Raw genomic sequence first — 113,912 nt, 5'->3', positions numbered from 1 at the left:
GCCAGCTCGGCCTCCGGCCGCTCGTGCTCCGACTCGAGCGCGCGCCACTGGGCCGGGGTCAACATCAACTGGATCGCCAGTCCGGGCGCGCCCCGGGAGAGCGGATGCCGCGTGCCCGGCCGCCGCACCACCGTCGCCTGCGCGTGCCGCGGCTCGACGCTGACCAGCGTCACGACATCGTGCTGGTCCAGCACCGACACGAACGCGGTCATCCGCAGTTCGTTCGCCACCAGGGTCAGCTCCGGCAGTGCCGCCGCCTGCAGGTCCCGCGACACGCTCCGCGCGAGCGCCGCCAGCCGCGGCCCGAGCTCGATTGCCCCGGCGCCGTCGCGCACAACAAGCCCGTGGTCCTCGAGCGTCCGCAGGATCCGGTACGCGATCGACCGGTGCACCCCGAGCGCCGCGGCGACGTCGGCAATCGTCATCGGGGAGGTCGACTCGGCGAGTATCTCCAGCATCCGGATGCCGCGCGACAGCGTCTGCGAGTGCGGTGCGGTCGTGCTCATCCCTGCCCTTGTGGTGCGCTAGACCAAACGAGATACTGTTCTGGAATAGAACGAGGTGTTCGATTATAGAACACGCGCCTGACCGGGACAAGGAAGCGAACGATGCAGTTCCACCACCACGGCTACGTATCCGGTGACCCCAGAGTGCTCCCGGCGGCCGGCACCGGCCTCAACCGCCCGGACGAACTCCCCGACGAGATGGACGTGCTGATCGTCGGCTCCGGCCCGGCCGGCATGGTCATCGCCGCCCAGCTGTCGCAATACCCCTCGATCACCACGCGGCTCATCGAGCGGCGAGCCGGACGACTCGAGATCGGCCAGGCGGACGGCATCCAGGCGCGCAGCAACGAGACGTTCCAGGCTTTCGGCTTCGCCGAGCGGCTCATCTCGGAGGCGTTCCAGCTGACCGCGATGAACTTCTGGGCGCCGGACCCGGCGAACCCGACCAGCATCATCCGCACGCAGCGCACGGAAGACGACCCGCACGGCATCAGCGAGTTCCCGCACATGCTCGTCAACCAGGCTCGCGTGCTGGACTATTTTGCGGAGTTCGCGGCCAATGGCCCGGCCCGCATCAAGCCCGATTATGGCTGGGACTTCGTCACGCTGGAGATCACCGAGGGCGCCGAGTATCCGGTGGCCGTGACGGTGCGGGCCACCGCCGGCGAGCGCGTGGGTGAGCAGCGAGTCGTCCGCGCGAAGTACGTCGTCGGCTGCGACGGCGCGAAGAGCGCCGTGCGTGAGTCCATCGGCCGCAAGCACCTGGGCACTCCGTCATTCCACGCCTGGGGTGTGATGGACGTGCTCGCGGTCACCGACTTCCCCGACATTCGCACCAAGTGCGCGATCCAGTCGCGCGACAACGGGAGCATCCTGCTCATCCCGCGCGAGGGCGGCTTCCTCTTCCGGATGTACGTCGACCTCGGCGCCGTCGGCGCTGATGACCAGCACCAGGTGCGGCAGACCACGATCGAGCAGATCATCGCCAAGGCCAACGCCATCCTGAACCCGTACACGCTCGACGTTCGCAACGTCGCGTGGTCCAGCGTCTACGAGGTCGGTCACCGGGTCACCGACAAGTTCGATGACGTCCCGGTGGAGCTCACCGGGCAGCGCGCCCCGCGCGTATTCATCGCCGGGGACGCCTGCCACACGCACAGCGCGAAGGCCGGCCAGGGCATGAATGTATCCATCCAGGACGGCTTCAACCTGGGTTGGAAGCTCGGGCAGGTCCTCGATGGACGCGCCCCAGAGGCGCTCCTGGAGACCTACTCGGCTGAACGGCAGGTCGTCGCGCAGAACCTCATCGACTTCGACCGCGAGTGGGCGTCCATGATGGCGAAGAAGCCGGAGGAATTCGAAAGCCCAGCCGAGCTCGCCGAGTTCTACGTGACCACGGCTGAGTTCCCGGCCGGGTTCATGACCCAGTACGAGCCGTCGATGATCACCGGCGAGGCCACGCACCAGCAGCTCGCATCCGGATTCCCGATCGGCAAGCGCTTCAAGTCGGCTCGGGCGTTGCGGGTCGCGGATGCGAACCCGGTGCACCTCGGGCACCATCACCGTGCGGATGGCCGCTGGCGGGTGTACGCGTTCGCGGATGCCCCCGCGGCGGGCGAACCGTCGGCGCTGACCGACTGGGCCGAGTGGCTGGCGACATCAGGGGACTCGCCAGTCGCACGGTTCACCCCCGAGGGCAGCGACGTGGACGGCGTGTTCGACTTCAAAGTCGTCTTCCAGCAGAGTTACGAGGACGTCGACCTGGGCCGGGTCCCGCCGATCTTCCTGCCGCGCGTCGGGCCGTTCGGGTTGATTGACTACGAGAAGGTCTACGCCGTGGATCCGGAGCGCGGCGACATCTTCAACAAGCGCGGCATCGACCGCACCGGATGCCTGGTGATCGTCCGACCGGACCAGTACGTCGCGCACGTGCTGCCGCTGACGGCGCGGGACGAGCTCACGGACTTCTTCGCCGGCTGCATGCGCGCATCCGGTGGTTGAGTATCGCGAAGCGATCGTCTACGCCGGTGGTTGAGGGATCGCGAAGCGATCGTCTCGAAACCACCCCCGGCACGCTGGTTTCGAGACGATTTCGCTGGCGCGAAATCCCTCAACCAGCGGTGACGTGCTTGAGTGCGATCCACAGGTCCGCGCGGGCCTGCGGGTCCTGCAGGGAACGCCCGAGCAAGTCCTCCGCCAAAGCCAGCCGGTTGCGCACGGTGTTGCGGTGCACGCCCAGCTCAGCGGCCGCCGGCCCGACCTGCCCGTTGTGTTTCAGGAAGGACCGCAGCGCGGCCACCAGTTCACCGGCATCCGGACGCGCCAGAACCGGCCCGAGCAGCATCGCCGTGTACGACGTGAGCGACTCCGACGACAGCAGCGCGTCGACGCCCTCGCCCGCGAGCTCCTCCCAGCGCACCACCGGTCGTCCCGGCGACGCGGCCGCGAGCGCATCCCGCGCGGCGCTGTCGCTGACCCCCAATGCAGCGAGCGGCTGCACCGGTCCGACCCCGACGAGCAGGCCTGGCAGTTCCGGTTCATCCGGCGAGATCACGATCAGCTCGTCGTCGGGCGTCACGGTGGCGATCGCACCCAGGTGCTCGAGGGTCGCCAGAATCTCCCCGACGGCGGCGCCGCGCGCGCGTACGACCCGCGCCGACGCCCACGGAAGCGCCCCGAGCACCGCCTCGGCCGCGACAGCATCCCCCTGCAGCAGCAGCGACACCGCGCCCGCCCGGATGCGCCGCTCGGCATCCCGTTCCACCCGCGCCCGGTCGCGCTCGAGCGTCAGCAACGCGAGCGCTGTCGACACCGCCGTGCGCTGAGCCGGGTTCAGAGCGTCCGGCGACTCGATCACCAGGTACGCGTCGGTGCGGCCGTGCAGCTCGACCGGTTGCACCAGCATCCGGCCCGCCGCACCAATCTCGGCGAACGCGCTGCGGCGGTCACCGCGCTGCATCCGCTCAATGAGCGGTCGCGCCCGGTCGCCAAGCCCTGCAAACCCGAACAGCGCGTCACCCTCCTGGCCGATGACGGCGGCCGACCCGCCGACGATCCGGCCGAGCGCATCCACCAGCTCAGCCGAGCCGACCACGGCAGCGCGCGTCAACTCCTGCTGGTGGGCGAGCGAGCGCCGGTCCTCGTCCCGTTCGGCGTCCGCGAGAGAGTCGGCCACCGCCTTGCTCACCGCGATGAATGGGGTCGGCTGCGGTACGACGAACAGGTTCAAACCGTCCCGTGCTGCGGCTGCGGCAAGCGCAACCGGAAGTTCCGGATGCCGCACGCCCACCCCGAATCCGACAGCGACGACCCCGGCCTCCAGCACCACGCGTACGAACTCGCCCCAGCCGGCAGCGTCGCGGTCGACCAGCCCGGTCGTCAGCAGCAGTTCGCCGCCCTCGAGGTACGGGCTCGGGTCGGGAAGCTCGCTTGTCGCGACCCAGCGCACCGCGGCATCCGGATGCGGCAGGGTCACCGCGGACAGCGCGAGCGCCCGCAGCGCCACGATTTCCGAGACAGTGGGCACGGTGTCAGTCTCGCACAACCGAGAGAATCCAGCTGTGCATCGATGCCACTGCATCCGTCCCGCCCGAGACGTAGCCTCGAACCAGACATCCAAGGAGGAACAATGACGATTCTGGGCGGCCCAGCCATCGACCAACAGCGCACATCCGGTGAGATCGCTCCCGGCCCGAACTCGCAGGAGTGGGCGGCGCGCAAGGCCAAGGCGGTCTCATCGGCCATCGGCACCACCATGCCGGTGTACACCGAATCCGCGGGCGGCGGTGTGCTGCGCGATGTCGACGGCAACACCTTCATCGACCTCGGTTCCGGCATCGCCGTCACTACCATCGGCAACGCCGCACCCGCGGTCGTCGAGGCGGTCAAGGCGCAGGTCGAGGCCTTCACCCACACCTGCTTCATGATCACCCCCTACGGCCCGTACGTCGAGGTCGCCGAGTTGCTCAACCGCATCACCCCCGGTGACTTCGAGAAGCGCTCCGCCCTGTTCAACAGCGGCGCCGAGGCGGTCGAGAACGCCATCAAGGTGGCCCGCGCCTACACCAAGAAGCAGGCCGTCGTCGTCTTCGACCACGCCTACCACGGTCGCACCAACCTCACCATGGCGCTGACCGCCAAGAGCATGCCGTACAAGAGCGGCTTCGGGCCGTTCGCACCCGAGGTGTACCGCGCGCCGCTGTCCTACCCGTACCACGATGGGCTCACCGGCGCCGAGGCGGCGGCGAAAGCCATCAGCGTGATCGAGAAGCAGGTCGGCGCCGAGAATCTCGCCGCGATCCTGATCGAGCCGATCCAGGGTGAGGGCGGCTTCATCGTCCCCGCCGAGGGCTTCCTGCCCGCGATCGTCGAGTGGGCCAACGCCAACAACGTGGTGTTCATCGCCGACGAGGTGCAGACCGGCTTCGCCCGCACCGGGGCGCTGTTCGCGAGTGAGCACGAGGGCATCGTCCCGGATGTGCTGGTAACCGCCAAGGGCATCGCCGGCGGTCTGCCGCTGGCCGCCATCACCGGCCGCGCCGAGATCCTCGACGCGCCGCAGGTCAGCGGCCTCGGCGGCACCTACGGCGGCAACCCGCTCGCGTGCGCCGCTGCACTGGCCAGCTACGACACCATCGTCAAGGAGAACCTGGTCGAGCGGGCGGTCGAGGTGGGAGACATCCTGATCTCCCGCCTCACCGAGCTGCAGGCCGGCGACGACCGCATCGGCGACGTGCGCGGCCGCGGCGCGATGATCGCGATCGAGCTGGTCAAGCCGGGTACCACCGAGCCGGATGCCGAGCTCACCAAGGCGCTCGCCGCGTACGCGCACCGTCACGGCGTGATCATGCTCACCGCCGGAACCTACGGCAACGTCATCCGGTTCCTGCCGCCGCTGTCGATCAGCGACGCCCTGCTGAACGAGGGCCTGGACGTGCTGGCCGAGGCGCTCGCAGCCACGAAGTGAACCCCCAGCGGGCCGACCTAGCGTGACTTACAAGGAGTAATGATGACTGACACTATGACCACCAGCACGCGCGAGAGCGAGCTGCTCGCATCCGTGCCGCACCAGCTGTACATCGGCGGGCAGTGGGTGGATGCGACCGGCGGCGCCACCTTCGACGTCAAGGACCCGGCCACCGGCAACGTGATCAAGACGATCGCGAGCGCCACCGCCGAGGACGCGCAGAAGGCGATGGATGCCGCCGCGAACGCGCAGGAGCAATGGGCGGCCACCGCGCCGCGCGTGCGCGGCGAACTGCTGCGCCGCGCGTTCGACTTGATGATGGAGCGCCGCGACGACTTTGCGCTCCTGATGACGATCGAGATGGGCAAGCCGCTCGCCGAGGCGCAGGGCGAGGTCACTTACGGTGGAGAGTTCCTGCGCTGGTTCAGCGAGGAGGCGGTGCGCATCCATGGCCGCTACGCGACCAGCCCGGAGGGCACCGGACGGATGATCGTGTCGCAGCGCCCGGTCGGCCCCAGCTACCTGATCACCCCGTGGAACTTCCCGCTCGCGATGGCGACCCGCAAGATCGGCCCTGCGCTCGCCGCCGGCTGCACGGTGATCGTCAAGCCCGCGCAGGTGACGCCGCTCACGACACTGTATTTCGTGAAGCTGCTCGAAGAGGTCGGCGTGCCCGCCGGTGTCGTGAACGTGGTGACATCGTCCAGCTCGAGCGCGGTGTCGAAGCCGATCCTCGAGGATGACCGGCTGCGCAAGCTCAGCTTCACCGGGTCGACCCCGGTCGGCGTCGCGCTGCTGAAGCAGGCGGCCGACAAGGTGCTGCGCACGTCGATGGAGCTCGGCGGCAACGCCCCGTTCATCGTCTTCGACGACGCCGACCTGGACAAGGCAGTCGACGGCGCCCTGGCCGCGAAGTTCCGCAACATCGGGCAGGCCTGCACCGCGGCGAACCGGTTCATCGTGCACGAGTCGGTCGCCGACGAGTTCTCCCGCCGGGTCGCCGAGCGGGTCAAGGCGATGCGCGTCGGGCGCGGCACCGAGGAGGGCGTGACCATCGGTCCGCTCATCGACGAGGACGCCATCAAGAAGGTGTCCGAGCTGGTCGCGGATGCCGTTGGCCGGGGTGCGCAGGTCGTCACCGGCGGGTCCGCGATCGACGGTCCTGGGACCTTCTTCGAACCCACCGTGGTCACGGGCGTGCAGCCCGGCAGCAGCATCCTGAGCGAGGAGATCTTCGGGCCGGTGCTGTCGATCGTGACGTTCAACGACGAGGCGGAGGCCGTGCGGATGGCCAACTCGACCGAGTACGGCCTGGTCGGCTACGTGTTCACCAAGGACCTCGCGCGCGGGCAGCGGATGATCGACGCCGTTGACACCGGAATGATGGGCCTGAACATCGGCGTGGTCTCGAACGCCGCGGCGCCGTTCGGCGGGGTGAAGCAGTCGGGGCTCGGCCGTGAGGGCGGGTTCGAGGGCATCCACGAGTACCTGTCGACCAAGTACACGCTGACGCCGGACCCGTTCGGGTAGTTCGGTATCGAGAAGTGGGGTCGCCCTCGGGGCGGCCCCACTTTTTTGTGCGCGAAAGCCGGAACACAACGCGAGCAGACATCTCGTCCAGGTAACGAATTCGGCGCTAAGTAATACTCCAAAGGCCTTGACTGGCGAGAATAAACCACCGAAAGTGCGTTAGTGGCGAAAGTGTGCCACAATCGTCCGAAATCTCGCGTTCGATGTTGAGGGAGTGCAGTGACGAACTGGATCGAAAGCGCCGACAGCCTGGTGCTGCCGGCGAAGCACCTGATCGATGGCGGCTGGGTCGATGCCTTCGGCGAGGAAATCTTCAGCGTGGTCGCCCCACGCGACGGTTCGGTTCTCGGCCAGATCGCCCTTGGCAACGAACGCGATGTCGACCGAGCGGTCGCGACCGCGCGGGCCGCGTTCGAGGACCGTCGGTGGAGCGGACTGCGTCCCGCCCAGCGCGGCGCCGTTCTGCGCCGGTGGGCAGAGCTCATCCAGGAGAACGCCGCCGACCTGGCGCTCACTATTTCCCTCGAGATGGGCAAGCCGGTGCGCGAGGCGCTGGGAGTCGAGCTGCGCGCGGTCGCCAACTGCATTCGCTGGTACGGCGAGATCGCCGACAAGCGACCCGACGAGAGCCCGGCCGCTGGTGATGACGTCGTCGCCCTCATCACGCGTGAGCCGGCGGGTGTGGTCGCCGCGGTTGTGCCGTGGAACTTCCCGCTCACCATGACCGCGTGGAAGCTTGGCCCCTCGCTTGTCGCTGGCAACAGTGTTGTACTCAAGCCCGCAGAGCAGACCCCGTACTCAGCGCTGAAGCTCGCCGAACTCGCCCTTCAGGCGGGCCTGCCGGACGGCGTGCTCAACGTCGTCCCGGGGCGCGGACACATCGTAGGCAAGGCCCTCGGCCTGCACCACGACGTCGACATCGTCACCTTCACCGGCTCCCCAGAAGTGGGTCGCGCGTTCCTGCGCTACTCCGGTGAATCCAACGGAAAGCGGGTCTGGCCTGAGCTCGGCGGCAAGTCGGCGAGCATCATCCTTCCGGATGCTGACCTCGAGAAGGCAGCCCGCATGACCGCATGGGGCTCCTTCTACAACCAGGGCGAGATGTGCAGCGCCTCCAGCCGCATGGTCGTGCACCGCGACGTCGTCGACGAGGTCCTCGAGCACGCTCGGGCCCAGGCGCGCGAGATGGCGCCAGCCGACCCGCTCGATCAGGATGCCCCGCTCGGCTCGCTGGTCAGCGAGGCACACCTCGAACGCGTGCTCGGCCACGTGCGGAACGCGGTCGCCGACGGTGCCGAGATCGTCGAGGGCTCGACCGAGCGGGCAGTCGTCGACGCGCACCCGGGCGGCTCCTACATCGCTCCCACGATCCTCACCGGCGTGACGCCGGGAATGCGCATCGAGCAGCAGGAAGTATTCGGCCCGGTCCTGTCCGTCATCACGGTGGACAGCGAGGAAGAGGCGATCCGCGTGGCCAACGGCACCGAGTACGGCCTCGCCGCATCCGTGTGGACCCGCGACCTGGGAGCGGCGCACCGGGTGTCCCGCGCCGTGAAGGCAGGAATCGTCTGGGTGAACTGCTTCGAGGAAGGCGACATGTCGGTGCCGTTCGGCGGCGTCAAGGGCAGTGGGTTCGGGCGTGACAAGAGCGCTCACGCGATCGACAAGTTCACTGACCTCAAGACGACCTGGATCGAGCTCTGACATGACCGATGGGGCCCCGCTGATCGGCATCACCATGTGGCGCCGTGAGCTGCCAACCTACGCGTCCGACAACACCGACCTGTACACGCTCGGCGTCGAATACGTGCAGTCGCTGACGGATGCCGGCGCGCAGGTCGTGCTCATTCCCGACACGGATGTGACCGGCGCGCAGCGCCTGATCGGCACGTTGGACGGAGTCGTCATCGCGGGCGGCGGCGACGTGCATCCGGAGAACTACGGCGGAACGCCGTCCGAGGCGGAGAGGTACGACCGCGGTCGAGACGAGACGGAGATCGCCCTCATCCGCGCGGCGCGCGACGCACGGCTCCCGACTCTCGGCATCTGCCGGGGACTGCAGATCGGCGTTGTCGCGCTGGGCGGCCGGCTGATCGAGGACATCCCGACCACCGCGCAGCACCCGCGCGGACTCACCGGGGCGGAGCTTCTGGCGTGGCGGCACGACGTGATCGTCGAGCCGGAGAGCACGCTCGCGGGCGTCGTCGGCACCCGCACGCCGGTGAACAGCATCCACCATCAGGCCGCTGACGTGGTGCCCGATGGCCTCCGCATTGCTGCCGTGTCAGAGGACGGCGTGATCGAGGCAGTCGAGTCATCAACGGACTGGGACTTCCTGGCGGTGCAGTGGCACCCGGAGAAGATGCACGAGCCGGCGCATCGGCGCTCCCTTTTTGACCACTTCGTGAGCGTCGTTCGCGCGCACGCGAAGACCGCGTCCCACCGCTCGGTGTGACACCCACCACCTAAGAAACGGAAACACGTAAGAACCATGAGTGATGTACGTCAGTTCTTCCTCGAGTACGAGAACGGCCCGCGCGCGATTGCCGACTTGCACTTCGACCTCGCACCGCAGACGTGCGAGACCCTGTGGAAGGCCTTCGAGAAGCCCGCGACCATGGACGCGATGCACGCCATCTACGCCGGCCCCGAGGTGATGGTCGGTCTGCCCGAGACGCACCACACGTTCGACCCCGAGGCGGTCCCTGCCGAGAACCAGCAGGTGATCCCTGGCGTCGGCGACCTGCAGTGGTACTACCAGCGCCCCTACCAGATGGGTGGGCTCCCCTTCGAGTACTGGGAGATCGGCGTCTTCTACGCGCCCGGTGCTCGCACCCTCGGTCCGCTCGGATGGACCCCCGTGAACATCTTCGCGACCATCTCGGAGGGTCTGAAGGAGTTCGCGAAGGAGTCGTACGACATCCGGATCAACGGCATCAAGAAGCTCACGATCGGTCGCGTCTAGACCGCTCACGAGGCACGCTCCGCCGCACCTGGCGGCGAAGCACCAAGAGAAAATCAGAGAGGATACACTCACGTGAAAATTGCGAAACCCTTCGCAGCGGCGGCCGCCATCGGCCTCGCGCTCGCGGTCAGCGCCTGCAGCACCACGTCCGCCCCTTCCGGCAACAGCGACGGGGGAGCCCCCGTCGAGCTCGTGGTCACGTCCTTCGGCGGTGACTGGGAGAAGGCCTACATCGAAGCGGTCGTCAAGCCGTTCGAAGAGGAGTACAACGCCAAGATCACGCTCGTCACGCTGTACAGCGCCGACGCGTTGGCACAGCTGACGGCGCAGGCATCCGCCCCGCAGCTCGACGTCGTGCACTTCTCGGGCGGACAGGAGGCCATTGCGGCCGCCCAGGGTCTCATCGACCCGGTCGACCCCGCCGACCTCACCACCTTCGACGACCTGTCGCCGATCGCGACCGAGGGACTCGAGCGCGGCGAGGGACCCGTCATGCAGGTGACCCCGATCGGTATCGTCTACCGCTCTGACGTCATCGAGAAGGCTCCGAACTCGTGGGAGGACGTCTTCGACCCCAAGTACGCGCAGCACGTCGCACTCACCGACCTGTCGAACTCCTACGGGCTGCTCTCGCTGCTCGCGGTGAACGAGACGCTCGGCGGCGACACGGACGACCTCGAGCCCGGGCTCGACGCGCTCGGTGACCTCGCCCAGTCGGGTGACGCCATCGTGATCAAGACGTCGGCGGACATGCAGCAGGCGTTCTCGGCGCGTGACATCTGGATCGCACCGTACTCGCAGGACTACGCGGAGACCCTCCGCAAGGCCGGCCTGGACGTTGAGTTCGCGGTCCCGGATGAGGGTGCCCCGGCATCCTTCATCACGGCGAACGTTGTTGCAGGGCGGACGAACTCCGACCTGGCGACGAAGCTTGTCGACTTCTCGCTGCGCCCCGAGGCGCAGGCGACGTTCGCTGAGGCAATGCTGTACTCCCCGGTGAACACCACCACGGAGCTCTCGAGCGACATCGCGGACACCGTGATCCACGGCGACGCGCTCAGCAAGCTGGTCCGTTACGACAGCACGGTTCTCAACGAGCGCCGCGCCGGATGGACCGACGAGTGGAACCTGCGCATCGCACAGTGAGACGCCTGAAACTGGAGCCTTGGCTCCTCATCCTGCCCGTGGTGGTGTTGCTTCTGGTCGGCTTCGTGCTGCCCGTGGCCAGCGTTCTGCTGTCCGGCTTCACCACCCCGGGTGGGGGGTGGACCATCGAGAACTTCACCAGGTTCTTCGAGTCCGCCTTCCACACCGGTGCAGCCATGCGATCGCTGCGCATGGCCCTCGTGCAGACGGCCGTTGTGCTCCTCATCTCGCTGCCGCTCGCGTACGCCATGTCGCGCGCGTCGGCGAAGGTGCAGGCGTTCATGATGATCGCGATCGTGCTACCGGTCATGACCAGCGTCGTCGTGCGCAGCTTCGGCTGGGTCATCCTGATCGGCCCTGCCGGTCCGCTCGCCGACATCCCCGGTTTCCTTGAGCTCAGCAAGTCGCGTCAGGGGCTGCTCGGCACCGAGCTCGGCGTGAACATCGCCATGGTGCAGGTGCTGGTGCCGTTCGCGGTGTTGTCCATCCTGGGGGTGCTCAACGGTGTGGATCGGCGGCTCGAGGAAGCATCTCGCACCATGGGCGCGTCGTTCGGGCGCACGGCCTGGAGCGTCGTCTTCCCGCTCGCAATCCCGGGCGCCATCGCCGGCGGCACCCTCGCCTTCGCGATGTCCATCAGCTCGTTCATCACGCCGAACCTCATCGGCGGAGCACAGATCCCCGTCCTTGCAGCCATCATCTACACCGATGCGACGACCAACCTCAACTGGCCGTTTGCTGCTGCCCAGTCACTGCTCATGCTCATCGTCGTCCTGGTCACCATCGGGCTGACGGCGAAGCTCTCGGCCAGGAGATAACCACATGGTTCGTTCTGTCCCATTGTGGGCACGCATCCTCACCGTCGCGCTCTTCGTGGCGGTGACCGTGTACATGTTCGCGCCGCTTATCGTCGTTGTCGGCGCGGCATTCAACGAATCGCGCTTCCTCGCGTTTCCGCCGACCGGCTTCACGCTGGACTGGTTCGCGATGGTGCTCAGCGATGACACCTACATGACACCGTTCCTGACCAGCGTGCAGATCGCCGCGGTGACGGCGCTCGTGGCTGCCGCAATCGGCACGTTGACGGCGCTGGCCGTGACCCGCCACCGGTTCCCTGGCGCAGCGTTCGTGCAGTCGATGGCGATGTCACCGCTTATCATCCCGAGCATCATCTTCGCCATCGGCATGCTCTCGTTCTCGTCGCAGTTCCTCGGCGGGCCATCCGCGATCATCCTCACCATCGCCCACATCGTCATCACCATTCCCTACGTGATGCGCACGGTCGTCGGCGTCATCTCCCGAAGCGACCGCTTCACGGAGGAGGCGGCGCGCGTGATGGGGGCGCCATGGTGGCGCCGCTACTGGCACATCCTGCTCCCGATGGCCCGCCCGGGCATCGTCGCGGGCGCATTCCTCGCATTCATCGTTTCGTTCGACGACGCGGTCATCGCGCTGTTCGTCAGGACACCGACCCTCGAAACACTCCCCATGGCGATCTACAGCAAGCTCGAATTCAGCGCCGACCCCACGGTTGCGGCGGTGTCGACCCTGTCGATGCTGCTGACGGCGATCGCCATCGTTGTCATCGAGAAGGTCGTCGGACTCGGAAAGGCATTCAGCTAATGGCCGAACTCATCATCTCCAGCGTGCGCAAGTCGTTCGGCGAGACCGAAGTGCTGAAGGGCATCGACATCAGCGTGCCGTCCGGCACCTTCGTCTCGCTCCTTGGGGCGAGCGGATGCGGCAAGAGCACCCTCTTGCGCTGCATCGCCGGACTGGAGACAACCTCCGGCGGCTCGATCACGGTTGGCGGGCAAGACGTCACCGACCTCGCGCCCGAGAAGCGCGGTCTCAGCATGATGTTCCAGAGCTACGCGCTGTTCCCGCACATGACCGTGCTCGACAACGTGCGCTTCCCGCTCCGGATGCAGGGCAAGCGCTACGGCAATCGTGCCAAGCAGAAGGAACTCGCCAAGCAGGCGCTCGACCAGGTGCGCATGGGCGACTTCGCGTCGCGGCTGCCCCGAGAGCTGTCGGGTGGTCAACAGCAGCGCGTCGCGCTTGCGCGCGCGATCGCCGGTGAGCCACGCGTGCTGCTTCTCGACGAGCCGCTGTCGAACCTCGACGCGCGCCTGCGCGAGGAGATGCAGGTCGAGCTGATCGAGCTGCAGCGGGTGCTTGGGCTGACCACGGTGTTCGTCACCCACGACCAGGACGAGGCGATGAGCCTCTCCGACCAGGTCGTGCTGATGCGGGACGGTGTGGTCGAGCAGGCCGGCACCCCGGAGGAGCTGTACCGCCGCCCGCGCACGCCCTTCGCGGCCGACTTCCTCGGTGCGGCCAACCTGCTGGACGTTTCGGTGGAGATCGACAACTCCCGCGCTACGGCCGTCCTCGCCGGTGGTGACACCGTGCCGGTTCGCACGTCGAACTCTGGGGCAGCAACCCTCGTGCTGCGGCAGGAGAAGGTGCGCATCGGTGATCCGCTCTCGACAGACGACTCGGTGGTCACCGCGACCGTGGTCTCACGCGTCTTCCGTGGCGGCGAGGTCCAGTACCTCGTCGAGTATCAGGGTGCCATGCTGCGCGTGGTTGCGAACGGTGAGTCGATGCTGTCAGCCGGTGACCAGGTCGAGCTGAGCTGGTCGTCGAGCGACGCGCTCGTGTTGTCATGAGCGCGGTGCGTGGGCGTGCTCGAATACCGTGTTGAGCGATGATCGCTGACGTGCGGCACAATGAGGCATCATGACCTCGGGCAACGGCAAGGACGTCGATCGCGCCATCGCGGCGGCACTGCAGGTCAATGGGCGCGCATCGTGGGGTGCCGTCGCACGTGCGCTGGACATCCCTGAACGCACAGCGGCTCGGCGGGGACAGAGGCTGCTCGATGACGGCACCGTGCGCGTCTCCACCTACCTGGATGTTGCCCGCGTTGCGCACGCGCGTGGCATCCTGCTGCGCGCCGAGATTGAGACACGCCGAGTGCACGAGGTCGCTGCCATCCTCGCCCACCGCGCCGACGCATCCTCGGTGTCGATTCTGGAAGGCTCCGGCAACATCGCCGGCTACTTCCTGCCGCCGGATCCCGACGCATTGAACCGCTTTCTGTTCCGAGACCTTCCTGACCTGACTGGGCTGATCAGTTTTGACGTCGGCACAGTGCTCAAGCTTCACCGCTCGGGCTACGACTGGAACGCCGGCGGTTTGCCCGATCATGTCGTGCAGCAGCTCACCGAGGGGTTGTGGACCGCGGACCGTACGGTCAACGCGAACGTGCACATCGATGACACAGACCGGCAACTGATCGACCTGCTCGCGATCGACGGTCGCGCGGCGATTTCCAGTCTGGCGACCGATGTCGGAGTGAGCGCGCAGACCGCACGGCGCAAGGTGGATGCCTTGTTCTCCTCCGGCGTGCTTCACGTGCGCACCGAGGTCACGCCGGCGATCTTTGGCTTGAGCGTTGAGGCGGTCATGTGGTTGCGAGCGCCGTCCGCGCTGAGCGATGAGCTCGGCCGTGCCCTGGGCGCTCACCGCAGCGTGCGGTTCTGCGCCTCGTCGACCGGGCACGCGAGTTTTCTGATCGATGTGCTCGTCGAGGATGAAGACGAGTTATACGCATTCCAGACGGATGTCATCGGCCGCTTCCCTGACGTCCAGATCGATGAGGCACGCATTGTGATGCAAGCGGTGCGCCGGGGGCCCCTCCTAGTGCTCGACTCCCCGGCCAGCTGACCCCGACGTTTCTCGTGCCGGTGCTCGCCGCCCTCTCGCTGAGGGGTCGCCAACCGTCCGGGCGGTACCCCGCGAAGGCAGGTTTGTCACCCCTCACGGAAGGTTCGTGACCCTCACGGATAGGCTGGGGCCATGCACGATGCTGTGATAGTCGACGTAATCCGCACGCCCTCCGGACGCGGCAAGCCCGGCGGGCAACTGTCCGAAATTCACCCGGTCGACCTGCTGGCCGAGACCCTCGAGGCTCTGGTCGCGCGCAACGGCGTCGATCCGGCAGCCGTCGACGACGTGATCGCCGGATGTGTGTCGCAAGCGGGTGAGCAGACGTTCAACGTTGCCCGCAACGCGGTGCTAGCCGCGGGCTTCCCCGACACCGTGCCGGGCACGACCATTGACCGCCAGTGCGGCTCCAGCCAGCAGGCGGCGATGTTCGCCGCGCAGGGCGTCATGACCGGCCAGTACGAAATCGTGATCGCGGCCGGGGTCGAGTCGATGAGCCGGATCCCGCTCGGCTCCTCCGCCGGAGGGATGAACCCGTACGGCACCCGCATCAAGGAGCGCTACCCGGAGGGGCTGGTCAACCAGGGCGTCTCCGCCGAGCTGATCGCCCAGCAGTGGGGCTTCAACCGCGAGCAGCTCGACGAGTTCTCGGCGCGCTCGCACCGCCTCGCGGTCGAGGCGCGGGACGCCTTCGCCGACGAGATCATCCCGATCGGCGGGATGCTGGTCGACGAGACCGTGCGCGAGTCGACGACCGCCGAGGGGCTGGCCGGCCTGAACCCCGCGTTCCGCACCGACGAGCTCGCCGCGCGCTTCCCGGACCTCGACTGGAAGATCACCCCGGGAAACTCCAGCCCGCTGACCGACGGGGCATCCGCCGCGCTCATCATGAGCGCCGAGAAAGCGAAGAGCCTCGGCCTCGCGCCCCGCGCGCGCTTCCACTCGTTCGCGGTCACCGGCAGCGACCCGCTGCTCATGCTCACCGGCATCATCCCGGCGACGCGCAAGGTGCTGGAGCGCGCCGACCTCAACATCGACGACATGGACGCCTACGAGGTCAACGAGGCATTCGCCTCCGTGCCCCTCGCCTGGCTGCAGGACCTCGACGCCGACCCGGACAAGCTCAACCCGCGCGGCGGGGCGATCGCGCTCGGGCACGCGCTCGGGTCATCCGGCACTCGTCTCCTCACCACGCTGGTGAACCAGCTCGAGTCCACCGGCGGCCGCTGGGGACTGCAGACCATGTGCGAAGGCGGCGGCATGGCCAACGCCACGATCATCGAAAGGCTCTAAGAATGCGGATTTCCGGATGCTCGGCGCTCGTCACCGGCGGCGCCTCCGGCCTCGGGCTGGCAACGGCACGCGAACTCGCCGCTGCCGGTGCGCACGTCATCGCGCTCGACCGCGCGGAGCCGCGCGAGCCGGTGGACGGCATCCAATTCGTGCAGGGCGACGTCACCGATGAGGCGCAGGTGCGCGCGGCGATCGGCGCCGCGCGCTCGCCGCTGCGGGTGGCCGTGAACTGCGCTGGGGTCGCGACAGCGGAGCGCACGCTCGGACGCGAGGGGCCGCAGCCGCTCGAGAACTTTGAGCGCGTCATCCGGGTCAACCTGATCGGCACCTTCAACGTGACCCGCCTCGTGGCCGAGGCGATCGCGGCGACCGAGCCGGATGAGGGGGAGCGCGGGGTGATCGTGAACACCGCATCCGTCGCCGCGTTCGACGGTCAGGTGGGGCAGGCCGCATATTCGGCGTCGAAGGGCGCGGTGGCCGCGATGACGCTGCCGCTCGCGCGGGAGTTCGCGCCGCGGCTAATCCGGGTGATGACGATCGCGCCGGGCATCTTCGACACGCCGATGATGGCCGGGCTGCCGGAGGCGGCGCGCGAGTCGCTGGGGCAGCAGGTGCCGCACCCGTCGCGGCTGGGCCGGCCCGAGGAGTACGCCCTGCTCGTGCGGCAGATCATCGAGAACCCGATGCTGAACGGGGAGACGATCCGCCTCGACGGCGCGATCCGGATGGCCCCGAAGTAGTCATCGAGTCGGGAGTTATGGCCGCTTTGGCGCGCTCAAAACGGCCAATACTCCCGACTCAATGTGGGTGGGTTCTCAGCCGGGCAGGAACGACAGTCGCACCGAGCGCACCGGGTTGTCCACATTCAGGTCGACGAGACAGATGCTCTGCCAGGTGCCGAGCGCGAGCGCGCCGCCGAGCACCGGAACGCTCGCGTACGGCGGGATGAGCGCGGGTGCGACGTGCGAGCGTCCGTGGCCGCGGCTGCCGTGCCGGTGCACCCACCGGTCGTCCGCGGGCAGCAGGTCGTCGAGCGCCCGCAGTAGATCGGTGTCGCTGCCGGCGCCGGTCTCGATGATCGCGATGCCGGCGGTGGCATGCGGCACGAACACGTGCAGAAGCCCGTCGCCTTCGCCGGCGACGAGATCGGCGCACTCGCGCGTGATGTCGAGCACCACCTCGCGGTCGCCGGTCGTGAACTGGATGGTCTCCGAGCGCATGCATCCATGCTGACAGAGTCCCCGGCGGTCAGCGCCCGAACGAATGTGCCCGCTTGTTATTGATGCGCCCTTTACAGCAGGCGCATCGATAACAAACCGGAGCATCGATGAGCAGGGAGCGTGAATGGGGTGCGGAAGACTGGTCGGATGCCGGTCATCGACATCACGGACCTCTCCGACCCGCGCCTGGCCGACTTTACGCGCGCGAACGATGTCGCACTGAAGAAGGCACGCGGCACGGGGCACGGGCTGTACATCGCCGAGTCGGCGCTCGTGCTGGAACGGGGACTGCGTGCCGGCCACCGTCCCCGATCGGTGCTCGCTCTCGGCGGCACTGTCCACGAGGCCGTCGCCCTGGTTGGTGACGACGTGCCGGTGTTCTCCGGGCCGGGCGAGCTGCTCGCCGAGTTGACCGGGTACGCCCTGCATCGCGGGCTGATCGCGTCCGTGCACCGTCCGCCGCTGCCAGCCCCGGAGCAGCTGCTTGCAGCCGCCAGCCGCGTGGTGATCCTCGAGAACGTCGTCGCGCCCACCAACGTCGGCGCGATCTTCCGCTCGGTCGCGGGAATCGGCGCGGACGCGGTGCTCATCACCCCGCGCTGCTCAGACCCGTTCTACCGTCGCGCTATCCGGGTCAGCATGGGCACCGTGCTGCAGGTGCCGTGGACGCGGGTCGGCGACTGGGCGTCCACGCGCGAGCTGCTCACCGCATCCGGATTCCACCTTGCAGCGCTCGCCCTGACCGACGATGCTGTCAGCCTGCGCGAGTTTGCACCGCCCGAGCGGCTGGCGCTCGTGCTCGGCACCGAGGGGGACGGGCTGACCCCGGATGCGATCGCCGCGGCGGACACTGTCGTGCAGATCCCGATGCGGCACGGCATCGACTCGCTGAATGTCGCCGCGGCGGCCGCCGTCGCCATGTGGGCGGTCGGCGAGTAGCCGCGCGCATTCGCTAGCCGTAGGTCGACCCTGAGAGGTCGAAAAGAGGCCTTCCGGGGCGCACGAAGGGCAGTTTTCGACCCCTCGCGAGGTTCGGGCGCTGACCTCGAGTTGCCTAGTTCCGCCCCGGTTTTGCGCCTGAAAGGGGGCGAAAGTGGGCAACTCGCCACACACCGCCCCCGAGGGGTCGAAAAGAGCCCTTCCTGGGCGCACGAAGGGCAGTTTGCGACCCCTCGGAACTGCTAGGCCACAAGCGGGCGACGGTGCAAGGGTCAGGCGAGCAGCTGGTGCTCCGCGAGCGCCCGGTACAGCGGTGTCGAGTCGACCAGCTCGTCGTGCGTGCCGACACCGACCACCCGCCCGGCCTCGACCACGACGATCTGGTCCGAGTCGACCACCGTCGACAACCGGTGCGCGATCACGATCAGCGTGCGGTTCTGCGCAACGGCGTCGATCGCGTCCCGCAGCAGTCTCTCGTTGAGCCCGTCGAGCGAGGACGTCGACTCGTCCAGCAGCAGCACCGGCGGCGCGGCCAGCAGGGTCCGCGCGATCGCGAGCCGCTGACGCTCACCGCCGGACAGCATCACACCGTCCTCGCCGACCGGCGCGTCCAGCCCGCGCTCGTCGCGCTCGAGCACACCGGTCAGGTTGACCGAGCGCAGCACCTCGACGCAATCGGCATCCGACGCATCCGGAGCGGCAAGCAGCAGGTTGTCGCGCAGCGAGCCGGCCAGCACCGGAGCATCCTGCTCGACATAGCCGATCTGCGACCGCAGCTCCGTGCGGTCGAGGCCGCGGATGTCCACCCCGCCGAACCGGATCACCCCGGAGGTCGGGTCGTAGAACCGCTCGATGAGCGCCAGGATGGTGGACTTCCCGGCACCGGATGGCCCCACCAGCGCGGTGCGCTTGCCGCGCGGGGCGGTGAAGGAGATGTTGTGGAGGACGGGGCGGGGGTCGCTGTCGGGGCTGGTTTCGAGACGATCGCTTCGCGATCCCTCAACCAGCGGAGTGGAGTTCGAAGCGCCGTCAACCGACGGGGATGTCGCGGCACCGTCAGCCGGAGGCGCGGCCGGGTACGCGAACGACACGTCCTCGAAGCGGATCACGTCGTCGGTCTCGATCGCCGCGGCCGGCACGATCCCGGCATCCGCCTCGGTCTCGCTCGGCAGGTCGATGATCTCCTGGATGCGGCCGAGCGCGCCGAGCGCCTGACTCACTGACGTGATCGCGCCGAACGCCTGCCCGAGCGGGCCGATCATCAGGAACAGGAACAGGATGAACGACACCAGCGTCGCCAGCGTGATGTCCCCGGTGGCGACCCGGTACCCGCCGACGCCGATGATGGTCAGGAACGTTACCTGCAGCGCGATGCCCGCCACCGGCACCACCAATGCCGACACCTTCGCGAGCTGGATGCCCATCCGGTAGGCGCCGCGCGCCTCCTCATCGATCGCATCCGCTTCCCGCTCGGTCGCGTTCGCCGCGCGCACCGTGCGGATCGCGCTCACCGCCCGCTCGACACTGGCCGCGAGGTCGCCGACCTTGCGCTGCTGCTTCTGGCTGACGACCCGGATGCGCGAGCTCAGCCCGATCACGAGCGCCAACGCGATCGCGATGACGAGCAGGGTGATGCCCAGCAGCACCGCGTCGAGGATGAGCATGGCGATCAGAGCGCCGACGAAGATCAGCGCGCCGCCGACCGCGTCGACGAGGCCCTGCGTCATCACCGCGTAGAGCATGGTGGTGTCGCTGCCGACCCGGGAGACCAGGTCGCCGGTGCGGCGGGTGTCGAATTGGCTGATCGGCAGGTGAAGCATCCGGCGCACGAGGGAGCGGCGCGCGTCCAGCACGATGCCGGTTCCGGTGCGCTGCAGCAGGTAGTGCTGGAATCCGCTGATCACCGCCGCGGCGACCACGAGCGCGGCCAGCCACCAGATCAGCGAGCCGAGATCCCGCTCCTGCTCGACCAGCGCGATCACCTGGGCCACGAGCAGCGGTTGCGCGAGGGATGCGGCTGCCCCGACGATGCTCAGCCCGATCACCCCGGCCACGACGCCCTTGTGGGCGAGGATGTACGGCAGCAGCTGCGAGAACTTGGCGCGGGGACCCTCCGGCACGTCCTTGTTCCTGCGTCGCCCCGGCCGGGCATTCGTGGTGCTCATCGTCTCTCTTCCATCGTTTCAGCTGCGTCCGTACTTCTTGTGCACCGCCTGCTTGCTGACCCCGAGCGCGCTCGCGATCATCTGCCAGCCGTACCCGCCGTTACGCGCCTTGCGCACCAGCGCCGCCTGCTCCCGGTCGAGGTTCGCGTGCAGCTCGGCGAGTTCCTCGCGCCGCCCGGCGAGCGCCCGGAGCTCCGTCAGCGGGTTGGGTTCCCGCTCGGCGCTCGCGGTGTGCAGCGGCTCGGACATGCCGTCAACCTTAGTTGACAATCGCACACTCGTCAACCGAGGTTGACAGCCGTCGATCGGACCCGCGAAACTGCACGAACCCGCGCTCTGAGCGCCCTAAGCGCAGGTTTCCGCAGTCTCGCCGGAGGCATGCAGGCGGATGCTGCGGCGAGAGCACGAGCTGCGCGTCACGCGGATGTCGGTGCCGCAGTCTATGCTTGGCTCCCGTGCCAGAAGCAGTCATCAGCGCGAAGAATCTCGTCAAGAAGTACAAGGATTTCCCGGCGGTCGATGGGATTTCCTTCGACATCGCGCCCGGTGAGTCCTTTGGCTTCCTCGGACCGAACGGTGCAGGCAAGTCCACCACCATGCGCATGGTCGGTGCGGTGTCCACGCGCACCGCGGGCGACCTGTCGATCATCGGGCTCGACCCCAACCAGAACGGTCCGGAAATCCGGTCTCAGCTTGGGGTCGTGCCGCAGGCGGACAACCTCGATGCCGATCTCAAGGTGCGCGACAACCTGATCATCTACGGCCGCTACTTCGGGTTCCCGCGCAACTACCTCGGCCCGAAGGCGGACGAGCTGCTCGAATTCGCCCAGCTCACCGACAAGGCGAAGTCCCGCGTCGATGACCTGTCCGGCGGGATGAAGCGCCGCCTCACCATCGCGCGCGCGCTGATCAACAACCCGCGCATCCTGCTGCTCGACGAGCCGACGACCGGTCTCGATCCGCAGGCGCGGCACGTGCTCTGGGACCGGTTGTTCCGGCTCAAGGAGCAGGGCACAACCCTCGTGCTCACCACCCACTACATGGACGAGGCTGAGCAGCTGTGCGACCGACTCGTCGTCATCGACAAGGGGTCGATCATGGCTGAGGGCACTCCGGCGTCGCTCATCCGCCAGTACTCGACCCGCGAGGTGCTCGAGCTGCGCTTCGGCTCCGACCGCAACGCCGCAGTGGCCGAGCAGATCGCCGGTATCGGTGATCGCATCGAGGTGCTGCCCGACCGCATCCTGATCTACAGCGACAACGGCGAGGCTGAGCTGCAGCGCGTGACCGAGGCAGGGTTGAACCCGATCACCTCGCTCGTCCGCCGGTCCAGCCTGGAGGACGTGTTCTTGCGGCTCACCGGAAGAAGCTTGATCGAATGAGCATCGACGTTTCCCTCGAGCGCGCCAAGGAACAGGCCGTCGCTGGCGGTGTGAAGCCGCGCCGATTCGGCGGCTGGTACGTCGCCGAGCACCGGCTGATGGTCATGCGCTCCTACCTGCAGACCATGATCGCGACCGGCATCGGATCGCCGCTGCTCTACCTGTACGCGCTTGGCGTCGGGCTCGCCACCATCGTCGACGCGAACGTCGGTTCCGAGCAGGCCGCGGTCACCTACCTGGTCTTCGTCGCCCCAGCGCTGCTGTGCAGCGCGGCACTGACCACCGCCACCGAGGAGTTCAGCTACCCGATCATGCTCGGGTTCAAGTGGAACCCGACCTTCTTCGGCATGAACTCCGCCCCGCTCACCGGCCAGCAGATCATCAACGGCGTCGTCTACGCGGTCATCATCCGGATGCTCGGCCAGAGCATCGTCTACTACGCGTTCATGCTGCTCTTCGGCGCGGTCCCCAGCCCGCTCGGCTGGCTCACCATTCCAGTCGCGACCCTCACCGGGATGGCTGTCGGCACGCTCATCATGGCCTACGCCACCCACCTCGACGAGGATCGCGGCCAGTTCAACTACGTGATGCGCTTCGGCGTCATCCCGATGACGCTGTTCTCCGGCACGTTCTTCCCGCTCGAGACGCTGCCGTCCTTCCTGCAGTGGATCGGGTGGATCTCACCGCTGTGGCATGGCGTCGAGCTGTCCCGCGTGTTTGCGTACGGCCTCGACGAGCCCGGATGGCTCACCGCCGTGCACGTCATCTACCTGATCGCACTGACTGTCATCGGCTGGGTGGTCGCCCAGCGACTCGCGGTGAGGAGGCTGAACAAGTGACAACCATCGAGGCGCCACCCGTCGCGCACGTCAACCGTCCGTTCCTGCTGCCGTCGCTGTACGCGGGCAACGCACGCTCGGTGATGGAGCGCGCTGTGAAGGCCACGGCGAGCTCGAACTGGCTGATTGTCGTATCCGGCTTCTTCGAGCCCGTCTTCTACCTGCTCGCGATGGGCATCGGGTTGGGCGCGTACATCGGCACGATCCAGACCGCTGGCGGGCAGGAGATCCCATACGCCGCGTACATCGCGCCGGCGCTGCTCGCGGTCGCCGCCATGAACGGCGCGATCTTCGACTCGACGTGGAACGTCTTCTTCAAGATGAACTTCGGCAAGCTGTATGACGGGATGCTCGCCACTTCGCTCGGCCCGTTCGACGTCGCGCTCGGCGAGATCATGATGGCGCTCGCGCGCGGTCTCGCCTACGCCTGCGGGTTCATGCTCGTGATGCAGGTGCTCGGGCTGAACCTGTCCTGGACCGCGATCCTGGCGCTACCGGCCGTGCTGCTGATCGCCTTCGGCTTCGCGAGCTTCGGGATGGGCATCACGAGCTACATGAAGACGTTCCAGCAGATGGACTGGATCAACTTCATCCTGCTGCCGATGTTCCTGTTCTCGGCGACCTTCTACCCGCTGAGCGTCTACCCGGAGTGGATCCAGTGGATCATTCAAGCGATGCCACTGTGGCACGGCGTCGAGCTGATGCGCGGACTCACCACCGGGATCATGACCGGCGGGATGATCTGGCACGTGCTCTACTACGTCGTGATGGTGGTTGTCGGGCTGACCCTGACGACGCGCAGGCTGAAGGCGCTCTTCCTGGAGTGACGCCTGGGGACAGCTAGACCAGCACCGCGATCGCGATGTTGGCGACGGTCAGCGCGCCGATCAGCCAGACGACCCACGACGCGACGTTCTGCCGGCGCCGGTAGATGAACACGAGCACCGTGATGACGATCAGCACCGCGAGCTTGATGCCGATCTTCATGTGGTTGACGTCGCCGTCGCCCATCTCGGCGATACCGACCATCAGCAGGCCCGTGACCAGCTGAGTGAGTACACCGTGGAACATCGCCGGGTTCACAACGGCTTTGCCAGCAGCAAGCGGCCGGAACTGCACCATCACTCCTCCGAGCAGCGAGGCGAGACCGACGAAGTGCAGGATGAGCAGGATGTTGTACGCGATTTCCATGCCTCAATCCTCCCAGACATGCGGAAGGCGCAAGGACCGTGGTGGTCCTTGCGCCTTCCGGTGCTGCTAGAGGATCGGGTTGTCCAGCGGGAACACGTTCAGCGCCCACAGTACGAACAGCGCGAGTGCCGCGAGAGTGCAGAGGGCGAGAAGGATGCGGGGGCCGTTGAACTTCATGGCTCCAACATTATCGGTCGATGTCGATGTCGCGGGTCTCCTTGCTGATCAGCAGCGAGACGAGCGTGAGGACGCCGGATGCCGCGAGGTAGACCCCGACCAGCACCGGGCTTCCGTCGGCGACGCCCCACAGCCAGACCGCGATGAACGGCGCGACTGCTGCCCCAAGGATGGAGCTCACGTTGTACGAGATGCCTGATCCGGTGTAGCGCACGTTGGTTGGGAACAGCTCGGGCAGCAGCGCACCCATCGGCCCGAAGGTCATGCCCATGAGCGTGAACCCGATGATCAGCCAGGCCATGACACCGGCGAAGCCGGCACCGAGCAGCGGCACCCACACCAGGCCGAACGCGATGATGCCGAGCGTCACCCAGATGAGCGTCTTGCGGCGGCCATACCGGTCGGCCAGCGGTCCGGAGACCAGGGTGAAGATACCGAAGAAGACCACGCCGACGATCATCATCAGCACGAAGGTCGTGTAGCTGTAGCCGAGCCCTGGAAGCTGGGTCGCGTCCGCAGGCTCGATCGGCGCACGCCCGTAGCTCAGCGAGAACGTGGTCATCAGATAGAACAGCACGTAGGTGGCGAGCATGAAGAACGTGCCGAGGACCAGTTCCCTCCAGTTCTTGCGGAACACCTCGGCCAGCGGCAGCTTGACAACCTTGCCGGACTCGACCGTCTTGGTGAACGCGGTCGACTCGACCAGCCGCAGCCGCACCCACAGGCCGACGATGACCATCACAGCGGAGAACAGGAAGGGGATGCGCCAACCCCACTCGAGGAACGCCGTCGACGGCATCGACGGGTCAGCTGACGGCAGCAGCGCGGCGATGATCAGGAACAGTCCGTTGGCGATGATGAAGCCGAGCGGGGCGCCGAGCTGCGGGAAGGTGCCGTACCAGGCGCGCTTCCCCTCAGGGGCGTTCTCGGTCGCGACGAGTGCGGCACCGCTCCACTCGCCGCCGAGGGCGAAGCCCTGCGCGAGGCGCAGCAGCACGAGCAGCAGCGGAGCGAACCATCCGGCGATCGCGTAGGTCGGCAGCAGGCCGATCAGGAACGTCGCGATGCCCATGGTGAGCAGTGCGGCGACCAGCGTGGTCTTGCGGCCCACCTTGTCGCCGAGGTGTCCGAAGAAGATCGCGCCGAGGGGCCGGGCGACCATCGCGGCGCCGAAGACGGCGAAGCTGGAGAGCAGCGCGGTGGTGGCGTCACCGGCCGGGAAGAAGAGGTGCGGGAAGACGAGAACTGCGGCAGTCGCGTAGACGTAGAAGTCGTAGAACTCGATCGTGGTGCCGATGAGGCTCGCGAGGATGACGCGCGATCGGGAGTTGGCTGGTGCGGATGCTTGTGTGACGGTCGTGGATGACAAAAGAGGGATCTCCGGGGAGCGAGGAAATGGCCCACCCAAGCCCGTCGCAGTTGCGCGAATAAGAGGACTCGGGCAACGGCGCTCGGGTTAAGGCCCGCTTGTGGCGGCCAACCGGGTTAGTGTACCCGCTCGAAATGGGAGCCCCGTCTCGGCCCCCACAGCGGGCATGAGTTCACCACCCGATGCCCGAGTTGCCCACTTTCGCCCCTGAACCAGGCGCCAGGAGGGGCCGAAGTGGGCAGCTCGCATCCTGAGGGGATGGCTAGGCGCGCACCTCGCGCAGGGCGACCGCCGTGGCGAGCGCCGCTGACGCAGCCTCGGCGCCCTTGTCCTCCTGTGAGCCGGGCAGGCCAGCACGGTCGATGCCCTGCTGCTCGTCATCGAGGGTGAGCACGCCGAACCCGACCGGCTTGCCGGTGTCGAGCGCGACGCGAGTGAGCCCATCCGTCGCCGCCGCGGACACGTACTCGAAGTGCGGTGTGCCGCCGCGGATGATCACGCCCAACGCGACCACCGCATCCGCGCCGCTCTCCAGCGCCGCCTTGCAGACGACCGGCAGCTCGAAGCTGCCAGGGACGCGGATTTCGGTGACCTCTGCCCCGGATGCATCGAGCACCCGGTGCGCACCGGCAAGCAGCCCGTTCGTGATCTCTTCGTGCCAATGCCCGGCGACGATGGTCACCTTCAGGCCGGTGCCGTCGACCTCAATGTCGGGGGTGCCTGCTCCACTCATGACGGGTGTCCTTCCAGTTCGATAAGGGCAGAGACGTCCTCGGGAAGGAGGTGTCCCATGCGATCCCGCTTGGTGCCCAAGTAGGCCTCGTTGTGCTCGCCGATGCCGACGACCAGCGGAACGCTCTCAGAGACGTTCATGCCCCGGTCGCGCAGTTGACGCGCCTTCTCCGGGTTGTTGGTGAGCAGGCGCACCGACTCGACGCCTATGTGGTCCAGCATCGCGACGGCAGCGCCGTAGTCGCGCGAGTCGGCAGGCAGGCCGAGGTGCAGGTTGGCGTCGAGAGTGTCGAGGCCCTGCTCTTGCAGCTTGTAGGCCTTGAGCTTGTTGACCAGCCCAATGCCGCGTCCCTCGTGGCCGCGGAGGTAGATGACAATGCCGCCCTCGCGCTGGATGTGCTCGAGCGCTGTGTCGAGTTGCGGCCCACACTCGCACTTCATGGAGCCGAATGCCTCACCGGTCAGGCACTCCGAGTGCACCCGGACGAACGGGTTCGCGCCCAGCTCGCCGGCGATGATGGCGACATGGTCGGCGCCGGTGACCCGGTCACGGTAGGCGCGCATCCGGAACATGCCGTGGATGGTGGGCACGTTGGTCTCCACCTCGAAGATGACGCGTCCGGACTCCGGGATACTGGTGGCTTCGTCGACGATGCCCTCGCCGTGGGCGTTGAGGTACTCGATCAGCTCGGCGATGGTGACGACCACGAGCCCCTCGCGCTCGCCGAACTGCAGCAGAGCGGGCAGGCGCATCATCTCGCCATCGTCCTGCACGATCTCGGCGATCGCGGCCACAGGGTGCAGCCCGGCGAGCTTCATCAGGTCGACGGATGCCTCGGTGTGGCCGTCGCGTTCGCGCACGCCGCCGTCAACCGCGCGCAACGGGATGACGTGGCCGGGGCGGCGCAGGTTGCCCGGTGTGGAGGCCGGGTCGGCGAGAACCCGGAGGGTGTGTGCACGATCGGAGGCGGCGATGCCGGTGGTGTTGCGGTCGGAGGCGTCCACCGTGATCGTGTAGTTGGTGCTGCGCGGGTCCTCGTTGGTGGGCACCATGATCGGGAGGTCGAGGCGGTCGGCGATCTCGTTTGTCATCGGCGCGCACACGAAGCCGGAGGTGTGGCGGACTATGAAGGCCATCCACTCCTGGCTGGCGAGCTCGGCCGAGATGATGAGGTCACCCTCGTTTTCGCGGCCCTCGTCATCGATCACGATGATCGGCTTTCCGGCGCGGAGCTCCCGGAGGGCGCTGGGGATGTCGGCGAGGCTCATGGCTGAGTCCTTTCGGTGAACTGGAGCATCCGCTGCACCTGACGCGCGACGATGTCCGTTTCCAGATTGACCTTCTCGCCGGGCTTCTTGGTGCCGAGCGAGGTGGCGGTGAGGGTTTCGGGGATCAGGGAGACTTCGAACCAGTCGTCGCCGACGTCGCTCACGGTGAGTGAGATGCCGTCGAGGGCGATGGAGCCCTTACGGGCGACCAGCGGTGCGAGTTCCGAATCGAGGCTGAAGCGCAGGACGCGCCAGGCGCTGCCGTCGGTGATGGTGAGCAGTTCGGCGGTGCCGTCGATGTGGCCCTGCACGATGTGCCCGCCGAGTCGGTCGCCGAGCGCGGCTGCGCGCTCGATGTTGACGCGGTCGCCTGGTTGGGGCTGCTTGAGGGTGCTCATCCGGATGGTCTCCGCCATGACGTCGGCGGTGAACCAGTCGGCGCCCTGGTCGATCACGGTCAGGCACACCCCGGAGACCGAGATCGAGTCGCCGTGACCGGCATCCGACACCGCCAGCGGTGCGCGCACCGTGATGCGGGCGGCGTCGCCCGAGGGCTCCCACGCGAGGATCTCGCCCTGCTCTTCGATAATTCCGGTGAACACTCAGTTGCCTTCCTTGTTGGCTTCGTCTTGCTGCTCGAGTCGTTCCTGGTGGTCGAGACCCCCTCGGTGGTCGAGCCTGTCGAGACCCGGCCGCGCCACCATCAGCATGTCCTCGCCCAGCTGCTCGATCTCCCTCAACTGCAGCCGCCGGGCCTCGCCGAGGGTGGAGGCGCCGATGTCGCCGATTGCGACCCGCGGGCCGCCGATCAGCACCGGCGCGATGAATACCGCGTACTCGTCGACCAGCCCGGCTGCCACGAATGCGCTGGCGAGTGTCGGCCCGCCCTCGACGTACGCCGAGCGGATGCCTGCGGTGAACAGTTCGCGCAGCATCACCTCGAGGTCATGGCCGGGGAAGTGCAGCACGTCGCGCGGGTGCTGCAGCACGCGCGCGTCTTCCGGGATCATTCGCTCGCCGACCACAACCGGGATCGGCTGCTCGGCCAGGAACTCGCCCGCATCGCCGCGTGCGGTGAGCGATGGGTTGTCGGCGAGCACGGTGCCGATGCCGACGACGATCGCGTCGTGGGCGGCGCGTTGCTCGTGCACGCGCTGGCGGGCGGCTGCGCCGGTGATCCACTGGCTGGTGCCGTCGGCGGCGGCGGTGCGTCCGTCCAGGCTCGCCGCCCACTTGAGTGTGACGAACGGCCGGCCGGTGCGCACCGCGGTGAGCCAGCGGTGCATGAACTCGCCGACCTCATCTACGAGCAGTCCGCCCTCGACCTCGACGCCGGCTGCGCGGAGCCGGTCGCTGCCGCCGCTCGCAACCGGGTTCGGGTCGGAAACCGAGTAGATGACGCGGGCGACGCCGGCGTTGGCGAGTGCCTCGGTGCACGGCCCGGTCAGGCCGGTGTGGTTGCACGGTTCGAGAGTGACGATGGCGGTCGCACCGCGGGCCTGCCCGGGGGACAGTTTCGCGAGGGCGTCCGCCTCGGCGTGCGGGGTACCGGCGCCGCGGTGCCAGCCCTCGGCCAGAATGTCGCCGGTGGGGGAGATGATGACGCAGCCGACCTGGGGGTTCACGCCGGGGCGCGGACCGCGCGCGGCGAGAGTCAATGCGTGCCGCATAGCTCGCTCGGTCGTGTGGTCGATCATCCGGTCCCTCTAGTCCCTGTAAGTCAAGAGACGAGCCCCGGGAATGGTCGGCGAATGCCGACAACGCGACCGCTTTTGGGCGTTCGCGCGTGCACCTCCCATCCGGACTGAGGAATGTCGCCATCCCATTACCGTCGGTGCTGGAATTTCACCAGCTCAACCGCTTCTTGGTTTGCGCCAAGTCGCGGGTCGCGGACTGTAACCGCCGGTTCGGACTTTCACCGACCCCGGAGCACGTGCTTCGAGTATACAAACGCACCCAGTGCGAAACTATTCCCGCTCCCCCCGAAGGCGACTAACCCGTTTCAAGGAAACCTGCGGTTTGAGAGCCGAATTTCAGTCAACCGGGGTGATCGGGCGCCGAATCTCCTTGACACGGTTAAGCGGGCCAGCCGGTTTTCGGCGAGCGGGAGTCGGTGGGCCGGAGTACGGCCTGCCAGGAATCCGGATGCGAGCCGTCGCGACCGGTCACCATGGCCGACTCGACGCCCGTGTACGTGAAGCCGGCCTTCCGCGCGACCGCGAGCGACGCCGTGTTGCCGACGATCGCCTCCCAGCGCACCTCGGGCACCCAGCCCGACTCGAACGCCCAGTCGACGACCGCGTTCACCGCGAGCGGCGTGTAGCCGGAACCGCGGTGCGGGGCGCCAAGCCAGAAGCCGATCATCGTGTTCTTGCGAAGGCCCACGACGCCGAGGAACTCCCCATCACGCCGGAGCGCCCACGTCACTTCGGTGTCGCTCGACCAGCCGCGCGGCACGAACTCGTCCACGAAGAACTCGGCGTGCTTCGGCTCGTACGGCCACGGCAGCGTCATGAACGCCTCGAAGAGCGGATCCTGGCAGTACTCGGTGATCAGCGGCACGTCGGCGCGCGTCGGCTGGTCCAGCACGAGCGGCCCTGCGGTCAGGTCGAACGGCTCCACGCTCAGGCCCTCGGCAGCAGCCCGATGCGGTCGTACACCCGCGCGAGGGTCGCGTTCGCGATCTCGGCGGCCCGGTCGGCGTTGCCCGCGAGCACCCGGTCGAGTTCTGCCGGGTCGTCCAGCAGCTCGAGCGTGCGCTGCCGGATCGGCGTGAACGCCTCGACGACGACTTCGGCGAGCTCCTTCTTCAGGTCGCCGTAGCCGCGGCCCGCGTAGTCCTGCTCGAGCTCACCGATCGACCGGCCGTCGATCGCCGAGTAGATGGTCAGCAGATTCGCGATGCCCGGCTTCAACTCGCGGTCGAAGCGGATGTCGCGCTCGGCATCCGTCACCGCCGATTTGATCTTCTTCGCGGTCACCGACGGCTCATCCAGCATCCACACCACGCCGGCCTCGCTCGAGGCGGACTTGCTCATCTTGGCTGCAGGATCCTGCAGGTCGTAGATGCGCGCGGTCTCCTTCATGATCTGCGCCTCCGGCACCACGAAGGTGTCGCCGAAGCGCGAGTTGAACCGCCCTGCGACATCGCGCGTGAGCTCGACGTGCTGACGCTGGTCGTCACCGACCGGCACCACCGCGGCGTCGTAGAGCAGGATGTCGGCCGCCATCAGTACCGGGTAGGCGAACAGGCCGACCGTCGTCGACTCGGCTCCGAACCGGGTCGACTTGTCCTTGAACTGGGTCATCCGGCTCGCCTCGCCGAAACCGGTGATGGTGTTCAGCACCCAGGCGAGTTCCGGATGCGCGGCCACGTGTGACTGCACGAACAGCGTCGATTCGGCCGGGTCGATGCCGGCGGCGATGTACTGGGCCGCGGTGCGGCGGGTGTTCGCCCGCAACTCGGCCGGGTCCTGCGCGACGGTGATCGCGTGCAGGTCGACGATCGAGAAGATCGCGTCGTACTCGGCCTGCATCCGCTTCCATTGCTCCAGCGCGCCGATGTAGTTGCCGATGTGGAGGCTGTTGGCGGAGGGCTGCATGCCCGAGAACAGGCGGGTCTTGGTCATGGGTTCAGTCTTTCAGGTGTTGGGAAGTTGTTTCGTGCAGGGCCGCGGCCGATAGCCCGAGGGGTCGCAAGGGGCCTTCGTGGGCGGCGGGAGGGGCTGTTTCTGACCCCTCGAGGCTGTGCGCGCGTGGCTTCACTCAGCGGTGCCGTGCTGCGATGTGGCTCAGATGGCGTAGTCGGCCACGACGGGAGCGTGGTCCGACCATCGCTCGTCCCACGCGGCGGCGCGGTCGATCGAGTAGCCGACGGTCTTCTCCGCGAGCGGCAGTGTCGCCAGCTGGTAGTCGATGCGCCAGCCGGAGTCGTTGTCGAACGCCTTGCCGCGCCAGCTCCACCAGGAGTACGGGCCTTCGACCTCGCCCGCCCACTTGCGGCCGACGTCGACCCAGCCGAGTCCGGCGCCCGCGTTGTACCGCGGGTGGTCCTCAGCGCCGAGAATGCGGTCGAAGTAGGCGCGCTCTTCCGGAAGGAACCCGGCGTTCTTCTGGTTCGCCTTCCAGTTCCGGATGTCCAGTGTGCGGTGCCCGACGTTCAGGTCACCCAGCACGACCGCGTGCTCGGAATGCCTGGCCAGCTCCGGCATCCGCGCGGTCATCGCGTCGAGAAACTTGTACTTGTCGTCCTGCTTCGGGGTGCCGACCTCGCCGGAGTGCACGTAGGTGCTGACGACCGTGATGACGCTGCCGTCGACCTCGTAGTCGGCCTCGAGCCAGCGGCCCGCGGTGTCGAAATCCGGATGCCCCAGGTCGACCCGGTGGATGCTCGCCCTGTGCCGGCTGGCCAGCGCGACACCCGCGCGGCCCTTCGCGGTGGCCGGGTCGTGCAGGATGTCCCATTCGCTGCCGAGCAGGTTCTCAAGGTCATCGCTGGAGGCGCGAACCTCCTGCAGCGCGAGGATGTCGACCCCACGATTTTCGAGCCAGTCGCCCATGCCCTTGCGGAAAGCCGCTCGAACCCCGTTGACGTTGACACTGGCAATGCGGAGGGGTTGAGGCATGCATTCCAGCCTACCGATCGCCCCCGACGCGCTCGTCCGCCGCCGCAGCGAGGCCGTCCCTCGCATCCGGCTCGTCGCGCCGCCCGGGATGGAACAGCCGCCACAGCCGACCATGACGTCGACGATGCTCCGCCTCGAGCTGCCGCGCAATGAGCTCCCGTTCGCGTCGAGCCGCCTCCTTGCGCTCGGCCGCGACGTGCGGGTCGGCGATGAGCCCGACATCGGTCATCCCGACCGAGATCCAGGACGCCGCGAGCAGAATGACCGAGCACACCAGGTTGAACCAGATCAGCAGACCGATGATCGCAGCGAAGGATGCGAGCAGCGGGTTGCGGGTCGCCCCGCCGAGCAGCACCGTTCCGAGCACCTTGAGCACGCCGAGTCCGACCGCGCCGATCAGCGCCCCAGCGAACAGCCGCCTTGCTGGGATGACAAGCCCCGACATCACCCGGAAAAGCGCGGCGAGCACGACCGTGTCGAGACTGAGCATGAGCAGGAGACCGATAACGCGCACGGCGACGGATGCGACTGGCGAGTCCGTGGGGATGCCGAGCCAGCCGAGCATGGTGTCCAGGGCCGCGGTGCTGAACACCGAGAGCCCGGACGAGATCACGAGCGCGATGCCGAATGCGACGGCGAGGCCGGCGTCTTTGAGCTTGAGGAGGAAGAAGTTGAGTTCCTGGTTGGGCAGGTCGAACAGGGCGCGCACCGCGTCACGCGCAGCGGCAAGCCAGTTCAGTGCCGTGATGAGGAGACCGACGGCGGCGATCAGGCCGGTCCAGCCCAGAATCTGCGCCTCGAGCAGCACTTGCGTGTCCACCGCACCCGGCCCGTTCCACTCAAGCAGTCCAGGCACCGACGCATCGATGATGTCGAACAGGGCGTCCCTGAGCTCCGGATTGGCTTCGATGAACAGCCCGGCGCTCGCGAACGCCACCCAGATCGCCGCGAACGTCGCGAAGATGCCGTGGAAGGCCAGGCCCGCGGCCATCAGCGGCCCGCGGAACTCGATGAAGTGAACGAACACCCGTACCGGGCGCAGTTGCTTCGCCCATTCGACGGCCCGCTTCGCCCGCTCACCCAGCCCGCTCGCCACGGCACCAGTCTCCCCCATCGGGGGGTCGAATTGGGGGTATGGACTCCCGGGCCGATCCAGCGGACGATTGAGGTCAGTCCGACGACTCGCTTACCCGTGAATTGCCGGAGGCCTTACGTGGGGATCAGGGGAAGAAAAGAGGGGGAGGCGTCGGACGAGGCTCTCGTCCTACGCTCCCGCAGCGGCAATTCGCGCGCGTTCGCTGAACTCTGGCGTCGCCACGCCACCGCCGCACGCCGGGTCGCCGGTGAATTCACCACCAGCCTCGATGCCGACGATCTGGTCTCCGAGGCGTACCTGCGCATCTACGAGCAGGTCCGCGCCGGCGGTGGCCCGACCGGCGCATTCCGCCCCTACCTGTACACCGTCATCCGGAATCTCGCCGCCCGCTGGGGAAGCGCAGACCGGGCGGTTCAGGTTCCCGACCTTGACGCGGTGGCCGAACCGATTCTGCCCGATGACCCGTCGCTGGAGCTCGACAGGTCGCTGACCGCGCGGGCGTTCGGCGCGCTGCCGGCGCGCTGGCAGGCGGTGCTCTGGTACACCGAGGTCGAAGGTCTCGACCCGCACCAGGTCGCGCCCTACCTGGGTATGAACGCGAACAGTGTCGCAGCTCTCGCCTACCGCGCCCGCGAGGGGCTGCGCCGCGCGTGGCTGCAAGCGCACGTCAGCCACGCGGGCGTCACCCGGGAGTGCCGGTGGGTTTCGGCCCGCATCGGCGACCGGTCGCGGGACGGGCTCGGTGCACGCGACCGCAAACGCTTCGACGACCACATCGCGTCCTGCGCGCGCTGCGGGATCGTGGCGGAGGAAGTCGAGGACATCAGCGCACGCCTCGCCGTGGTGCTGCTTCCGCTCACGCTCGGGGGTGTGGTCGGCGGGAGCATGCTCGCCGCGTTCGGCGCGGGCCGGTCGGCGCACATCCCGGATTCGGCCGCCGAGCTGTTCATTCCGGATGCCGCAGCATCCGCCGCCGCGGCCGCCCCGAGCGCTGCGTCGTCGTTCGTCACGACGGTGATGGCGCCGATTGCCGGCGGAGTGGCGATGTTCGCCGGTGTTGCAGCTGGTGTCACGGCAGAGCCGCCCGCGGAGGAGCCACCGCCCCCGGTCAGCGCGGAGGCGCCCAACACCGAGCTGGTCGAGGTGCCGGAGATCGTGCGCGACCAGGCGCCGGCCCAGTCGGACGTCCCGGCGGTCGACCCGAGCGCCGTTCCGGACCTGGAACGGTTGGTCGGGGGAGTGATCGACACCTTGACCGGATCCGACGCGCCGCCGCCAGCGCACAGTGCGCCAGGCGGAGTGGTCGGCGCCGACATCTCGCTGGCGGGCACCGGCACCCCGGGTGCCAGAGTGTCGCTGCAGGCAGCCGGCCAGATCTACGCGACGACCTCCATCGCAGCTGACGGCAGTTTCTCGCTTGTCGCGACTGCGGTGCCGAGCGGTGTGGGGTCACTCGAACTGGTGCAGGCCATCGATGAGAGCAGCCCGATCGCCGGCTCCGACGGAAGCGGAGTGCCCAACAAGCTCACGAGAACGGGCGACCCGCTCGTTGCGGACCTGATGCGACCGCTCAGTGTGCCGAACCTGCCGGCGAACGTGACCCTCGCCGGCTGACGCCCGCCGGCTCAGGCGCGCCGAGAGGCACCCCTTAACCGCGAGTTGCCCACTTCGGCCCCTGATTTCGCTGGAAATGGGGCCGAAGTGGGCAACTCGTGACGTTAGGGCTTGCCCCGCAGGATCGCCTGCTTGACCTCCGCGATCGCCTGCGTCACCTGGATGCCACGCGGGCAGGCCTCGGTGCAGTTGAAGGTGGTGCGGCAGCGCCACACACCTTCCTTGTCGTTCAGGATGTCCAGGCGCACGTCGGCCGCGTCATCGCGCGAGTCGAAGATGAAGCGGTGCGCGTTGACGATCGCGGCCGGGCCGAAGTACTGCCCGTCGGTCCAGAACACCGGGCAGCTCGAGGTGCACGCGGCACACAGGATGCACTTGGTGGTGTCGTCGAAGATCGCGCGCTGCTCAACCGACTGCAGGCGCTCCTTGCCATCCTTCGGCTTCGAGCTCGCGATGAGGAACGGCTGCACCTCACGGTAGCTCTCGAAGAACGGCTCCATGTCGACGATGAGGTCCTTCTCCAGCGGAAGGCCCTTGATCGCCTCGACGTAGATCGGCTGCGAGATGTCGAGATCCTTGATCAGCGTCTTGCAGGCCAGGCGGTTGCGGCCGTTGATGCGCATCGCATCCGAGCCGCAGATGCCGTGCGCACAGCTGCGCCGGAACGACAGCGAACCGTCCTGCTCCCACTTGATCTTGTGCAGCGCGTCCAGGATCCGGTCTGTCGGGAACATCTCGACGTCGAAGTCCTGCCAGCGCGGTTCCTCGTCGACCTCAGGGTCGAAACGCCGGATGATCAGGGTCACCGTGAAGGACTGCAGCGGCGAAGCCGTTGCCACAACCCCTGCTGTTGCCGGGGCCTTCTCGACTACCGTAGCCATCAGTATTTCCTTTCCATTGGCTGGTAATTGGTGATGCGCACCGGTTTCCAGTCCAGTCGAATGTGGTCCTCTGCTTTGGCGGAGTGCGGGTCACCCGTCAGGTACGCCATCGTGTGCTTCAGGTAGTTCTCGTCGTCGCGGTCAGGATAGTCGTCGCGCATGTGGCCACCGCGGCTCTCCTTGCGGTTGCGCGCGGAGAACACGACCACCTCGGCCAGGTCGAGCAGGAAGCCCAGCTCGATCGCCTCGAGCAGGTCGGTGTTGAACCGCTTGCCCTTGTCCTGCACTGACACGTTGCGGTACCGCTCGCGCAGGTTGTGGATCGTCTGGGTGACGGATGCGAGTGACTCGTCGGTGCGGAACACCTGGGCGTTCCGATCCATCTCGTCCTGCAATTCCTTGCGGATGGCTGCCACCCGCTCGGTGCCGGTCGAGTCGCGCATCCGGGTGATCGCATCCCGAACCGTCGCGGCCGGGTCCTCCGGCAGCGGCACGAAGTCGACGGTCTTCACGAACTCCGCCGCGTTGTTGCCCGCGCGCTTGCCGAACACGTTGATGTCCAGCAGCGAGTTGGTGCCGAGGCGGTTGGAGCCGTGCACCGACACGCACGCGCACTCGCCAGCGGCGTACAGTCCGGGCACGACGGTGTCGTTGTCGGAGAGCACCTCGGCGTTGTTGTTGGTCGGGATGCCACCCATCGCGTAGTGCGCGGTGGGCATGACCGGAACCGGCTCGGTGACCGGGTCGACACCGAGGTAGGTGCGCGCGAACTCCGTGATGTCCGGCAGCTTGGTCTCGAGCACCTCAGCCCCGAGGTGGGTGCAGTCGAGGTAGACGTAGTCCTTGTTCGGACCTGCGCCGCGGCCCTCCGCCACCTCCTGCACCATGCAGCGCGCGACGATATCGCGCGGCGCGAGGTCCTTGATGGTGGGCGCGTAGCGCTCCATGAACCGCTCGCCGTCGGCGTTGCGCAGGATCGCGCCCTCGCCGCGGGCGCCCTCGGTGAGCAGGATGCCCAGCCCGGCCAGTCCGGTCGGGTGGAACTGGAAGAACTCCATGTCCTCCAGCGGCAGGCCCTTGCGCCAGATGATGCCGACGCCGTCACCGGTGAGGGTGTGCGCATTCGAGGTGGTCTTGTAGATCTTGCCGAAGCCGCCGGTCGCGAAGATCACGGCCTTCGACTGGAACACGTGCAGCTCGCCGGTGGCCAGTTCGTACGCGACGACGCCGGCGGGCTTGCCCTCGTTCATCACGAGGTCGAGCACGTAGAACTCGTTGAAGAAGTTGATGCCGTGCTTGACGCAGTTCTGGTACAGCGTCTGCAGGATCATGTGGCCGGTGCGGTCGGCGGCGTAGCACGCGCGACGGACAGGGCTCTTGCCGTGGTCGCGGGTGTGCCCGCCGAAGCGGCGCTGGTCGATCTTGCCGTCTGGCGTGCGGTTGAACGGGAGACCCATGTTCTCCAGGTCGAGCACCGCGTCGATGGCTTCCTTGGCGAGGATCTCGGCCGAGTCCTGGTCAACCAGGTAGTCGCCACCCTTGACGGTGTCGAAGGTGTGCCATTCCCAGCTGTCCTCCTCGACGTTGGCGAGCGCCGCGGCCATGCCGCCCTGCGCTGCGCCGGTGTGCGAGCGAGTCGGGTAGAGCTTGGAGATGACTGCGGTCTTTGCCTTCGGGCCGACCTCGATCGCCGCGCGCATTCCGGCGCCGCCGGCGCCCACGATCACTACCTCGAACTGGTGGTAGTGGACTCCGTCGACGATCGAACCGTCAGCGTATTCAGCCATTTACAAGTCTCCACAGATGCTAGGAAGAAGGTCGGTCGGTGCGCCGACGGGGCACGGGTCGAAGGTGAAGATGACCAGCGTGCCGAGAACGAGCAACACCACGGTCGAGAGACCGAGTGCGCCCTTCAGGGTGAGGTTCACCATCCGGTTGTGCGTGTAGTCGTTGATGATGGTGCGCATGCCGTTCGAGCCGTGGATCAGGGCGAGCCACAGCAGCAGCGTGTCCCACCACTGCCAGAACGGGTCGGAGAGCTTGCCGCCGACGAAGGCGAAGTCGAGCGCCTTGACGCCGTCTCCGATCATCAGGTTGACGAAGAGGTGGCCGAAGATCAGCACGACGAGAACGACGCCGCTGACCCGCATGTAGATCCAGCCCCACTTCTCCCAGTTTATGCCGCGGCGGCGGATGCGTGGGGCGCGGGGACTGTCGATTGTGGTTGCCATCGCGGTCACTCCCCAAACACGTTCATGAGGTGGCGGGGGGTGAAGCCGATCATCAGGATCAGCCAGAGGATGACGACGGCCCAGAACAGCACGCGCTGGTGCTTGGTTCCCCACGACCAGAAGTCGATCAGGATGATGCGCAGGCCGTTGAGCGCGTGCAGGCCGATCGCGGCGACCAGGGCGACCTCGCCGATCCCCATGATCGGGTTTTTGTAGGTGCCGATGACCGCGTTGTAGGCCTCCGGGCTCACCCTGACCAGCGCGGTGTCCAGGATGTGCACGAGGAGGAAGAAGAAGATGGCGACGCCGGTGATCCGGTGCACCACCCACGACCACATACCCTCACGACCCCGGTACAGGGTGCCGGCCGGCGCTTTCAGCTTGGTTTGCGGTTCGAGCGTTGATGCCCTGTTTCCCGCTGTTTTCTCTGGCACGACCAACCCTCCTGCGGATCTCGAGCCCCGTGCCGGGGCAGCCCGGCCTGAGGCGCGGACGTCATCCATCCTATTCCGCGTTTTCGCGGTGCCGTTCCACGTCCTTGCGCGGCCGTCGGGTGGACCCGGCGGTCTACAGTTGGGGGCATGGCGCAACAGAGAGACCCCCTGGACCGCTTCTACAGTGTCATCCCGGCTGGCGGAATCGGCTCCCGCCTGTGGCCGCTGTCGCGCGCGGATGCGCCGAAGTTCCTGCACGACCTCACCGGTTCCGGGAGCACGCTGCTGCGCGCGACCTGGGACCGGCTGACCCCGCTGTCCGGGGCGCACCGGATCATGGTGGTGACCGGTCGAGCGCATCGCGCCGCCGTCGAGGAGCAGCTGCCAGAACTCGAAGACCACAACGTGGTCCTCGAGAGCGAGCCGAAGGAATCATCGGCAGCGATCGGGCTTGCCGCTGCGATCCTGCGGCGCCGCGAGCCTGAGGTGATCATCGGCTCGTTCGCCGCCGACCACGTGATCACGGATGTCCGTGGCTTCCGTCGCGCGGTCGGAGAGGCGGTCGCCGCGGCGGATGCCGGCTATATCGCGACGATCGGCATCACCCCGACCGAGCCGGCGATCGGCTTCGGCTACATCCGCTGCGACGGCACCCTCGGGATCGACGGCGCTCCGAGCGCGACGAAGGCTGACACCTTCAAGGAGAAGCCCGAGCTATCGGTCGCCAAGAAGTACGTCGCCGACGGCAATTACCTGTGGAACGCGGGCATGTTCATCTCCCGCGCCGACCTTCTGCTCGAGCAGCTGGGCAAGTCGCAACCGGACCTGCTCGCCGGCCTCGAGGAGCTCGCCGAGGCGTGGGATACCCCGCGTCGCGGCGCCGTCGTCGACGCAGTCTGGCCGAGACTGCCCAAGATCGCCATCGACTACACGGTCGCGGAGCCGACGGCGGCCGAGGGTCGGATGGCCGTCGTACCCGGCGACTTCGATTGGAACGACGTCGGCGACTTCGCCGCGATCGGCAAGCTGCACGCGCGCGGACGCGCATCCGATCTCGCCATCCTCGGCGAGGGAGCCCGCGTGCTGGCCGACGCGTCGAGCGGCGTGGTGGTGAGCCAAACGGGCCGGCTGATCTCGCTTGTCGGGGTCAAGGACATCGTCGTCGTCGACACCCCGGATGCGCTCCTGGTGACCACGAGCGCGAACGCGCAGCGGGTCAAGTCGGTGGTCGACGCGCTCAAGTTGTCGGGCCGCAGCGACATCCTCTGACCAGCGCCCCCGCCAGGGGCTATTGCAGGTTGGTAACCTTTGCGTTTCATCGCCCCGAATGCCTAACAGGGGGAACCGTCATATTGGGTACTCTGTACTCCAATGGCCGCGGCAACGGACGCCGGGGCAGCACCTTGGAGGACACCTTGAGAACCAGCTCTCGTAGGACCGCTCTCAGCGGACTTGCGGTCGTCGCCAGCAGCGCCCTGCTGCTCGCCGGCTGCGCATCAGCACCTGAAGACACCACAGCACCCACCAACAACGCGAACTCCGACTTCCTCTCCTGCATGGTTTCTGACACCGGCGGGTTCGACGACAAGTCGTTCAACCAGCTCGGCAAGCAGGGCCTCGACGAAGGCGCCGACGCGATCGGCGGCGAGACCAACGCGGTCGAGTCGCAGGCGGAGACCGACTACCCGCAGAACATCACCAACCTGGTCGACGAGGGCTGCGGCATCATCGTGACCGTCGGCTTCCTTCTCGCCGACGCCACCAAGACCGCTGCCGAGGCGAACCCCGACGTCAACTTCGCGATCATCGACGACTCGTCGATCGACCTGCCCAACGTCAAGCCGATCGTGTTCGACACCGCTCAGGCGGCGTTCCTCGCCGGCTACGCGGCAGCCAGCTACTCGAAGTCCGGCATTGTCGGTACCTTCGGTGGCATCCCGATCCCGCCGGTGACCATCTTCATGGACGGCTTCGTGCAGGGCGTCGAGTACTACAACGAGGCGAAGGGCGCATCCGTCAAGGCTCTCGGCTGGGATGTTGCCGCTCAGGATGGCGCGTTCACCGGTGGCTTCGACGCCAACGACACCGCCAAGAGCACCGCGCAGAACCTGATCGACCAGGGCGCAGACGTGCTCCTGCCGGTCGGTGGCCCGATCTACCAGAGCGCAGCAGAGGCCATCCGTGACGCCGGCACCGAGATCGCCCTCATCGGCGTCGACGCCGACGTGTTCGAGACCGACCCGTCGATCCAGGACCTGCTCCTGACCTCGATCATGAAGGGCATGGCGGTCGGTGTGAAGGACGTCGTGGTCAGCACCTCCGAGGGCAACTTCGACAACTCCCCGTTCGTCGGAACCCTCGAGAACGGTGGTGTCGGGATTGCTCCGTTCCACGAGTTCGAGTCGAAGGTTGACGCGGCCTTGCAGGGCGAGCTGGATGACATCAAGGAAGGCATCATCAGCGGCGAGATCAAGGTCACGTCGCCTTCGTCGCCCAGCTAAGTAGCAAATAGCGACAAACGGCTCGGGGAGGCCAGCACCGCTGGTCTCCCCGATTCCGTTGTAATCTTGCCCGATCGCATTCCGATCCGCGTCAATGGCGTCGCGGCGCGATCCCCCGCACTTACAAAAAAGGAACATCCGGCAATGAAGCTCGAACTTCGCGGCATCACCAAGCGATTCGGCACTCTGGTAGCGAACGACCACATCGACCTGACCGTCAAGGAAGGCGAGATCCACTGCCTCCTCGGCGAGAACGGTGCAGGCAAGTCGACGCTCATGAACGTCTTGTACGGCCTCTACCACGCCGACGAGGGCGAGATTCTCCTCGACGACGAGGTGCAGCACTTCGCCGGCCCCGGTGATGCGATGGCCGCCGGCATCGGCATGGTCCACCAGCACTTCATGCTCATCCCCGTCTTCACCGTCGCGGAGAACGTCATGCTCGGCCACGAGCCCGCAGGCGTCGCCGGGCGGCTCGACTTCAACGCGGCGCGCGCCAAGGTCAAGGAGATCTCCGACCGCTTCGGTTTCGATGTCGACCCGGACGCGCTCGTCGGTGACCTCCCCGTCGGCGTCCAGCAGCGCGTCGAGATCATCAAGGCCCTGTCCCGCGACGCGAAGGTGCTCGTATTCGACGAGCCGACCGCGGTGCTGACTCCTCAGGAGACCGACGAGCTCATGGGCATCATGCGCCAGCTCAAGGAGGCCGGTACCTCCATCGTCTTCATCACCCACAAACTGCGCGAGGTGCGCGAAGTCGCCGACCGCATCACCGTCATCCGTCTCGGCAAGGTCGTCGGTGAGGCGAGCCCGACCGCAACCAACGCCGAGCTCGCCTCTCTCATGGTCGGCCGTGCCGTCGAGCTCACGGTCGACAAGGGGCCGGCACAGCCAGGCGAGTCAGCTTTCATCGTCGACGACCTGTCGGTAATCGACCCGATCGGCCAGCTCGTGGTCAACCACATCAGCTTCGACATCAAGGCAGGCGAGATCGTCGTCGTCGCCGGAGTGCAGGGCAACGGCCAGACCGAACTCGTCGAGGCCATCATGGGTCTGCAGCACCACGTGACCGGCGACATCCGCCTCGACGGTCGATCGCTCCGGCACAATTCGGTGCGCGAGATCCTCGACGCTGGCGTCGGGTACATTCCCGAGGACCGCGGCGAGGATGGGCTCGTCTCGGGCTTCACCATCGCCGAGAACCTCATGCTCGACCGCGCGGGCGGCGAGCCGTTCGTGAAGAGGGGCAGCCTGCAGCTTGAGGCGCTCGCCGAATTCGCCGAGCAGAAGGTCGGGGAATTCGACATCCGCGCGCAGGGCATCGGCACCAACGCCGGCAACCTGTCCGGAGGAAACCAGCAGAAGGTCGTGCTCGCCCGCGAGATGAGCCGCGAGCTGCGCCTGCTCGTCGCGGCGCAGCCAACGCGCGGACTCGACGTCGGATCTGTCGAGTTCGTGCACACCAGGATCGTCGAGACGCGGGATGCCGGAGTGCCGGTGCTCGTCGTCTCCACCGAACTCGACGAAGTGGTCGGACTCGCCGACCGCATCATCGTCATGTACCGAGGAGGGATCGTGGGCATCGTCCCAGCGGACACGCCGAGGGATGTTCTCGGGCTCATGATGGCCGGCGAGGCACCCGCGGGAACGGGAGTGGCAGCGTGAGCGGCGAGAAGTCGACCGAGGTCCAGCCCGAGCAGGCGCCGGAACCCGGCCAGCCCGGCACCGAGGTGATGCAGGAGGAACGCGAGGAGTCGCGGTTCAGTGTCGCGCTTCGCGAGATCATGAGCGGCAGCGCCGTGCTCTCGGTGCTGTCCGTGCTCATGGCGCTCGTCGTCGGCGGAATCCTGATCGCGCTGACCGACCCGCGCGTGCAAGAGGCATCCGGCTACTTCTTCTCCCGGCCCGTTGACACCTTCAGCGCCATTTGGGACGCCGTCGCGGGTGCCTACACCGCGCTGTTCAACGGTTCCATCTACAACTTCAGGCGGGAGGGCTTCGACAACGGCATCCGGGCCCTGCTCGAGACCCTCACCCAGGCGACACCGCTCATTGCGGCGGGTCTGGGTGTGGCGGTCGGCTTCCGCGCCGGCCTGTTCAATATCGGCGGCCGCGGTCAAATGCTGATGGCCGCCGCCGCAGCCGGCTGGGTTGCCTTCGCGCTCGACATGCCGTTCGGCATCCACTTGGTCATCGCTCTCCTGGCCGGCATGGCTGCCGGTGCGGTATGGGCGGGCATCGCCGGATTCCTGAAGGCGAAGACCGGCGCCAACGAGGTGATCACGACGATCATGCTCAACTACGTCGCGTTCTACTTCCTCTACTGGATGCTGAGCACCCCAGGGTGGCTGCAGGCGCCGGGATCGAACAACCCGAAGACCCCGGGTATGAAAGAGACCGCCGTGCTGCCCAAGCTGTTCGGTGACCGCTACAGCCTGCACCTCGGATTCCTCCTCGTCATCGTCGCGACGATCTTCGTCTGGTGGCTGCTCAACCGGTCCAGCCTCGGCTTCAAGTTCCGCGCTGTCGGCCTGAACCCGAGTGCTGCGCGTGTCGCGGGCATCAACGTCGACCGGATGGCGATCTACGTGATGCTCATCGCCGGCGCGCTTGTCGGCATGGCAGGTGTGTTCCAAGTGCTCGGTCCCGTGACCACCGGATTCAGCGCGGGCATCGACGCCGGCATCGGCTTCGACGCGATCACCGTCGCGCTGCTCGGCCGTTCGCGCCCGTGGGGCGTCTTCGCCGCCGGACTGCTGTTCGGCGCGTTCAAGGCTGGCGGCTTCACCATGCAGGCATCCCAGGGCATCCCGATCGACATCGTGCTGGTCGTGCAGTCGATGATCGTGCTGTTCATCGCGGCGCCGCCGCTGGTGCGGGCGATCTTCCGCCTGCCCAAACCGGATCCGACCACGCGGAGACCCAAGAACATCCAGGGCAAGAAAGCGGTGGTGACCAAGTGAGCGTCCAGGCGACAACGCCGTCATCGGCACCGATCACCCTCGAGCGGACGGTCGTCAAGAGCTGGAAGGCGCCGATCTTCTTCGGCATCTTCGCGCTTGTTGCCCTGCTCGCGTTCGGCGTGTTCGGTCGCGAGGGGTTCAGCACCTTCCGGCTCTCCACGAGCTACGACCTCATCCAGATTCCGGATATCTCGCTGCCGACCCGCGCGACCGGCTGGATCATCGGCATCCTGCTGCTGGCGCTTACCGCGCTGTCGGCGTGGATCGTCAACCAGGGCAGGAAGACCCCGCTCTGGCTTACCATCGTGTTCGGTGTGCTGTTCATGGTCGGATTCCTGACCTGGACCTCCGCCGGCTCGCTGCTGCCGGTGCCCGGTCTGCTCATCGGCGCGGTCAGCCTGAGTGTCCCGCTGATCTTCGGCGCCATGTCCGGCGTCATCTCCGAGCGAAGCGGTGTCATCAACATCGCCATCGAGGGCCAGCTGCTCGCCGGCGCGTTCACCTCGGCGATGGTCGCATCCATCACCCGCCAGCCGCTGCTCGGCCTGGTCGCCGCGATGATCGCTGGCGTGCTCGTGTCGTTCATTCTCGCCGCGTTCGCGATCAAGTACGTCGTCGACCAGATCATCGTCGGTGTCGTGCTGAACGTGCTGGTCACCGGTCTCACCGGGTTCCTGTACTCGCAGGTGCTGCAGGAGAACGCCGCGCTGCTGAACTCGCCACCGCGCTTCGAGCGGATCCCGATCCCGGGGCTGGTCTCGATACCGATCATCGGCCCGGTGCTGTTCAACCAGACGATCATCGTCTACGTCATGTACATCACGGTTGCCGTGGTCGCCTACGCGCTGTTCCGCACCCGCTGGGGCCTGCGCACGCGCTCGGTGGGCGAGCACCCGACCGCCGCCGACACCGTCGGCATCAAGGTCAACATGACGCGGTTCATCAACGTCTCGATCGGTGGCGCGATCGCCGGCTTCGGCGGTGCGTACTTCACGCTCGGCTCAGTCGGTTCGTTCACCAAGGAGATGACAGCCGGAGCGGGCTTCATCGCCCTCGCGGCGGTCATCTTCGGCCGGTGGGATCCGATCCGCGCCATGCTCGCGGGCCTGCTGTTCGGCTTCGCGACCAACCTGCAGAGCGTGCTCGGCATCATCGGGTCGCCGCTGCCCAGCGAATTCCTGCTGATGCTTCCGTACATCGTGACGATCTTCGCTGTTGCCGGATTCGTCGGTCAGTCGCGAGCGCCTGCGGCCGACGGCAAACCATACATAAAGGCGTGACTACCGCCGCCCCGGCTTCCTCGACACGCGCGCCGTCGAGGGGGCTGTGGGCGGCGATCGCCGTCGTGCTGCTGGCACTCAACCTGCGGCCGGCGATCGTCGCCGTCTCCCCGCTGCTCGACGAGATCTCGGATGCGGTCCAGCTCACCGCATTCAGCGCCGGCCTGCTCGTGACGTTGCCGGTGCTGTGCTTCGCCGCGCTCGGGCCGCTGGCCCCTGTACTTGCCAGGCACGTCGGTCTGGAGCGAGCGCTTGGGCTGGTGCTCGTGCTGATCATCGCCGGGTGCGCGCTGCGGCTCGTGCCCTCGCCGTTCGGACTGTTCGGCGGCACCGTGCTTGTCGGCACCGGCATTGCCTTCGGCAACATCCTGCTGCCCGGCCTCATCAAGCGTGACTTCCCGCACCGCGTCGGACTGATGTCCGGGCTGTTCTCGATGTCGCTGGCCGGGGGCGCGACCCTCGCGGCCGGCATCACCGTGCCGGTCGCCCGTGCCGGCGGGCTGGATTGGAACGTCGCGCTCGGCGCGTGGGGCATTTTCGCGGTCATCGCGCTCGCGGCGTGGCTGCCGATGATGCGTTCGGCCGGCCGCACCGCGGCATCCGGAGGCGTAGCCGTCGCCCTGCACCGCGACCGGGTCGCCTGGTACGTGACCGCCTTCTTCGGCCTGCAGTCGTTCAATTTCTACGCCACAACAGCGTGGCTGCCCACCATCCTCATCGCGCGCGGCGCGGACACGGTGTTCGCTGGCGGGATGCTCGCCCTGATCAACGTCGTCAGCATCGTCCCTGCCCTGGTCGTGCCCATGCTGCTTGACCGGATGCGCAGCCAAGCAGGGTTCGCGATCGGGCTCGGCGTGCTCTTCTTTGTCGCAGTCGGCGGCTTCCTGGCGGTGCCCTCCGCTCCGGTGCTGTGGGTGACGCTGCTCGGGATCGCTCAGGGCGCGAGCCTCGGTCTCGGGTTGACGCTGCTCGTCCTGCGCGCACCGGATGCCGACCACACGACGAGCCTGTCCCGGATGGCCCAAAGTTGGGGCTACCTGCTCGCTGCCCCCGCGCCGCTGCTCCTCGGGCTGCTCAACGACGTCACCGGGGCGTGGACAGCATCCCTCATGCTGCTGCTCGTCATGCTCGTACCGCAGTTCGTCGCGGGCTATCTCGCTGGTCGGCCAGGGCTGGTGCAAGGGCGGCTACATTGAGCACGGAAGGGAATTCAGCTATGAGCGACATCGATTGGGACTCGCTGCGCACGGCAGCGACCGAGGCGATGGGCCGGGCCTACGTGCCGTACTCGAACTTCCCGGTGGGGGTGGCAGCGCTCGTCGACGACGGGCGGGTGATCGCCGGCTGCAACGTCGAGAACGCGTCGTACGGGCTCACCCTGTGCGCCGAGTGCGCCCTGGTCTCCAGCCTGCACATGACCGGCGGCGGCAAGCTGGTCGCCTTCACGTGCGTCGACGGCCACGGCAACACCCTTATGCCCTGCGGCCGCTGCCGGCAGCTGCTGTTCGAGCACTCCGCCGACGGCATGCTGCTGGAGACGGTGTCGGGCATCAAGACCATCGACGAGGTGATCCCGGATGCCTTCGGTCCGCGAACCCTCGAGGATTACCGCAGCTAGGAGCAAATCGTGAGCACCATCGAGCCGTTCGACACCGTCGACCTCATCCGCGCCAAGCGGGACAAGCATCCGCTGTCCACCGACCAGATCAACTGGCTCGTCGACGCGTTCACCCGCGGGTACGTCGGCGACGAGCAGATGGCCGCGATGGCGATGGCGATCTTCCTGAACGGTATGGAGCGCCGCGAGGTCAAGGACCTGACCCTCGCGATGATCGAAAGCGGCGAGCGGATGGACTTCGCGACGCTGTCGAAGCCCACCGCCGACAAGCACTCGACCGGCGGGGTCGGCGACAAGATCACGCTGCCGCTCGCGCCGCTGGTCGCGAGTTTCGGGGTCGCGGTCCCGCAGCTTTCCGGACGCGGGCTCGGCCACACCGGCGGCACGCTTGACAAGCTCGAGTCGATTCCCGGTTGGCGCGCCTCGCTGTCGAACGAGGAGCTGCGCGAGCAGCTCGAGAGCATCGGCGCGGTGATCTGCGCCGCAGGCTCCGGGCTCGCGCCGGCCGACGGCAAGCTGTACTCGCTGCGCGACATCACCGGGACGGTTGAGGCGATCCCGTTGATCGCAAGCTCGATCATGAGCAAGAAGATCGCGGAGGGCACCTCGGCGCTCGTGCTGGACGTGAAGTTCGGCTCCGGCGCGTTCCTGAAGGACATCGAGCAGAGCCGCCAGCTGGCCGAGACCATGGTCGCACTGGGCACGGATGCCGGTGTCACCACCACCGCGCTGCTCACCAACATGAACGTGCCGCTCGGGCTTGCGATCGGCAACGCCAACGAGGTGCGCGAGTCGGTCGAGGTGCTCGCCGGCGGCGGGCCGGCGGACGTCGTCGAGCTGACCGTGGCGCTTGCGCGGGAGATGCTCGAGTCGGTCGGCCAGATGGAGGCCGACGTCGAGGATGCGCTCAAGGACGGCCGCGCGATGGACACCTGGCGGGCCATGATCAGCGCGCAGGGCGGCGACCCGGATGCGCCGCTGCCTATCGCCAAGGAGCAGCACGTCGTCACCGCCGACCGCGACGGAGTGCTCGTCGAGCAGCATGCCCTGCCGTTCGGCATCGCGGCCTGGCGGCTCGGCGCAGGCCGGGCGCGCAAGCAGGATCCGGTGCAGCACTCGGCCGGCATCGACCTGCACGCGAAGCCGGGCGATGCCGTGAAGAAGGGCCAGCCGCTGTTCACCCTGAGCGCCGACGAGCCGGCCCGGTTCGAGCGAGCCCTCGAAGCGCTCGAGGGTGCCTACAGCATCGGTGACGAGGGCTCGCAGGTGAACGACGGCGGCCCGCTCATCGTGGACCGCATCACCGCCTAAACCCACGCCGCAGGCAGCGTCGCCTGCACGCATCCGGAGGAGAGCTGTGCCCGTAACCCGTGTAATGCCCACCGAAGAAGGCGACGACCTCATCGAGCTCGTGCGCGACATCGCCGAGAAGGAGCTGACCCCGCGCGCCGCGGCGGCGGAGCGCGATGCGAGTTTCCCGCGGGACGTGTTCCTCACCCTGGGCCGCGCCGGGCTGCTGAGCCTGCCGTACCCGGAGGAGTTCGGCGGCGGCGGGCAGAGCGCTGAGTCCTACCTACAGGTGTTCGAGGAGATCGCTGCGGCGTGGGCCAGTGTGGGAGTAGGGGCGAGCGTGCACGCGCTGTCGTGTTTCCCGCTTGCCACTTACGGCACGCAACAGCAGAAGCAGCAATGGCTGCCGGACATGCTCTCCGGTGAGCTGCTCGGCGCGTACTGCCTGTCGGAGCCGCACGCCGGATCCGACCCGGCGGCGATGCGCACGCGAGCGGTTCGGTCAGACGGTGGCTATGTCATCAACGGTGCGAAGGCGTGGACCAGCCACGGTGGACACGCGGACTTCTACACGGTGATGGCGCGCACCTCCGATGATGGTGGCCGCGGGATCTCCTGCTTCCTGGTGCCGGCCGACACCGACGGCCTCAGCCCCGCGTCGCCGGAGAACAAGATGGGGCTGACCGGCCTCACCACCGCGACCATGAACTTCGACGACGTCTACGTTCCCGAGGAACGTCGAATCGGCGCGGAGGGGCAGGGTCTGTCAATCGCGCTTGCAGCGCTCGACGCCGGGCGGCTGGGGATCGCTGCGGTCGCGACCGGGCTGGCCCAGGCGGCTCTGGATGTCGCGGTCGAGTACGCGAAGGTGCGCGAGGCGTTCGGGAAGCGCATCATCGACCACCAGGGGCTCGGGTTCGTGCTGGCCGACATGGCCGCCGCAGTGGAGTCCGGGCGGGCGACCTACCTGGCTGCTGCGCGCATCCGGGATCGGGGCAAGCCGTCGACGCGGGAGTCGTCGATCGCGAAGCTGGTGGCGACCGACAACGCGATGAAGGTCGCGACGGATGCCGTGCAGGTGCTCGGAGGTGCTGGCTACACGCGCGACTTCCCGGCCGAGCGGTACATGCGTGAGGCGAAGGTGATGCAGATCTTCGAGGGCACCAACCAGATCCAGCGGCTGGTGATCTCCCGCCACCTGGCCCGCTAGACGCCCGACACAGGCTTCGCGCGGGTCGAACTTTCACGCGCGGGTGAAATTTTACCCGCGCGTGAAAGGAACACCCGCGCGTGAAGAACCACCCGCGCGAGCGTATCTCGACAGGCTCGTTCCGCGCATCCGCGATCCATCGCCGAGTGCACGCGAAATGCGCGAGTGCACGCGCAGTATCCCGTGCGCTCGAACATTTGGGCGGCGCTCGGCGACGGCGCAGGCGGTCAGCCGATGCGGCGCAGCGCGTCCACGATCAGCGCCCAGAACTTCTCGCGGTCGAGGTCGGTCGCCGCGTGCGTGGTGCAATCATCCGGGGCCGGTCCGCGGAAGTCCGCGACCGTCATCCCCAAGGTCAGCGACCCGGTCAGTTCGACGTCCAGCGGCACCCGCACCACCGACATCACGCTCGGGTCGATCACCAGCGCGACCGCACACGGGTCGTGCACAGGCGGATGCTCGAAACCTTGCGCTTCCCGGTAGGTCTTGCTGAAGAACTCCAGCAGCTCGAGCACGAACTGCGCGGGCTTGGTGCCGACCTCGGCGATCGCCTGCACGACATCCGGGGTCGCGAGCGCCTGATGGGTGAGATCCAACCCGACCATGGTCAGCTTCCACGCCTCGTTGAACACGATGTGCGCGGCCTCGGGGTCGATGACGATGTTGAACTCCGCCGCCGCACTCCAGTTCCCACCGTGGTAGCCGCCGCCCATCAGGACCACCTCGGCGACTCGCTCCGCTATGCGCGGCTCCTTGCGCACCGCCAGCGCGATGTTGGTGAGGGCTCCGGTCGGGATGAGCGTCACGGTACCCGGCTCGTGCGACATGATCGTGTCGATGATGAGGTCGACCGCGTGACGCTCGTCCAGTTCGAGGCTCGGCTCCGGAAGCACCGGGCCGTCCATGCCGGAGTCGCCGTGAATCGACTCGGCCACCTCGACCTCGCGCACCAGCGGGCGGTGTGCACCGCGCGCGAACGGCACGCCGGTGATCCCGGCGATCTCGGCGACCGCGAGAGCGTTCCGGGTCGTCTTCTCGATCGTCTGATTGCCGTGAACCGTCGTCACCGCCAGCAGTTCGATCTCCGGATTACCGTGGGCTAGAAGCAGGGCGATCGCGTCGTCGTGGCCGGGATCGCAATCGAGAATGACCTTTCGTGGCACCGTCCCAGAGTACCGTCCGCCGGAACCCAGTAGATTTGGTGCCGTGAACTCGGTGCAGCAGGACTACCTTCTCCCCGGCGGCGACGCCAGTATCAGTGCCCTCCCGAAGGTGTCGTTGCACGACCACCTCGACGGCGGCCTCCGCCCGCAGACCATCATCGAACTCGCCGACGAGGTCGGACTCGACCTGCCGGCGACGGATGCCGTGCAGCTGGGCGACTGGTTCGCCGACCAGTCGGACTCGGGTTCGCTGGTCGAATACCTGAAGACCTTCGACGTCACCACCAGCGTCATGCAGACCCGGGAGGGTCTGGAGCGGGTCGCACGCGAGTTCGTGCAGGACCTGCACGCCGACGGGGTCATCTACGGCGAGGTGCGCTGGGCTCCAGAGCAGCACCTGAACCGCGGCCTGAGCCTGGACGAGACCGTCGAGGCTGTGCAGGCCGGGATCGAAGCGGGCATCGAGAACGTCACGAGCGCGGGCGGACGCATCCGGATCGGCCAACTCGTCAGCAGCATGCGCCACACCGACCGTGGGCTGGAGATCGCGCAGCTCGCGGTGCGGCACCGCGATCGCGGCGTCGTCGGTTTCGACATCGCCGGCCCTGAAGCGGGTTTTCCGCCGAGCCGACTGCGCGACGCTTTCGACTACCTGGCCAGCGAGTTCTTCCCCGCCACCGTGCACGCGGGCGAGGCCGACGGCCTGCAGAGCATCGCGAGCGCCCTCATCGACGGCCGCGCTCTGCGGCTCGGCCACGGTGTGCGCCTCGCTGAGGACGTCCGCGTCGAGCGTGAGGACGGCGACAGCCGCTACGTCACCATCGGCGACCTCGCCCAGTGGGTGCGCGACCGGGAGATCGCGCTCGAGCTCAGCCCGTCGTCGAACCTGCAGACCGGCGCGATCGAGGCGTGGGGCGACGAGCTCGAGGACCACCCGTTCGACCTGCTCTACCAGCTCGGCTTCCGCGTCACCGTGAACACCGACAACCGGCTGATGAGCAACACGAGCCTCAGCAGGGAGCTCGCGATGCTCAGCGACGCGTTCGGATACGACCTCGGCGATCTCGAGGTGTTCCAGCTCAACGCGGCGGCGGCGACCTTCCTGCCGCTCGAGGACCGGGAAGAACTGGCCGCGGCCATCAGCGACGGATTCGATCAGGTCTAACCCGATGCCACTTCCGCCACTTCCCGATGACGCGATCTGGCTTTCACGAACCGCCGCCGATTGGCGCGAGGCAGTCCAGCTCGCGGGTGACGCGCTCGCCGCATCCGGCGCCGCGACCGCCGACTACGCCGGTGACATGATCCGTATGATCGACGAGCACGGACCGTACGTCGTCATCGCGCCGGGCCTCGCGCTCGCCCACACCCGACCGAGCGACGATGTGCTGACCGGTGGGATGTCGGTTGTGACCCTGGCCGAACCGGTGGCGTTCGGGCATCCGCACCATGACCCGGTGTCGGTCGTCGTTGGCCTCGCCTCAACCACCGCGGAAAGCCATCTCGCCGCTGTCGCGCAGCTCGCGAACCGCTTCAACGATGCCCGCGCGATCGAGCGGATCGCACGTGCCGGCACCATTCAGGACGTCCGGGCGGTCATCGCCCCGGATGCTCGTGGCTGAGCGTCAGCCGACCATCCGCACGTAGACCGGGCTGCCCCACACCGCGCGGTACTGCACCATCATGCCCGGCTTCGGGGAGTCGACCATCATGCCGCCTCCGGCGTAGATGCCGTCGTGCTGCCCCGGGTACCAGACCAGGTCGCCCGGCTGCGCCTGCGCGGCGCTGATCTGTACGCCCATCGCCGCTTGCGCGTTCGCGGTGCGCGGCAGTGAGATGCCGAACGCGCCGAACACGTACTGCACCAGACCGTCACAGCTGAAGCTGTCGCTCGGATGGTTGCCGGGGCCGTAGGGGACGACGCCGACGAACTGCATCGCGAAGTCGACCAGGGCCTGGCCGCTGTAGTTCTGTGCCGGCGCGGCGAAGCTGGAGCCCGACCGCTCGGAACCGGAGGAGCCGGATGGTGCCGACGCGGCAACGGGAACCGGTTCCGGCTCGGGGGCCGGCGTCGCGGTGTAGCTTGCGCGGACGACGGACTGGGGTGCCACATCGGCCGGGCCGATCAACCGCTGCACCGGCTTGGTTGCCGCCGCGATCGTCGACGGAGGCGCCTCCGCCGGATCCAGTGCGTACGCGGGGAGAGCCAGTGTGACGATCAGGCCACCGGAAACGGCGGCGACGGCAAGCTTTGACATATGGACATGGAGTGAGGATCGGGGGATGAAACTCAAGACGGGTAAGTGCCTTCCTAAAGCAAACCGCTACCCCCCAGCGGACCACTTTTTGTTCGGGTTCTCACTTTTCAGACTACGCACGGGGTGCCAAGAGTCGAATCGAAAGGCGGATTAACAGGCTTCTCGCACCAATTGCCAGCTGTTTCCCAGCCGGGTCAGGAGTTGCACAAGGCCTGAATCAGCTTCGGTTTTGCTGAGTCTCGAGGACCCCTGAGGCCGATCTCCTCGGCCTTCTTCTTCAGCTCGGGGTCCTTCCGCTTCTGCTCAGAGTCCCTTGCCGCCGGTCACCGGAAGCACCGCACCGGACACGTAGGAGGCCTCCTGTGACGCCAGGAAGACGTAAGCGGGCGCCAACTCGGCCGGTTGACCGGCGCGTCCGAGCGGGGTGTCCTGCCCGAATGTCGGCAGCTTGTCTGGCCACGAGGTGGCGGGAATGAGCGGCGTCCAGATCGGTCCGGGCGCGACCGCGTTGACCCGGATGCCTCTCTCGCCGACCTGCTGGGCGAGCGCCTTGGTGAATGCGACCAGGGCGGCCTTGGTCATCGCGTAGTCGATGAGCTGCGGGCTGGGGTTGAAGGCCTGGATGGATGAGGTGGTGATGATCGACGCGCCAGGCTTCAGGTGAGGCAGCGCGGCGCGCGCAATCCACAGCGTCGAGTACAGGTTCGTCTCGAAAACCCGCTGGAACTCCTCGGTCGGTAACTCCTCCAGGCTGTCCCGGTTCTCCTGATAGGCGGCGTTCAGGATGACGATGTCGAGGCCGCCGAATTGGCTCACTGTCTTCTCGACCAGGCTCGTGCAGTACGCCTCGTCCCTGGCCTCGCCGGGCAGGAGCAGCGCCTGCCGGTTTTCCTTGCGGACCCACTGGGCCGTGTCATCCGCATCCTCCTGCTCCTCGGGCAGGTAGGAGATGGCCACATCGGCTCCCTCCCGCGCGAAGGCGATGGCAACCGCCCTCCCGATGCCGGAGTCGCCGCCGGTGATGAGAGCGCGCTTGCCCTGCAGCTTGCCGCTGCCGACATAGGTGTCCTCACCGTGATCCGGACGGGGTTCGGTCTTCGAGGTGAGGCCGGGCTGCTCCTGCTCCTGCTGGGGGAAGTCGTCGCTCGGGTAGCGGCTCACCGGGTTCTCGTCGAGATTCTTGGTCACGTCAGGTTCCTTCCCGTTCTGCGGCTTCGAGCTGTTCGTCGCTGAGGATGCGCTCATCCGGATCGGCTGCTTCGCCCTCGACCCGGAAGCGCAGTTTCTGCATGTACGGCGTCGGCAGCCCGCGGCGGTAGTCGAGGAACTCCTTGGCGTAGTATTCCCGCGCCTCCTCCGCGGTCTTCTCACCGCTCACGATGTCGACCATCAGGTTCAGTGCGAGGAAGTTGGCCTGCTCGTCGTGACAGGTCGCGGAGACCTCACCGGCGGTGCGCGCGACGGTGACGCTGCCGTCGAACTCGGCGAGCTCGGCAATGAACGGGGTCGGCACCGCGTAGTCGACCGTCGTCGTCACCGAGTCGGTGTGCGGCGCCGGGAAGTCGTGCTGGGCGAAGTCGCGCCATGCGGTCAACCGCTTGGTCAGGCCGACGTTGTGCCAGAGCAGCATCGACGGGGCGCTCTCGTGCGGCTCGCCGTGCTCCTCGATGACAATTTGTGCCGCTTCCCTGGATTCGTAGGGCCAGTCGGCGATGATGTCCTGGGCGCGCATCGGAAGCCTCCTCGTGTTCGCTTCCTCCCATCGTTGCCCGGCGGGGCGCTGTAGTGAGAAAACTTGCGAGAACTACCAGAGAGCGCCCAGCGCCGGGTCAGGCGCGGTGCATCAGGTCGTAGCGCGCGAGCGCGTCGGCATCTCTGGAGTGCGTGAGCGAGTTGCGGGCGAGGTCCAGCGCGGCCACAGGGTCGGCCTCGTTTTCGGCGAGCATCAGCTTGCGCTCCGCCTCGGCCAGCCGGGTGCGTGCGGCAGCGCCGACCCCGCCGCGCCGGGTTGCGATGAAGTCGCGGGTCGACGACAGCTGGCTGTGCGCCTGCACGAGCGCGCCGGCGAGTGCGGTGCGCGCACCGTCCAGGCGGCGCTGCTGGTTGCGCGCCCCGGCCATGCTGGCATCCAGCGACGCGTTGGCCTGGCGGAGGCGTTCCAGTTGGCGCATCGGATCGGCCGGCCCGGTCGAGCTGGACAGCGCTGCCTCCACCTCACTGATCGCGGCCGCGACGGCGCTGCTTGAGTCGGGGTCCGGCGGTGCGTCCCGCAGCCCACGGGCCTCGGCGAGGTTCTGCTCTGTCGACTCGGTGAGACGGGTCACGGCCGCGGTGGCCCGCTCCAGCTCGGTGCGCAGGGTCCCGACGGCGTCGATCAGCTCGTCGGCGCGCCCGGAGTGCTCCTCGGCGCTGCGCAGCGAGTCGGCGGCCGTTCCGGCGTTCTCATCCACTGCCGACTGCGCGGCGTCGGCTGCCGAGCGCGCTGCGGCGAGCTCGGTCAGCGCCCGGTCCAGGTTGTCGGTGACGGATGCGATGGCGCTCGCCGCGTAGTCCCGCCGGAGGGTGCCGAGCACGACGACCGCTTCGGCATGGCGGCGAGCCGTCGCGTCGGTGCTGCTCCGGATGTCGGAGAGCCGGCGCGGCGCATCCTGCTCGAGCGCACGCTTGCGGTCGAACTCGTGCGTGTGCTGCTCGAGCTCCTGCTGCGCGGCGATGCACAGTGACAGGATCCGGGAGCTCCAGTCGCGCCGTTGGCTCACGGTGTCGGCGTAGGCGTCGTCGAGCCGGTGCTGCAGCGCGAACGCCTCACGCAGCTTGCCGCGGGCAGAGTCGAGGGCGGCAGCGAACTGCCGGGTGCGGTCCTCACCGAATTGGGCGATCGCGTAGCCCAGCTCGGCTTCGGCATCCTGCACAGCGTCGTCGACGCGGACGAGGAGGATGCTCGCCTCCTGCTGAATCCGGTCGACGGCGGCATCCGGACTCTGCGCGCGGCGGCGACGGGAGATCAGGGCGAAGCCGACCGCGGTGGCGCCGACGAAGATTGCGGCGAGCGTGATGCCGGCGGTAGAGAGAGCGCTGACCAGGATTTCCATTGTCCGCTCAATCCTATTTCGGTCCGGCCGGGGCGAAATCGCCCGCATAACAAGGAATCTCCTGCATAAGAGGGGGTGAGAGAGCGAAACTCCACTGGCCTGCCGGGAAATGAGGCAACCGGCATTTAAGGTGGCAACGTGTGGCGTGCCGATCGACAAGACGATTTTCTCCTCGACATGGAGGAGACCGAGAGTGATTCCGTGCCCGCGCACCAGCAGGTGACGTCGCCGCACGCACTTAGTCTCGGCGACCCGCGTTACAAGGCGGTGAACGTGGCAGAACCAACATGGGCCGGATGGCGCGAGCAGCTGTCCACCGTCGGCGGCAGCAATCCGCTGCTGCACTTCATCGACGAGCCGAGCACGCGCATCGAACTCGGCGCGACGCATCCGGGCGGCCTCGCGCGCTTCATCACCGGCAAGACCACCCTGCTCTCCAACCTCATCCGCGACGACCTTGCGCTGCGCGCCGCGAAGCTGGCAGCCGACGAGCTCGCCGCCAAGGGCCTTGAGCTCGCGACCGCGCGCGGCATCGACTCCATCCACCTGGGCATCGGCATCGCCCAGTGGCAGCACGATGCGGCCGACTACTGCGCGCCCATCCTGCTGCGCCCGCTCGCCATCCGCCGCTACGGCACCGACTTCGAGCTGCGGCTGCGAGGCGAGCCGTTCCTCAACCCGGCGCTCGCGCGCGCGCTCGCCGAACAGTTCCAGATCACCCTCGACGCCCAGGGCTTCGTCGCCCTCGCGCAGCGCGACGGGTCGTTCAAGCCGAACCCGGTCATCGACCGGCTCCGCGGGCTCACCTCGCACCTCGAGTGGTTCAACGTTCAGCCGCGCCTGGTCGTCTCCTCGTTCGCGGATGTCGCGACCGGCATGGTGACGGATGTCGCCCAGCTCGAGCATCCGGTACTGGATGCACTGGCAGGCAACCCGAGCGCGAAGTGGTCGGTCGAAGAGAGCTTCAAGCCGGTCGAGCTGCAGGGACCCGACTACCGCGCCCCGGAGACCGACACGCTGCTGCTCGACGCCGACGCCGAGCAGGAGAACGTGATCGCCCAGATCGCGGCAGGCAACTCGGTGGTCGTCAAGACGCTGCCGGGCACCGGCGGAACTCAGACCATCGTCAACGCCATCGGGGCGCTCGTCGCGCAGAACAAGCGCGTACTCGTGGTCAGCGCGCGCCGGGCGAGCCTGCAGGGCATCGCGCAGCGGCTGGCCGACATCGGCCTGGCCGGTGTGGCCGTCGCGCCCGGCACGCTGCGCCGGGACATCATCCGCTCGATCGGTCGCAACGAGAAGGCCAAGCAGCCAGAGACCGCTGAGGTCGATGAAGCGCTCGTGAGACTCCGCAAGGTGCTGATCGACTACCGCGGCGCGATCTCCAAGCGCGACGACACGCTAGGCGTGTCGGTGCTCGACTGCCTGACCGAGCTATCGCGGCTCGCGCTGCTGCCCGAGCCGCCGGCCACCAGTGCCCGGCTGTCGCGACTGTCGGTCGAGCAGCTCGCCAGCAACCGGGCGCAGGCGGCCGAGACGATGGTGCAGGCCGCACGACTCGGCGAGTTCAAGTACGGCCCGAACGACTCGCCGTGGTACGGCGCGTCGTTCACGAGCACCCAGGACGCGAGCCGCGCGCACTCGATCGCCCGGCAGCTGCACGAGACCGGGGTGCCCAGGCTGCTCGAACGCGCGAACGAGCTCATCGGCAAGACCCGGATGCGGCCGTTCGAGTCAATTTCGGAACTCGGCGTCTACCTGCGACTGCTCACCGACATCCGGGACACCCTGGACAAGTTCCTTCCCGTCGTCTTCGACCGGTCGCTGAGCGAACTCATCGCCGCGACCGCGTCGCGCAAGGAATCGCAGCACATGAGCGGCGCCAACCGCCGCCGGCTCAAGCGGCTCGCCAAGGAATACCAGCGACCCGGCGTGCACGTGACCGACCTGAACGGATCGCTGCGGCGCATCCAGCAGCAGCGTTTCCTGTGGCAGCGCTTCGTCGCGGAGGGGATCACCCCGCAGGTGCCCGTCGGCATCGCCGACGTGCAGGTCGCGCACCAGCAGGTCATGCAGGATCTCAGCACCCTCGACGAGCCGCTCGGCAGGGCCGACCAGGAGGTGCAGCTGGCGAACCTGCCGATCCACGAGCTGCTTGCCCTGCTCGACGGGCTCGCCGCCGAGTCGGATGCCCTGCACAACCTGCAGGAGCGCACCGCGCTGCTCAGCACGCTGCGTGAGCTCGAACTCGACCCGCTGCTGGCCGACCTCGCGCAGCGCCACGTCCCCGAGGAGCAGGTCGCGGCCGAACTCGAGCTGGCCTGGTGGCGCTCGGCGCTCGAGTCGCTGCTGGAGAGCGAACGCGCCCTGCTCGGTGCGAACACCTCGGTGCTTGACCGGCTCGAATCCGACTTCCGGCTCGTCGACGACGCGCACGCTCGCGCCAGCGCGCAGGGTCTCGCCTGGCAGCTCGCCGAGAACTGGAGCATCGGCCTGGTCGACTGGCCGGATGAGGCGACCGCGCTCAAGCGCGCGCTGCGCCGGGACAGCATCGACTCCCGTCAGCTGCAGGAGGCTGCACCGCACCTGTCGCGCGTCGTCGCGCCGGTGTGGATCGCGTCGCCGTACGAGGTCCACGAGATCACCGACACGCTGCGCTTCGACACCGTGCTGCTGGTGGATGCCGGTGCGACCACCCTCGCCGAGACGGTCGGCGCCATCCGCCGCGCCCGGCAGGTGGTGGCCCTCGGCGACCCGGTGACGCAGACTCCGTCCGCGTTCACGATCGGGCTGGGGGAGACCCAGACCACCGAGGAGACGCCGGAGGAAGAGCTCGACGAGCTGCACGCCGACTCGGCGCTAGCCCGGCTCGGCACCCTGTTGCCGACCCTCACCCTCACTCGCAGCTACCGCGCAGGCGGCGAGGACCTCGCCGAACTGGTCAACCGCCGGTTCTACGCCGGCCGCATCGACTCGCTGCCCTGGGCGGGCAGCTTCCTCGGGCATGGCAGCATCCGGATCGACTTTGTCGCCGACGGGTCGGGACTGCCGGATGAGGACAGCGGCGCCGTCGAGAGCGTCGACGCCGAGGTGAACCGGGTCGTCGAGCTGGTGCTCGACCACGCGCGCACCCGGCCGCGCGAGTCGCTCATGGTCATCACCGCGAGCCGCAAGCATGCCATCCGGGTGCAGCGCGCGGTGCTCACCGCGCTGGCGCGGCTCCCTGAGCTGCACGAGTACATCCTCGGCGACCGCGCAGAGCCGTTCACCGTCGCGACCATTGAGCAGGCGGTCGCGGAGAGCCGCGACCGGGTCATCTTCTCGATCGGCTACGGACGTACCCCGCACGGGCGGGTGCTGTCCGACTTCGGCGCGCTCGGGCATCCGGGCGGAGAACGGCTGCTGGCGATCGCGATGACTCGCGCCCGGCGTGCAATGACAATCGTGACCTGCTTCGAGGCGAGCGACATCGACGAGGACCGGATGCGGTACGGCGCGGTCGCGCTGGCCGAGCTGCTGACCGACGTCGACGCGCGGATCGCGGCGGAGCCGATCCCGGATGACAGCGACCCACTGCTGGTGGACCTCGCCCGCCGCCTCGAGGTGCGCGGCCTGCGGGTCGCGCTCGGCCACCGCGGCAAGCTCGGCCTGGTCGCGTCCCACAAGGGCATGTGCCTGTGCATCGAGACTGACACCACGCTGCACTCGACGAGCCTGCGCGAATCGCTGCGGCTGCGGCCGGAGCTGCTGCGCCGCCTCGGCTGGCACTACCTGCGGGTGCACGCGTTCGAGCTGTTCAGCGACCCGGATGCTGTGGCCGACAACATCGCGCGGATGCTCGGCCTGAGTGAAGCGCCCATCACCCAACCGGTAACGGTGGTACCGTCTCAGGCGTGATCGAGGAGTCCGGCGAGCTGCAGCCTGAGCAGCCGGAGGCGTCGGTTCCCGCGCCCGCGGCCCGTCCGCGCCGGCATCGCAGGGTGCGCACAGAACCGGTGCCCGGCAGCGACCCGACGCCCATGCCCGAGCCGCCGCGCCACGCATCCGACGACAACGACGACCGGCTCAACGCCGACAAGCCGCCGCACTACTGACCCCGGCGCCGCCCCGATGGCGCTCCCGATGTTCCTCGAGGGGTCTGAAAGGGGCCTTCCTGGCGCAATGAAGGCCCGTTTGCGACCCCTGGGTTCAGCCAGCGGGCGGGTCAGCGGCTCTCGCGCTCGGCGAGCAGGTCGCGGATCTGCTGCAGCACGTCCAGCTCCGTCGGCGGCTCCTCCTTCTCGGGAGCACCCGCACTCCGCCGCGCTTCGGACCGCTCCCGCAGCTTGTTCATCGGCAACACGAGCGCGAAATAGACGGCAGCCGCGACCAGCAGGAACTGGATGAGCGCACCAATGAGCGCGCCGAACAGGAGCCTCGCGGGCTCGTCGTCGGCAAGCGACGGGATCTCGACGATAAGGGTCTTACTCAGGCTCTCAGAGTTGAACAGCGCACCGAGCGCCGGGTTCAAGACGCCTTCGACCAGAGCGTTCACCAGCGCGGTGAAGGCAGTGCCGATGACGACCGCGACGGCAAGGTCGATGACATTGCCGCGCATGATGAACTCTTTGAAGCCCTTCACCACGTCATTCCCCCTCGTTCGCATGCCGGCCCTCCGGCGCTAGCTGGCTGCGCTGCTTGCTGCAGGGCTGCTGCTGCTGGTGGTGCTCGGGCTCGAGGTGGACGCCGCCGGGGTGCTCGACCCCTCCGAGCTGCCGGACTTCGCGGCATCCGACTTCCCAGACTCCGGGCCCTTGCGCGAGTCGGTGCGGTAGAACCCGGACCCGTTGAAGGTCACGCCGACCGCGCTGAATACCTTTCGCAGCACGCCGCCGCACTGCGGGCAGACGCTCAGGGAATCGTCGGTGAACGCCTGCTGGATGTCGAAGGCGTTCTCGCACTCGGTGCAACGGTAGGAATACGTGGGCATTGCGGCTTCTATCGTGGTGTTGTCTGCTTGAACGTCGTGGTAGCGCTGGGGGTGACGACCCCGTCAACCGCCTTGTCGTGGAGCTCGGTGGGAACCGAGTCGACCAGTTCGTTGTCGAAGACCACAGCATAAACCGGCGGGCACTTCTCCATCGAACCGAGCGTGCGGTCGAAGTAGCCGCGGCCCCAGCCGAGCCGCATCCCGGTGCGGTCGATCGCGGCAGCGGGAACGATGATCAGGTCGACGTCGTTGATGGCTATCGGTCCGAGCAGCTCACCGACCGGCTCCGGCATGCCGAACATTCCTTCGACCTCCTCGTCGCCGTAGTCGGTCCAGTCGAGCAGCCCGTCGTCGCGTGACAGCGGAATGAGAACCCGGATGCCGCGCTCGCGCGCCCAATCCAACCAGGGGCGGATGTTGGGCTCGTCCTGCGTCGGCAGGTATCCGGAGACCGAGGTCGCGCCGACCGACTCGGTCAGCGCGATCAGCTGCTCGTTGATTCCGGATGTCGCGTGCTCCAGCTCGGAGGAGGTGAGCGCCCGTCGCCTGGCTCGCAGGTCCGCCCGCAGTGCGCGCTTGCGGTGGCTCTCGTCACCCGTCATACAGCTAGTTTAGGCAGGCTCAACGGTAACCTGTCCCACATGGCATCTCAGATCACGAAGGCCGTCATCCCGGCCGCCGGACTCGGCACCAGATTCCTCCCCGCGACCAAGGCCATGCCGAAAGAGATGCTCCCAGTGGTCGACAAGCCCGCGATCCAGTACGTAGTCGAGGAGGCGGTCGCCGCCGGAATCCACGATGTGCTCATGATCACCGGACGCAACAAGGGCGCCCTCGAGAACCACTTCGACCGCGTCGGCGAACTCGAGGCCACTCTCGAGCGCAAGGGCGACATGGTGCGCCTGCAGAAGGTCAACTACTCCAGCGAGCTCGCCGATGTGCACTACGTGCGCCAGGGCGACCCGCTCGGCCTGGGCCACGCGGTGCTGCGCGCGCGGATGCACGTCGGCAACGAGCCGTTCGCGGTGCTTCTCGGTGACGACCTGATCGACGAGCGCGACGCAATCCTGCCCCGGATGCTCGAGGTCGAGCAGCAGCGGGGCGCGACGATCGTCGCGCTGCTCGAGGTCGAGCCCGAGCTCGCGTCGCTATACGGAATCGCGACCGTGGAGCCGACCGACGACGAGGACGTCGTGTGCGTCACCGGCATGGTCGAGAAGCCGGCACCGGGGGAGCAACTCTCCAATTACGCCATCATCGGCCGTTACGTGCTGCAGCCGGAGATCTTCGACATACTGGACCGCCTCGAGCCGGGCAAGGGCGGCGAGATCCAGCTGACGGATGCGCTCGAGAAGCTCGCTGAGGACCGGTCGATCGCGGGCGGCGTCTACGGCGTTGTCTTCCGGGGTCGCCGTTATGACACCGGAGATAGGCTCTCCTACATCAAGGCCATCGTGCAGCTCGCGGCCGACAGGGACGACCTCGGCAACGAGTTGCGCCCCTGGCTGAAGGAATTCGCGGCGACGCTGGAATAGTGCGGTGAGCATCCCGACTCTGTCAGAGGGGCCGATCACGATTCGGCCGATCCGGCTGCGCGACGCGCGCCGGTTGGAGCGGGAGTTGCTCGACAACCGCGGCTGGCTGCGCAGGTGGGAGGCGACCAGCCCGCACGGCGTCGGCAGTTTCGACGTGCGCGGCAGCATCCGGAACCTGCTCGCCCACGCGCGTGCCGGGCTGGGCCTGCCGTTCGTGATGGAGTACGACGGGCACTTCGCCGGGCAGCTGAACGTGTCGTCGATCCAGTGGGGGTCGGTGTCGTCCGCGACGATCGGGTACTGGGTGTCGGAGAAGTTCGCGGGCAAGGCGGTGACGCCCACCTCGGTGGCGCTCGCGACCGATTACTGCTTCTTCCAACTAGGACTGCACCGCATCGAGATCTGCATCCGGCCGGAGAACGAGCCGTCCCTGCGGGTCGTGCGGAAGCTCGGCTTCCGCTATGAGGGGCTGCGGCGGCGCTACATCCACATCGACGGCGACTGGCGCGATCACTTCTGCTTCGCACTCGTCTCGGAAGAGGTGCCGACCGGGGTGCTCAGCCGCTGGCTGAACGGGAAGGCGCCGGCGGATGCCGCACACGTGCCGGATGCCGACCTGCGGGCAGCCGCAGTGGATCACGTCGCGGACTAGAGCTCCGGCGTGCGCGGCGGGGCCTCGCGGGTGGCGCCGATCGCTGAGCCGGGGCGGTTCGCAGCTCGCTCGAACGCCCAGCCGAGGGTGAGCAGCCGACTGTCGTCGTACGCGCGGCCGGCGAAGGTGAGGCCGATCGGCATCCGGATGTCGGCCATCAGCCCCATCGGGACCTGCACGGTCGGGATGCCCAGGTGCCGGGGGACGAGGTTGCCGTTGGCGACCCAGGTGCCGTTGCGCCACGCGAGCTCGGCCGATGCCGGGTTGATGTCGGCGTCCGCCGGTCCGACGTCGGCGACCGCCGGGAACACGACCGCGTCGAGCGCCAACTCGTCCAGCCAGTCCTCGAAGTCGATGCGCCGGGTCTGCTCCAGGCCGCGGATGCCGGCGGCGATGTCCGGGATGTCGGCCAGCGCCGGGATGCCGTCGCGGCGGGCGCGGTGCACATATTGGGCGAGGTCGACGTCGTCCGGGGCGAACCGGCTGAGATGGTCCTCGTACCGGCCGGGCAGCGCGCCCGGCGGGACCGGTTCGATGAGTTCGGGCACGACATCGACCAGCCGGTTCAGGTGCGGGTCGCCGTTGGCCTGCAGGAACTCGTCCCAGCCCCACATCGACAGCTCCCACAGCTCGTGCTCGGCGAAGGTCGGCGGGACGAGGCCGCGCGCGACCATGCTGCGATCGTCGGCCCGCCCGCGGGACTCATAGTTCGTCACCACCGGGAAGTCGACCTCGATCACCTCGGCGCCCCCGGCCTCCAGGTCACGGCGGGCCTTCTCCCACTGGGCGATGACGCTCGGGCGAGTGGCGATCGGGTCGTCGCTGTCGGGCTCACCGCCGATGTACATGCGCGGGATGCCCAGCCGCGCGCCGCGCAAAGCATCCGGGACGGCGAGGTCAGGGTAGAAGGCGGGCCGCACATCCGACGCCCGCGGGATCGTCACCCACGGCTGGACGCGCCAGAAGTCGCCGCGTGTCTGCGGGTCGTCGGCGACGACCGTCTCGAGCACCAGCAGCAGCTCGTCCATGGTGCGGGTGTACGGCACGACGACGTCCATGGTGGGGACGAGCGGCCAGTTGCCGCGCACCGAGATCACGCCGCGCGAGGGCGTGTAGGCGCACAGCCCGTTGTTAGAGGCCGGGCCGCGACCGCTCGACCAGGTCTCCTCGCCGAGCGCGAATGCCGCGAACGCGGCGGCGGTGGCGGTGCCGGAACCGTTGGAGGAGCCCGAGCCGAACGGCGCAGTCAGCCAGTCGGCGCTGTACGGGCTCTCGGCCCGGCCGTACAGTCCGCGTTGCATGCCGCCGTTGGCCATCGGCGGCATGTTGGTGAGCCCGAGGCAGATCGCTCCGGCCGCGCGCAGCCGTTCGATCGTGAACGCGTCGTGCTGGGCGATGAGGTCGGCGAAGGCGGGGGAGCCGGATGCGACGGTCAGGCCGCGCACCATGAACGAGTCCTTCGCGACGTACGGGATGCCATCGAGCGGGCCGCGCGATTCGCCCCGCACCCGACGCGCATCCGATGCTGCGGCCTCGGCGATCGCATCCGGACTCAGCACGACGACCGCGTTGAGCCGCGGCCCGGCGGCATCGAATGCGGCGATGCGGTCGAGATAGCCATTCACGAGATCGACCGCGGTGAGGTCGCCCGACTCGAGGGCGCGGGCCAGCGTGCCGATCGGCGTTTCGACGAGCGGGATGCGGGCCATGTCGCCGGAGCCTACCGTTCTTGCCGCTCGTGGTGGTCGCCTTTTCGGTGTCGAGCCTGTCGGGATCCCTCGCGCCGCATCCGCTCCCGCTGCGTCCATCCGCGCGGGGTCCGGACATCCGCGCCCGGCGCACCTGCCGCGGATGTCCGAAAACAGCGCGTTTCTCAGCGGACACACGGCGTGGCGCGCATTGCATCGGCGCGCCGAACCTTAGACCGGGGCCCCGCACTCGTACGGTTAACGCCATGAACTTTGACGGACTCGGCTCGAGTGTTGCGATTGCGGTCGCCGCCGTGCTCTGGTTCGTCTATCTGGTGCCGACCTGGCTGCGTCGCCGCGAGTACCTGTCGACCGAGCGCAATGCGGTGCGGTTGCAGCAGACGTTGCGGATTCTCGCCGAGACGGCGGAGATTCCGGATGCGGTGCGCGCCGAGTCCACCGCGCGCACGGTCGCTCACCATCAGAAGGTGTTGCGTGCCGCCGAGGCGGCCGCGGAAGCGCGACGCGCGGCGGAGGCCGAGCGGCTGGCCGCCGAGCTGCGGGCCAGCGCGGCGGCATCCGGTGCGGACCAGCTGGCGCGTGACCGGGCATCCGCTCGTCGGCTGCGCCGAAATCGTGGGCTGACGACGCTCGTGCTGTTCGTCTCGCTGATCACGGCCTTGGTCGGTGTCGCTCCGGCGCTCGCCGGGAACTGGCTCGTGCTCGGCTCGGCGGTCGCCGTGGCAGTGGGTGCCGTGGCGATGCTGAACCAGATGGCGGCGGTGGCGCGCGCCAGGGCGCAGCGCCTGCGCGGAGCGCGCCAGGTAAGCCAGCCCGTCCGCACCAAGTCGGCGCCGCCGGTGGCGGAGCCGCAGCAGGACCGCGGCTGGACGCCGGTGCCGCTTCCGAAGCCGCTATACCTGACCCACCGTCCGGAGCCGATCCGCATGCCGCTCGAGCCGGCCGAGTCGCTGCAGGACGCGATCGTCGCGTCGGAGCGCGCGCTGCGTGAGGCGCAGGCGTCGCCGAAGGTGACGCGCATCGACCGGCCCGCGGCATCCGCGCCGAAGAGCCGGTTCGCGAGCATGGGCATCGTCGAGACGGCGGATGCGCCGGTGGCGGACCTCGACGCGATCCTCAGCCGGCGTCGCGCGGTCGGCTAGTCGCCGCGTTGGTGACGGCGCCGCGCGAGGTGGTAACGTAGCTACGCAGTATTTGGGGCTATGGCGCAGTTGGTAGCGCGTCTCGTTCGCAATGAGAAGGTCAGGGGTTCGAATCCCCTTAGCTCCACCAAATTCTTCACTCGCCGATTGGGCGGGATCGAAACGTATCTCGCCAGGTGCGGATCGATGTTCAACCCTGTGCAACAGGTAGGCGCGGCGATCGAGGACTGCCGCAGTGCACTGGGCGGCCACGCGACACAGGTCTGGGTGATCGGAGGCGCGGCCGCCGTCGTGGCGGCTCTTGGTGCTGTTGTCCGGTCGCGAGCGTGAGTCGTCTCGGGGCCGTAAGGCGTGGAGCAGCGGTGAGCGCACTGGCGCTCGTGCTGGGAGCAGGTCTCACCGGATGCTCGTCGGCTGAGTGTCTGCCATCGCCGCTAGAGGTCACCGTCATCGAGCCCGGTGGTGACGGAAGCGCTGAGACTCTGCTGACCGTTCAGGCATCCGGTGTCGACTGCGACCTTGGCCTCGGCGACGATCGCGAGTATTGGGTGACCGTTCTTTCGGGCCCGTGAGATTTGTTAACCCTCGGCCCTTAGGTTGATCCCATGCAGCAGTTGCAGTCCGACGTCACCGCCAAGCTCGACCGCATCGCCGAGCGGTTCGCGCAGCGCAGCGACGTGCACGAGCTGCAGCTCCGCATCACCCAGCCGAGCACCGGCCTCGAGTGGTCGTTCGGAGAGCCCAAGCAGTACTTCATCGCGAGCGTCACCAAGCTCTACACCACCGCCATCGTGCTGCAACTGCGCGCGAGCGGCGACCTGACCTTCGACACCCCGGCCGCCGACATCCTCGGCGCCGACACGCTCGCCGGGCTCAACACCTTCGGCGGCATCGACCGCGCCGCCGACATCACCATCGGCCACCTGCTGTCGCACACCTCCGGCATCCCCGACTACTTCGAGGGCGCGCCGAAGGGCGGGGAAAGCGTCATGGCCCGGATGCTGCGCGACGACGTTCGCTGGAGCTTCGATGACGCAGTCGGCACCTCCCGCCAGCTGCCCGCCCCGTTCGCGCCCGGCACGCCGGGCAAGGCGCTGTATTCGGACACCAACTTCCAGCTGCTCGGCAAGGTGATCGAGACAGTCACCGCCGGAAGCTACGAGGCTGGGGTCGACGAGCGCGTCATCCGCCGGCTCGGCCTCGACGACACCTACCTGTTCACCGAGTCAACGCTCGACCGCGCCGACACAGTGTCCTCCTTCCTCAACGGCCGCGCGCCGCTGCCCCGGCCGCAGGCGATGGCCTCGTTCGGACCGGACGGCTCCATCGTGTCGACCACCGACGACGGCATTGAATTCCTACGGGCGTTCCTGACCGGCGACCTCTTCCCGGTCGAGTACATCGACGAGCTCACCGCCACCTGGCGCACCGTCTTCACCCCACTCGAGTACGGCATCGGCATCATGCGGTTCGCGCTGCCGCGCATCCTCTCGCCGTTCGCGCCAGTGCCCGCGATGATCGGGCACTCCGGCGCATCCGGGAGCGTGCTCTACCGCGTACCAGACCTCGACCTCTACCTGTGCGGCACGGTCAACCAGGTGAAGAACCGCAGCCTGCCTTACCGGCTGATGGCAACTCTCGTGAACGCCCTCCGCTGAGCGCGAGGAAAAGCTGACACGGCAGCCCGCGCCGGTGTATTCTGATCCGCTCCCCTTTTTCTCACGCACCAGGAGACAGCTATGTCTGACGCCGCCGCCGGCGCGACGCCCACAGTCGAGCACACCGTCGTCGGGGACCCGGCACCCGCGCGCTGGAAGCGCAACGTCGCAGTCTTCCTGGGCGGCCAGACGGTCTCGCTGTTCGGCTCCATGCTGGTGCAGTACGCCATCATGTGGCACCTCACCCTGCTGACCCAGTCCGGTCTGGTGCTGGCGCTCGCCGCAATCTTCGGCTTCCTGCCGCAGGCGATCGTCTCCATCTTCGGCGGCGTGTGGGCCGACCGGATGAACCGCAAGTTCCTCATCGTCGTCGCCGACTCCGCCATCGCCGTCTCCACGCTCGCGCTCGCCATCTTCCTGCTCGCCGGCTACGACGGGCTGTGGCTCATCTACCTGACCCTCGCCATCCGCTCGGCCGGAGCCGGCATCCAGATGCCGGCCGTGTCTGCGCTCATCCCGCAGATCACCCCGACCGAACACCTGATGCGGGTCAACGGCATCAACGGGTCGATCCAGTCCGCGATGATGCTCATCACGCCCGCCGTGGCCGCGCTGGTCTACGCCAACCTGTCGATCATCGGCATCTTTTTCATCGACGTCGTCACCGCCGTGATCGGCATCGGGCTGCTTTTGCTGGTGCCGGTGGCGACCATCCGTCGCGCCAGCGACGAGCACGTGCCGTACTTCACCGACCTCGTCGAAGGCGTGCGCTACATCGCCAGCCACACCTTCATCCGGTGGCTGCTGGTGCTGTTCGCGATCGTCTTCGTGCTGGCCGCCGCGCCGTCGTCGCTGACCCCGCTCATGGTGGCGCGCAGCTTCGGGGACGATGTCTGGATGCTCGCCGTCGTCGAACTCGCTTTCAGCATCGGGATGCTGATCGCCGGGGTGCTCATTGCCATCTGGGCCGGCGCGAAGAACCGGGTCGCGATGATCGTGGTCACCTCGCTCTTGTTCGCCGTGGTGACCCTCGCGCTGGGTCTCAGCACCAACTTCTGGGTGTTCTCGGCGTTCATGTTCGCGTTCGGGCTCGCGGTTCCGTACTTCTCCACGCCGTCGATGACGCTCATCCAGGAGAAGGTGGAGCCGGAGAAGCAGGGTCGGGTGTTCGGGTTCGTCGGCATCGTCATGGCGGTAGCGATGCCGCTCGGGATGAGCGTGCTCGGCCCGTTGGCCGACGTCTTCAGTGTCGAGTCGTTGCTCGTCGCCGCCGGACTGATCATGCTCGTCGTCGTCGTGATCGCCATCACAGTTCCCGCCGGCCGGCGCGCCATGGCGGCCGGGTCGGCCGCCGCCGCCGCGCCGGAGACCGTCGCCCAGGCATCCGCCGACTGATTCATCCTGCAAGTCCTCTGGGAGGGGGACGCGGATGTCGGCAGTCCGGGTAAATAATCGTCAGACGACCCTCCACCCGACTAGGAGACGATGATGGCTGTCACCCTCAACCCGTATCTGAACTTTCGCGACAACGCGCGCCAGGCGATGGAGTTCTACCACGACGTGTTCGGCGGCTCGCTCGACATGAGTACTTATGAGGAGTACCAGGCGAGCGAGGACATCACCGAGAAGGACAAGATCATGCACGCCCAGCTCAGGTCGACGGACCTGGTGCTGATGGCAGCCGACAGCCCCAACGCCATGGAGTACACCCCCGGCAACAACTTCTCCGTCTCGCTGAGTGGCGCCAATCAGGACGACGGAACGCTTCGTGGCTACTGGGACAGGCTGGCTGATGGCGGGACGATCACGATGCCGCTCGAAGTGGCGCCCTGGGGCGACGCGTTCGGGATGCTGCAGGACAAGTTCGGGGTGAGCTGGATGATCAACATCGCCGGCGCGGAGCAGCAACAGCAGTAGCCCATGTATCTCCGGGCGCTCGCCATCACCGGCACGGCAACCGCTGCGGCTGCCCTGCTCGGCTCTGTTGCCAGCAACGGGGTCCGCAGCCGTTGGTATCGGCGGCTGCGGAAGCCGAGCTTCCAGCCGCCGCCCGAGGTGTTCCCGGTCGTCTGGACCTCGCTCTACGCCGACATCGCCTTCACCTCGGCCGCCGCGCTGGATGATCCCGAGCAGACCGACCAGCAGCGCGAGAGCTACCTCACCGCGATGGCGGTGAACCTCGCGCTGAACGCGGGGTGGTCGTGGGCGTTCTTCCGCTTCCACAACCTGCCGCTGTCCGTCGGGGTGGCTGCGGCATTGGCCGCCAGCAGCACCGACCTGGCGCGACGTGCGGGTGCCGCGAAGCCGACGTTCGGCTTGGCACTCGCGCCGTACGCCGTGTGGTGCGCCTTCGCGACGGTGCTGACCGCGCGCATCCGTGCGCTCAATCGATGACGGATGCGCGGAGTACAGTCATCGCGTAGACGACCCCAGGAGGAACCATGCTGGTCGCATTCTCCGTAGCGCCGAGCGGAACCGGGCGCACGGATGGCTCGGTGCACGACGCTGTCGCCGCCGCGGTGCGCATCGTGCGCTCCTCGGGGCTGCCCAACCAGACCGACTCGATGTTCACGACCATCGAGGGCGAATGGGACGAGGTCTTCGAGGTCATCAAGCGGGCGACCGAGGCGGTCGCGCCGTTCGGCTCCCGGATCTCGCTCGTGCTGAAAGCCGACATCCGCACCGAGCCCCGCGAGGGCGAGCTCTCCGCGAAGGTGGAGCGGCTCGAGAAGGCGCTCGCCGAGCAGGAATAAGCCATGTCGGCGGTCGATGCAACTGCAGAACCCCACTGAGAGGCCCAGCCCATGCCCGACACCACCGAACTGATCGAACGGCTGCGAGCCACTCTCGGCGACGCGGTCGTCACCGCCGAGGACGAGCGGTACGCGGCGGCTCTCGTCGTGTTCTACGGCGGCGAGCCGATCCGCCCCGCCGCCGTGGTGCTCGCGCAGACACCGGATGACGTGGCATCCACCGTGCGGCTCGTCGCCCCCACCGGGGTCGAGCTCGCGATCCGCAGCGGCGGGCACAGCTCTGACCGGTTCGCGCTGTGCGACGGCGGGATCGTGCTCGACCTGTCCGGGATGAAGGCGCTCAGCATCGACGCCGAGGAGCGCACCGCCTGGGCTGAGACCGGCATGACGGTGCGTGAATACACCCAGGCGGTCGGGGAGCTCGGTCTCGCCACCGGCTTCGGCGACATCGGTGACGTCGGCATCGGCGGCATCACCCTGGGCGGAGGTCTCGGCTACCTCAGCCGGGTACACGGTCTCACCATCGACAACGTGCTCGCCGCCGAGGTGGTCACCGCCGACGGCGAACTCGTGGTGGCCGATGAGCACAACCACCCTGACCTGTTCTGGGCCATCCGCGGTGGCGGTGGCAACTTCGGTGTCGTCACCCGGTTCAAGTTCCGCCTCTGGGACCTGCCAACGCTGACCGGCGGCATGATCGTGCTCCCCGGCAGCGCCGAAGCGCTCGCGGCCGTCGTCGACTACGCCGCCAATGCACCCGAAGAGCTGACCCTGATGGTGAACTCGATGGTCGCGCCGCCGATGCCGTTCCTCCCCGAGGCGGTGCACGGCAAGCTCGTCATCATGCTCAACGTCGCCTACGTCGGTGATCCCGAATCGGCTGAAGCGGCACTTGCGCCGGTGCGCGCCATCGCCGAGCCGCTGATCGAGCAGGTCGCCGAGATGCCGTATGCGGCGCTGATCCCCGAGCAGGCTCTGGACATCCACCCGGTCGGCTCCGCTCGCACCATGTTCCTCGAGGCGCTGACCCTCGAGCAGGCGCAGTTCGTCGTCGACCACCTGCGATCGGCCACCGCCCCGATGGCGAGCGCCGGCATCCGGGTGCTCGGGGGAGCCATCGACCGGATACCGGTGGATGCGACGGCGTACGCGCACCGCGGGCGCCGCCTGCTGGCCAACTTCGCCGCGTACACCTTCGACGGCAGCGAGGTGGCGGAACTCGAGGACTGGGTGGACGAACTCTGGCACGAGCTGAAGCAAGACGACGCCGCCTACCTCAACTTCTTCGGCCACGAGCCGCCGCGGCGGGTGCGCGACGTCTACCCCGGTGCTACCTGGGAGCGGCTGCAGCGGGTGAAGGCACGGTACGACCCCGACAACGTGTTCCGGCGCAACCACAACATCGCGCCCGTGAGCGTCGGCTGATTGCGAGTCGTCACTCTTCTGGGCATTCGCTGATTTTGCCCCCGATCCGAGGGCGCCTAAGTAGTTTGGTTAATCGAGACGAACTCCCGTCACGGACGATATCCGGAGGTTGACATGGGTGCGGATGACAAGATGAAGAACAAGGCCGAAGAGGTCGCAGGCAAGGCCAAAGAGGCAGCGGGCAAGATGACCGATGATGAACGCCTCGAGGCCGAAGGCAAGGGTGACCAGACGAAGGCCAACCTCAAACAGGCGGGCGAGAACGTGAAGGACGCGTTTAAGGGTTAACCCCGCTTGGACACCCCGCCGCTTCGGGTCGGCGGGGTGTCGTCGTGTCCGGAGCATCCTGCGCGAGCGGATAATCGAATGGTGGCTGAGACAACCCCCGAACCGGATGACGCACTGGCGAACCTCGGTCGCGAGATCGAGTTGCTCGCGTCCAGCGCCGTCGCGAGGGCCGGCGATTCGGGCGACCTGTTCGACCGCGCTGCGGTGCTCCGCGACAACGCGATGGGCATCATCTACGACGCGGATGGCAGCACCGACGCGGAGCGGGTCGGGCGGTTGCTTGCCCTGATCCCGGCGCTGCTCACGGTCGTCGACGAGGCGCGCGACACCATCGGGCGGCTGCGCGAACTCAGCGGCGAACAGGACCCGCCCAAGGCGATCAGCCCCTACGACGTCGCGGGACGATCCGAGCCGGCGCCTCCCCGCTGGGGTCAGGCCGACTAGGACGCGTCAGTGCTGGCGGGCGTCGTCGGCGGTGGTGCCTGGCTGGACGTCTTCCGGATGCTGCGGCGCACCACCCAGAGGACGATCGCGGCGACTAGACCTACGAAGATCAGCCACGGTGCTGCGACACCGACGAACACCAGCATCGTCGCCCAGAAGCCGACGAACGCGTTCCAGCCGGCGATCAGGCCGCTGAGGAACGTCTCCGGCTGCTGAACCGGCGCATCCTTCTCGGAGATGAAGTAGATGGTGATCGTCGACAACTGCACCTGGTCGTCGAGCGAGCGCTTCTGCGCCTGCAGGCTCTCCAGGTTCGCCTGACGCTCGGAGAGCGCCTGCTCGATGGTGATGAGATCCGCCGTGGTGTCGGCACCCGCCATCAGCACGATCAGCCGGTCGACCGACGCCTGAAGTGCGGCGATGCGCGCGTCGAGGTCCTTCAGCTGGCTCGACACGTTGGTCTCGTCGAGGCTCGTCTCGTTCGCCTCGCCGAGCGCCTTGATGTCATCGAGCGTGGGGGTGAGCTCGGCGGTGGGGATGCGCACGACGAGCCGGGCGCTTCCCGGCGCGCGGTCATCCGGGGCACGCTCGGTGCGGCTCGCGATGTGGCCGCCGGCCTGGTCCACGATGCGCGCGGTCTCGTCTGCGGCGGCGATCGGCGACTCGACGGTGATCGACACGTTGCCGGTGACGATGATCTGCTCGCCGCCGCTCTGCAGGTCGCCGCCCGACTCCGAGTCGGTGATCGGTCCCTGCATGGGCGGGGAGGCCGGGGAGACGACCCCCTCGTCGAAGCTGCCGGACATCGAGCCGGTGCACCCGGCGAGGCCGAGCCCAGCCAAGAGCAGCACGGATGTGAACAGGATGCGCCTCATGGCGTTCACGCTATTGGCGTTGGGCATCCGTGCACCACCCAACGTTTGACACGAGTTGCTCGTCAGCGGCGGCCGCGCGCGTCAGCACTCGCGTCCAGCGACGCCACCGACCTCCGCAATACTTAGGGCATGGGGTTGCTGGACTGGGTGCGCGGCAGACGCGCGCCGTTGCTCCACATCGCCGGCGACGTGGGCAGCGGCCCGCCCGTCATCCTCATCCACGGGATCGCGTCGTCGTCGGTAACCTTCGAGTTCCTGGTGCCGCTCATCGCCGACCGCCACCGCGTCATCTCGATCGACCTGATGGGCTTCGGCGGCTCACCGGCGCCCGCCGACGCGACCTACACGGTCGAGGAACACGTCGCCGCGCTCGAGCGGACCATCCGGATGCTGCGCTTGCGCGAGAAGTTCGTGCTGGTCGGCCACTCGATGGGCAGCCTCATCGGCGCGCGGTACGCGGCCGAGCAGGGCAAGCGGCTCACCAAACTCGTGCTCGTCGCGCCTCCCGTCTATGTGCGTCCGGAGGCGGTGGCCGACCCGGTCGAGCGTGCAGCGCTCGGGCTGTTCCTGAAGATCTATGACTACCTGCGGAACAACAAGGAGTTCACGATCCGGAACGCCGGCTGGATCGGCAAGCTCGCGCCGATCAAGAACGTGCTCGAGGTGACCGAACAGAACTGGGACGCGTTCGTGCTGTCCCTGGAGAATTCGATCGAATCGCAGACCACGATCAGTGACCTCGCATCCGTGACCGTGCCGGTCGAGGTCATCTACGGCACCCTCGACCCGTTCCTGGCCCCCGCCGGGCTCAGGATCGTGGAGCAGCTGCGCAACGTGAACGTGCACAAGGTCGAGGGGAACGATCACGTGGTGCGGAAGCGGTTGGCGCGAGTGGTCGCCACCGCGGTCGGCTGAGCACCTTGCGGGCAGGCATAAGACGATTTAGCGTGACGTAGCCGACTCCGGAAAGGGCGCTCTTGCAGACCGACACCAAGAAGGGCCTTGGGGCTGCCTTCACAAATGTCTTCACCGCGAACCTGTCCAGCAGTCTCGGAGACGGAATTGCGCGCACCGCGATCCCGCTGCTCGCGGTGCAGGTGACCAGCGACCCGCTGCTGGTGTCCGGGGTCGCGGCGCTTGTGCTGCTGCCGTGGCTGTTCTTCGCGATTCCGGCGGGCATCCTGATCGACCGGATCGACCGCCGGGTGGCGCTCGGCGTCGCGAACACCGTGCGCACGCTGCTCGCGGCCGCGCTGTTCGTGCTGACGATGAACGGTGCACTGACCATCTGGTGGATCTACGTCATCGTGTTCCTGTACGGCACCTTCGAGACGGTCTACGACGGCGCCATCCGCGCGGTCGTGCCGAGCATCGTCGGCAAGGCGAACCTGCCGCGCGCGAACTCCCGCATCGAGGGTGCGGAGCTGGTGGTGCAGAACTTCCTCGCCGGGCCGATCACCGCAATGTTCTTCGGTATCTCCGTGCTGATCCCGCTCGGCGCCAACGTCGCGGTGTTCGCGCTCGCCGTCGGGTTGGCGTTCGCGCTGCCGAAGGCGGCATCCGGACGCCAGTACGCCAATGCGGCGGGGGAGCCGCACGTCGCCTGGTATCGGCAGTATGTGGACGGGTACCGGTTCATCCGGTCGGATCCGATGCTCGTGAAGCTGCTGCTGCTCAGCACCTTCCTCGGGCTATGCGGGTCGGCGGCGACCGCGAGCTTCGTGCTGTACCTCGTCGACTACCTCGCGCTGCCGGAGGAGTGGTTCGGGGTGTTCATGCTGAGCGGCGCGGTCGGCGGCGTCGTCGCATCGATGGTGACGTCGCGGCTGAAGGCCCGCTTCAACTCCGGGCCGGTGATGGCGGTGAGCGCGGTGGTCTCCGGGCTGGCGTTGGCGCTCATCGGGTTCGTGCCGACGCTGTGGGCGGCGGGGCTCGGGTTCCTGATCTCGAGCGCCACGATTACGTCGTGGAACATTCTGGTGATGTCACTGCGGCAGAGCGTGATCCCTGGGCGGCTGCTCGGCCGGGTGCACGGCACCTGGCGGACCCTGCTGTGGGGCAGCATGCCGATCGGGGCGGTGATCGGCGGGTTCATCGGACGCATCGACCTGACCCTGCCGTTCATCGTCGGTGGCCTCGGCACGGCGATCGCGTGTGTGGTGTTCTTCCGGTTCCTGGCTGGGCTGCCGAACCCCGAAGACATCGACAACGGGGACGAGGCGGCGCTGGCCGGCCCGACCGACCCGATGGTGCAGGACTGACCGCCCGCCCTCCCGCGAGTGCGCGCCGAATGTGCGAGCGCCGCCGATATTGCGGGCGCGCTCGCACATTTGCGCGGCGCTCGCGACCGGCGACGCGCAGCGGTCAGGGGCGGATGGTCGACACCGGCTCGGTGTCCGGCAGTGGCGACGGATCGCGGTCGCGGAGGTCCGGGTGCGCGCCGCGGAAGATGACCGGCACGAGGAACCCGAGGAAACCGAACGCGATCGCCACCCAGAAGGCGCCGTGCGCGTCGAACGCGTCGATCATGAACCCTGCGGCAGCCGACCCGATGGCCGCGCCGATCAGCTGACCGGTGCCGACCCATCCGTACGCCTCGGCGGTCTCCGAGAATTTCACGCTCGCCGACACGATCGCGAACATCACCGCGAGCGCGGGGGCGATGCCGATGCCCGCGATCAGGAGAGTGACGGACAGCCACCAGAAGTCGAGCACGAACGCGGCGAGGGCCATGCCGAGGAAGACAATGAACATCCGGCGTGCGAGCGCCCACGGGCCGATCGGCAGGTGACCGAACGCGAGACCCCCGAACAGCGACCCGACCGCGAAGATCGCCAGCACGACCCCGGATTCCCACCCGCCTTCGCCGAACGTCGCAACGACGCCAGCTTCAGCCGCCGCGCACGCGCCGATCAGCAGGAAGCCGGTCGCCGTCGCCAGCAGCACCGGCGGACGCGACAGCACAACGCCCAGCCTGCGCCGGCTGCGCGGAATGCGCACCCGCCCGACCTCCGGCGAGGACAGGAACCAGGCGCCACCGCCGACCATGAACACGATCGCGACGGTGATGGCGATCTCGGTGCTGATCTGGGTGGCGATGAGCGTTGTGATGACGGGGCCGATGACCCAGATGATCTCCTGCGCGGATGCGTCGAGGGAGAACAGCGGCGTGAGTTGCCGGGAGTTGACCATCTTCGGGTAGATGGTGCGCACCGCGGGCTGGATCGGTGGCGTGCTGAGTCCGGCGAGGAAACCGACGACCATGTAGAGCCACACCGGCAGGATCGGCGCATAGGCGATGACGGCAACGGATGCCGCAGAGATCGCGAGCGCGATGGTGATGACCGGCCGCATGCCCCAGCGGCCCATCCACCGGCTGGTGAGCGGTCCGGCGATCGCCTGGCCGATGCTCGTCGCGGCCAGCACGAGCCCCGCGTAACCGTACGAGTCGGTGAGCTTCTCGATGTGGATCAGGAACGCGAGCGCGAGCATCCCGGACGGAAAACGTGCGACAAGCTGCGCGCTCATGATCCGCGCGACGCCCTTTGTCCTCAACAGACTCAGGTAGCCGCTCACGATCCACAATCCTAGTTCGCGCCTACCGCGACGCCGCTCGCGGCACCCGGACTCCAGCGTTCGGCGGCCCGGTCCTGCGCGGGGTCGCTAACTGCCCTTCGTGGCGCTGGGAAGGGCGCTTTCAGGCCCCTCGGGGCCGGGGAGGAGCGCCTGAAATCCATGCACAGGGTGTGAGAAACCCGGGTCAACTTATACACACCTGTGGATGACACGCCCACTACATCTAGGGTTTCAGTGTTGTCAGACCCCCGCTATATAGTGATCACACTGCAAAGCAGCGACACTGCTCCGGGAGGCCGAAAAGGCCCGTGGACGTGCACTCGCGCAGCAACAATCGGGCTCCCGAGAGAGAGCCACAAGGGGACAGGAATAACCGCCGGTCGGAGCGGTATTCCAGGAGTTGGGAGCAACATAAATTGGGCATCACGGTAGTCAAGCGAAACGGCGAGCGCGAGCCGTACGACGCCAACAAGATCAACCTCGCCATCGAGCGAGCCAGCCACGATCTCGACGAGAACATCACCTGGGTGACGCAGATCGCGAGCGAGCTTGAGCTCACCCTGTTCGACGGCATCACCACCCAGCAGCTCGACGAGGCGGTCATCCAGGTTGCGCTCCAGAACGTCAAGGATGACCCGGAGTTCGACACCGTCGCAGCCCGCCTTCTGCTGAAGACTATCTACAAGCGCGTGCTCGGCGACTACGAGACCGACGAAGACCTCGCACGGCTGCACACCGAGCACTTCATCATGAACCTGACCCGCGGAGTCAACGAGGGACTGCTCGACACCCGGCTCACCGAGATGTTCGACCTCGAGCGCCTCGCCGCTGCCCTCGACCACACCCGCGACGACCTGCTCAAGTACATTGGCGTCGTCACCCTCAACAACCGCTACGGCATCAAGGGCCGCAACGGTGACTCGCTAGAGGTGCCGCAGTACTTCTGGATGCGCGTCGCCATGGGCCTCTCCCTCAACGAGGCAGACCCGACCAGCCACGCGCTGAAGTTCTACGAGAAGATGTCCAAGCTCGAGTACCTGGCCGCGGGCTCGACGCTCGTCAACGCGGGCACCAGCTACCCGCAGCTCGCCAATTGCTTCGTCATGGAGATGCAGGATGACATCGAGCACATCGCGAAGACGGTGCGCGATGTCATGTGGCTGACCAAGGGCACCGGAGGGATCGGGCTCTCGGTCACCAAGCTCCGCTCGCAGGGCTCGCCCATCCGGTCGAACAACACGACCTCGACCGGTCCGATCCCGTTCATGCACACCATCGACTCGGTGCTGCGTGCGGTCAGCCGCGGCGGCAAGAAGTTCGGTGCGCTGTGCTTCTACATGGAGAACTGGCACCTCGACTTCCCCGAGTTCATCGACCTGCGCCAGAACTCCGGCGACCCGTACCGCCGCACCCGCACCGCCAACACCGCGGTCTGGATCAGCGACGAGTTCATGAAGCGCGTGCAGAACGACGACGACTGGTACCTGTTCGACCCGCTCGAGGTCTCCGACCTGAACGAGCTGTACGGCGCTGCGTTCTCCAAGCGTTACGCCGAGTACGTCGAGATGGCGAACACGGGCCAGCTGCGCATGCACAAGAAGCTGAAGGCACGCGAGCAGTTCAAGGCGATCCTGATCTCCCTGCAGGCATCCAGCCACCCGTGGCTGACCTGGAAGGACACGATCAACAACCGTGCCCTCAACAACAACACCGGCACGATCCACCTGTCGAACCTGTGCACCGAGATCACCCTGCCGCAGGACGAGGACAACGTCTCGGTCTGCAACCTCGCGTCGATCAACCTCTCGCAGCACCTGATCGAAGCCGAGGGCCGGCCGACGGTCGACTTCGCCAAGATCGAGGAGAGCGCGCGCACCGCCGTCCGCCAGCTCGACAACCTCATCGACATCACGCGTTCCTCGGTGCCTGAGGCGGACTTCTCCAACGAGCAGAACCGCGCGGTCGGCCTCGGCGTGATGGGCTTCACCGACATCGCCGAGCGCCTCGGGTTCAGCTACGAGAGCGAAGAGGCGTACGCCCTGATCGACGAGATCATGGAGCACGTCTCCTACGCCGCGATCGACGAATCGGCTGAGCTCGCCAAGGAGCGCGGCGCGTACCCGAACTTCGACGGCTCCGGCTGGTCGAAGGGCATGGTGCCGATCGACTCCATCGCCCTCACCGAGCAGGACCGCCAGATCCCGATCCAGGTGAACCGCACCACGCGCCTCGACTGGGACGCCCTGCGCACCAAGGTCGCCGGCGGGATGCGCAACGCGACGCTCATGGCGATTGCTCCGACCGCATCCATCGGCCTCGTTGCCGGGACCACCCCCGGCCTTGACCCGCAGTTCACGCAGATCTTCAGCCGGTCGACCTCCTCGGGCAAGTTCCTCGAGGTCAACCGCAACCTGGTGCGCGACCTGCAGAAGCTGGGCATCTGGGGTCAGGTACGCGAGTCGATCCTGCGCAGCCAGGGTGACATCCAGGGCATCGCCGAGATCCCGGATGCTCTCAAGGCGGTCTACAAGACGAGCTTCCAGCTCTCGCCGTTCGCCTTCCTCGAGGTCGCAGCGCGCGCGCAGAAGTGGATCGACCAGGCCATCAGCCGCAACATGTACCTCGAGTCGCGCGACATCGACGACATGATGGCCGTCTACATGGGCGCGTGGGAGCGCGGCGTGAAGACGACCTACTACCTGCACATGAAGCCGCGCCATCAGGCCGAGCAGTCGACCGTCAAGGTCAACAAGGCAGAAGAGATCAAGACCGGCGCCGGCCGTGGCTTCGCGTCGGCATCGGCGGGCGCCGCGCAGGCATCCGCCCCCGCCGCGCCCGCCCGGCGCGGGTTCGGCGGACTCACCCCGAAGGCAGGTGAATGATGAACGAGGAGTACTACGTACCGGTCGACCCGATGGACGAGCTTCAGTGCGACAGCTGCCAGTAGGGGGTCTCGACGGGCTCGACCACCGATGTGGCTCGACCCCCGATGTGGCTCGACCACGACTCGACCACCGATGAATAAGGAAGAAGGAAGATAGGCATGTCAATTCTCGGAACCGGCGTACAGGAAGGCCTCCTGCTGAAGCCGGTCAAGTACCAGTGGGCGATGGACCTGTACGACCAGGCTGTCGCGAACACCTGGTTCCCGAACGAGATCCAGCTCGACCAGGACATCGCCGACTTCAAGCGCATGACGGACGAAGAGCGTCACGCGATCACCTTCCTCATGAGCTACTTCAACCCGAACGAGCTGCTCGTCAACAAGGCTCTCGCGTTCGGGGTGTACCCCTACATCAACGCTGCCGAGGCGCACCTCTACCTCGCCAAGCAGATGTGGGAGGAGGCCAACCACTGCATGAGCTTCGAGTACGTGCTGGAGACCTTCCCGATCGACCGTGAAGAGGCCTACAACTCGCACGTCGAGGTGCCGTCGATGGCGCGCAAGGAAGAGTTCCAGGTCAAGTACATCAAGCGCATGACCGAGGAAACCCTCGACATCTCCACGACCGAGGGCAAGCAGGACTTCGTCCGCAACCTCGTCGCGTACAACATCATCCTCGAGGGCATCTGGTTCTACTCGGGCTTCATGGTCGCCCTGAGCTTCCGCCAGCGGAACCTGCTGCGCAACTTCGGCTCGCTGATGGACTGGATCATCCGCGACGAGTCACTGCACCTGAAGTTCGGCATCAACCTCATCCTCACCGTGCTGGAGGAGAATCCCGACCTGCAGACGCCGGAGTTCGCGCAGGAGATCAAGCAGATGATCCTCGACGCGGTCGAGATGGAGGAGGAGTACAACCAGGACCTGCTGCCCAGCGGCATCCTCGGACTGAACGCCAACTACATCAACCAGTACGTCAAGTACCTGGCCGACCGTCGCCTCGAGGAGCTCGGCTTCGACCCCGAATACAGGGTCTCCAACCCGGCCAAGTGGATGGCGACCGCCAACGACACCTACGAACTGGTCAACTTCTTCGAGTCCACCAACACGTCGTACGAGACCAACACCAAGTCGGTTTCCAAGTCATCGACGAACTGACGTAGTTTTCGCTACCACTTCCCGCTGGTCGCGCACGAAATCGTGCGCGACCAGCGGTTTAACGTGTGAAAAGCGGCGTTGCGCCTGCGATAAGGTACGAATACCGCTGTGACGATGGGGTCAAGATCGGATTGTTATCTCTTCTCCCTGTCAGGACCGGTCAAGAATGGGCGGGTCGGCTTAGTCTGCCTTTAGGTCCCGCAGTACCCAAGAGAAGAGGAAAACCATGCGCACCAGACTCACGGTGGCGGCCATCGCCGCCGCATCCGCTCTCCTGCTCACCGGATGCGTAGACAACTCCGCACCGCCGACCGACAACAACGCCGCTCCCGGCGCAGAGATTCAGGTCGACCAGGCAGCCGAGGCGCTGCTGCCGGACGAGATCCGCGAGGCCGGCAAGCTGATGATCGGCATGGACATCGGCTACGCGCCAAACGAGTTCAAGAAGGAAGACGGCAGCGCTGACGGCTGGGCGGTCGAGCTCGGCAACGCGATGGCCGCGAAGCTCGGGCTCACCACCGAGTACCAGCAGTCGGCGTTCGACCGCATCATCCCGGCAGTCAACGGCGGCACCTTCGACATCGGCTACTCGTCGTTCACCGACACCGCCGAGCGTGAGCAGTCGGTCGACTTCGTCAACTACTACAACGCCGGCGTTCAGTGGGCGCAGCAGATCGGCAAGGCCGTCAACCCCGACGACGCGTGCGGGTTGACCGTGTCGGTGCAGGCCACCACCTATGAGGAGACCGAGGAACTGCCAGCCAAGTCCGCTGCGTGCGAGGCTGCTGGCAAGGAGCCGATCAACATCCTCAAGTTCGAGAGCCAGGATGAGGCCACCAACGCACTCGCGCTCGGCCGCGCCGACGCGATGAGCGCCGACTCACCGATCACCCAGTACGCGGTCGCGCAGGTGAGCGACAAGATCGAGCTCGCCGGTGACGCGTTCGAGGTCGCCCCGTACGGCATCGCTGTCGCCAAGGGCTCCGAACTCGCCGCAGCGCTGCAGGCAGCCCTGCAGTCCCTCGTCGACGACGGCACCTACATGGACATCCTCACCAAGTGGGGCGTTCAGGATGGCGCCATCGACGAGATTACGATCAACGCAGCAACCAAGGGGTAATTCCCATGAGTGCGCCTCAGGCGGACCGACCGGCGGCACGGGCGACCGTGCCGCCGGTATCGGCACAACCCGAACCCATCAAGGCGATCAAGCTCCGCCACCCGTGGCGGATCGTCTTCGCCGTCATCCTGATCCTTGGCCTGGCCCTCTTCATCTATGACGCGTCACAGCGTGACGCGTACGGATGGGACCAGTTCGCGAAGTACATCTTCGACCGCCGCATCTCGCAGGCGGCGCTGATCACCCTGCTGATGACGATCTATTCGATGGTCATCGCGATCGTGCTGGGCGTCATCCTCGCGGTGATGCGACTTTCCGACAACCCGGTGGTCAAGGGTGTCGCCTGGCTCTACCTGTGGGTGTTCCGCGGCACGCCCGTGTACGTGCAGCTCGTCTTCTGGGGACTGTTCACGACGATCTACGCGACCATCGACATCGGCATTCCGTTTACGGCACCGTGGACGTCGATCGAGACCAAGGCGACGATCGACGTGTTCTGGCTCGCGGTCATTGGACTGTCCCTGAACGAGGCCGCGTACATGGCGGAAATCGTTCGAGCAGGCATTCTTTCGGTCGACCCAGGTCAGACGGAGGCGTCGAAGGCGCTCGGCATGGGCTGGTCCCAGTCGATGCGCCGCATTGTCATCCCGCAGGCGATGCGCATCATCATCCCACCGACCGGCAACGAGGTCATCTCGATGCTGAAGACCACATCGCTTGTCGCGGCGGTACCGTTCAGCTTCGACCTGTACGGGCGCTCGCGCGACATCTCCGCGGTCATCTTCGACCCCGTTCCGCTGCTGCTCGTCGCCTCGGCCTGGTACCTGCTGTTCACCTCGATCCTGATGGTGGGTCAGTACTTCCTCGAGAAGCGGTTCTCGCGCGGCGTTGGGCAGGCGATCGAGAAGCGGCCCAACACTGAAACGGGCGCGCTTCGCACAGTGGGCGGGCCCAACGACCCCACGCGGCCCATCGACTCCAAGGGTTCGGAGCACACCAAATGACAGACGTCCCCATGGTGAACGCGGAGCAGGTCTCCAAGAATTTCGGCTCGAACGAGGTGCTGAAGGGCATCACGCTCGAGGTGAAACGCGGTGAAGTGCTCTGCCTGGTCGGGCCGAGCGGGTCGGGCAAATCCACATTCCTGCGCTGCATCAACCACCTCGAGCGGGTCGACGCCGGACGGCTCTCGGTAGACGGCGTGCTGGTCGGCTACGAAGAGCGTGACGACAAGCTCTACGAGCTGAAGCCGAACGTTGCTGCACGTCAGCGGCGTGACATCGGCATGGTGTTCCAGCGATTCAACCTGTTCCCGCACATGACGGCGCTGGAGAACATCATCGAGGCGCCGATGAAGGTCAAGGGCACAGCCAAGGCGGCCGCCGTCGCTCGCGGAAAGGAACTGCTCGACCGGGTGGGGCTCGCGGAGAAGGCGGATGCCTACCCTGCACACCTCTCCGGCGGCCAGCAGCAGCGGGTGGCGATCGCGCGTGCGCTCGCGATGGACCCCAAGCTCATGCTGTTCGACGAGCCGACTTCCGCTCTTGACCCCGAACTCGTCGGGGACGTGCTCGAGGTCATGAAGCAGCTCGCCGCATCCGGGATGACGATGATCGTCGTCACTCACGAGATGGGCTTCGCTCGTGAGGTAGCGGACTCGCTCGTCTTCATGGACGGCGGCGTGGTCGTCGAGTCGGGCGACCCGGCCGAGGTGCTTGCCAACCCGCAGCACCAGCGGACCAAGGCGTTCCTGTCGAAGGTGCTCTGAGTCTCAGCCGACCAGATCGGAGAGCAGTCGCCGCCAGCGTTCCATCACGGCGGCGACGCTCATCCGCTCGGCTGAGACCCTCGCTCCGTCGATGAGTGCCGCGAGTACCGGAGGGCTGCTGAGCACATCGGCGATCGTGTCGGCAAGTCGGTCGATGTCACCGACCGGAACGAGGTGCCCGCTCACCCCCTCGTCGATGAGCTCGGACGGTCCGTAGTTGACGTCGAAGGCGACCGCCGGGGTGCCGCGGTTGAACCCCTCCAGGATCACGAGGCTCTGCCCCTCGTACTCGCTGGTCAGCAGCAGCAGCGACGCCTCACCGATCCGTTCGGTCACCGCCGGGTCGTAGCCGAGCAGCCGCACCGCATTGTTCAGCTGCAGCTCGTCGATGAGCGCTTCCAGTTCGCCGCGCAACGGACCGTCGCCGTAGACGTCCAGCCGCGCCAGGATGCCGCGCTGCCGCACCGCGGCGATCGCCCGGATGGCGCGGTCGACGCGCTTCTGCGGCGCCAGCCTGGCGACGATGACGGTAAGGAGCGGATCGCGCCTAGGTGCGGGCGCTCCGGCCGGGGGCGCCGGCACCGCGCTGGGGAGGATCTCGAACCGGGTCGGCTCACCGAACCGGCGGATGACGTCGTCGCGCTGTCTGGCGGTGGGAAACGTCACCGCGTCGTAGCCGGCCAGCGTGTCGATCCAGCCGCTCCACAGCGCATCCATCGGAGAGTCCCACTCGTGCGGCGGCATGGTGTGGGCGTTGTGCACGGTGTGCACGAGTTTCGTGCGGGCATCGCGTAGCGGGATGAGCAGTTCGCCGACCTGCCGCGATTCGGCGATGATCACCGTCGGCAGGTCGGGGTCGAGTCCGGCGATGACGTGATCCACCCAGGCCCGGTACAGCGCCCCGAATCCGGCGAGAGTGCCGACCGGCTCGCCGTCGTCGAAGACGGTGATGGTGTCGGTGGCGCGGTGCCAGTCCGGACGCGGCACCAGCGGCGTGCGCAGCAGCGGCCGGCCGGCGGCATCAGGATGGTCGGTGTGCGGCATCTCGGTGATAGCGCTCGTCGAGATCCCACCACCCAGTCGCGGGGCTGCCGCCCTGATCAGCCAGCTCGGGTCGGCGCGCGCCTCCTCGTACAGGTTGCGCAGCACCGTGCGTTCATCGGCGAGGCCGATGCGGCGGAACCCTTCGCGATGCTCGTCGTAGTCGGATGCGAAGTCGACGGTGAGGAGGATCGGGTCGGCCCCGGCCTCCCGCAGCTGCCGAGCGCGGTTCATGGCTGCGATCGTGTAACCGCCATCGGCCCCGGGATGCAGCCGGCTGGTGGCGATGAGCAGGTTGACGCGCGGGAACTCCACGCTCGTCACTGTAGCGCCCGGGTGATGCGCTGCAGGCTCACCGGTTCCGCGGCGCCGAGGTGCTGGGCGAACAGGCTCAAGCGCAGCTCCTCGAGCAGCCAGCGGGCCCGCGCAAGCTTCGCCGATGCATCCGGTTGCAGCGGCAGTTGGCCACCCGCAGCCCGGTACCGCTCTGTGGCCGCCTGCACCTCACCCATCCAGACCCGGTCTCGGCCGAGGTTCTCGGCGAGCTTGCCGACCCGGTGGGAGATGCCGGCCAGGTAGATCGGCAGCCGGCGAAGTTGGCGGATGCCGGTGCGGCCGACGAAACGGGGGAAGACCAGGGCCTGCAGCTGTTCCCGCGCGTCGGCGAGCGGTGCCAGCAGCGCCAGCCCCGAGTTTGCCGCGATCGCCTTCTCCGCCTCGCGCGCCGCCCCGAGGACGCGGCTGACCAGCGCGACGGTGTCGAACAGCGAGTCGACAAGCGCGGTGGAGAGCCGATCGCGCACCGCGTCGAACTCGGCGCGCGTGAACACCTCCGTCTCGCCGAGCACGTCGTCGGCGACGGCCAACGCCGCGTCGGTGAACAGTTCGCCAGTGTTCTGGTACGGACTGCGGGCCAGCGTGAGCTTCTCGGCGCTGGTGAGGTGCTCCTGCACGTACCCGACCGGTGACGGCACGGTGAGCAGCAGCATCCGGAGCACGCCTCGACGATGCACCCGCGCGCGCTCGTCCTCGGTGCCGAGGAGCCGAATGCTGACCGTCGCTCCCTGGTCGACGAGCGCCGGGTAGGCGCGGACGGTGTTGCCGCCGACCGTGGTGTCGAGCACGCGGGGCAGGGTGTCAACGTCCCAGCCGGTGAGCCCGTCCCGCTCGAGCGCATTCGGGGTGCGCACGTGCGCATGGGCCACCGATTCGCGGGCCCGGCTCTTGAGCTTGTGCTGCAGGCTCTCCAGCTCCTTGGAGGTTGCCACGCGGCGGCCGCGCTCGTCGATGACCGCGAACGTCATCCGCAGGTGGTCGGGAACTCGCTCGAGTTCGAAGTCGTCCGGGTCGACCGGTGTGTAGGTGAGACGCTGGATCTGCTGGGCGAGGTATTGGCGCAGCGACACTTCTTCGGAGCCGTCCGCCGGGGCCCCGTCGAGCAGTCGGTGCGCCCAGTCGTTCGCCGGCACGACGTTGCGGCGGATCGCCTTGGGCAGCGCCTTGATCAGCGCGGTGGTCAGTTCGTGACGCAGCCCTGGCACCTGCCAGTCGAACCCGTCCGGCCGCAGCCGGGGGAGCAGCGCGAGCGGCACCTGCACTGTGACGCCGTCATCGTCGGCGCCGGGCTCGAACCGGTAGCTCAGTCGCAGCGTCTGATCGCCCTGGTGCCACTCGCCGGGGTACCCGCCGGCGACCGTCTGTGGTTGCTGGGCATCCGGGAGCAGGTCCTCCTTGCGCATGGTGAGCAGGTCGGGGCTCTCGGCGCGCGCGGTGCGCCACCACTTCTCGAACGAGCGCTGGTTGGCGACGTCGGCGGGGACGCGCGTGTCGTAGAACTCGAATACCGCCTCGTCGTCGACGAGGATGTCGCGGCGGCGGGTGCGCTCCTCGACCTCGGCGAGTTCGGCGCGCAGCCGACGGTTGGCGCGGTCGAAGGCGTAGCCGCGGTCCTTCGTGTCGAAGCTGAGTTCGCCATCGACGAGCGCGTGCCGGATGAACAGCTCGCGCGCCTGCGGCAGGTCGATGCGCTCCAGTTGGATGCGCCGGCGGGCGACGATCGGCACCCCGTACAGTGTCACCCGCTCGTAGGCGACCGCGGAACCCTGCCGCTTCTCCCAGTGCGGCTCGCCGTAGGAGCGCTTCACCAGGTGCCCGGCGATGGGCTCGGCCCAGGACAGGTCGATCGACGCGTTCATCCTGGCGAACAGCCTGCTGGTCTCGACCAGCTCGGCGCTCATCAGCTCGGCCGGCTGCTTCTTGGCCAGCGCCGAACCTGGGAAGATCGAGAACCGCACCTGCCTCGCGCCGATGTAGTCGCCGCGGCCGCGCTTGTCGTTACCGGTCTGGTCTCGAATGCCCAACTGGCTGAGCAGCCCCGCGAGGAGCGAGCGGTGGATGCCCGTGCCATCCGGTTCGTGGCTGCCCTCTTCGACCGTCAACCCGAGCGGCTTGGACATGCGCTTCAGCTGCCGGTAGACATCCTCCCACTCCCGAAAACGCAGGAAATTGACGTACTCGGCGCGGCACAGGCGCCGGAAAGCGCTCCCGGAGAGCTCTTTCTCCTTGCGTTTCAGGTGGTTCCAGAGGTTCAGCAGGGTCAAGAAGTCGCTCGTCTTGTCGGTGAACCGGGCATGCGCCTGGTCGGCCTGCGGTCGCTTGTCGAGCGGGCGCTCGCGAGGGTCCTGCACGCTGAGCCCGGCGACGATGACCATGACGTCGCGCGTGACGTTCCAGCGCTTCGACTCGACGACCATCCGGGCCAGTCGCGGGTCGATCGGCAGCTGCGCGAGCTGCCGGCCGACCTTGGTGATCGACGGGCCCTCGCGGAAGCTCTCGATCGCGCCCAGCTCTGACAGCAGGTCGACGCCGTCCTTCACGCCGCGCGAATCCGGTGGCTGCAGGAACGGGAACTCCCGGATGTCGCCCAGCCCGAGCGAGATCATCTGCAGGATGACCGCGGCCAGGTTGGTGCGAAGGATCTCCGGGTCGGTGAACTCCGGGCGGCGCTCGTAGTCCTCTTCGGAGTAGAGGCGGATCGCGATGCCGTCGCTCGTGCGGCCGGCGCGCCCGGAGCGCTGGTTCGCGGATGCCTGCGAGATCGGCTCGATCGGCAGGCGCTGGATCTTCGCGCGTGTGCTGTACCGGCTGATGCGCGCGGTGCCGGCGTCGATGACGTACTTAATGCCGGGGACGGTCAGGCTCGTCTCCGCGACGTTGGTGGCGAGCACCACCCGGCGGCGGGTGCCCGGCGTCGTGCTCGGCCGGAACACGCGGTGCTGCTCGGCAGAGCTCAGCCGCCCATACAGGGGGAGCACCTCGGTGCCGGGCAGGTTGCGCGCGGTGATCGCATCCTGAGCGTCCCGGATCTCGTTCTCGCCGCTCAGGAAGACGAGCACGTCGCCCGGCGCCTCCCGGGCCAGTTCGTCGAGTGAGTCGTTGATGGCCTGGAAGAGGTCCCGCCCCGGCTCCTCATCTTCCCCGTTGTGCAGGACTTTCTCGGCCGAACGGCCCTGCTTGCCAATGACCTGGCGGCGAGAGGGGGGTAAGTCCTGCATATCAGGGGTGGGGTCGTCGTCTGGGTCGTCGGATGCCGGCTCCGGCGCGAGCGGTCGGTAGCGGATCTCCACCGGGAAGCTGCGCCCGGACACCTCGACGATCGGCGCGGGCGTGCCATCCGCCGCCGCGAAGTGCGCGGCGAAGCTCTCCGGGTCGATGGTCGCTGAGGTGATGATGACCTTCAGGTCCGGACGCTTCGGCAGCAGGCGCTTCAGGTAGCCGAGCAGGAAGTCGACGTTCAACGAACGCTCGTGCGCCTCGTCGATGATGATCGTGTCGTACTTCCGCAGCATCCGGTCGCGCTGCAATTCATTGAGCAAAATACCGTCGGTCATCAGCTTGATGCGCGTGTTCTTGCCGACCCGGTCGGTGAAGCGCACCTGGTAGCCGACGAGGTCGCCGAGTTCGCTGCCGAGTTCCTCGGCGATGCGCTCGGCGATGGTGCGCGCGGCGATGCGGCGCGGCTGGGTGTGGCCGATCGATTCGCGCCCGAGCTCGAGGCAGATCTTCGGCAGCTGGGTCGTCTTGCCCGAGCCGGTCGCGCCGGCGACGATGACGACCTGGTGGTCCCGGATGGCGGCGGAAATGTCGTCGCGCCGCTGACTGACCGGGAGGTCAGGCGGGTAGGTGATGGCGCCGATCGCGGGAATCATGAGCCCTCCATCCTATAAAGGACGCGCCGCCGCCCGCCCCCGCCGCGTGCAGAGTGCAAAGGTGTTGTGGCGGCAGAGTACTTTGTGTTACAAAGTCTTTGTGCAACACACCACCTCGAACACAGGCACCCAATCGCCGGTCTCTGAACGCGCCGACCGCGAGCCCCGGATGCCCGGACTCGCCTGGCCCGCTCTGCTCCCATTCGCGCGGGTCGGCCTGGTCGCGCTCTCCTGGCTGGCCACCATGGGCGTGCTCGCACTCCTGGGGCAGCCATCCGGGATCCCTGCCGCTGCGGCTTACTCCCCGCTCGCGCTGCTGCCGGTCAACATCCTGAGCCTGCTGCTCGTGCGTCGACTGGTCAGCCGCGAGGGCAGCACGCTGCGTGAACTGGCCGGCTTCGACCGATCCCGTCTTGGCCGCGACCTGCTGTGGGGGCTGCTCTGGCTGATGGTGCTCTACGTGCCATTCGCGCTGGCGATCATCGGCACGATGTTCGCGCTGGAGGGTGGTGACGCGTTCACCAGCTTCGGCACTGTCTTCGCGCCCGACCCGGCCGAATTGCCGGCGCTTGCCCCTGCCGCGGCCATGGTGTCCGGCATTGTCGTCGTGCTGACCTTCGCGCCGCTGAACGCGCCCGCCGAGGAGTTCGTGTTCCGCGGCTACAGCCAGGGCAGGCTGCAGGCGCGCTTCCCGGTTCTTGCCGTGCTGCTGCCGTCGGTCGCTTTCGGGCTGCAGCACATCTTCTTTGCAAGCACGCCGGCGGCAATGGTCGTCTTCGCGGTCGCATTCTTCGTCTGGGGACTGGGCTCTGCACTCATCTTCCGCTGGCAGCGCCGCCTCATGCCGCTCATCGTCGCCCACGTTCTCGTGAACCTTGTGACCAGCGCACCGGCGCTCATCCTGCCGTTCGTCCTGCCCGCCTGACCTATCCGCCCGCCTAGAGGAGCCACCGTCATGACCAACGATCTTCCCGACGACGACACACCGCTCGACCCGGCGGCCATGCTCGCCCTGCTCGAGCAGCAGCAGCGCAAGGTCAACAACGACCTGATCGCGCCTGTGCCGTGGATCCTGCTGGTCTGGGGCTTCGCGTGGCTGCTTGGCTTCCTCGCCCTGTGGTCGATGCCCGGCGGTGGCAACCCGCTCTTCGAGGTGCCGCCCACGATCGCGTGGCTGACTTTCGTCGCACTGCTGATTGTCGCCATCGTCGTCTCGGCCATCCTCGGGTCGCGCATCGGACGCGGTGTGCGCGGCGCATCCGGATTCTCCGGAGCCGTCTACGGACTCAGCTGGACTTTCGGCAGCATCGCGGCTGCAGGCATCGGCGCCGGGATGGTGCGGCTTGGCATGTCGAGCGACCTTGCGGGGGTGCTGTTCCCGGCGCTCTACGGCCTGGTCGCCGGACTCCTCTACTTGGCCGGGGCGGCAATCTGGCGCAGCATCTCGCAGCTGGTACTGGGGTTGTGGTTGCTGCTCGTGTCGACCGTCTCGGTGTTCGCGGGACTGCCGCACAACTACCTCGTCATGGGGCTCGCGGGCGGCGGCGCATTCCTGGTCTACGGCATCGTGCTGTTCATCATCCGGGCCCGGAGCAGGCAATGAGCGGCGAACTCGACCCGGTCATCCACGCCGCCGCGCGGCTGCGGATCACCGCCACCCTCGCCACCCTGCCCGCGGGGGACCGGATGTCGTTTCCCCGGCTGCAGGAGATCCTCGAGATGACGCCGGGGAACCTCTCCACCCATCTGCGCAAGCTCGAGGACGCCGGCTACGTCGACGTCACCAAGACGCATCAGGGCCGCACCCCCGTCACGTATCTCGCACTCACCACATCCGGACGCCACGCGTTCGAGCGCTACACCGAAACCCTTCGATCAGTACTGGGAGCCACCGAATGACGACCCTTGCCCGACTCGATCACGTGACCCGCCGGTTCGGCGACGTCACGGCGCTCGACGATGTCTCGCTTGAAATCGACTCCGGGAGGATCGTCGGCCTGCTCGGTCCGAACGGCGCAGGCAAGACCACGATGCTGTCCTTGCTGCAGGGGTTGCGCCGCCCCACGGCGGGCACCGTCGAGCTGTTCGGCGGCAGCCCGTCCGACCACCGCACCCGCGTCGGACTCGGCAGCACCCCGCAGGAGACGGCGCTGCCCCCGACCCTCCGCGTCGGTGAGGTCATCGACTTCGTGTCGACGCACTTCCCGAATCCGGTGCCGCGTGCCGAGATCGCCGACGAGTTCGGGCTCACCGAGTTGCTGAAGCGGCAGACCGGTGCGCTCTCCGGAGGGCAGAAGCGACGGCTCAGTGTCGCGCTCGCGTTCGTCGGCCGGCCGAAGCTCGTGCTGCTGGATGAGCCGACCACCGGCCTGGACGTCGACGCGCGCCGCACCCTGTGGGAGGCGGTCCGTCGGCAGAACGCCGTAGGCGCCACCGTCGTGGTGACCAGCCACTACCTCGAGGAGATCGAGGCGCTGGCCGAACGAGTCATCGTGATCGGCCGCGGGCGTGTGCTTGCCGACGACACCCTCGACGCGGTGCTCGACCAGGTCGGCATGCGCATGGTGCGCCTGACGACGGATGCCCCGGATGCGCTTACCGGCCTGCCTGGCGTCGTCTCCACGCGGGCCGAGGATGACGGCTCGCACACGCTCTTCACTCGCGACGCCGACGAGACCGTCACCGCGCTCGTCACCTCCGGCCTCCCGTTCTCGGGGCTTGGGGTGCGCGGGGCGAGCCTCGAAGAAGCGTTCCTCACCCTCACCGCTCAGCCCGAACTGGAGATGATCTGATGACCACCCTGCGACTCGCCGCGGTGCACGGGAAGTACCTGCTGCTCGAGACCACGCGCGTTCCGATCGCCGTGATCAGCGCCCTGGCCTTTCCTGCCCTTTCGCTGCTGTTCTTCGTTGTTCCGCAGCAGGTGGTGGCCACCAACCCGTTGTACGCCACACAGGCGGTCATCTCTATGGCCCTGTTCGCGGTGATGGCCAACGCGCTGTTCAGCTTCGGCCTGGGCATCGCCGAGGATCGGGAGAAGCCGTGGGATCCCTACCTCCGCACGCTGCCGGTCGCCGGTGTATCCCGGGTGCTCGGCTACGTGTTCTCGACCGGGCTCATCGGGCTGGTCGCGGTGCTGCCCGTGATCGTGCTCGGCGCCATCTTCACTGCGGCCGAGGCATCCGTGCTGTCCATCCTGGCTGGGCTGCTCGCGGTCATCGTCTCGGCGCTGCCGTTCATGCTGATCGGCGTCTGCATCGGCTACTCGCTGCCGGCCAAGGCCGCCATCGCGGTGGTGCAGATCGTCATGTTCGGGTTCGCGTTCGCCGGTGGCCTCTTCCTGCCGCCGATGCTGTTCGCTCCGTGGCTGGACACCCTGTCGACGTTCTTTCCGTCGCGTCAGGCGCGCGAGCTGGTGATCTGGGCGGTGCAGGGAGGCGACCTCCACCCGTGGGTCTGGCTCGGCATGGGTGCCTGGATCGTCGGCACCGCGGTGCTCGCGCTGTTCCTGTACCGCCGCGACGAGGGCCGCCGCTACCGCTAGCGGCGGCCGTCACCGGGCGCGGGGCGCTAGTGCCTGCGGACGAGTGCCCGGATGGTGATTGCGACGCCCGCGAGGCACCACACGCTGAGCACCAGGAGGTCGCGTCCGCTCGCGTCGAAGGTCTCTGACGCGAGTCCAGCACGCAGCAGGTCGGCGCCGGGGCGCAGCGGCAGGATGTCGTGCACCGTCTGGAACCAGCCGGGCAGCTGGCCGGGGGCGAAGGTGATGGGGGAAAACAGCATGACGAAGAACACCAGCACCTGGGTGATCAGTTGCGCCAGCATCGGCGGCACGCTCACGGCGATCGCGTAACCGACGGCGGTTGCCATCACGGTGATGAGCAGTGCAGCCGCGATGAGCAGGGGCCAGTTGAAGCTGAAGACGAGGTCGTACCTGAGCCATCCGGTGAGCACCGCGACCCCGACGCTCGGCAGTGCGATGATCACCCACACGGTCAGGTCAGCCGCGAACAGCAGCGGACGGGCAAGGGGCAGTGAGCGCATGTAGTTGAAGGTGCCGTCGGTTCGCGCACGCGCGACGCCCTGCGGGACGATCACCAGGCCGATGGTGAGCAGCAGAACAGTCGGGGCGCCGGTTGAGAGGAACATCGCCGTCGCCGAGTCGATGTTTGGGATGAGGAAACCGAACCCGATGATGATGCCGCCGGCCAGGAGGGCCTGGATGACGATGATGAGCGGCAGCATGCTGCCGATCTGGGCGAACTGCCAGCGCAGCAGCGTGCGGTAACTGGACCACAGGCCTGCCTGGGGATGGCTTGCCTGCTCTGTGATGGTTGACTGCTCAGACATTGGAGACCTCCAGTGGGGTGGATTGCGTGAGGGATAGGTAGGCGTCCTCGAGAGTTGTTGGCCCCAACGCAAAGCCGTCGAGTCGCTCCTGGTCGCGCAGCGTTGTCGCCCAGGTGACGGCTGGTGCAGCCTCGCCGGCGGGCACCGTCAACAGCACACGCCTGCCGGTGCGCACCAGCCGCAGTGTGGTGACGGGCAGGTCGCGCGGATCCGTGGTCGGATCTTCGCCCCCGGGCGGGAGCTGCAGTTCGAGGCGAAGGTCGTTGTCGTCTGTGCCGCGCAGGCTGGCTGGGGTGCCGGATGCGACCACCTTGCCGTTGTCGAGGATGACGAGTTCGTCGACGATCCGCTCGGCTTCGGCGACGTTGTGGGTGACCAGCAGAACCCCGGCGCCCTCGTCGCCCCTGCGGCGGACGGCCGCCCACAGCAGGCGGCGGCGCGAGGCGTCGATGTCGTTCGTCGGTTCGTCGAGCACGACCAGGGGAGTGGGTGCCGCGACTGTCATTGCGAAGGCGGTGAGCCGCCTGATCCCTCCGGAGAGGCCACGCCCTTCTGGCATTGCGCGCTGGTCGAGCCACTGTGCGATGTCCAGCTCTTCGGCCAGCTGGGCGGCCGCGGTGCGAGCGTCCCGACTGGACAGCCCGCGGATCCGGCCGGCGATCTCGATCGCCATTCGAGGCGTCAGGCCATCGATGGGTGCCTGAGCCTGTGGCTGCATCGCGACTCGTCGCCGAGCCGCCCCAGGGTCGGCCACTGCGTCGATCCCGTCGACGCGAATGGTGCCGCGCTCTGGCCGAAGCAAACCGACGATCTGGGAGACAAGGGTGGTCTTGCCCGCTCCGTTGTGCCCGAGCAGCCCGACCACTTCGCCGGGGCGAACGCGCAATGACACGTCGTCGTTCGCCACTGTCGCGCCGAATCGGCGCGTGAGGCCTGCAATACGCAGGACATCCTGGTTCATAAGCACTCCTAAATACTGATGGTATCTGGATACTGACCGTATTCGAATACCAGTGGTATGTCAATCGGTGCACACGTATGATCGGGTCTATGTCCGAACTCCCTGCCCCCCTATCGCGGCAGGAGAGCCAGCGGCAGACACGGCAGGCGCTGGTCGCCGCGGCGCGCGCGGCCTTCGCCAAGGAGGGGTACCACGCTGCGAACCTCGAGTTGATCGCGCGCGAGGCCGGCTTCTCCAAGGGCGCCGTGTACTCCAATTTCGACGGCAAGGCCGCGCTCTTTCTAGCGGTGATGGACGCGAACCTGGAGGCGGCACTCGCCGAGGGCGCCTGGAATGTCTCCGAGCAGCCGGAGGATCCGGATACCGGCCGCTTCGGGAGCGAAGAGGTGGTCGAGGCGCTCAAGGGTTTCGCTCTCGCGACCCTCGAGTTCATCGCCACAGCCGCCCGCGATGAGAACCTGGCGGTCGAACTCGGCAAGCGGATGCAGGCACTGACGAACGCCTATGAGGCGGTAGCAGAGGAGTCGCGGGCCCAGGACGAAGAGCTCTCTGCGAGCGAGGCGGGCGCCCTGCTCACCGCGCTGGACCAGGGGGCCGCGCTGCTGACCCTGAGCGGCAGTGCCGCGATCGATCAGCGACTGCTGCGAATCGGCATGCAGCGACTGCTCGCCCCGAGCGCAGGGGTGGTGGCCGCGAGGGGCGGCGCCGGCGAGCCGGCCTTGCACGATCAGGTGATGCGGAACCGCATCGCGGCCGCGCTGAACGACCAGCTTCCGCCGCCATCGGACGGCTGACTGTCGAAGCGGCCACCGCGTGCACGCGCGGGTCGAACACCCACGCGCGGGGCAATCCGACCCGCGCTGGGAAGTTCGACCGCGCGAGGGTCAAGCGGCGGGGCGGGCCGCCAGATGGAACGTCTCGGCGAAGCGGCCGAGAAGGGCCGGGTCACCGGAGAGCACGTGCACGACCTCCTGCTCGATCGCGTCCGCGGGCGACACCTCACCGGAGATCAGCTTACGCAGGGCCGGCCCGGATGCGAACGCCAGGTGCGCGGTGCCGCGCGGCGCCGTCCCGAGACGCAGCACTCGAAGGTCCGCGCTTTCGACGTGCAGGCGCAGCGCGAAGTCGGCGATGTGCGCGTCGTACACGGTCGACGGCAGCGCGCTCGCCGCATCCGGGCTGAACGCGGTGCGGAATGCGATGGTCATCGAATCCGGGGTGACGATGTCACCCTGATCCGGCTCGCCCATCGCTTGGAAGCCCCAACGGCCGAGGGCGAGGATCACGTCCTCCAGCCCCCGACCGAACTCGGTCAGCTCGTAGACCAGGCCGTGAGCGAGCGGCACGCGACGCACGACGCCGGCTTGCTGCAGTTCCTTGAGCCTGGTGCTCAGAATGTTGGTCGGGATGCGCGGCAGCCCGTTCTTGAGGTCGCTGTACCGGCGCGCACCGACGAGCAGGTCGCGAACGATGAGCAGTGCCCATCGTTCGCCGACCAGCTCGACGGCCGTGACCACACCGCAGTATTGGCCGTAGTTGCGCGCCGCCATTGCCTAGGAACTCTGCCCCTGCTGCGCCAGGTACGCCTCCGGGCCCTGTTCCGCGGCCACCGGGTCCATCCAGAGGACGCTGAACAGGTTGCCGTCGGGGTCCTCGAAGTCGCGCGCGTACATGAAGCCGTAGTCCTGTGCCTCACGATGCTCGGCGCCGCCGGCCGCGGTGACCTTGGACAGGAACGCGTCCACCTGCTCGCGCGAGTCCACACTGAACGCCGTCTCGACCTGCAGGGCTGTGGCCGGGTCGACGATCGGCTTGTCGGTGAAGGTCGCGAAGAAGTCGCGCGTGAGCACCATCAGGTAGATGGTGTCGGAGATGACAACGCACGTGGCGTTCTCATCGGTGAAGAGGGGATTGATCTTCCAGCCGATTCCCTCGTAAAACGCCTTGGCGCGTTCCAGATCGTTCGTCGGGATGTTGACGAACACACTCGTTGCCATGATGACTCCCTTGTCGATCGGTTTTGTGATGGGAGCCATGCTTGCAAAAAGCAAGCATGCTTGTCAATAGCAAGTAACCCGCGGGATGACCTCGTCGAAACTGCACGAACCTGCACTCTTGGCCATCGGAGGGCACATTTCTGCAGTCTCGGCCAATCCGGGCGCTTCACCCGCGTTGTGTGTATACACAGTGGTGGCGCAGGCCTCATGAAGTGGGCTAGATTGGCGTAGGTTCCGGGTTCTGTATACATAGGTGGTGACATGCGCGCGAGCGACAAGGCTTATCGCACGCTTCGCAGCGAGATCATCGACTGGCAACTGCCTCCGGGCACCGTGCTCGGCGAGGTAGACCAGTCCACTCGGCTCGGCGTTTCCCGCACGCCACTGCGCGAAGCTCTCGCGCGCCTCACCGCCGATGGGCTCGTCGCCACCCAAGCCGGCCGTGGACTGGTCGTCACGGACGTCTCGACCGACAACATCCGGGAACTGTTCGAGGTGCGCCGCGCACTCGAGGAGCAGGCCGCGCGCCTCGCCGCAGAACGCGGCGACCCCGCCGTCTTTGACGCGCTCGAGCGTGAGTTCGTTGCGGTGCCCGCCCTGCTCGAGTCGGAGGACCCGGCGCGCCACGACTACTACGACCTCGTCGCCCGCCTCGACGACGCGATCGATGACGCCGTCGCCAACCCGTACCTCGTCACCGCGCTTCGCAACCTGCGCACGCATCTGGTGCGCATCCGGCGCCTCGCCCGCGACGACAAGGACCGTCTTCGCGAGGCCGCGCGCGAGCACCTCACCATCGTGCGGGCAATCGCAGCCGGCGACTCCGAGCTCGCCGCCCACGCCACTCACATCCACCTGCACCGCGCGCTCGAGCACCTGTTGGCCGCGCACACCGCCCCGACCGCCATGACCACCGGCCCCACCGAAAGGACCGCAAGTTGAAGCTCCACTCCGTCCGCGTCCACCCCAGCTCTGACAACCTGGCCCGTCAGGACCAGCTCGCCTGGAAGATCGCCGAAGTCGCGACCGACCCGGTCGAGGTGACGCCCGAGGCGACCGACATGGTCATCAACCGCATCATCGACAACGCCGCCGTCGCGACCGCATCGCTGACCCGCGCGCCCGTCGTCGCGGCCCGCAGCCAGGCCGAGGCGCACCCCTACCAGCCCGGCGCTACCGTCTTCGGGCTCGCATCCGACCGCCGGCTCAGCCCGGAGTGGGCGGCCTGGGCCAACGGTGTCGCGGTGCGCGAGCTCGACTATCACGACACCTTCCTCGCCGCCGACTACTCCCACCCCGGCGACAACATCCCGCCGATCCTCGCCGTCGCCCAGCACACCGGGCGGGGCGGCTCCGACCTCGTCCGAGGCCTCGTCACCGGCTACGAGATCCAGGTCGACCTGGTGAAGGCGATCAGCCTGCACAAGCACAAGATCGACCACGTCGCCCACCTCGGCCCGTCCGCCGCCGCCGGCATCGGCACGCTGCTCGGCCTCGACACCGAGACCATCTACCAGGCCATCGGCCAGGCGCTGCACACCACCACCGCGACCCGGCAGTCCCGCAAGGGCGAGATCTCCACCTGGAAGGCGCACGCACCGGCCTTCGCGGGCAAGATGGCCGTCGAAGCGGTCGACCGGGCGATGCGCGGCCAGACCAGCCCGACCCCGATCTACGAGGGCGAGGACGGCGTCATCGCCTGGCTCCTCGACGGTCCGGATGCCCACTACGAGGTGCCGCTGCCCGAGCGCGGTGAGGCGCGTCGCGCCATCCTCGACAGCTACACCAAGGAGCACTCGGCCGAGTACCAGGCACAGGCGCTCATCGACTTGGCCCGCAAGCTGCACCGCGAGCACCCCGCCCTCACTGCGGAGCAGGTCAAGAGCATCGTCATCCACACCAGCCACCACACCCACTACGTGATCGGGTCCGGCGCGAACGACCCGCAGAAGTACGACCCGACCGCGAGCCGGGAGACCCTGGACCACTCGATCCCGTACATCTTCACGGTCGCGCTGCAGGATGGCGCCTGGCACCACGTTGACTCCTACGCACCCGAGAGGGCGGCCCGCCCCGACACGGTCGCGCTGTGGAACAAGGTCACCACCCTGGAGGACCCGGAGTGGACCCGCCGCTACCACTCCACCGACCCGGCCGAGAAGGCGTTCGGCGGTCGTGTGGAGATCGAACTGGTCGACGGCACCCGCATTGTCGACGAGATCGCCGTCGCCGACGCGCACCCGCTCGGCGCGCGCCCGTTCGCGCGTGAGCAGTACGTCGCCAAGTTCCGCACCCTCGCCGATGGCGTTCTGGAGCCGGCCGAGATCGAGCGGTTCCTCGACGTCGCTCAGCGCCTGCCCGAGCTGTCCGCGGCCGAGCTCGCGGGCCTGACCGTGACCGCGCGGCCCGGCCTGCTCGACACCGTCCCCACCCCGAAGGGCCTCTTCTGATGCTGTACTCCACCGTCACGAGCGCCACCAAGCGCCAGCTGTTGCGGGAGCGGCTCGCCACCGGCGAACTGCTGCGCTTCCCCGGCGCGTTCAACCCGCTGTCGGCCCGGCTCATCCAGGACAAGGGCTTCGAGGGCGTCTACATCTCCGGCGCGGTCATCGCAGCCGACCTCGGCCTGCCCGACATCGGCCTGACAACGCTGAGCGAAGTGGCGACGCGGGCCGGCCAGATCGCCCGGATGACCGATCTCCCGGCGATCGTCGACGCCGACACCGGCTTCGGCGAACCGATGAACGTCGCCCGCACCGTGCAGACCCTCGAGGACGCCGGGGTCGCGGGCCTGCACATCGAGGACCAGGTCAACCCGAAACGCTGCGGCCACCTCGACGGCAAGGCCGTGGTGGACTCGCAGACCGCGATCAAACGCATCCGGGCTGCCTCCGATGCGCGTCGCGACCCGAACCTGCTGATCATGGCGCGCACCGACATCCGGGCGGTCGAGGGCATCGATGCGACCATCGACCGGGTCAGGGAGCTGGTCGGCGCCGGGGCGGAGGCGATCTTCCCCGAGGCGATGGCGAACCTCGACGAGTTCGCCGCCGTGCGCGCCGCGGTCGATGTGCCGGTGCTCGCCAACATGACCGAATTCGGCAAGAGCGAGCTGTTCAGCCACGAGCAACTCGCCTCGGTCGGCATCAACATCGTCATCCACCCGGTGAGCCTCCTGCGCATCGCGATGGGCGCCGCCGAACGCGGCCTCGACGTGCTCGCCGAGGAGGGCAGCCTGAACCCGGTCGTGCCCGACATGCAGACGCGCGCGCGGCTGTACGAGCTGCTCGACTACGCCGCGTACAACACGTTCGACACATCCGTCTACAACTTCACACTCAGTGTTGACTAAGAACACCGTTGATTGAGACCACCAGCGCTGATTGAGTAAGACCAGCACCAACGAAGGAGCACGCGTGACCGAGATCATGAAGGGACTCGCCGGAGTCGTCGCCGACTACACGGCGATCTCGAAGGTGAACCCCGACACCAATTCCCTGCTGTACCGCGGCTACCCGGTGCAGGAACTCGCGGCGAACTGCATCTTCGAGGAGGTCGCCTACCTGCTCTGGCACGGTGAACTGCCGACGCCGCAGCAGCTCGACGAGTTCTCCAAGCGCGAGCGCTCGCTGAGACGCCTCGATGAGCGCACGAAGCGAATCATCGACGAATTGCCGCTCACCGCGCATCCGATGGATGTCGTGCGCACCGCGGTCAGCGTGATCGGCGCGACCGACCCGACGCTCGCGGAACCGGGTGGGATGACGGATCGGCGGCTCAACGAGGGACGAGCGACCTACCTGTTCGCCCAGCTGCCGGCGATTGTCGCCTACGACCAGCGCCGCCGCCGCGGACTCGAGCCGGTCGAGCCGCGCGATGACCTGGCCTATTCGGCGAACTTCCTCCACATGGTCTTCGGCGAGGTCCCCGGGCTCGCGGTTGTCGACGCGTTCGACGTGTCGATGATCCTGTACGCGGAGCACTCCTTCAACGCCTCCACCTTCACCAGCCGGGTCATCACAAGCACCCTGTCCGACCTGTACTCGGCCGTCACCGGGGCGATCGGCGCGCTGAAGGGCCCGTTGCACGGCGGCGCCAATGAGGCCGTCATGCATATCTTCGACGAGATCGGCAGCGCCGACCGGGCGGCCGACTGGCTGGATGCCGCGCTCGCCGAGAAGCGCAAGATCATGGGATTCGGTCACCGGGTCTACAAGCACGGCGACTCCCGGGTGCCGACCATGAAGGCCGCGCTCGACACGCTCATCGCCGAGTTCGACCGCCCCGACCTGCTCGAGCTGTACGACGCGCTGGAGAGCGCGATGACCGAGCGCAAAGGCATCCTGCCGAACCTGGACTACCCGTCCGGTCCCGCCTACCACCTGATGGGTTTCGACACCGAGCAGTTCACGCCGCTCTTCGTCGCCAGCCGCATCACCGGCTGGACCGCGCACATCATGGAGCAGCTGGAGTCGAACGCGCTGATCCGCCCGCTGAGCGCCTACAACGGCGTCGACGAGCGGCACCTGCAGGTCGTCGACACGACGCCCGCCCAGCCCTAGACCGTGCCGCTTCAGCGATGGCGGGCCGCGCAGTAGGCTCGTTCGAGTGAGTCGATCGGGTCGGATGCTGCGCCTCGCCCTCATCGGCGTCATCGGCGGCTTCTTCTCCGGACTTTTCGGCGTCGGCGGCGGCATCATCATCGTGCCGCTGCTGATCCTGCTGCTGCACTACGACCAGCGACTCGCCGCGGGCACATCGCTCACCGCGATCCTGCCGACCGCCGTCGCCGGCACCATCGCGTACGGGCTGCAGGGCTCCGTCGACTGGATCGCCGGGCTGTGCCTCGGCGCCGGGGCGATCGTTGGCTCGCTCATCGGCACCTGGCTCCTGCATCGCACCCACCTGCTGGCCCTGCGCTGGATGTTCATCGCCTTCCTGCTCATCGTCGCGGTGCGGATGTTCTTCTTCGTCCCGGAGCGCGGCGCCGACCTCGACCTGGACCCGCTGCTGGTCGCCGCGCTGGTAGGCACCGGACTGGTCACCGGCATCCTGTCAGGGCTGCTCGGTGTTGGCGGCGGGGTCATCGTGGTTCCGGTGCTGATGCTGCTGTTCGGCGCCAGCGACCTGGTCGCCAAGGGCACCAGCCTGCTGATGATGATCCCCACCTCGATCACCGGCACCATCTCCAACCTTCGCCGGCGGAATTCCGATGTCCGTGGTGCGCTGGTGATCGGAGGCCTCGCGATCCCGGCGTCGTTCGGCGGCGCCGCGCTCGCCGCGGTGGTCCCGCCGCTGCTGGGCAGCATCCTGTTCGCGCTGCTGCTGCTGTACAGCGCCGGGCAGCTCGCGTGGAACGCGCTGCGCAACAACCGCTGAGGCAGCACGCCGCGCCGCTCACCGTAGGCTGAGTGAATGCTTACGATCACCCTCAACGACGGCAGAACCATTCCGCAACTCGGCCTCGGAGTCTTCAAGACACCGCCGGAGGAGACCGAACGGGTGGTCAGCGAAGCCCTCGAACTGGGCTACCGGCACATCGACACTGCCGCCATCTACCGCAACGAGGAGGGCGTCGGGCGGGCGATCGCCGCATCCGGAATTCCGCGCGACGAGCTGTGGATCACCACCAAACTGTGGCAGGACCACCAGGGTGGCGACAAGCCGTTCGCGGCGATGGACGAGAGCCTCGGCAAGCTCGGGCTCGACTACGTCGACCTGTACCTGATCCACTGGCCCGCACCGAAGACGAACAAGTTCGTCGAGTCGTGGAAGTCGCTTGGCGTGATCCGCGACCGCGGGCTCGCAAAGAGCATCGGCGTCTCGAACTTCCAGGTGCCGCACCTGCAGCGCCTGCTCGACGAGACCGACGTGGTGCCGGCGGTCAACCAGGTGGAGCTGCACCCGTACTTCCAGGAGCGCGAGATCGTGACCTTCGCGCGGCAGCACGGCATCAACATCGAGTCGTGGGGGCCGCTCGGTCAGGGCAAGTACCCGCTGCTCGAGCTGCCGGAGATCACCGCGGCCGCCGAGGCGCACGGCAAGTCCCCCGCTCAGGTGGTGATCCGCTGGCACCTGCAGCACGACTTCATCGTGTTCCCGAAGTCGGCGCGTCGTGAGCGGCTGAAGGAGAACTTCGAGGTGTTCGACTTCGAGCTGAGCGCCGAGCAGATGGGCGCGATCGATGCGCTTGAGCGTGGACACCGGGTCAGCAGCGACCCCAACGAGGTCGACTAGCCCATCGAGTCGGGAGTAGTTGCCCAAACGAGCGCGGCCATTTGGGCAACTACTCCCGACTCAACGCTGTGGGTGGTGACGGGGCGGCGGTCAGGGCTGCAGACGCTCGTGGGTCCAGCCCTCCGCGGTGCGCAGGTACCGCAGCCGGCGGTGCATGCGGTCGACGCTGCCGTGCCAGAACTCCAGCTCGTCCGGGACCAGACGGTAGCCGACCCAGGTCGCCGGCCGCGGCAGCGCCGCCCCCGCCAGGGCCAGCTCGGCCGCTGCGCTGCGGAACGCGGTCTCGTCGTCGAGCGGCGTGCTCTGCTGCGACACGGTGGCTGAGGCTTGGGATGCGACGGGCCGGTCGTCCCAGATCGCGTCGCTCTCGGCATCCGGCACCTGCTCGATCGGCCCGGACAACCGCAGTTGCTGCCGCGTCTCCTGCCAGAAGATGGTGGCGGCGGCATACGGCCGCACCGCGAGTTCGTGTCCCTTCCGGCTGAGGCTGCTGGTCGCGAACGTCATCCCGTCCAGATCGAACGACTTGGCCAGCACCATCCGATTCGATGGCAGGCCGGCCTCGTCGCTCGTCGCCAACGCGACGTTGTACGGCTCCACGATGCCCAGCTGCTCGGCGGTGTCGACCCACGCGACGAGCAGAGGCATGGGATCGGCCGGCGGCGCATCAAACTCCGGCAGCGCCAGCTCGATCGTGCCCGTCAGGGTCGGCCGTGAGATCACATTCCCAGCATAGGCCGACGCGTCGCCGCTAATTTTGAGCGCATGGCCAACAGCCTCGCCAACGCGATCAGCCCGTACCTGCGCAGTCACGCCGAGAATCCCGTCGCCTGGAAACAGTGGGGCGAGGATGCCTTCGCCGAGGCATCCGAGCGTGACGTGCCCGTGCTGATCTCCATCGGCTATGCGACCTGCCACTGGTGCCACGTGATGGCGCGCGAGAGCTTCAGCGACCCCGACCTCGCCGCCTACCTCAACGACAACTTCGTCGCGATCAAGGTCGACCGCGAGGAGCATCCGGATGTCGACAGCACGATGCTCGCCGCGGCGAGCGCGTTCACCCCGAACCTGGGCTGGCCGCTGAACGTGTTCGTGACCCCGCAGGGTCACGCGTTCTACGCCGGCACCTACTGGCCGCCGGGTCCGGTGCAGGGCAGCCCGGCCTTCCGCCAGGTGCTCGAGGCAGTGCGCGAGGCGTGGGCGAACGAGCGCGAGCAGGTCGAGCACAGCGCCCAGGCGGTCGTGGATGCGATCGCAGCTCTCGGGTCGCCCGAGGTGGCGGGGTTGCCGACCACGCCCGAGCTCGAGGCGCTCGCCGAGCGCTTCGCCGACGCCGAGGATGTCGAATTCGGCGGCTTCGGCCCGGCGCCGAAATTCCCGATGGCGCCCGCGTTGACCTTCCTGGTTGAGGGCACAACCGCGGGCCGCGAGTTGGCGATCCGCACGCTCGACACCATGGCGGCATCCGGGTTGCGAGACAGTGTCGAGGGCGGGTTCTTCCGCTACGCGACGAAACGGGACTGGACCGACCCGCACTACGAGCGGATGCTGTATGACAACGCCCAGCTGCTGCGCCTCTACGCGCAGGTGCCGGGAGGCAGCGAAGCCGCCGCCGGCGGCATCGCCGACTTCCTGCTCGATGTTCTGCGATTGTCCGACGGGGTGTTCGCCTCCGCGCAAGACAGCGAGAGCGAGGTCGACGGCACTCGCACCGAGGGCGGCTACTACCGGTTGTCCGCCGAGGAGCGCGCGGGTCAACCGGCACCCGCGCTCGACGAGAAGGTGCTCACCGGGTGGAACGGGATGGCCATCGAGGCGCTCGCGTTCGCGGGCTTCCACCTCGATCGTCCCGACTGGGTGGATGCCGCGCACACTGCGGCCGACTGGCTGCGCAGGCACCACGTCCGCGCCGACGGCTCGCTCGTGCGTGCCTCGGTCGACGGGCGGCTCTCGGATGCCGTCGCCACCCTCGAGGACTACGGCCTGTTCGCCGGCGGACTGCTGCAACTCTCGCTCGCCACCGGCGAGGCCGACTACGCGATCGCGGCGAGGGAGCTGATCGACCGGTGCCTGCAGGACGGCTCGTTCCGCGCATCCGCCGACCCGGTGCTCGAAGCGCGCGGCCTGACGCTGAGCGCCGATCCGTCCGAGGGCGCCTATCCGTCCGGGGTCAGCGCGATTGCCCGGGCGGCGCTGCTGTTGTATCAACTGACCGCCGACCGCCGGTACCGCGACGCGAGTGAGGCGGCCGTCCGCCAGGTCGCGTCGCTCGCGCTCCGCCAGCCGACAGCGTTCGGCACGTCACTGACGGTGATGGCAGCGCTCGCCGAACCGGGCGCGCAGGTGGTTGTCGTCTCCGACGACACGTCTGAGCTCGGCAACCTGGTGCGCTCGATGCCGATGCCGCGCGGAGTAGTCACCGTGCTGACCAGCGAGCAGGGACTCCGCTTCGCCGAGCACGGGTTCACGCTGTTCGAGGCGAAGACGGCTCAGGATGCAGCGACCGGGTACCTCTGCCGCGAATTCGTCTGCCAGCTGCCGGTCACCGATCCGGCGCTCATGGCCACCCAGCTGGGCGCGTAGGACTACGCGAAGGTGCCGTTCGCGAGCCTGTAGGCACGACCGACCAGGTCCTTCAACGCGTCCTCGTCGATGTCGGCGAGCTTCTTGACGTACACGCAGCCACGCCCGGTGGTGTGCTTGCCGATCTTCTCGATCTCCGCAGCGACTTCGGCGTGGTCGAGCAGCCCGTAGAACGTGATTGCCGCGGCGCGCAGCGCGAAGCCCACCTTCGGCCAGTCGCCCTCTCGCCCGCTGGCGTACTTGTAGCGCTGTGAGCCGAAGCCGATCATCGTCGGCCCCCACATGACCGGTTCGTCCCCGGTCGCCTCGCTCATGAGCTTCAAGAGGTGGTGACCGGCGGTGCGGCGCTTCTCATCCTCGAAGGAATCGACGAACTCGTGAGCGGATGCGTCTGTCGGCACGGTCTTGGGTGCGTCAGCCATGCCCCCATTGTTCCGGCTGGCTCATCACAGCGCTACCGCCAGGTTGGCAGCCAGTAGTGCAGCTGCACGAACTCGGCCGGGACCTGCATCGCGGTCCACAGCGGGTAGAAGAACGCACTGACGCACACCACCAGAATGAGGAAGACCGCGACCAGCCGGATGCCCCCGACCCGCCTCCAGGTCGGGTCGCTCGGTTTCCCGAGGATCACCCCGAGGGCGAAGGTCAGCGCGAGGATCAGATACGGCTGGAACGCGATCGTATAGAACTGGAACACCGTGCGGTTCAGGTACATCAGCCACGGCAGGTACCCGGCCGCGAAGCCGAGCACGATGATGCCCACCTGCCACTCGCGATACCGGATCAGCCGGTACACGAGGTACAGCAGCGCGACCACCGACGCCCACCAGACGATCGGGTTGGCGAGGTCGTGGATGACCTCGGCACAGCGCGTGGACCCGCATCCGTCGACGCCGAAATCGGTACCGCGGTAGTACATCATCGTCGGACGCACCAGCAGCAGCCAGGTGAGCGGATGCGCCTGCCACCCGTGCGGGTTGTTCTCGCCGACGTGGTAGTTGTACACGCCGATCTCGAACTGCCACAGGCTCTGCAACGGCAGCGGGACCCACGCCAGCGGGCCGGTCCAGGCGTTACCGGGTTGCTCCGCCCAGTCACGGTTGTAGCCGCCATCGGTGACGAACCAGCCGGTCCAGGTGGCCAGGTAGGCGATCACGGCGACCGGCACGGTGAGCAGGAAACTCACCGGCGCCTGCTTCAGCGCGGTCCCGGATGCCCAGAAACCGATACCAGCCCGTCGCCTGGCGAGGGCGTCGACGACGAGGGTGTACAGCGCGAACGCGGCCAAATAGTAGAGCGCGTTCCACTTGACCGCTGCCGCCAGCCCGAACGCGACCCCGGCGGCGATGAGCCACGGCCGCCACCACAGAGCCGGGCCCCAGTCGGTGCTGCGGCCGGCCGCCTCCCGCTGGGCCAGCCAGAGCGCGAGCCTGGTGCGACTGTGCTCCCGGTCGAGCAGCACCGCGCCGAAGCCGAGCAGCAGGAAGAGGGCCAGAATTCCGTCGAGGATCGCCACCCGCGACATCACGATCGCATTGCCGTCAATCGCGATCAGGCCGCCCGCGATGACCGCGAGCAGGGTCGACCGGAACAGCCGCTTCGCGACGAGCATCACGAGCAGCACCAGCAGGATGCCCACCACCGCGGTGCCGATGCGCCAGCCCACCGAACTCTCCGCGCCGAAAGCGGCCAGGCCGAGCGCAATTACCCATTTGCCGAGCGGCGGATGCACAACGTACGCCGGCCTGTCGGTGTAGCCATCGACCTGACCGGCCTCGAACGCGGTGTCAGGGTCCATGCCCCACTGCGCCTCGTAGCCGAGGCCCAAGAGCGTCCAGGCATCCTTCACATAGAAGGTCTCATCGAAGACCAGCTCGTGCGGATGCCCCAGGTTCCACAGCCGCAGGCCCGCGGCGAGCGCGGTGACCGCGGCCGGACCACCCCACTCCCAGGCCCGGCGCCTGGCCGGCGTGCTCAGCATCCGGGACCACCAGTCATCCAGACGCGAGCCGGTGGACTCGACGACGACCGGTTCGATGACCGCGCGCTCGCCGTCCGCGAGCGCGACCGGGCCGGACACGACCTCGTCGAACTCGTCGTCGCCTCTGCTCGTCACCTTGGTCATGCTACTGACGCACCTCGCGCGGCGGTGGAAGGATGGGGGCGTGATCATCCTCGCCGCGACGCCGATCGGCAACTTGGGGGACGCCAGCCGGCGGCTCATCGAGGCGCTCGAGAACGTCGAGGTCATCGCGGCCGAGGACACCCGCACTGCCATCCACCTGATGCGTGCGCTCGGCATCGACAACCGGCCGCGGCTTATTGCGCTGCACGAGCACAACGAGGCGCAGATCGCCGGCGAACTGGTCGAACTGGCCCGCGACACTGACGTACTGGTGCTCACGGATGCCGGGATGCCGGCGATCAGCGACCCCGGTTTCCCGCTGGTTGCTGCGGCGGCGAAGGCCGAGGTGACCGTCACCGCGTTGCCGGGCCCGAGTGCGGTGCTCACCGCGCTCGCCGTGTCGGGGCTGCCGACCGACCGGTTCGCGTTCGAGGGGTTTGTCCCGCGCAAGGGTCGGCTCGAGCACCTGAGGCGCCTCGCCAGGGAGGAACGCACGCTCGTCTTCTTCGAGTCCCCTAACCGGCTGGCGGCGACGCTGACGGATGCCGCCGACGCATTCGGCGCCGACCGCCGGCTGGTGGTCGCCCGCGAACTGACCAAGCTGCATGAGGAGGTGGCGCGGGGAACCGCGGCTGAACTTGCAGAGCGGTTCGCCGCCGGCACCCGCGGCGAAGTGGTCATCGTCGTCGAGGGTGCCGCGCCGGCATCCGCGTCCCTCGAGGACGGCATCACTCAGGTGCTCGCGCTCGTCGCGGACGGGTCCCGGCTGAAGGAGGCCGCCGCCGAGGTGTCCGAGGCGAGCGGGCTCAGCCGGCGCGACCTGTACGAGGGTGCGCTCGCCGCTCGCGCCCGGTAACGCAACCGGGGCCACCTTTAGGATGTAGAGCATGGCCGCCGACCGCTCGTTCTACATCACGACGCCCATCTTCTACGTGAACGATGTGCCGCACATCGGTCACGCCTACACGGAGGTGGCGGCGGACGTGCTCGCGCGCTGGCACCGCCAGGCGGGCGACGACACCTGGCTGCTCACCGGCACCGACGAGCACGGCCAGAAGATCCTGCGCACCGCGGTCGCCAACGACACCGACCCCAAGTCCTGGGCGGACAGGCTGGTGGCGGAGGCGTGGCTGCCGCTGCTGGACACCATCGACATCGCCAACGACGACTTCATCCGCACCACCGATGAGCGGCACGAGAGTGCGGTGCAGGTCTTCCTGCAGAAGCTGTACGACGACGGCTTCATCTACTCGGGCGAGTACGAGGGCTACTACTGCGTCGGCTGCGAGGAGTACAAGCAGAAGGATGAGCTGCTCGAGGTCGACGGCGACCTGGTGTGCGCCATCCACGGCCGCCCGGTCGAGGTGCTCAAGGAACGCAACTACTTCTTCCGGATGAGCGAGTTCCAGGACCGTCTGATCGAGCTGTACGAGAGCCAGCCGGACTTCATCCAGCCGGAGAGCGTCCGCAACGAGATCATGCATTTCGTAAAGCAGGGTCTCGCCGACTTGTCGATCTCCCGCTCGAGTTTCGACTGGGGCATCAAGATCCCGTGGGACGAGTCCCATGTCGTCTACGTCTGGTTCGAGGCGCTGATGAACTACATCACCGCGATCGGCTACGGCACCGACGACGTGAACTTCGCGCGACGCTGGCCGGGAACCCACATCGTCGGCAAGGACATCGCCCGTTTCCACGCTGTGGTCTGGCCCGCGACGCTCATGGCGGCCGGCCTGGAGGTGCCCAAGCGGGTCTTCGGTCACGGATGGCTGCTGGTCGGCGGCGAGAAGATGTCCAAGTCGAAGCTCACCGGTATCGCGCCGAGCGACATCACCGACACGTTCGGCACGGATGCGTTCCGGTTCTACTTCATGAGCGCCATCCACTTCGGGCAGGACGGCTCCTTCAGCTGGGAGGACCTGTCCGCGCGGTACAACGCCGAGCTCGCCAACGGTTTCGGCAACCTCGCCTCGCGCGTGATCGCGATGGTGAACAAGTACTTCGACGGGCTCATCCCCGCGCCCTCCGGCTACCTCGACGCCGATCTCGCCATCCAGCGCACGGTCGCCAAGGCCGCCGAGGACGCCGACGCGGCGATCGAGCGACTGCTGATCAACGAGGCGATCGAGGCGATCTGGACCATCGTGGACGAGCTGAACGGCTACATCACGGTGCGGGAGCCGTGGGTGCTGGCCAAGTCGCCTGACACCCGGGAGCGGCTGGCGACCGTCATCTACACGGTGTCGGAGGGGTTGCGTGCGCTCGCGGTGCTGCTATCCCCGGTGATGCCGAAGGCGACCGCGAAGCTGTGGGACGCGATCGGCGCTGACGGACTGGGCCCGCTGACCGAGCAGCCCATCCGGGAGGCAGGGACCTGGGGTGTGCTGCAGCCGGGTACAGCCGTCCGCGCGCTGGAGGCGCTGTTCCCGCGGGTCGAGCAGGATGTCGCGGCCGCGGACGAGCGCCGATGACCGAGTCCAACTACGTTCGCAAGCGCGAGCACCGCGCCGAAAATGGCGCGAGCCGCGACCTCAGCTACCCGCCGCTGCCGACACCGCTGGTCGTCGGGGTGTACGACAACCACGCGCACCTGGAGATCATGGACGGCGACGAGCCTCTGGACTACAGGGAGCAGCTGGATCGGGCGAGCGCGGTCGGCATCCGGGGCGTCGTGCAGGTCGGCGGCGACCTGGAGACCAGCCGCTGGTCGGTCGAGGCGGCGCAGCGCGAGCCTCGGCTGCTCGCGGCGGTCGCCATCCACCCGAACGAAGCGCCCGTGTACGAGCGCGCCGGCACCCTCGATGACGCGATCGCCGAGATCGACGAGCTGGCGTCAAGGCCCCGGGTGGCCGCGGTGGGGGAGACCGGGCTGGACTTCTTCCGCACCGACGAGAGCGGCCGGGACGCCCAGTACAAGTCGTTCGAGGCGCACATCGAGATCGCCAAGAAGCACGACCTCGCGATGCAGATCCACGACCGTGACGCGCACGCCGAGGTGCTCGCAACGCTTGAGCGGGTCGGCGCGCCGGAGCGCACCGTCTTCCACTGCTTCAGCGGTGATGCCGAGATGGCCAGGTATTGCGCCGAACGCGGCTGGTACCTGTCGTTCGCCGGCAACATCACCTTCAAGAACGCGGCCAACCTGCGTGAAGCGCTCGCCGCCATCCCGCGCGATCGCATCCTGATCGAGACGGATGCGCCGTTCCTGACCCCGATGCCGTTCCGCGGGCGGCCCAATTCGCCGTACCTGATCCCGCACACGCTGCGGTTCATGGCCGACGAGCTGGGCACGGATGTCGCGCTGCTGGCCGCGCAGATCAGCTCCAACACCGAGCTCGCCTACGGCAGCTGGGAGGCGGAACCGGTGACCCTCGAGCACGGGCACGGATGACCCGGCTGCTCGGGCCGGCCGAGATCCGCGACCTCGCCGAGACGCTCGACCTGCGGCCGACCAAGAAGCTCGGCCAGAACTTCCTTCTCGACGGCAACACGGTGCGACGCATCGTCGACACCGCCGGGGTGCGCGCCGGTGACTCTGTACTGGAGGTCGGCCCAGGGCTCGGCTCCCTGACCCTCGGGCTGCTGGCGGCCGGCGCATCCGTCACCGCGGTCGAGATCGACGATCGGCTCGCCGACCAGCTGCCGAAGACGGTGCAGCTGATGGCTCCGGATGCGTCGCTGACCGTGCTGACCGCCGACGCGCTGACCGTCACCGAGCTGCCGGGGGAGCCGACCACGCTGGTCGCGAACCTGCCGTACAACGTGTCGGTGCCGGTGCTGCTGCACCTGATCGAGACCTTCCCGAACCTGACGAGCGGACTCGTGATGGTGCAGGCCGAGGTCGGGCAGCGGATCGCGGCCGGGCCGGGCTCGAAGGTGTACGGCGGGCCGAGCGCCAAGGCTGCCTGGTACGGGCAGTGGCGCGCGGCCGGGCAGATCAGCAGGCAAGTGTTCTGGCCCGTGCCGAACGTCGACTCCATCCTCGTGTCGTTCGAGCGCGGCACGCCGCCGGGAACAAAAGCGGAACGGAAGTCGACCTTTGCGCTCATCGACGGCGCGTTCCAGCAGCGCCGGAAGATGCTGCGGCAGGCGCTGGCGGCCGAACTCGGTGGCAGCGCCGCGGCATCCGCTGTGCTCGAGCGTGCAGGGATCGCACCCACCGCCCGCGGCGAGGAGCTGTCGGTGCACGACTTCCTGGCCATCGCCCGGGCGCGGTAGCGTTTTCGCATGTCAGCGGTCGAGGGTCAGAACTACAGCGAAGAGAAGGTCATCGCGTCAACCGGACGCACGATGGACCAGTGGCATCAGCTGCTCGACGGTGCCGGTGCGACCGGGTGGAAGCATCCGCAGATCGCGCGCTGGCTGGTCGACGAACACGGGGTCGACGGCTGGTGGGCGCAAGGCATCACGGTCGGCTTCGAGCAGGCGCGCGGGATGCGGCGGCCCGGCCAGCAGGCCGACGGCACGTTCGCGGTCTCGGTGAGCCGCACACTCGGTGGCGCCGAGTACGACGCGGTCGTCGAGAGGCTCGCTGACAGCTACGGGGAGACGATGTCACGGAGCCCCGGCGCGAAGCATCCGACCGCACGGTGGAGGGACGGTGACGAGAGCGTGCTGATGACGATCTCACCGGTGAAGGGTGGCGCGACCCGGGTGACGCTCACCCGATCGCGGATCGCCGACGACGATGGCCTGGCTGCGGCGAAGGCGGATCTCGCTGCGGCGCTCGATCGTGCACTGAAGTGACCGCTTCGGTCTACTAGGTTTATAGCCATGACGACCGAGGCCCCCGAACGGGTGGTGCACGCCAGAGCGCCGGGAAAGCTGAACGTCTACCTCGGCGTCGGCACCCTCCAGGAGGACGGGTATCACGAGGTTGCGACCGCCTACCAGGCGGTCTCGCTGTACGAGGAGGTGCGGGCCAGCCCCGCGCCGGACTTCTCGGTCAGCTTCACCGGCAGCGTCGACCTGGCCGGGCTGAGCACGGACGGCTCGAACCTTGCGATCCGCGCGGCGACGCTGCTGGCGCGGCGGACCGGGTGGCGCGAGGGCGTGCGGCTGGAGATCGACAAGAACGTCCCGGTCGCCGGTGGCATGGGCGGCGGGTCGGCGGATGCCGCTGCGACGCTGCTCGCGTGCGATGCGCTGTGGGGGACCGGGCTCTCCCGCGACGACCTGCTCGGGCTGGCCGCAGAGCTCGGAGCCGACGTGCCGTTCGCGCTGCTCGGCGGGACCGCGGTCGGCACCGGCCGGGGTGACCAGCTGAGCCCGGCGCTCGCGCAGGGGCACTACCAGTGGGTGCTCGCGCTCGCCGACTTCGGCATGAGCACCCCGGAGGTCTACCGCGAGCTCGACAGGCACCGGGAGCGTCACGCCGGCGAGCTGTCGCCGGTGCTGGACCTGCCGCACGTGGAGACGACGGTGCTGCAGGCGCTGCGGGCGGGTGACCCGCACATGCTTGCGGCGTGCATGCACAACGACCTGCAGGCGGCGGCGCTGCATCTGGAGCCCCGGCTGGCCGAGGTGCTCGAGCTGGGTGAGGAGAACGGGGCGCTCGCCGGCATCGTGTCCGGATCCGGGCCGACGGTGGCGTTCCTGGCGGTCGACAACGACGCCGCGCTTGCGCTGCAGGTGGCGCTGTCGGCATCCGGGAAGCGCGTGGTGCGGGCGACCGGGCCGGTGCACGGTGCCCGCGTAACCCCCGAGCCCTGAGCTCTCCCTTGAGTCGGGAGTAGTTGCCCAAATAGCACGAGTCAATTGGGCAACTACTCCCGACTCAATGGGTGGATGTGAACAGATCGGCGGACTGTGGTTCCGGATGCCGCATCATCGGCTGGATGAGGAACGCGAACCCATTGCCACCCGAGTTCGAGGGCACCACGTTCACAACCCGCTCCGCACGGAATCGGGGCGTGCCCGAGAAGCGACTTCGCGCCAAAGACTTGCGCGCACCGTACCGGGGTGTCAGGACGGCGGCGTCGAGCCTGCCCGTGCCCGGCGACCCGGATAGCGAGACCCAACTCGCAGACCTCGTGCACCAGGCTGTCGCCTACGCGACCCGTGCAGGCGACGACGAGGTGTTCAGCCATGCAACAGCGGCGCGGCTGTGGGGGATCTCACTTCCGTGGTGGCTTGAGGTACGACCCGGGTTGGACGTGGCCGTCTATGAGCCGGCGCATCCGCCTCAAGTTGAAGGGATATTCGGGCATCGAATAGCTCGTGACGTCGGCTTCGAGCTCGTGCACGGCGTCAGGGTGACGCCTCCGGTGGAGACGTGGATCCAACTTGCGTCGCTGCTCGGTGTGCATGACCTGGTGGTGGCAGGCGATGCATTGGTGCGACGCAAGAGACCCCTGTCCACCACCGCCGAACTCACGGAAGCGGCAGTTAACGCACGGCGCCGCCCGGGCGTCCGGCGCCTGCGTGCTGCCGCACTCGTGGTGCGCCCCGGAACGGACTCGCCGATGGAGTCCCGGCTGAGGATGCTGATCGTGCAAGCGGGGCTGCCAGAGCCGCTCGTCGGCCATACGGTCTTCGATGACGGAGGCAACTGGGTGGGGACACCAGACCTGGCATATCCGGAGCATCGGGTCGCGTTGGAGTACGAGGGCGACATCCATCGCATCGATCAATTGACGTTCCGTTCCGACATCGAGCGGCGGGAGCGGTTCTACGATGCGAGGTGGCGCATCATCCGCGTTGTGAAGGACCATCTCGACCGACCGGCGCCACTGCTCGCGCGCATCCGCTCCGCACTCTCATCGAGTCGGG

109 protein-coding genes, 1 tRNA gene and 1 riboswitch (1 of these 111 running past the window's edge) are annotated in these 113,912 nt (G+C 67.7%); of the genes, 71 read left to right on the top strand and 39 right to left on the bottom strand.

Annotation, left to right across the window (positions count from 1 at the left end; translation table 11 throughout):
* A protein-coding gene (locus tag HGK58_RS00555; protein ID WP_168625622.1) for a helix-turn-helix domain-containing protein crosses the window boundary here: on the bottom strand, positions 1 to 506 show its 5' portion. 193 nt of this gene lie to the left of the window's left edge; the window shows 506 of its 699 coding nt (coding positions 1-506); it begins with the start codon at positions 504 to 506; its stop codon lies beyond the left edge, outside the window.
* 102 nt (positions 507 to 608) lie between these two features.
* On the opposite strand from HGK58_RS00555, the gene HGK58_RS00550 reads away from it, so the two are divergent.
* Positions 609 to 2,507, top strand: a complete 1,899-nt coding sequence (locus HGK58_RS00550) for an FAD-binding monooxygenase (RefSeq protein WP_168625621.1) — start codon at positions 609 to 611, stop codon at positions 2,505 to 2,507.
* A gap of 109 nt (positions 2,508 to 2,616) precedes the next feature.
* On the opposite strand, the gene HGK58_RS00545 is transcribed toward HGK58_RS00550, so the two are convergent.
* Positions 2,617 to 4,032: a PucR family transcriptional regulator gene (locus HGK58_RS00545; protein WP_168625620.1), complete on the bottom strand. Its 1,416-nt coding sequence runs from the start codon at positions 4,030 to 4,032 to the stop codon at positions 2,617 to 2,619.
* 102 nt (positions 4,033 to 4,134) lie between these two features.
* Here HGK58_RS00545 and gabT point away from each other — a divergent pair, with 102 nt between their 5' ends.
* The 12 genes from gabT to HGK58_RS00485 all read left to right on the top strand — a co-directional run bounded on the left by gabT (position 4,135) and on the right by HGK58_RS00485 (position 16,881).
* A complete protein-coding gene (gabT, locus tag HGK58_RS00540) occupies positions 4,135 to 5,472 on the top strand; it encodes a 4-aminobutyrate--2-oxoglutarate transaminase (protein WP_168625619.1) in 1,338 nt (445 codons plus the stop codon).
* A gap of 42 nt (positions 5,473 to 5,514) precedes the next feature.
* A complete protein-coding gene (locus tag HGK58_RS00535) occupies positions 5,515 to 7,002 on the top strand; it encodes an NAD-dependent succinate-semialdehyde dehydrogenase (protein ID WP_246865358.1) in 1,488 nt (495 codons plus the stop codon).
* 219 nt (positions 7,003 to 7,221) lie between these two features.
* Complete coding sequence (locus HGK58_RS00530) at positions 7,222 to 8,706, top strand: aldehyde dehydrogenase (RefSeq protein ID WP_168625618.1); 1,485 nt, start codon at positions 7,222 to 7,224, stop codon at positions 8,704 to 8,706.
* Between the two features lies 1 nt (position 8,707).
* The gene (locus HGK58_RS00525) at positions 8,708 to 9,457 is read left to right on the top strand and encodes a gamma-glutamyl-gamma-aminobutyrate hydrolase family protein (RefSeq protein WP_168625617.1); all 750 of its coding nucleotides are present in this window, start codon (positions 8,708 to 8,710) and stop codon (positions 9,455 to 9,457) included.
* A gap of 36 nt (positions 9,458 to 9,493) precedes the next feature.
* Positions 9,494 to 9,967, top strand: coding sequence for a DUF3830 family protein (locus tag HGK58_RS00520; RefSeq protein ID WP_168625616.1), 474 nt, complete (start codon positions 9,494 to 9,496; stop codon positions 9,965 to 9,967).
* Between the two features lie 72 nt (positions 9,968 to 10,039).
* A complete protein-coding gene (locus tag HGK58_RS00515) occupies positions 10,040 to 11,113 on the top strand; it encodes an ABC transporter substrate-binding protein (protein WP_168625615.1) in 1,074 nt (357 codons plus the stop codon).
* Positions 11,110 to 11,931 (top strand): ABC transporter permease, encoded by an 822-nt coding sequence (locus HGK58_RS00510; RefSeq protein WP_349236083.1) that lies wholly within the window; start codon positions 11,110 to 11,112, stop codon positions 11,929 to 11,931. Before HGK58_RS00515 ends, HGK58_RS00510 begins: the two co-directional genes overlap by 4 nt.
* Before the next feature lie 4 nt (positions 11,932 to 11,935).
* On the top strand, positions 11,936 to 12,736 hold the full coding sequence (locus tag HGK58_RS00505; protein ID WP_168625613.1) for an ABC transporter permease: 801 nt from the start codon (positions 11,936 to 11,938) through the stop codon (positions 12,734 to 12,736).
* Complete coding sequence (locus HGK58_RS00500; RefSeq protein WP_168625612.1) at positions 12,736 to 13,788, top strand: ABC transporter ATP-binding protein; 1,053 nt, start codon at positions 12,736 to 12,738, stop codon at positions 13,786 to 13,788. Before HGK58_RS00505 ends, HGK58_RS00500 begins: the two co-directional genes overlap by 1 nt.
* Before the next feature lie 70 nt (positions 13,789 to 13,858).
* Positions 13,859 to 14,848, top strand: a complete 990-nt coding sequence (locus HGK58_RS00495; RefSeq protein ID WP_168625611.1) for an Lrp/AsnC family transcriptional regulator — start codon at positions 13,859 to 13,861, stop codon at positions 14,846 to 14,848.
* Between the two features lie 132 nt (positions 14,849 to 14,980).
* Positions 14,981 to 16,141, top strand: a complete 1,161-nt coding sequence (locus HGK58_RS00490) for a thiolase family protein (RefSeq protein ID WP_168625610.1) — start codon at positions 14,981 to 14,983, stop codon at positions 16,139 to 16,141.
* Positions 16,142 to 16,143: 2 nt separating this feature from the next.
* Positions 16,144 to 16,881 (top strand): 3-hydroxyacyl-CoA dehydrogenase, encoded by a 738-nt coding sequence (locus HGK58_RS00485; RefSeq protein WP_168625609.1) that lies wholly within the window; start codon positions 16,144 to 16,146, stop codon positions 16,879 to 16,881.
* A gap of 75 nt (positions 16,882 to 16,956) precedes the next feature.
* On the opposite strand, the gene HGK58_RS00480 is transcribed toward HGK58_RS00485, so the two are convergent.
* Positions 16,957 to 17,361 carry a YjbQ family protein gene (locus HGK58_RS00480; protein WP_168625608.1) on the bottom strand — a complete coding sequence of 135 codons (405 nt, stop codon included), beginning with the start codon at positions 17,359 to 17,361 and terminating at the stop codon, positions 16,957 to 16,959.
* Positions 17,362 to 17,508: 147 nt separating this feature from the next.
* Between HGK58_RS00480 and HGK58_RS00475 the strand changes: the two genes are divergently transcribed.
* The gene (locus tag HGK58_RS00475; RefSeq protein WP_168625607.1) at positions 17,509 to 18,300 is read left to right on the top strand and encodes an RNA methyltransferase; all 792 of its coding nucleotides are present in this window, start codon (positions 17,509 to 17,511) and stop codon (positions 18,298 to 18,300) included.
* A 272-nt stretch (positions 18,301 to 18,572) separates the two neighbouring features.
* On the opposite strand, the gene HGK58_RS00470 is transcribed toward HGK58_RS00475, so the two are convergent.
* Both HGK58_RS00470 and HGK58_RS00465 read right to left on the bottom strand, forming a co-directional pair.
* Positions 18,573 to 20,465: an ABC transporter ATP-binding protein gene (locus HGK58_RS00470; protein ID WP_168625606.1), complete on the bottom strand. Its 1,893-nt coding sequence runs from the start codon at positions 20,463 to 20,465 to the stop codon at positions 18,573 to 18,575.
* Positions 20,466 to 20,483: 18 nt separating this feature from the next.
* The gene (locus HGK58_RS00465; protein ID WP_168625605.1) at positions 20,484 to 20,714 is read right to left on the bottom strand and encodes a hypothetical protein; all 231 of its coding nucleotides are present in this window, start codon (positions 20,712 to 20,714) and stop codon (positions 20,484 to 20,486) included.
* Between the two features lie 206 nt (positions 20,715 to 20,920).
* Here HGK58_RS00465 and HGK58_RS00460 point away from each other — a divergent pair, with 206 nt between their 5' ends.
* From HGK58_RS00460 to HGK58_RS00450, 3 genes are read left to right on the top strand one after another with little or no spacing between them, the layout of a single operon-like run.
* Complete coding sequence (locus tag HGK58_RS00460) at positions 20,921 to 21,847, top strand: ATP-binding cassette domain-containing protein (protein WP_168625604.1); 927 nt, start codon at positions 20,921 to 20,923, stop codon at positions 21,845 to 21,847.
* Positions 21,844 to 22,686: an ABC transporter permease gene (locus tag HGK58_RS00455; protein WP_168625603.1), complete on the top strand. Its 843-nt coding sequence runs from the start codon at positions 21,844 to 21,846 to the stop codon at positions 22,684 to 22,686. The genes HGK58_RS00460 and HGK58_RS00455 overlap by 4 nt, the downstream gene beginning before the upstream one ends.
* Positions 22,683 to 23,513, top strand: coding sequence for an ABC transporter permease (locus HGK58_RS00450; protein ID WP_349236082.1), 831 nt, complete (start codon positions 22,683 to 22,685; stop codon positions 23,511 to 23,513). The genes HGK58_RS00455 and HGK58_RS00450 overlap by 4 nt, the downstream gene beginning before the upstream one ends.
* A gap of 13 nt (positions 23,514 to 23,526) precedes the next feature.
* Here the strand turns inward: HGK58_RS00450 and HGK58_RS00445 are convergent, their stop codons facing one another.
* The 10 genes from HGK58_RS00445 to HGK58_RS00400 form a co-directional block, all read right to left on the bottom strand.
* On the bottom strand, positions 23,527 to 23,877 hold the full coding sequence (locus tag HGK58_RS00445) for a hypothetical protein (RefSeq protein ID WP_168625601.1): 351 nt from the start codon (positions 23,875 to 23,877) through the stop codon (positions 23,527 to 23,529).
* Positions 23,878 to 24,064: 187 nt separating this feature from the next.
* Entirely contained in the window at positions 24,065 to 25,423 is a 1,359-nt protein-coding gene (locus tag HGK58_RS00440; RefSeq protein ID WP_168625600.1) for an MFS transporter, read from the bottom strand.
* Positions 25,424 to 25,685: 262 nt separating this feature from the next.
* Positions 25,686 to 26,156: a 6,7-dimethyl-8-ribityllumazine synthase gene (ribH, locus tag HGK58_RS00435; protein WP_168625599.1), complete on the bottom strand. Its 471-nt coding sequence runs from the start codon at positions 26,154 to 26,156 to the stop codon at positions 25,686 to 25,688.
* Complete coding sequence (gene ribB, locus HGK58_RS00430; protein WP_168625598.1) at positions 26,153 to 27,424, bottom strand: 3,4-dihydroxy-2-butanone-4-phosphate synthase; 1,272 nt, start codon at positions 27,422 to 27,424, stop codon at positions 26,153 to 26,155. The genes ribH and ribB overlap by 4 nt, the downstream gene beginning before the upstream one ends.
* On the bottom strand, positions 27,421 to 28,026 hold the full coding sequence (locus HGK58_RS00425) for a riboflavin synthase (RefSeq protein ID WP_168625597.1): 606 nt from the start codon (positions 28,024 to 28,026) through the stop codon (positions 27,421 to 27,423). Before HGK58_RS00425 ends, ribB begins: the two co-directional genes overlap by 4 nt.
* Positions 28,027 to 29,121 carry a bifunctional diaminohydroxyphosphoribosylaminopyrimidine deaminase/5-amino-6-(5-phosphoribosylamino)uracil reductase RibD gene (gene ribD, locus HGK58_RS00420; RefSeq protein WP_227411696.1) on the bottom strand — a complete coding sequence of 365 codons (1,095 nt, stop codon included), beginning with the start codon at positions 29,119 to 29,121 and terminating at the stop codon, positions 28,027 to 28,029.
* Positions 29,122 to 29,207: 86 nt separating this feature from the next.
* Positions 29,208 to 29,360, bottom strand: a riboswitch (FMN riboswitch).
* Between the two features lie 140 nt (positions 29,361 to 29,500).
* The gene (locus tag HGK58_RS00415) at positions 29,501 to 30,046 is read right to left on the bottom strand and encodes a GNAT family N-acetyltransferase (protein ID WP_168625596.1); all 546 of its coding nucleotides are present in this window, start codon (positions 30,044 to 30,046) and stop codon (positions 29,501 to 29,503) included.
* Positions 30,047 to 30,048: 2 nt separating this feature from the next.
* Positions 30,049 to 31,053: a tryptophan--tRNA ligase gene (gene trpS / locus HGK58_RS00410; protein ID WP_168625595.1), complete on the bottom strand. Its 1,005-nt coding sequence runs from the start codon at positions 31,051 to 31,053 to the stop codon at positions 30,049 to 30,051.
* A 162-nt stretch (positions 31,054 to 31,215) separates the two neighbouring features.
* The gene (locus HGK58_RS00405) at positions 31,216 to 32,049 is read right to left on the bottom strand and encodes an exodeoxyribonuclease III (RefSeq protein ID WP_168625594.1); all 834 of its coding nucleotides are present in this window, start codon (positions 32,047 to 32,049) and stop codon (positions 31,216 to 31,218) included.
* A 10-nt stretch (positions 32,050 to 32,059) separates the two neighbouring features.
* Positions 32,060 to 33,145, bottom strand: a complete 1,086-nt coding sequence (locus HGK58_RS00400) for a YihY/virulence factor BrkB family protein (protein WP_168625593.1) — start codon at positions 33,143 to 33,145, stop codon at positions 32,060 to 32,062.
* A gap of 117 nt (positions 33,146 to 33,262) precedes the next feature.
* Between HGK58_RS00400 and HGK58_RS00395 the strand changes: the two genes are divergently transcribed.
* Positions 33,263 to 34,759, top strand: a complete 1,497-nt coding sequence (locus HGK58_RS00395; RefSeq protein ID WP_168625592.1) for a sigma-70 family RNA polymerase sigma factor — start codon at positions 33,263 to 33,265, stop codon at positions 34,757 to 34,759.
* Positions 34,760 to 34,863: 104 nt separating this feature from the next.
* Here the strand turns inward: HGK58_RS00395 and HGK58_RS00390 are convergent, their stop codons facing one another.
* From HGK58_RS00390 to sdhC, 4 genes are read right to left on the bottom strand one after another with little or no spacing between them, the layout of a single operon-like run.
* Positions 34,864 to 35,640: a succinate dehydrogenase iron-sulfur subunit gene (locus HGK58_RS00390; protein ID WP_168625591.1), complete on the bottom strand. Its 777-nt coding sequence runs from the start codon at positions 35,638 to 35,640 to the stop codon at positions 34,864 to 34,866.
* Positions 35,640 to 37,427 (bottom strand): succinate dehydrogenase flavoprotein subunit, encoded by a 1,788-nt coding sequence (gene sdhA, locus HGK58_RS00385; protein ID WP_168625590.1) that lies wholly within the window; start codon positions 37,425 to 37,427, stop codon positions 35,640 to 35,642. The genes HGK58_RS00390 and sdhA overlap by 1 nt, the downstream gene beginning before the upstream one ends.
* Positions 37,428 to 37,871 (bottom strand): succinate dehydrogenase, hydrophobic membrane anchor protein, encoded by a 444-nt coding sequence (gene sdhD / locus HGK58_RS00380; protein ID WP_168625589.1) that lies wholly within the window; start codon positions 37,869 to 37,871, stop codon positions 37,428 to 37,430.
* A 5-nt stretch (positions 37,872 to 37,876) separates the two neighbouring features.
* On the bottom strand, positions 37,877 to 38,251 hold the full coding sequence (sdhC, locus tag HGK58_RS00375; RefSeq protein WP_255506484.1) for a succinate dehydrogenase, cytochrome b556 subunit: 375 nt from the start codon (positions 38,249 to 38,251) through the stop codon (positions 37,877 to 37,879).
* Between the two features lie 201 nt (positions 38,252 to 38,452).
* On the opposite strand from sdhC, the gene HGK58_RS00370 reads away from it, so the two are divergent.
* The 9 genes from HGK58_RS00370 (at position 38,453) to HGK58_RS00330 (ending at position 49,167) form a co-directional block, all read left to right on the top strand.
* A complete protein-coding gene (locus HGK58_RS00370; RefSeq protein ID WP_168625587.1) occupies positions 38,453 to 39,574 on the top strand; it encodes a mannose-1-phosphate guanylyltransferase in 1,122 nt (373 codons plus the stop codon).
* A 146-nt stretch (positions 39,575 to 39,720) separates the two neighbouring features.
* Positions 39,721 to 40,806, top strand: coding sequence for a BMP family ABC transporter substrate-binding protein (locus HGK58_RS00365; RefSeq protein ID WP_168625586.1), 1,086 nt, complete (start codon positions 39,721 to 39,723; stop codon positions 40,804 to 40,806).
* Positions 40,807 to 40,950: 144 nt separating this feature from the next.
* A complete protein-coding gene (locus tag HGK58_RS00360) occupies positions 40,951 to 42,471 on the top strand; it encodes an ABC transporter ATP-binding protein (RefSeq protein WP_168625585.1) in 1,521 nt (506 codons plus the stop codon).
* Positions 42,472 to 42,539: 68 nt separating this feature from the next.
* Entirely contained in the window at positions 42,540 to 43,769 is a 1,230-nt protein-coding gene (locus HGK58_RS00355; protein ID WP_168626815.1) for an ABC transporter permease, read from the top strand.
* Positions 43,766 to 45,049 (top strand): ABC transporter permease, encoded by a 1,284-nt coding sequence (locus HGK58_RS00350; RefSeq protein ID WP_168625584.1) that lies wholly within the window; start codon positions 43,766 to 43,768, stop codon positions 45,047 to 45,049. The genes HGK58_RS00355 and HGK58_RS00350 overlap by 4 nt, the downstream gene beginning before the upstream one ends.
* Positions 45,046 to 46,245: an MFS transporter gene (locus tag HGK58_RS00345; protein WP_168625583.1), complete on the top strand. Its 1,200-nt coding sequence runs from the start codon at positions 45,046 to 45,048 to the stop codon at positions 46,243 to 46,245. Before HGK58_RS00350 ends, HGK58_RS00345 begins: the two co-directional genes overlap by 4 nt.
* A gap of 20 nt (positions 46,246 to 46,265) precedes the next feature.
* Positions 46,266 to 46,667: a cytidine deaminase gene (locus HGK58_RS00340; RefSeq protein WP_168625582.1), complete on the top strand. Its 402-nt coding sequence runs from the start codon at positions 46,266 to 46,268 to the stop codon at positions 46,665 to 46,667.
* A 9-nt stretch (positions 46,668 to 46,676) separates the two neighbouring features.
* Entirely contained in the window at positions 46,677 to 47,978 is a 1,302-nt protein-coding gene (locus HGK58_RS00335) for a thymidine phosphorylase (RefSeq protein ID WP_168625581.1), read from the top strand.
* A gap of 46 nt (positions 47,979 to 48,024) precedes the next feature.
* Positions 48,025 to 49,167, top strand: coding sequence for an acyl-CoA dehydrogenase family protein (locus tag HGK58_RS00330; RefSeq protein WP_168625580.1), 1,143 nt, complete (start codon positions 48,025 to 48,027; stop codon positions 49,165 to 49,167).
* Between the two features lie 227 nt (positions 49,168 to 49,394).
* On the opposite strand, the gene HGK58_RS00325 is transcribed toward HGK58_RS00330, so the two are convergent.
* Positions 49,395 to 50,330, bottom strand: coding sequence for a nucleoside hydrolase (locus tag HGK58_RS00325; protein ID WP_168625579.1), 936 nt, complete (start codon positions 50,328 to 50,330; stop codon positions 49,395 to 49,397).
* Positions 50,331 to 50,373: 43 nt separating this feature from the next.
* Between HGK58_RS00325 and HGK58_RS00320 the strand changes: the two genes are divergently transcribed.
* Entirely contained in the window at positions 50,374 to 51,495 is a 1,122-nt protein-coding gene (locus tag HGK58_RS00320) for an adenosine deaminase (protein WP_349236081.1), read from the top strand.
* 4 nt (positions 51,496 to 51,499) lie between these two features.
* The gene (locus HGK58_RS00315; protein ID WP_168625577.1) at positions 51,500 to 51,952 is read left to right on the top strand and encodes a PTS sugar transporter subunit IIA; all 453 of its coding nucleotides are present in this window, start codon (positions 51,500 to 51,502) and stop codon (positions 51,950 to 51,952) included.
* Positions 51,953 to 51,955: 3 nt separating this feature from the next.
* Here the strand turns inward: HGK58_RS00315 and HGK58_RS00310 are convergent, their stop codons facing one another.
* From HGK58_RS00310 to HGK58_RS00295, 4 genes are all read right to left on the bottom strand, one after another.
* A complete protein-coding gene (locus HGK58_RS00310) occupies positions 51,956 to 52,588 on the bottom strand; it encodes an NlpC/P60 family protein (RefSeq protein WP_168625576.1) in 633 nt (210 codons plus the stop codon).
* 303 nt (positions 52,589 to 52,891) lie between these two features.
* The gene (locus HGK58_RS00305; protein ID WP_349236080.1) at positions 52,892 to 53,776 is read right to left on the bottom strand and encodes an SDR family oxidoreductase; all 885 of its coding nucleotides are present in this window, start codon (positions 53,774 to 53,776) and stop codon (positions 52,892 to 52,894) included.
* Between the two features lies 1 nt (position 53,777).
* Positions 53,778 to 54,320 (bottom strand): hypothetical protein, encoded by a 543-nt coding sequence (locus HGK58_RS00300; RefSeq protein ID WP_168625574.1) that lies wholly within the window; start codon positions 54,318 to 54,320, stop codon positions 53,778 to 53,780.
* 97 nt (positions 54,321 to 54,417) lie between these two features.
* Complete coding sequence (locus tag HGK58_RS00295; protein ID WP_168625573.1) at positions 54,418 to 55,680, bottom strand: hypothetical protein; 1,263 nt, start codon at positions 55,678 to 55,680, stop codon at positions 54,418 to 54,420.
* A 177-nt stretch (positions 55,681 to 55,857) separates the two neighbouring features.
* Between HGK58_RS00295 and HGK58_RS00290 the strand changes: the two genes are divergently transcribed.
* Together HGK58_RS00290 and HGK58_RS00285 are read left to right on the top strand one after the other, a co-directional pair.
* On the top strand, positions 55,858 to 59,577 hold the full coding sequence (locus tag HGK58_RS00290) for an AAA family ATPase (RefSeq protein ID WP_168625572.1): 3,720 nt from the start codon (positions 55,858 to 55,860) through the stop codon (positions 59,575 to 59,577).
* Positions 59,574 to 59,774, top strand: coding sequence for a hypothetical protein (locus HGK58_RS00285; protein WP_349236079.1), 201 nt, complete (start codon positions 59,574 to 59,576; stop codon positions 59,772 to 59,774). The genes HGK58_RS00290 and HGK58_RS00285 overlap by 4 nt, the downstream gene beginning before the upstream one ends.
* Positions 59,775 to 59,884: 110 nt before the next feature.
* Here HGK58_RS00285 and mscL read toward each other — a convergent pair whose 3' ends face one another.
* The 3 genes from mscL to HGK58_RS00270 are packed head-to-tail and all read right to left on the bottom strand — an operon-like array spanning position 59,885 to position 61,251.
* A complete protein-coding gene (mscL, locus tag HGK58_RS00280; RefSeq protein WP_210422562.1) occupies positions 59,885 to 60,325 on the bottom strand; it encodes a large conductance mechanosensitive channel protein MscL in 441 nt (146 codons plus the stop codon).
* Positions 60,326 to 60,340: 15 nt separating this feature from the next.
* Positions 60,341 to 60,649: an FmdB family zinc ribbon protein gene (locus HGK58_RS00275; protein ID WP_168625571.1), complete on the bottom strand. Its 309-nt coding sequence runs from the start codon at positions 60,647 to 60,649 to the stop codon at positions 60,341 to 60,343.
* Positions 60,650 to 60,657: 8 nt separating this feature from the next.
* The gene (locus HGK58_RS00270; protein WP_168625570.1) at positions 60,658 to 61,251 is read right to left on the bottom strand and encodes a 5-formyltetrahydrofolate cyclo-ligase; all 594 of its coding nucleotides are present in this window, start codon (positions 61,249 to 61,251) and stop codon (positions 60,658 to 60,660) included.
* A gap of 39 nt (positions 61,252 to 61,290) precedes the next feature.
* On the opposite strand from HGK58_RS00270, the gene HGK58_RS00265 reads away from it, so the two are divergent.
* Together HGK58_RS00265 and HGK58_RS00260 are read left to right on the top strand one after the other, a co-directional pair.
* Positions 61,291 to 62,184: a UTP--glucose-1-phosphate uridylyltransferase gene (locus tag HGK58_RS00265; protein ID WP_168625569.1), complete on the top strand. Its 894-nt coding sequence runs from the start codon at positions 61,291 to 61,293 to the stop codon at positions 62,182 to 62,184.
* A gap of 4 nt (positions 62,185 to 62,188) precedes the next feature.
* Positions 62,189 to 62,836 carry a GNAT family protein gene (locus tag HGK58_RS00260; RefSeq protein ID WP_168625568.1) on the top strand — a complete coding sequence of 216 codons (648 nt, stop codon included), beginning with the start codon at positions 62,189 to 62,191 and terminating at the stop codon, positions 62,834 to 62,836.
* Here HGK58_RS00260 and HGK58_RS00255 read toward each other — a convergent pair.
* Complete coding sequence (locus HGK58_RS00255; RefSeq protein WP_168625567.1) at positions 62,833 to 64,545, bottom strand: amidase; 1,713 nt, start codon at positions 64,543 to 64,545, stop codon at positions 62,833 to 62,835. The genes HGK58_RS00260 and HGK58_RS00255 overlap by 4 nt on opposite strands.
* A gap of 245 nt (positions 64,546 to 64,790) precedes the next feature.
* On the opposite strand from HGK58_RS00255, the gene HGK58_RS00250 reads away from it, so the two are divergent.
* The 11 genes from HGK58_RS00250 to HGK58_RS00200 all read left to right on the top strand — a co-directional run bounded on the left by HGK58_RS00250 (position 64,791) and on the right by HGK58_RS00200 (position 72,255).
* Positions 64,791 to 65,687: a hypothetical protein gene (locus HGK58_RS00250; RefSeq protein ID WP_168625566.1), complete on the top strand. Its 897-nt coding sequence runs from the start codon at positions 64,791 to 64,793 to the stop codon at positions 65,685 to 65,687.
* 54 nt (positions 65,688 to 65,741) lie between these two features.
* Positions 65,742 to 65,817 (top strand) — tRNA-Ala (locus HGK58_RS00245).
* 232 nt (positions 65,818 to 66,049) lie between these two features.
* Positions 66,050 to 66,259, top strand: coding sequence for a hypothetical protein (locus HGK58_RS00240; protein WP_168625565.1), 210 nt, complete (start codon positions 66,050 to 66,052; stop codon positions 66,257 to 66,259).
* A 33-nt stretch (positions 66,260 to 66,292) separates the two neighbouring features.
* A complete protein-coding gene (locus HGK58_RS00235; RefSeq protein WP_210422561.1) occupies positions 66,293 to 67,345 on the top strand; it encodes a serine hydrolase domain-containing protein in 1,053 nt (350 codons plus the stop codon).
* Between the two features lie 81 nt (positions 67,346 to 67,426).
* Positions 67,427 to 68,740 carry an MFS transporter gene (locus HGK58_RS00230; RefSeq protein ID WP_168625564.1) on the top strand — a complete coding sequence of 438 codons (1,314 nt, stop codon included), beginning with the start codon at positions 67,427 to 67,429 and terminating at the stop codon, positions 68,738 to 68,740.
* 93 nt (positions 68,741 to 68,833) lie between these two features.
* A complete protein-coding gene (locus HGK58_RS00225) occupies positions 68,834 to 69,262 on the top strand; it encodes a VOC family protein (protein ID WP_168625563.1) in 429 nt (142 codons plus the stop codon).
* A gap of 3 nt (positions 69,263 to 69,265) precedes the next feature.
* A complete protein-coding gene (locus HGK58_RS00220) occupies positions 69,266 to 69,739 on the top strand; it encodes a TspO/MBR family protein (protein ID WP_168625562.1) in 474 nt (157 codons plus the stop codon).
* A gap of 47 nt (positions 69,740 to 69,786) precedes the next feature.
* Positions 69,787 to 70,098: a thiamine-binding protein gene (locus HGK58_RS00215; protein WP_168625561.1), complete on the top strand. Its 312-nt coding sequence runs from the start codon at positions 69,787 to 69,789 to the stop codon at positions 70,096 to 70,098.
* Positions 70,099 to 70,149: 51 nt separating this feature from the next.
* Positions 70,150 to 71,523: an FAD-binding oxidoreductase gene (locus HGK58_RS00210; protein ID WP_168625560.1), complete on the top strand. Its 1,374-nt coding sequence runs from the start codon at positions 70,150 to 70,152 to the stop codon at positions 71,521 to 71,523.
* Between the two features lie 114 nt (positions 71,524 to 71,637).
* Positions 71,638 to 71,811: a CsbD family protein gene (locus HGK58_RS00205; protein WP_168625559.1), complete on the top strand. Its 174-nt coding sequence runs from the start codon at positions 71,638 to 71,640 to the stop codon at positions 71,809 to 71,811.
* Between the two features lie 81 nt (positions 71,812 to 71,892).
* Positions 71,893 to 72,255, top strand: a complete 363-nt coding sequence (locus tag HGK58_RS00200) for a hypothetical protein (RefSeq protein WP_168625558.1) — start codon at positions 71,893 to 71,895, stop codon at positions 72,253 to 72,255.
* On the opposite strand, the gene HGK58_RS00195 is transcribed toward HGK58_RS00200, so the two are convergent.
* On the bottom strand, positions 72,252 to 73,130 hold the full coding sequence (locus HGK58_RS00195) for a DUF4349 domain-containing protein (protein ID WP_168625557.1): 879 nt from the start codon (positions 73,128 to 73,130) through the stop codon (positions 72,252 to 72,254). The genes HGK58_RS00200 and HGK58_RS00195 overlap by 4 nt on opposite strands.
* Before the next feature lie 129 nt (positions 73,131 to 73,259).
* Between HGK58_RS00195 and HGK58_RS00190 the strand changes: the two genes are divergently transcribed.
* Entirely contained in the window at positions 73,260 to 74,045 is a 786-nt protein-coding gene (locus HGK58_RS00190; RefSeq protein ID WP_168625556.1) for an alpha/beta hydrolase, read from the top strand.
* Between the two features lie 62 nt (positions 74,046 to 74,107).
* A complete protein-coding gene (locus tag HGK58_RS00185) occupies positions 74,108 to 75,391 on the top strand; it encodes an MFS transporter (RefSeq protein ID WP_168625555.1) in 1,284 nt (427 codons plus the stop codon).
* Between the two features lie 103 nt (positions 75,392 to 75,494).
* Here the strand turns inward: HGK58_RS00185 and HGK58_RS00180 are convergent, their stop codons facing one another.
* Positions 75,495 to 76,706, bottom strand: coding sequence for an MFS transporter (locus tag HGK58_RS00180; protein WP_168625554.1), 1,212 nt, complete (start codon positions 76,704 to 76,706; stop codon positions 75,495 to 75,497).
* A 416-nt stretch (positions 76,707 to 77,122) separates the two neighbouring features.
* Here HGK58_RS00180 and HGK58_RS00175 point away from each other — a divergent pair, with 416 nt between their 5' ends.
* The 5 genes from HGK58_RS00175 to HGK58_RS00150 all read left to right on the top strand — a co-directional run bounded on the left by HGK58_RS00175 (position 77,123) and on the right by HGK58_RS00150 (position 83,636).
* Positions 77,123 to 79,588, top strand: a complete 2,466-nt coding sequence (locus HGK58_RS00175; RefSeq protein WP_168625553.1) for a ribonucleoside-diphosphate reductase subunit alpha — start codon at positions 77,123 to 77,125, stop codon at positions 79,586 to 79,588.
* 161 nt (positions 79,589 to 79,749) lie between these two features.
* Positions 79,750 to 80,748 (top strand): ribonucleotide-diphosphate reductase subunit beta, encoded by a 999-nt coding sequence (locus HGK58_RS00165; RefSeq protein WP_168625552.1) that lies wholly within the window; start codon positions 79,750 to 79,752, stop codon positions 80,746 to 80,748.
* 226 nt (positions 80,749 to 80,974) lie between these two features.
* Entirely contained in the window at positions 80,975 to 81,868 is an 894-nt protein-coding gene (locus HGK58_RS00160; protein ID WP_168625551.1) for an ABC transporter substrate-binding protein, read from the top strand.
* A 5-nt stretch (positions 81,869 to 81,873) separates the two neighbouring features.
* Positions 81,874 to 82,872 (top strand): amino acid ABC transporter permease, encoded by a 999-nt coding sequence (locus HGK58_RS00155; RefSeq protein ID WP_168625550.1) that lies wholly within the window; start codon positions 81,874 to 81,876, stop codon positions 82,870 to 82,872.
* A complete protein-coding gene (locus HGK58_RS00150) occupies positions 82,869 to 83,636 on the top strand; it encodes an amino acid ABC transporter ATP-binding protein (RefSeq protein WP_282597216.1) in 768 nt (255 codons plus the stop codon). Before HGK58_RS00155 ends, HGK58_RS00150 begins: the two co-directional genes overlap by 4 nt.
* Before the next feature lie 3 nt (positions 83,637 to 83,639).
* On the opposite strand, the gene HGK58_RS13965 is transcribed toward HGK58_RS00150, so the two are convergent.
* Both HGK58_RS13965 and hrpA read right to left on the bottom strand, forming a co-directional pair.
* On the bottom strand, positions 83,640 to 84,992 hold the full coding sequence (locus HGK58_RS13965; RefSeq protein WP_168625549.1) for a glycosyltransferase: 1,353 nt from the start codon (positions 84,990 to 84,992) through the stop codon (positions 83,640 to 83,642).
* Positions 84,993 to 84,997: 5 nt separating this feature from the next.
* Positions 84,998 to 88,885 (bottom strand): ATP-dependent RNA helicase HrpA, encoded by a 3,888-nt coding sequence (hrpA, locus tag HGK58_RS00140; RefSeq protein WP_168625548.1) that lies wholly within the window; start codon positions 88,883 to 88,885, stop codon positions 84,998 to 85,000.
* Between the two features lie 100 nt (positions 88,886 to 88,985).
* Here hrpA and HGK58_RS13960 point away from each other — a divergent pair, with 100 nt between their 5' ends.
* Genes HGK58_RS13960 through HGK58_RS00115 form a run of 5 tightly spaced genes read left to right on the top strand, consistent with a single transcriptional unit; the run spans position 88,986 to position 92,429 of the window.
* A complete protein-coding gene (locus tag HGK58_RS13960; RefSeq protein ID WP_168625547.1) occupies positions 88,986 to 89,810 on the top strand; it encodes a CPBP family intramembrane glutamic endopeptidase in 825 nt (274 codons plus the stop codon).
* Between the two features lie 30 nt (positions 89,811 to 89,840).
* Positions 89,841 to 90,488, top strand: a complete 648-nt coding sequence (locus HGK58_RS00130; protein ID WP_168625546.1) for a hypothetical protein — start codon at positions 89,841 to 89,843, stop codon at positions 90,486 to 90,488.
* A complete protein-coding gene (locus HGK58_RS00125) occupies positions 90,485 to 90,784 on the top strand; it encodes a transcriptional regulator (protein WP_168625545.1) in 300 nt (99 codons plus the stop codon). The genes HGK58_RS00130 and HGK58_RS00125 overlap by 4 nt, the downstream gene beginning before the upstream one ends.
* Positions 90,781 to 91,677, top strand: a complete 897-nt coding sequence (locus HGK58_RS00120; RefSeq protein WP_168625544.1) for an ABC transporter ATP-binding protein — start codon at positions 90,781 to 90,783, stop codon at positions 91,675 to 91,677. Before HGK58_RS00125 ends, HGK58_RS00120 begins: the two co-directional genes overlap by 4 nt.
* Entirely contained in the window at positions 91,677 to 92,429 is a 753-nt protein-coding gene (locus HGK58_RS00115; protein ID WP_168625543.1) for an ABC transporter permease, read from the top strand. Before HGK58_RS00120 ends, HGK58_RS00115 begins: the two co-directional genes overlap by 1 nt.
* Before the next feature lie 26 nt (positions 92,430 to 92,455).
* On the opposite strand, the gene HGK58_RS00110 is transcribed toward HGK58_RS00115, so the two are convergent.
* Both HGK58_RS00110 and HGK58_RS00105 read right to left on the bottom strand, forming a co-directional pair.
* Entirely contained in the window at positions 92,456 to 93,238 is a 783-nt protein-coding gene (locus HGK58_RS00110) for an ABC transporter permease (protein ID WP_168625542.1), read from the bottom strand.
* A complete protein-coding gene (locus HGK58_RS00105; RefSeq protein ID WP_168625541.1) occupies positions 93,231 to 94,199 on the bottom strand; it encodes an ABC transporter ATP-binding protein in 969 nt (322 codons plus the stop codon). Before HGK58_RS00105 ends, HGK58_RS00110 begins: the two co-directional genes overlap by 8 nt.
* Positions 94,200 to 94,288: 89 nt before the next feature.
* Here HGK58_RS00105 and HGK58_RS00100 point away from each other — a divergent pair, with 89 nt between their 5' ends.
* Positions 94,289 to 94,993: a TetR/AcrR family transcriptional regulator gene (locus HGK58_RS00100; protein WP_168625540.1), complete on the top strand. Its 705-nt coding sequence runs from the start codon at positions 94,289 to 94,291 to the stop codon at positions 94,991 to 94,993.
* Between the two features lie 90 nt (positions 94,994 to 95,083).
* On the opposite strand, the gene HGK58_RS00095 is transcribed toward HGK58_RS00100, so the two are convergent.
* Positions 95,084 to 95,749: a helix-turn-helix domain-containing protein gene (locus HGK58_RS00095; protein WP_168625539.1), complete on the bottom strand. Its 666-nt coding sequence runs from the start codon at positions 95,747 to 95,749 to the stop codon at positions 95,084 to 95,086.
* A gap of 3 nt (positions 95,750 to 95,752) precedes the next feature.
* Positions 95,753 to 96,196, bottom strand: coding sequence for a VOC family protein (locus HGK58_RS00090; RefSeq protein WP_168625538.1), 444 nt, complete (start codon positions 96,194 to 96,196; stop codon positions 95,753 to 95,755).
* A 261-nt stretch (positions 96,197 to 96,457) separates the two neighbouring features.
* On the opposite strand from HGK58_RS00090, the gene HGK58_RS00085 reads away from it, so the two are divergent.
* The 6 genes from HGK58_RS00085 to HGK58_RS00060 all read left to right on the top strand — a co-directional run bounded on the left by HGK58_RS00085 (position 96,458) and on the right by HGK58_RS00060 (position 102,433).
* Complete coding sequence (locus HGK58_RS00085) at positions 96,458 to 97,138, top strand: GntR family transcriptional regulator (protein WP_168625537.1); 681 nt, start codon at positions 96,458 to 96,460, stop codon at positions 97,136 to 97,138.
* The gene (locus tag HGK58_RS00080; protein WP_168625536.1) at positions 97,135 to 98,646 is read left to right on the top strand and encodes an MmgE/PrpD family protein; all 1,512 of its coding nucleotides are present in this window, start codon (positions 97,135 to 97,137) and stop codon (positions 98,644 to 98,646) included. Before HGK58_RS00085 ends, HGK58_RS00080 begins: the two co-directional genes overlap by 4 nt.
* The gene (gene prpB / locus HGK58_RS00075; protein ID WP_168625535.1) at positions 98,646 to 99,548 is read left to right on the top strand and encodes a methylisocitrate lyase; all 903 of its coding nucleotides are present in this window, start codon (positions 98,646 to 98,648) and stop codon (positions 99,546 to 99,548) included. The genes HGK58_RS00080 and prpB overlap by 1 nt, the downstream gene beginning before the upstream one ends.
* 76 nt (positions 99,549 to 99,624) lie before the next feature.
* On the top strand, positions 99,625 to 100,758 hold the full coding sequence (locus HGK58_RS00070) for a bifunctional 2-methylcitrate synthase/citrate synthase (RefSeq protein ID WP_168626809.1): 1,134 nt from the start codon (positions 99,625 to 99,627) through the stop codon (positions 100,756 to 100,758).
* Between the two features lie 46 nt (positions 100,759 to 100,804).
* On the top strand, positions 100,805 to 101,575 hold the full coding sequence (locus HGK58_RS00065; RefSeq protein WP_349236078.1) for a sulfite exporter TauE/SafE family protein: 771 nt from the start codon (positions 100,805 to 100,807) through the stop codon (positions 101,573 to 101,575).
* Positions 101,576 to 101,611: 36 nt separating this feature from the next.
* Positions 101,612 to 102,433: an aldo/keto reductase gene (locus tag HGK58_RS00060; protein ID WP_168625534.1), complete on the top strand. Its 822-nt coding sequence runs from the start codon at positions 101,612 to 101,614 to the stop codon at positions 102,431 to 102,433.
* 90 nt (positions 102,434 to 102,523) lie between these two features.
* On the opposite strand, the gene HGK58_RS00055 is transcribed toward HGK58_RS00060, so the two are convergent.
* Positions 102,524 to 103,156 (bottom strand): pyridoxal 5'-phosphate synthase, encoded by a 633-nt coding sequence (locus HGK58_RS00055; RefSeq protein ID WP_210422560.1) that lies wholly within the window; start codon positions 103,154 to 103,156, stop codon positions 102,524 to 102,526.
* 42 nt (positions 103,157 to 103,198) lie between these two features.
* Here HGK58_RS00055 and HGK58_RS00050 point away from each other — a divergent pair, with 42 nt between their 5' ends.
* Positions 103,199 to 105,016, top strand: a complete 1,818-nt coding sequence (locus HGK58_RS00050; protein ID WP_168625533.1) for a thioredoxin domain-containing protein — start codon at positions 103,199 to 103,201, stop codon at positions 105,014 to 105,016.
* Positions 105,017 to 105,018: 2 nt separating this feature from the next.
* Here the strand turns inward: HGK58_RS00050 and HGK58_RS00045 are convergent, their stop codons facing one another.
* Both HGK58_RS00045 and HGK58_RS00040 read right to left on the bottom strand, forming a co-directional pair.
* Positions 105,019 to 105,438: a DUF1801 domain-containing protein gene (locus HGK58_RS00045; RefSeq protein ID WP_168625532.1), complete on the bottom strand. Its 420-nt coding sequence runs from the start codon at positions 105,436 to 105,438 to the stop codon at positions 105,019 to 105,021.
* Positions 105,439 to 105,470: 32 nt separating this feature from the next.
* A complete protein-coding gene (locus tag HGK58_RS00040; protein ID WP_349236077.1) occupies positions 105,471 to 107,132 on the bottom strand; it encodes a phospholipid carrier-dependent glycosyltransferase in 1,662 nt (553 codons plus the stop codon).
* A 49-nt stretch (positions 107,133 to 107,181) separates the two neighbouring features.
* Here HGK58_RS00040 and rsmI point away from each other — a divergent pair, with 49 nt between their 5' ends.
* The 7 genes from rsmI to HGK58_RS00005 all read left to right on the top strand — a co-directional run.
* Positions 107,182 to 107,997, top strand: coding sequence for a 16S rRNA (cytidine(1402)-2'-O)-methyltransferase (gene rsmI / locus HGK58_RS00035; RefSeq protein WP_168625530.1), 816 nt, complete (start codon positions 107,182 to 107,184; stop codon positions 107,995 to 107,997).
* A gap of 31 nt (positions 107,998 to 108,028) precedes the next feature.
* Complete coding sequence (gene metG / locus HGK58_RS00030) at positions 108,029 to 109,612, top strand: methionine--tRNA ligase (protein WP_168625529.1); 1,584 nt, start codon at positions 108,029 to 108,031, stop codon at positions 109,610 to 109,612.
* The gene (locus HGK58_RS00025) at positions 109,609 to 110,532 is read left to right on the top strand and encodes a TatD family hydrolase (RefSeq protein ID WP_168625528.1); all 924 of its coding nucleotides are present in this window, start codon (positions 109,609 to 109,611) and stop codon (positions 110,530 to 110,532) included. The genes metG and HGK58_RS00025 overlap by 4 nt, the downstream gene beginning before the upstream one ends.
* Positions 110,529 to 111,359 carry a 16S rRNA (adenine(1518)-N(6)/adenine(1519)-N(6))-dimethyltransferase RsmA gene (gene rsmA, locus HGK58_RS00020; RefSeq protein ID WP_168625527.1) on the top strand — a complete coding sequence of 277 codons (831 nt, stop codon included), beginning with the start codon at positions 110,529 to 110,531 and terminating at the stop codon, positions 111,357 to 111,359. The genes HGK58_RS00025 and rsmA overlap by 4 nt, the downstream gene beginning before the upstream one ends.
* 9 nt (positions 111,360 to 111,368) lie before the next feature.
* Complete coding sequence (locus HGK58_RS00015) at positions 111,369 to 111,887, top strand: DUF4287 domain-containing protein (protein WP_168625526.1); 519 nt, start codon at positions 111,369 to 111,371, stop codon at positions 111,885 to 111,887.
* Positions 111,888 to 111,914: 27 nt separating this feature from the next.
* Positions 111,915 to 112,853: a 4-(cytidine 5'-diphospho)-2-C-methyl-D-erythritol kinase gene (locus HGK58_RS00010; protein WP_168625525.1), complete on the top strand. Its 939-nt coding sequence runs from the start codon at positions 111,915 to 111,917 to the stop codon at positions 112,851 to 112,853.
* Positions 112,854 to 112,978: 125 nt separating this feature from the next.
* Positions 112,979 to 113,912 (top strand): hypothetical protein (locus HGK58_RS00005; protein WP_168625524.1); only part of this gene is annotated, 934 nt, incomplete at its 3' end.

It is taken from the genome of Cryobacterium sp. BB307 (genome assembly GCF_012274275.1).
In the GTDB taxonomy this organism is placed as follows: Bacteria; Actinomycetota; Actinomycetes; order Actinomycetales; family Microbacteriaceae; genus Terrimesophilobacter.
Note: the sequence above shows the minus strand (reverse complement) of the source record. Positions and strands in the feature narration are given on the sequence as shown.

Excerpts from the sequence above, each read along its gene's own strand:
- HGK58_RS00550 (WP_168625621.1), top strand. The coding sequence starts at position 609 with ATGCAGTTCCACCACCACGGCTACGTATCCGGTGACCCCAGAGTGCTC.
- gabT (WP_168625619.1), top strand. The coding sequence starts at position 4,135 with ATGACGATTCTGGGCGGCCCAGCCATCGACCAACAGCGCACATCCGGT.
- HGK58_RS00535 (WP_246865358.1), top strand. The coding sequence starts at position 5,515 with ATGACTGACACTATGACCACCAGCACGCGCGAGAGCGAGCTGCTCGCA.
- HGK58_RS00525 (WP_168625617.1), top strand. The coding sequence starts at position 8,708 with ATGACCGATGGGGCCCCGCTGATCGGCATCACCATGTGGCGCCGTGAG.
- HGK58_RS00520 (WP_168625616.1), top strand. The coding sequence starts at position 9,494 with ATGAGTGATGTACGTCAGTTCTTCCTCGAGTACGAGAACGGCCCGCGC.
- HGK58_RS00505 (WP_168625613.1), top strand. The coding sequence starts at position 11,936 with ATGGTTCGTTCTGTCCCATTGTGGGCACGCATCCTCACCGTCGCGCTC.
- HGK58_RS00500 (WP_168625612.1), top strand. The coding sequence starts at position 12,736 with ATGGCCGAACTCATCATCTCCAGCGTGCGCAAGTCGTTCGGCGAGACC.
- HGK58_RS00495 (WP_168625611.1), top strand. The coding sequence starts at position 13,859 with ATGACCTCGGGCAACGGCAAGGACGTCGATCGCGCCATCGCGGCGGCA.
- HGK58_RS00490 (WP_168625610.1), top strand. The coding sequence starts at position 14,981 with ATGCACGATGCTGTGATAGTCGACGTAATCCGCACGCCCTCCGGACGC.
- HGK58_RS00485 (WP_168625609.1), top strand. The coding sequence starts at position 16,144 with ATGCGGATTTCCGGATGCTCGGCGCTCGTCACCGGCGGCGCCTCCGGC.
- HGK58_RS00480 (WP_168625608.1), bottom strand. The coding sequence starts at position 17,361 with ATGCGCTCGGAGACCATCCAGTTCACGACCGGCGACCGCGAGGTGGTG.
- HGK58_RS00475 (WP_168625607.1), top strand. The coding sequence starts at position 17,509 with ATGCCGGTCATCGACATCACGGACCTCTCCGACCCGCGCCTGGCCGAC.
- HGK58_RS00470 (WP_168625606.1), bottom strand. The coding sequence starts at position 20,465 with ATGAGCACCACGAATGCCCGGCCGGGGCGACGCAGGAACAAGGACGTG.
- HGK58_RS00465 (WP_168625605.1), bottom strand. The coding sequence starts at position 20,714 with ATGTCCGAGCCGCTGCACACCGCGAGCGCCGAGCGGGAACCCAACCCG.
- HGK58_RS00455 (WP_168625603.1), top strand. The coding sequence starts at position 21,844 with ATGAGCATCGACGTTTCCCTCGAGCGCGCCAAGGAACAGGCCGTCGCT.
- HGK58_RS00445 (WP_168625601.1), bottom strand. The coding sequence starts at position 23,877 with ATGGAAATCGCGTACAACATCCTGCTCATCCTGCACTTCGTCGGTCTC.
- ribH (WP_168625599.1), bottom strand. The coding sequence starts at position 26,156 with ATGAGTGGAGCAGGCACCCCCGACATTGAGGTCGACGGCACCGGCCTG.
- ribB (WP_168625598.1), bottom strand. The coding sequence starts at position 27,424 with ATGAGCCTCGCCGACATCCCCAGCGCCCTCCGGGAGCTCCGCGCCGGA.
- ribD (WP_227411696.1), bottom strand. The coding sequence starts at position 29,121 with ATGATCGACCACACGACCGAGCGAGCTATGCGGCACGCATTGACTCTC.
- trpS (WP_168625595.1), bottom strand. The coding sequence starts at position 31,053 with ATGACCAAGACCCGCCTGTTCTCGGGCATGCAGCCCTCCGCCAACAGC.
- HGK58_RS00405 (WP_168625594.1), bottom strand. The coding sequence starts at position 32,049 with ATGCCTCAACCCCTCCGCATTGCCAGTGTCAACGTCAACGGGGTTCGA.
- HGK58_RS00390 (WP_168625591.1), bottom strand. The coding sequence starts at position 35,640 with ATGGCTACGGTAGTCGAGAAGGCCCCGGCAACAGCAGGGGTTGTGGCA.
- sdhA (WP_168625590.1), bottom strand. The coding sequence starts at position 37,427 with ATGGCTGAATACGCTGACGGTTCGATCGTCGACGGAGTCCACTACCAC.
- sdhD (WP_168625589.1), bottom strand. The coding sequence starts at position 37,871 with ATGGCAACCACAATCGACAGTCCCCGCGCCCCACGCATCCGCCGCCGC.
- HGK58_RS00370 (WP_168625587.1), top strand. The coding sequence starts at position 38,453 with ATGGCGCAACAGAGAGACCCCCTGGACCGCTTCTACAGTGTCATCCCG.
- HGK58_RS00360 (WP_168625585.1), top strand. The coding sequence starts at position 40,951 with ATGAAGCTCGAACTTCGCGGCATCACCAAGCGATTCGGCACTCTGGTA.
- HGK58_RS00355 (WP_168626815.1), top strand. The coding sequence starts at position 42,540 with ATGCAGGAGGAACGCGAGGAGTCGCGGTTCAGTGTCGCGCTTCGCGAG.
- HGK58_RS00340 (WP_168625582.1), top strand. The coding sequence starts at position 46,266 with ATGAGCGACATCGATTGGGACTCGCTGCGCACGGCAGCGACCGAGGCG.
- HGK58_RS00315 (WP_168625577.1), top strand. The coding sequence starts at position 51,500 with ATGCCACTTCCGCCACTTCCCGATGACGCGATCTGGCTTTCACGAACC.
- HGK58_RS00310 (WP_168625576.1), bottom strand. The coding sequence starts at position 52,588 with ATGTCAAAGCTTGCCGTCGCCGCCGTTTCCGGTGGCCTGATCGTCACA.
- HGK58_RS00300 (WP_168625574.1), bottom strand. The coding sequence starts at position 54,320 with ATGCGCGCCCAGGACATCATCGCCGACTGGCCCTACGAATCCAGGGAA.
- HGK58_RS00295 (WP_168625573.1), bottom strand. The coding sequence starts at position 55,680 with ATGGAAATCCTGGTCAGCGCTCTCTCTACCGCCGGCATCACGCTCGCC.
- HGK58_RS00290 (WP_168625572.1), top strand. The coding sequence starts at position 55,858 with ATGGAGGAGACCGAGAGTGATTCCGTGCCCGCGCACCAGCAGGTGACG.
- mscL (WP_210422562.1), bottom strand. The coding sequence starts at position 60,325 with ATGCGAACGAGGGGGAATGACGTGGTGAAGGGCTTCAAAGAGTTCATC.
- HGK58_RS00275 (WP_168625571.1), bottom strand. The coding sequence starts at position 60,649 with ATGCCCACGTATTCCTACCGTTGCACCGAGTGCGAGAACGCCTTCGAC.
- HGK58_RS00270 (WP_168625570.1), bottom strand. The coding sequence starts at position 61,251 with ATGACGGGTGACGAGAGCCACCGCAAGCGCGCACTGCGGGCGGACCTG.
- HGK58_RS00265 (WP_168625569.1), top strand. The coding sequence starts at position 61,291 with ATGGCATCTCAGATCACGAAGGCCGTCATCCCGGCCGCCGGACTCGGC.
- HGK58_RS00255 (WP_168625567.1), bottom strand. The coding sequence starts at position 64,545 with ATGGCCCGCATCCCGCTCGTCGAAACGCCGATCGGCACGCTGGCCCGC.
- HGK58_RS00250 (WP_168625566.1), top strand. The coding sequence starts at position 64,791 with ATGAACTTTGACGGACTCGGCTCGAGTGTTGCGATTGCGGTCGCCGCC.
- HGK58_RS00235 (WP_210422561.1), top strand. The coding sequence starts at position 66,293 with ATGCAGCAGTTGCAGTCCGACGTCACCGCCAAGCTCGACCGCATCGCC.
- HGK58_RS00230 (WP_168625564.1), top strand. The coding sequence starts at position 67,427 with ATGTCTGACGCCGCCGCCGGCGCGACGCCCACAGTCGAGCACACCGTC.
- HGK58_RS00225 (WP_168625563.1), top strand. The coding sequence starts at position 68,834 with ATGGCTGTCACCCTCAACCCGTATCTGAACTTTCGCGACAACGCGCGC.
- HGK58_RS00220 (WP_168625562.1), top strand. The coding sequence starts at position 69,266 with ATGTATCTCCGGGCGCTCGCCATCACCGGCACGGCAACCGCTGCGGCT.
- HGK58_RS00215 (WP_168625561.1), top strand. The coding sequence starts at position 69,787 with ATGCTGGTCGCATTCTCCGTAGCGCCGAGCGGAACCGGGCGCACGGAT.
- HGK58_RS00210 (WP_168625560.1), top strand. The coding sequence starts at position 70,150 with ATGCCCGACACCACCGAACTGATCGAACGGCTGCGAGCCACTCTCGGC.
- HGK58_RS00205 (WP_168625559.1), top strand. The coding sequence starts at position 71,638 with ATGGGTGCGGATGACAAGATGAAGAACAAGGCCGAAGAGGTCGCAGGC.
- HGK58_RS00195 (WP_168625557.1), bottom strand. The coding sequence starts at position 73,130 with ATGAGGCGCATCCTGTTCACATCCGTGCTGCTCTTGGCTGGGCTCGGC.
- HGK58_RS00190 (WP_168625556.1), top strand. The coding sequence starts at position 73,260 with ATGGGGTTGCTGGACTGGGTGCGCGGCAGACGCGCGCCGTTGCTCCAC.
- HGK58_RS00165 (WP_168625552.1), top strand. The coding sequence starts at position 79,750 with ATGTCAATTCTCGGAACCGGCGTACAGGAAGGCCTCCTGCTGAAGCCG.
- HGK58_RS00160 (WP_168625551.1), top strand. The coding sequence starts at position 80,975 with ATGCGCACCAGACTCACGGTGGCGGCCATCGCCGCCGCATCCGCTCTC.
- HGK58_RS00155 (WP_168625550.1), top strand. The coding sequence starts at position 81,874 with ATGAGTGCGCCTCAGGCGGACCGACCGGCGGCACGGGCGACCGTGCCG.
- HGK58_RS00150 (WP_282597216.1), top strand. The coding sequence starts at position 82,869 with ATGACAGACGTCCCCATGGTGAACGCGGAGCAGGTCTCCAAGAATTTC.
- hrpA (WP_168625548.1), bottom strand. The coding sequence starts at position 88,885 with ATGATTCCCGCGATCGGCGCCATCACCTACCCGCCTGACCTCCCGGTC.
- HGK58_RS00130 (WP_168625546.1), top strand. The coding sequence starts at position 89,841 with ATGACCAACGATCTTCCCGACGACGACACACCGCTCGACCCGGCGGCC.
- HGK58_RS00125 (WP_168625545.1), top strand. The coding sequence starts at position 90,485 with ATGAGCGGCGAACTCGACCCGGTCATCCACGCCGCCGCGCGGCTGCGG.
- HGK58_RS00120 (WP_168625544.1), top strand. The coding sequence starts at position 90,781 with ATGACGACCCTTGCCCGACTCGATCACGTGACCCGCCGGTTCGGCGAC.
- HGK58_RS00115 (WP_168625543.1), top strand. The coding sequence starts at position 91,677 with ATGACCACCCTGCGACTCGCCGCGGTGCACGGGAAGTACCTGCTGCTC.
- HGK58_RS00110 (WP_168625542.1), bottom strand. The coding sequence starts at position 93,238 with ATGTCTGAGCAGTCAACCATCACAGAGCAGGCAAGCCATCCCCAGGCA.
- HGK58_RS00105 (WP_168625541.1), bottom strand. The coding sequence starts at position 94,199 with ATGAACCAGGATGTCCTGCGTATTGCAGGCCTCACGCGCCGATTCGGC.
- HGK58_RS00100 (WP_168625540.1), top strand. The coding sequence starts at position 94,289 with ATGTCCGAACTCCCTGCCCCCCTATCGCGGCAGGAGAGCCAGCGGCAG.
- HGK58_RS00095 (WP_168625539.1), bottom strand. The coding sequence starts at position 95,749 with ATGGCGGCGCGCAACTACGGCCAATACTGCGGTGTGGTCACGGCCGTC.
- HGK58_RS00090 (WP_168625538.1), bottom strand. The coding sequence starts at position 96,196 with ATGGCAACGAGTGTGTTCGTCAACATCCCGACGAACGATCTGGAACGC.
- HGK58_RS00085 (WP_168625537.1), top strand. The coding sequence starts at position 96,458 with ATGCGCGCGAGCGACAAGGCTTATCGCACGCTTCGCAGCGAGATCATC.
- prpB (WP_168625535.1), top strand. The coding sequence starts at position 98,646 with ATGCTGTACTCCACCGTCACGAGCGCCACCAAGCGCCAGCTGTTGCGG.
- HGK58_RS00070 (WP_168626809.1), top strand. The coding sequence starts at position 99,625 with ATGAAGGGACTCGCCGGAGTCGTCGCCGACTACACGGCGATCTCGAAG.
- HGK58_RS00060 (WP_168625534.1), top strand. The coding sequence starts at position 101,612 with ATGCTTACGATCACCCTCAACGACGGCAGAACCATTCCGCAACTCGGC.
- HGK58_RS00050 (WP_168625533.1), top strand. The coding sequence starts at position 103,199 with ATGGCCAACAGCCTCGCCAACGCGATCAGCCCGTACCTGCGCAGTCAC.
- HGK58_RS00045 (WP_168625532.1), bottom strand. The coding sequence starts at position 105,438 with ATGGCTGACGCACCCAAGACCGTGCCGACAGACGCATCCGCTCACGAG.
- metG (WP_168625529.1), top strand. The coding sequence starts at position 108,029 with ATGGCCGCCGACCGCTCGTTCTACATCACGACGCCCATCTTCTACGTG.
- HGK58_RS00025 (WP_168625528.1), top strand. The coding sequence starts at position 109,609 with ATGACCGAGTCCAACTACGTTCGCAAGCGCGAGCACCGCGCCGAAAAT.
- rsmA (WP_168625527.1), top strand. The coding sequence starts at position 110,529 with ATGACCCGGCTGCTCGGGCCGGCCGAGATCCGCGACCTCGCCGAGACG.
- HGK58_RS00015 (WP_168625526.1), top strand. The coding sequence starts at position 111,369 with ATGTCAGCGGTCGAGGGTCAGAACTACAGCGAAGAGAAGGTCATCGCG.
- HGK58_RS00010 (WP_168625525.1), top strand. The coding sequence starts at position 111,915 with ATGACGACCGAGGCCCCCGAACGGGTGGTGCACGCCAGAGCGCCGGGA.